Annotated in this window: 97 protein-coding genes and 2 pseudogenes (2 of these 99 running past the window's edge); 59 read left to right on the top strand and 40 right to left on the bottom strand. The window is 69.6% G+C overall.

All coding sequences use genetic code 11. The features are described 5' to 3' along the window. The 5 genes in view from SALPAC4_RS0111575 to SALPAC4_RS0111595 are tightly spaced (at most 11 nt apart) and all read left to right on the top strand, a layout consistent with a single transcriptional unit that may run on beyond the window. Positions 1–489: the end of a lantibiotic dehydratase gene (locus SALPAC4_RS0111575; protein WP_019870459.1), read on the top strand. The gene continues 1,866 nt to the left of window position 1, outside the view; 489 of the gene's 2,355 nt are visible here — the last part of the coding sequence; its start codon lies beyond the left edge, outside the window; it ends in the stop codon at positions 487–489. Beyond that, positions 486–1,958 (top strand): amino acid adenylation domain-containing protein, encoded by a 1,473-nt coding sequence (locus SALPAC4_RS0111580; protein ID WP_019870460.1) that lies wholly within the window; start codon positions 486–488, stop codon positions 1,956–1,958. The genes SALPAC4_RS0111575 and SALPAC4_RS0111580 overlap by 4 nt, the downstream gene beginning before the upstream one ends. After that, complete coding sequence (locus tag SALPAC4_RS0111585; RefSeq protein ID WP_019870461.1) at positions 1,958–2,935, top strand: threonine ammonia-lyase; 978 nt, start codon at positions 1,958–1,960, stop codon at positions 2,933–2,935. Before SALPAC4_RS0111580 ends, SALPAC4_RS0111585 begins: the two co-directional genes overlap by 1 nt. Then, the gene (locus tag SALPAC4_RS0111590; RefSeq protein ID WP_027644632.1) at positions 2,910–3,143 is read left to right on the top strand and encodes a phosphopantetheine-binding protein; all 234 of its coding nucleotides are present in this window, start codon (positions 2,910–2,912) and stop codon (positions 3,141–3,143) included. The genes SALPAC4_RS0111585 and SALPAC4_RS0111590 overlap by 26 nt, the downstream gene beginning before the upstream one ends. 11 nt (positions 3,144–3,154) lie before the next feature. Beyond that, on the top strand, positions 3,155–5,365 hold the full coding sequence (locus SALPAC4_RS0111595; RefSeq protein WP_019870463.1) for a lantibiotic dehydratase: 2,211 nt from the start codon (positions 3,155–3,157) through the stop codon (positions 5,363–5,365). Between the two features lie 86 nt (positions 5,366–5,451). On the opposite strand, the gene SALPAC4_RS0111600 is transcribed toward SALPAC4_RS0111595, so the two are convergent. Genes SALPAC4_RS0111600 through SALPAC4_RS0111615 form a run of 4 tightly spaced genes read right to left on the bottom strand, consistent with a single transcriptional unit; the run spans position 5,452 to position 20,409 of the window. After that, a complete protein-coding gene (locus tag SALPAC4_RS0111600; protein ID WP_019870464.1) occupies positions 5,452–5,967 on the bottom strand; it encodes an aspartate kinase family protein in 516 nt (171 codons plus the stop codon). A 5-nt stretch (positions 5,968–5,972) separates the two neighbouring features. After that, positions 5,973–13,025, bottom strand: a complete 7,053-nt coding sequence (locus SALPAC4_RS0111605; protein ID WP_019870465.1) for a non-ribosomal peptide synthetase — start codon at positions 13,023–13,025, stop codon at positions 5,973–5,975. Further along, the gene (locus SALPAC4_RS0111610; RefSeq protein ID WP_019870466.1) at positions 13,022–19,399 is read right to left on the bottom strand and encodes a non-ribosomal peptide synthetase; all 6,378 of its coding nucleotides are present in this window, start codon (positions 19,397–19,399) and stop codon (positions 13,022–13,024) included. Before SALPAC4_RS0111610 ends, SALPAC4_RS0111605 begins: the two co-directional genes overlap by 4 nt. A gap of 29 nt (positions 19,400–19,428) precedes the next feature. Continuing rightward, positions 19,429–20,409, bottom strand: coding sequence for a TauD/TfdA family dioxygenase (locus SALPAC4_RS0111615; protein WP_027644631.1), 981 nt, complete (start codon positions 20,407–20,409; stop codon positions 19,429–19,431). 212 nt (positions 20,410–20,621) lie between these two features. Here SALPAC4_RS0111615 and SALPAC4_RS0111620 point away from each other — a divergent pair, with 212 nt between their 5' ends. Genes SALPAC4_RS0111620 through sbnB form a run of 3 tightly spaced genes read left to right on the top strand, consistent with a single transcriptional unit; the run spans position 20,622 to position 23,919 of the window. Next, positions 20,622–21,905 (top strand): MFS transporter, encoded by a 1,284-nt coding sequence (locus tag SALPAC4_RS0111620; RefSeq protein WP_019870468.1) that lies wholly within the window; start codon positions 20,622–20,624, stop codon positions 21,903–21,905. Then, positions 21,902–22,924 carry a 2,3-diaminopropionate biosynthesis protein SbnA gene (gene sbnA / locus SALPAC4_RS0111625; protein WP_027644630.1) on the top strand — a complete coding sequence of 341 codons (1,023 nt, stop codon included), beginning with the start codon at positions 21,902–21,904 and terminating at the stop codon, positions 22,922–22,924. The genes SALPAC4_RS0111620 and sbnA overlap by 4 nt, the downstream gene beginning before the upstream one ends. Then, positions 22,918–23,919 carry a 2,3-diaminopropionate biosynthesis protein SbnB gene (gene sbnB, locus SALPAC4_RS0111630; protein ID WP_019870470.1) on the top strand — a complete coding sequence of 334 codons (1,002 nt, stop codon included), beginning with the start codon at positions 22,918–22,920 and terminating at the stop codon, positions 23,917–23,919. Before sbnA ends, sbnB begins: the two co-directional genes overlap by 7 nt. A gap of 134 nt (positions 23,920–24,053) precedes the next feature. Here sbnB and SALPAC4_RS0111635 read toward each other — a convergent pair whose 3' ends face one another. Continuing rightward, positions 24,054–28,406 carry a S8 family serine peptidase gene (locus tag SALPAC4_RS0111635; protein ID WP_019870471.1) on the bottom strand — a complete coding sequence of 1,451 codons (4,353 nt, stop codon included), beginning with the start codon at positions 28,404–28,406 and terminating at the stop codon, positions 24,054–24,056. A 256-nt stretch (positions 28,407–28,662) separates the two neighbouring features. Between SALPAC4_RS0111635 and SALPAC4_RS0111640 the strand changes: the two genes are divergently transcribed. The 3 genes from SALPAC4_RS0111640 to SALPAC4_RS0111650 are packed head-to-tail and all read left to right on the top strand — an operon-like array spanning position 28,663 to position 30,843. Beyond that, entirely contained in the window at positions 28,663–29,118 is a 456-nt protein-coding gene (locus SALPAC4_RS0111640) for a winged helix-turn-helix domain-containing protein (RefSeq protein ID WP_019870472.1), read from the top strand. A 54-nt stretch (positions 29,119–29,172) separates the two neighbouring features. Further along, positions 29,173–30,021: a hypothetical protein gene (locus tag SALPAC4_RS0111645; RefSeq protein ID WP_027644628.1), complete on the top strand. Its 849-nt coding sequence runs from the start codon at positions 29,173–29,175 to the stop codon at positions 30,019–30,021. A 51-nt stretch (positions 30,022–30,072) separates the two neighbouring features. Next, complete coding sequence (locus tag SALPAC4_RS0111650) at positions 30,073–30,843, top strand: MBL fold metallo-hydrolase (RefSeq protein WP_019870474.1); 771 nt, start codon at positions 30,073–30,075, stop codon at positions 30,841–30,843. 184 nt (positions 30,844–31,027) lie between these two features. Here SALPAC4_RS0111650 and SALPAC4_RS0111655 read toward each other — a convergent pair whose 3' ends face one another. From SALPAC4_RS0111655 to SALPAC4_RS26465, 4 genes and pseudogenes are all read right to left on the bottom strand, one after another. Then, the gene (locus SALPAC4_RS0111655) at positions 31,028–32,416 is read right to left on the bottom strand and encodes an IS701 family transposase (protein WP_019870475.1); all 1,389 of its coding nucleotides are present in this window, start codon (positions 32,414–32,416) and stop codon (positions 31,028–31,030) included. Positions 32,417–32,545: 129 nt separating this feature from the next. After that, positions 32,546–33,712, bottom strand: a pseudogene (locus SALPAC4_RS25295) (IS3 family transposase). A 941-nt stretch (positions 33,713–34,653) separates the two neighbouring features. Continuing rightward, the gene (locus tag SALPAC4_RS27735) at positions 34,654–35,934 is read right to left on the bottom strand and encodes a hypothetical protein (protein WP_162562149.1); all 1,281 of its coding nucleotides are present in this window, start codon (positions 35,932–35,934) and stop codon (positions 34,654–34,656) included. Then, positions 35,931–36,674: an ABC transporter ATP-binding protein gene (locus SALPAC4_RS26465; protein ID WP_080640886.1), complete on the bottom strand. Its 744-nt coding sequence runs from the start codon at positions 36,672–36,674 to the stop codon at positions 35,931–35,933. Before SALPAC4_RS26465 ends, SALPAC4_RS27735 begins: the two co-directional genes overlap by 4 nt. 1,082 nt (positions 36,675–37,756) lie before the next feature. On the opposite strand from SALPAC4_RS26465, the gene SALPAC4_RS0111670 reads away from it, so the two are divergent. Then, the gene (locus SALPAC4_RS0111670) at positions 37,757–39,142 is read left to right on the top strand and encodes an IS701 family transposase (protein ID WP_019870477.1); all 1,386 of its coding nucleotides are present in this window, start codon (positions 37,757–37,759) and stop codon (positions 39,140–39,142) included. A gap of 10 nt (positions 39,143–39,152) precedes the next feature. On the opposite strand, the gene SALPAC4_RS0111675 is transcribed toward SALPAC4_RS0111670, so the two are convergent. Next, complete coding sequence (locus tag SALPAC4_RS0111675; RefSeq protein WP_018739966.1) at positions 39,153–39,527, bottom strand: DsrE family protein; 375 nt, start codon at positions 39,525–39,527, stop codon at positions 39,153–39,155. 13 nt (positions 39,528–39,540) lie between these two features. Between SALPAC4_RS0111675 and mtfM the strand changes: the two genes are divergently transcribed. Both mtfM and SALPAC4_RS0111685 read left to right on the top strand, forming a co-directional pair. Next, positions 39,541–39,642, top strand: coding sequence for a small membrane protein MtfM (gene mtfM, locus SALPAC4_RS28965; RefSeq protein WP_018218112.1), 102 nt, complete (start codon positions 39,541–39,543; stop codon positions 39,640–39,642). Further along, positions 39,642–40,235, top strand: a complete 594-nt coding sequence (locus tag SALPAC4_RS0111685; protein ID WP_018730256.1) for a nitrobindin family protein — start codon at positions 39,642–39,644, stop codon at positions 40,233–40,235. The genes mtfM and SALPAC4_RS0111685 overlap by 1 nt, the downstream gene beginning before the upstream one ends. 65 nt (positions 40,236–40,300) lie before the next feature. On the opposite strand, the gene SALPAC4_RS0111690 is transcribed toward SALPAC4_RS0111685, so the two are convergent. Next, entirely contained in the window at positions 40,301–41,167 is an 867-nt protein-coding gene (locus SALPAC4_RS0111690) for an aminotransferase class IV (RefSeq protein ID WP_019870478.1), read from the bottom strand. A gap of 133 nt (positions 41,168–41,300) precedes the next feature. Between SALPAC4_RS0111690 and SALPAC4_RS0111695 the strand changes: the two genes are divergently transcribed. The 10 genes from SALPAC4_RS0111695 (at position 41,301) to SALPAC4_RS0111745 (ending at position 49,535) form a co-directional block, all read left to right on the top strand. Next, complete coding sequence (locus SALPAC4_RS0111695; protein ID WP_018730254.1) at positions 41,301–41,729, top strand: Fur family transcriptional regulator; 429 nt, start codon at positions 41,301–41,303, stop codon at positions 41,727–41,729. Then, positions 41,726–42,835 carry a CAF17-like 4Fe-4S cluster assembly/insertion protein YgfZ gene (ygfZ, locus tag SALPAC4_RS0111700; RefSeq protein ID WP_019870479.1) on the top strand — a complete coding sequence of 370 codons (1,110 nt, stop codon included), beginning with the start codon at positions 41,726–41,728 and terminating at the stop codon, positions 42,833–42,835. The genes SALPAC4_RS0111695 and ygfZ overlap by 4 nt, the downstream gene beginning before the upstream one ends. Positions 42,836–42,946: 111 nt before the next feature. Then, a complete protein-coding gene (locus SALPAC4_RS0111705) occupies positions 42,947–43,789 on the top strand; it encodes a BKACE family enzyme (protein WP_019870480.1) in 843 nt (280 codons plus the stop codon). Between the two features lie 93 nt (positions 43,790–43,882). Continuing rightward, complete coding sequence (locus tag SALPAC4_RS0111710; protein ID WP_027644596.1) at positions 43,883–44,842, top strand: asparaginase; 960 nt, start codon at positions 43,883–43,885, stop codon at positions 44,840–44,842. A gap of 139 nt (positions 44,843–44,981) precedes the next feature. Continuing rightward, positions 44,982–45,578 carry a helix-turn-helix domain-containing protein gene (locus SALPAC4_RS0111715; protein WP_019870482.1) on the top strand — a complete coding sequence of 199 codons (597 nt, stop codon included), beginning with the start codon at positions 44,982–44,984 and terminating at the stop codon, positions 45,576–45,578. Positions 45,579–45,683: 105 nt separating this feature from the next. After that, positions 45,684–46,262, top strand: coding sequence for a hypothetical protein (locus tag SALPAC4_RS0111720; protein WP_019870483.1), 579 nt, complete (start codon positions 45,684–45,686; stop codon positions 46,260–46,262). Positions 46,263–46,353: 91 nt separating this feature from the next. Beyond that, positions 46,354–46,668, top strand: a complete 315-nt coding sequence (locus SALPAC4_RS0111725) for a DUF2516 family protein (RefSeq protein ID WP_026271676.1) — start codon at positions 46,354–46,356, stop codon at positions 46,666–46,668. After that, positions 46,665–47,552, top strand: a complete 888-nt coding sequence (locus SALPAC4_RS0111730; protein ID WP_019870484.1) for an alpha/beta fold hydrolase — start codon at positions 46,665–46,667, stop codon at positions 47,550–47,552. Before SALPAC4_RS0111725 ends, SALPAC4_RS0111730 begins: the two co-directional genes overlap by 4 nt. A 732-nt stretch (positions 47,553–48,284) precedes the next feature. Further along, positions 48,285–48,692 (top strand): cellulose binding domain-containing protein, encoded by a 408-nt coding sequence (locus tag SALPAC4_RS28460; RefSeq protein ID WP_223874735.1) that lies wholly within the window; start codon positions 48,285–48,287, stop codon positions 48,690–48,692. Between the two features lie 21 nt (positions 48,693–48,713). Then, on the top strand, positions 48,714–49,535 hold the full coding sequence (locus SALPAC4_RS0111745; protein WP_019870487.1) for an EI24 domain-containing protein: 822 nt from the start codon (positions 48,714–48,716) through the stop codon (positions 49,533–49,535). A gap of 11 nt (positions 49,536–49,546) precedes the next feature. Here the strand turns inward: SALPAC4_RS0111745 and SALPAC4_RS0111750 are convergent, their stop codons facing one another. From SALPAC4_RS0111750 to SALPAC4_RS0111770, 5 genes are all read right to left on the bottom strand, one after another. Further along, a complete protein-coding gene (locus tag SALPAC4_RS0111750; protein ID WP_027644595.1) occupies positions 49,547–50,440 on the bottom strand; it encodes a GNAT family N-acetyltransferase in 894 nt (297 codons plus the stop codon). Next, positions 50,437–50,835 carry a RidA family protein gene (locus tag SALPAC4_RS0111755; protein WP_019870489.1) on the bottom strand — a complete coding sequence of 133 codons (399 nt, stop codon included), beginning with the start codon at positions 50,833–50,835 and terminating at the stop codon, positions 50,437–50,439. The genes SALPAC4_RS0111750 and SALPAC4_RS0111755 overlap by 4 nt, the downstream gene beginning before the upstream one ends. Before the next feature lie 54 nt (positions 50,836–50,889). Then, positions 50,890–51,897 carry a LacI family DNA-binding transcriptional regulator gene (locus SALPAC4_RS0111760; protein ID WP_019870490.1) on the bottom strand — a complete coding sequence of 336 codons (1,008 nt, stop codon included), beginning with the start codon at positions 51,895–51,897 and terminating at the stop codon, positions 50,890–50,892. A gap of 40 nt (positions 51,898–51,937) precedes the next feature. Next, on the bottom strand, positions 51,938–53,338 hold the full coding sequence (locus SALPAC4_RS0111765) for a GH1 family beta-glucosidase (protein WP_019870491.1): 1,401 nt from the start codon (positions 53,336–53,338) through the stop codon (positions 51,938–51,940). A gap of 165 nt (positions 53,339–53,503) precedes the next feature. After that, the gene (locus SALPAC4_RS0111770; protein ID WP_027644594.1) at positions 53,504–54,265 is read right to left on the bottom strand and encodes a maleylpyruvate isomerase family mycothiol-dependent enzyme; all 762 of its coding nucleotides are present in this window, start codon (positions 54,263–54,265) and stop codon (positions 53,504–53,506) included. Between the two features lie 64 nt (positions 54,266–54,329). Here SALPAC4_RS0111770 and SALPAC4_RS0111775 point away from each other — a divergent pair, with 64 nt between their 5' ends. Then, the gene (locus SALPAC4_RS0111775) at positions 54,330–55,433 is read left to right on the top strand and encodes a UDP-N-acetylmuramate dehydrogenase (RefSeq protein ID WP_027644593.1); all 1,104 of its coding nucleotides are present in this window, start codon (positions 54,330–54,332) and stop codon (positions 55,431–55,433) included. A gap of 48 nt (positions 55,434–55,481) precedes the next feature. Here the strand turns inward: SALPAC4_RS0111775 and SALPAC4_RS0111780 are convergent, their stop codons facing one another. Together SALPAC4_RS0111780 and SALPAC4_RS0111785 are read right to left on the bottom strand one after the other, a co-directional pair. Further along, positions 55,482–56,276, bottom strand: a complete 795-nt coding sequence (locus tag SALPAC4_RS0111780; protein WP_019870494.1) for a class I SAM-dependent methyltransferase — start codon at positions 56,274–56,276, stop codon at positions 55,482–55,484. An 8-nt stretch (positions 56,277–56,284) separates the two neighbouring features. Further along, on the bottom strand, positions 56,285–57,049 hold the full coding sequence (locus tag SALPAC4_RS0111785; RefSeq protein ID WP_019870495.1) for an SDR family NAD(P)-dependent oxidoreductase: 765 nt from the start codon (positions 57,047–57,049) through the stop codon (positions 56,285–56,287). A 167-nt stretch (positions 57,050–57,216) separates the two neighbouring features. Between SALPAC4_RS0111785 and mshA the strand changes: the two genes are divergently transcribed. From mshA to SALPAC4_RS0111800, 3 genes are all read left to right on the top strand, one after another. Further along, positions 57,217–58,563, top strand: coding sequence for a D-inositol-3-phosphate glycosyltransferase (mshA, locus tag SALPAC4_RS0111790; protein ID WP_019870496.1), 1,347 nt, complete (start codon positions 57,217–57,219; stop codon positions 58,561–58,563). Between the two features lie 79 nt (positions 58,564–58,642). Further along, positions 58,643–59,218, top strand: coding sequence for a type III secretion system chaperone family protein (locus SALPAC4_RS0111795; protein ID WP_019870497.1), 576 nt, complete (start codon positions 58,643–58,645; stop codon positions 59,216–59,218). A 75-nt stretch (positions 59,219–59,293) separates the two neighbouring features. Then, positions 59,294–59,974 (top strand): hypothetical protein, encoded by a 681-nt coding sequence (locus SALPAC4_RS0111800; protein WP_027644591.1) that lies wholly within the window; start codon positions 59,294–59,296, stop codon positions 59,972–59,974. A 426-nt stretch (positions 59,975–60,400) separates the two neighbouring features. Here SALPAC4_RS0111800 and SALPAC4_RS0111805 read toward each other — a convergent pair whose 3' ends face one another. Next, on the bottom strand, positions 60,401–61,663 hold the full coding sequence (locus SALPAC4_RS0111805) for an MDR family MFS transporter (RefSeq protein WP_019870499.1): 1,263 nt from the start codon (positions 61,661–61,663) through the stop codon (positions 60,401–60,403). A 155-nt stretch (positions 61,664–61,818) separates the two neighbouring features. On the opposite strand from SALPAC4_RS0111805, the gene SALPAC4_RS0111810 reads away from it, so the two are divergent. From SALPAC4_RS0111810 to SALPAC4_RS0111820, 3 genes are all read left to right on the top strand, one after another. After that, a complete protein-coding gene (locus tag SALPAC4_RS0111810; RefSeq protein WP_027644590.1) occupies positions 61,819–62,586 on the top strand; it encodes a phosphoglyceromutase in 768 nt (255 codons plus the stop codon). Between the two features lie 145 nt (positions 62,587–62,731). Next, a complete protein-coding gene (locus SALPAC4_RS0111815) occupies positions 62,732–64,012 on the top strand; it encodes a sensor histidine kinase (protein WP_027644589.1) in 1,281 nt (426 codons plus the stop codon). A 20-nt stretch (positions 64,013–64,032) separates the two neighbouring features. Continuing rightward, positions 64,033–64,716, top strand: a complete 684-nt coding sequence (locus SALPAC4_RS0111820; RefSeq protein ID WP_018739950.1) for a response regulator transcription factor — start codon at positions 64,033–64,035, stop codon at positions 64,714–64,716. 94 nt (positions 64,717–64,810) lie between these two features. Here the strand turns inward: SALPAC4_RS0111820 and SALPAC4_RS0111825 are convergent, their stop codons facing one another. Continuing rightward, complete coding sequence (locus SALPAC4_RS0111825; RefSeq protein ID WP_019870502.1) at positions 64,811–65,608, bottom strand: hypothetical protein; 798 nt, start codon at positions 65,606–65,608, stop codon at positions 64,811–64,813. Between the two features lie 74 nt (positions 65,609–65,682). Between SALPAC4_RS0111825 and SALPAC4_RS0111830 the strand changes: the two genes are divergently transcribed. Both SALPAC4_RS0111830 and SALPAC4_RS0111835 read left to right on the top strand, forming a co-directional pair. Next, positions 65,683–66,627, top strand: a complete 945-nt coding sequence (locus tag SALPAC4_RS0111830) for a Ppx/GppA phosphatase family protein (protein ID WP_019870503.1) — start codon at positions 65,683–65,685, stop codon at positions 66,625–66,627. Between the two features lie 74 nt (positions 66,628–66,701). Next, positions 66,702–67,550, top strand: a complete 849-nt coding sequence (locus tag SALPAC4_RS0111835; RefSeq protein ID WP_019870504.1) for a sugar phosphate isomerase/epimerase family protein — start codon at positions 66,702–66,704, stop codon at positions 67,548–67,550. Between the two features lie 7 nt (positions 67,551–67,557). Here the strand turns inward: SALPAC4_RS0111835 and SALPAC4_RS0111840 are convergent, their stop codons facing one another. After that, positions 67,558–68,145 carry a CGNR zinc finger domain-containing protein gene (locus SALPAC4_RS0111840; protein WP_026271680.1) on the bottom strand — a complete coding sequence of 196 codons (588 nt, stop codon included), beginning with the start codon at positions 68,143–68,145 and terminating at the stop codon, positions 67,558–67,560. 98 nt (positions 68,146–68,243) lie between these two features. Between SALPAC4_RS0111840 and SALPAC4_RS0111845 the strand changes: the two genes are divergently transcribed. The 7 genes and pseudogenes from SALPAC4_RS0111845 to SALPAC4_RS0111870 all read left to right on the top strand — a co-directional run bounded on the left by SALPAC4_RS0111845 (position 68,244) and on the right by SALPAC4_RS0111870 (position 73,537). Beyond that, a complete protein-coding gene (locus SALPAC4_RS0111845) occupies positions 68,244–69,161 on the top strand; it encodes a proline dehydrogenase family protein (protein ID WP_019870505.1) in 918 nt (305 codons plus the stop codon). A gap of 77 nt (positions 69,162–69,238) precedes the next feature. Further along, positions 69,239–69,402 (top strand): annotated as a pseudogene (locus tag SALPAC4_RS28465) (ABC transporter ATP-binding protein); the annotation flags it as partial. A gap of 206 nt (positions 69,403–69,608) precedes the next feature. Beyond that, complete coding sequence (locus SALPAC4_RS0111850; RefSeq protein ID WP_018730225.1) at positions 69,609–69,818, top strand: helix-turn-helix domain-containing protein; 210 nt, start codon at positions 69,609–69,611, stop codon at positions 69,816–69,818. A gap of 204 nt (positions 69,819–70,022) precedes the next feature. Continuing rightward, positions 70,023–70,124 (top strand): 30S ribosomal protein bS22, encoded by a 102-nt coding sequence (locus SALPAC4_RS26480; protein WP_007465623.1) that lies wholly within the window; start codon positions 70,023–70,025, stop codon positions 70,122–70,124. A 119-nt stretch (positions 70,125–70,243) separates the two neighbouring features. Next, positions 70,244–71,320: an NAD-dependent epimerase/dehydratase family protein gene (locus SALPAC4_RS0111860; RefSeq protein ID WP_019870506.1), complete on the top strand. Its 1,077-nt coding sequence runs from the start codon at positions 70,244–70,246 to the stop codon at positions 71,318–71,320. Further along, positions 71,317–72,189, top strand: a complete 873-nt coding sequence (locus SALPAC4_RS0111865; protein WP_019870507.1) for a lysophospholipid acyltransferase family protein — start codon at positions 71,317–71,319, stop codon at positions 72,187–72,189. The genes SALPAC4_RS0111860 and SALPAC4_RS0111865 overlap by 4 nt, the downstream gene beginning before the upstream one ends. A 70-nt stretch (positions 72,190–72,259) precedes the next feature. Beyond that, on the top strand, positions 72,260–73,537 hold the full coding sequence (locus tag SALPAC4_RS0111870; protein ID WP_033664949.1) for an MFS transporter: 1,278 nt from the start codon (positions 72,260–72,262) through the stop codon (positions 73,535–73,537). Between the two features lie 29 nt (positions 73,538–73,566). Here the strand turns inward: SALPAC4_RS0111870 and SALPAC4_RS0111875 are convergent, their stop codons facing one another. From SALPAC4_RS0111875 to SALPAC4_RS0111885, 3 genes are all read right to left on the bottom strand, one after another. Then, entirely contained in the window at positions 73,567–74,439 is an 873-nt protein-coding gene (locus SALPAC4_RS0111875; protein WP_019870509.1) for an HAD family hydrolase, read from the bottom strand. 153 nt (positions 74,440–74,592) lie between these two features. Then, a complete protein-coding gene (locus SALPAC4_RS0111880; protein WP_027644588.1) occupies positions 74,593–75,477 on the bottom strand; it encodes a DUF5667 domain-containing protein in 885 nt (294 codons plus the stop codon). Between the two features lie 258 nt (positions 75,478–75,735). Next, positions 75,736–76,671, bottom strand: coding sequence for an ECF subfamily RNA polymerase sigma factor, BldN family (locus SALPAC4_RS0111885; protein WP_018736248.1), 936 nt, complete (start codon positions 76,669–76,671; stop codon positions 75,736–75,738). Positions 76,672–77,475: 804 nt separating this feature from the next. Between SALPAC4_RS0111885 and SALPAC4_RS0111895 the strand changes: the two genes are divergently transcribed. Both SALPAC4_RS0111895 and SALPAC4_RS0111900 read left to right on the top strand, forming a co-directional pair. Beyond that, positions 77,476–77,727: a glutaredoxin family protein gene (locus tag SALPAC4_RS0111895; protein ID WP_018726480.1), complete on the top strand. Its 252-nt coding sequence runs from the start codon at positions 77,476–77,478 to the stop codon at positions 77,725–77,727. Positions 77,728–77,749: 22 nt separating this feature from the next. After that, on the top strand, positions 77,750–78,397 hold the full coding sequence (locus tag SALPAC4_RS0111900; RefSeq protein ID WP_019870512.1) for an HAD family hydrolase: 648 nt from the start codon (positions 77,750–77,752) through the stop codon (positions 78,395–78,397). A 13-nt stretch (positions 78,398–78,410) separates the two neighbouring features. Here SALPAC4_RS0111900 and SALPAC4_RS0111905 read toward each other — a convergent pair whose 3' ends face one another. Together SALPAC4_RS0111905 and SALPAC4_RS0111910 are read right to left on the bottom strand one after the other, a co-directional pair. Continuing rightward, a complete protein-coding gene (locus SALPAC4_RS0111905) occupies positions 78,411–79,052 on the bottom strand; it encodes a response regulator (protein ID WP_018730215.1) in 642 nt (213 codons plus the stop codon). Between the two features lie 10 nt (positions 79,053–79,062). Next, a complete protein-coding gene (locus SALPAC4_RS0111910; protein WP_019870513.1) occupies positions 79,063–80,379 on the bottom strand; it encodes a sensor histidine kinase in 1,317 nt (438 codons plus the stop codon). Between the two features lie 390 nt (positions 80,380–80,769). Between SALPAC4_RS0111910 and SALPAC4_RS0111915 the strand changes: the two genes are divergently transcribed. The 5 genes from SALPAC4_RS0111915 to hemB are packed head-to-tail and all read left to right on the top strand — an operon-like array spanning position 80,770 to position 86,446. Further along, the gene (locus SALPAC4_RS0111915; RefSeq protein ID WP_027644587.1) at positions 80,770–81,540 is read left to right on the top strand and encodes a redox-sensing transcriptional repressor Rex; all 771 of its coding nucleotides are present in this window, start codon (positions 80,770–80,772) and stop codon (positions 81,538–81,540) included. Continuing rightward, positions 81,537–82,904, top strand: a complete 1,368-nt coding sequence (locus tag SALPAC4_RS0111920) for a glutamyl-tRNA reductase (RefSeq protein WP_019870515.1) — start codon at positions 81,537–81,539, stop codon at positions 82,902–82,904. The genes SALPAC4_RS0111915 and SALPAC4_RS0111920 overlap by 4 nt, the downstream gene beginning before the upstream one ends. Further along, complete coding sequence (gene hemC / locus SALPAC4_RS0111925) at positions 82,904–83,872, top strand: hydroxymethylbilane synthase (protein ID WP_019870516.1); 969 nt, start codon at positions 82,904–82,906, stop codon at positions 83,870–83,872. The genes SALPAC4_RS0111920 and hemC overlap by 1 nt, the downstream gene beginning before the upstream one ends. After that, positions 83,869–85,449 carry a bifunctional uroporphyrinogen-III C-methyltransferase/uroporphyrinogen-III synthase gene (locus tag SALPAC4_RS0111930; protein WP_019870517.1) on the top strand — a complete coding sequence of 527 codons (1,581 nt, stop codon included), beginning with the start codon at positions 83,869–83,871 and terminating at the stop codon, positions 85,447–85,449. The genes hemC and SALPAC4_RS0111930 overlap by 4 nt, the downstream gene beginning before the upstream one ends. Before the next feature lie 13 nt (positions 85,450–85,462). Beyond that, positions 85,463–86,446, top strand: coding sequence for a porphobilinogen synthase (gene hemB, locus SALPAC4_RS0111935; RefSeq protein WP_019870518.1), 984 nt, complete (start codon positions 85,463–85,465; stop codon positions 86,444–86,446). A 174-nt stretch (positions 86,447–86,620) separates the two neighbouring features. Here the strand turns inward: hemB and SALPAC4_RS0111940 are convergent, their stop codons facing one another. From SALPAC4_RS0111940 to SALPAC4_RS0111950, 3 genes are all read right to left on the bottom strand, one after another. Then, positions 86,621–89,896 carry a lamin tail domain-containing protein gene (locus SALPAC4_RS0111940; RefSeq protein WP_019870519.1) on the bottom strand — a complete coding sequence of 1,092 codons (3,276 nt, stop codon included), beginning with the start codon at positions 89,894–89,896 and terminating at the stop codon, positions 86,621–86,623. A gap of 88 nt (positions 89,897–89,984) precedes the next feature. After that, complete coding sequence (locus tag SALPAC4_RS0111945) at positions 89,985–91,001, bottom strand: GNAT family N-acetyltransferase (RefSeq protein WP_027644586.1); 1,017 nt, start codon at positions 90,999–91,001, stop codon at positions 89,985–89,987. 71 nt (positions 91,002–91,072) lie between these two features. Then, on the bottom strand, positions 91,073–92,284 hold the full coding sequence (locus SALPAC4_RS0111950; RefSeq protein ID WP_020113493.1) for a lytic murein transglycosylase: 1,212 nt from the start codon (positions 92,282–92,284) through the stop codon (positions 91,073–91,075). A 39-nt stretch (positions 92,285–92,323) separates the two neighbouring features. Between SALPAC4_RS0111950 and SALPAC4_RS26485 the strand changes: the two genes are divergently transcribed. Together SALPAC4_RS26485 and SALPAC4_RS0111960 are read left to right on the top strand one after the other, a co-directional pair. Continuing rightward, complete coding sequence (locus SALPAC4_RS26485) at positions 92,324–92,536, top strand: FmdB family zinc ribbon protein (protein ID WP_026271684.1); 213 nt, start codon at positions 92,324–92,326, stop codon at positions 92,534–92,536. Between the two features lie 117 nt (positions 92,537–92,653). Next, positions 92,654–95,440, top strand: coding sequence for an ATP-binding protein (locus SALPAC4_RS0111960; protein ID WP_027644585.1), 2,787 nt, complete (start codon positions 92,654–92,656; stop codon positions 95,438–95,440). 2 nt (positions 95,441–95,442) lie between these two features. Here the strand turns inward: SALPAC4_RS0111960 and SALPAC4_RS0111965 are convergent, their stop codons facing one another. After that, positions 95,443–96,168 carry a methyltransferase domain-containing protein gene (locus tag SALPAC4_RS0111965; protein WP_019870523.1) on the bottom strand — a complete coding sequence of 242 codons (726 nt, stop codon included), beginning with the start codon at positions 96,166–96,168 and terminating at the stop codon, positions 95,443–95,445. A gap of 227 nt (positions 96,169–96,395) precedes the next feature. Between SALPAC4_RS0111965 and SALPAC4_RS0111970 the strand changes: the two genes are divergently transcribed. Both SALPAC4_RS0111970 and SALPAC4_RS0111975 read left to right on the top strand, forming a co-directional pair. Continuing rightward, a complete protein-coding gene (locus SALPAC4_RS0111970) occupies positions 96,396–96,758 on the top strand; it encodes a tetratricopeptide repeat protein (protein WP_019870524.1) in 363 nt (120 codons plus the stop codon). Between the two features lie 111 nt (positions 96,759–96,869). Further along, positions 96,870–97,124: a Smr/MutS family protein gene (locus tag SALPAC4_RS0111975; RefSeq protein ID WP_018218167.1), complete on the top strand. Its 255-nt coding sequence runs from the start codon at positions 96,870–96,872 to the stop codon at positions 97,122–97,124. Between the two features lie 350 nt (positions 97,125–97,474). Here the strand turns inward: SALPAC4_RS0111975 and SALPAC4_RS27740 are convergent, their stop codons facing one another. The 3 genes from SALPAC4_RS27740 to SALPAC4_RS0111980 are packed head-to-tail and all read right to left on the bottom strand — an operon-like array spanning position 97,475 to position 98,797. Further along, positions 97,475–97,900 carry a hypothetical protein gene (locus SALPAC4_RS27740; protein ID WP_155252648.1) on the bottom strand — a complete coding sequence of 142 codons (426 nt, stop codon included), beginning with the start codon at positions 97,898–97,900 and terminating at the stop codon, positions 97,475–97,477. Further along, on the bottom strand, positions 97,897–98,289 hold the full coding sequence (locus tag SALPAC4_RS26495) for a helix-turn-helix domain-containing protein (protein WP_080640889.1): 393 nt from the start codon (positions 98,287–98,289) through the stop codon (positions 97,897–97,899). Before SALPAC4_RS26495 ends, SALPAC4_RS27740 begins: the two co-directional genes overlap by 4 nt. A 55-nt stretch (positions 98,290–98,344) precedes the next feature. Then, positions 98,345–98,797: a type II toxin-antitoxin system RelE/ParE family toxin gene (locus SALPAC4_RS0111980; protein ID WP_223874736.1), complete on the bottom strand. Its 453-nt coding sequence runs from the start codon at positions 98,795–98,797 to the stop codon at positions 98,345–98,347. 539 nt (positions 98,798–99,336) lie between these two features. Here SALPAC4_RS0111980 and SALPAC4_RS0111985 point away from each other — a divergent pair. Then, complete coding sequence (locus SALPAC4_RS0111985) at positions 99,337–99,765, top strand: GNAT family N-acetyltransferase (RefSeq protein WP_019870527.1); 429 nt, start codon at positions 99,337–99,339, stop codon at positions 99,763–99,765. Positions 99,766–99,831: 66 nt separating this feature from the next. Beyond that, complete coding sequence (locus SALPAC4_RS0111990) at positions 99,832–100,671, top strand: alpha/beta fold hydrolase (RefSeq protein ID WP_223874737.1); 840 nt, start codon at positions 99,832–99,834, stop codon at positions 100,669–100,671. A gap of 212 nt (positions 100,672–100,883) precedes the next feature. Here the strand turns inward: SALPAC4_RS0111990 and SALPAC4_RS0111995 are convergent, their stop codons facing one another. Continuing rightward, complete coding sequence (locus SALPAC4_RS0111995; RefSeq protein WP_223874738.1) at positions 100,884–101,243, bottom strand: hypothetical protein; 360 nt, start codon at positions 101,241–101,243, stop codon at positions 100,884–100,886. 495 nt (positions 101,244–101,738) lie between these two features. On the opposite strand from SALPAC4_RS0111995, the gene SALPAC4_RS0112005 reads away from it, so the two are divergent. The 4 genes from SALPAC4_RS0112005 (at position 101,739) to SALPAC4_RS0112020 (ending at position 106,365) form a co-directional block, all read left to right on the top strand. After that, positions 101,739–102,509: a hypothetical protein gene (locus tag SALPAC4_RS0112005; RefSeq protein WP_019870530.1), complete on the top strand. Its 771-nt coding sequence runs from the start codon at positions 101,739–101,741 to the stop codon at positions 102,507–102,509. A gap of 199 nt (positions 102,510–102,708) precedes the next feature. Then, positions 102,709–103,521 (top strand): inositol monophosphatase family protein, encoded by an 813-nt coding sequence (locus SALPAC4_RS0112010; RefSeq protein WP_019870531.1) that lies wholly within the window; start codon positions 102,709–102,711, stop codon positions 103,519–103,521. A 240-nt stretch (positions 103,522–103,761) separates the two neighbouring features. Continuing rightward, positions 103,762–104,775 (top strand): coiled-coil domain-containing protein, encoded by a 1,014-nt coding sequence (locus SALPAC4_RS0112015; RefSeq protein WP_027644584.1) that lies wholly within the window; start codon positions 103,762–103,764, stop codon positions 104,773–104,775. A 36-nt stretch (positions 104,776–104,811) separates the two neighbouring features. Further along, on the top strand, positions 104,812–106,365 hold the full coding sequence (locus SALPAC4_RS0112020) for a fused MFS/spermidine synthase (RefSeq protein WP_019870533.1): 1,554 nt from the start codon (positions 104,812–104,814) through the stop codon (positions 106,363–106,365). A gap of 30 nt (positions 106,366–106,395) precedes the next feature. Here the strand turns inward: SALPAC4_RS0112020 and SALPAC4_RS0112025 are convergent, their stop codons facing one another. Together SALPAC4_RS0112025 and SALPAC4_RS0112030 are read right to left on the bottom strand one after the other, a co-directional pair. After that, on the bottom strand, positions 106,396–107,064 hold the full coding sequence (locus tag SALPAC4_RS0112025) for a potassium channel family protein (RefSeq protein WP_027644583.1): 669 nt from the start codon (positions 107,062–107,064) through the stop codon (positions 106,396–106,398). After that, positions 107,054–108,388 carry a TrkH family potassium uptake protein gene (locus SALPAC4_RS0112030; protein WP_019870535.1) on the bottom strand — a complete coding sequence of 445 codons (1,335 nt, stop codon included), beginning with the start codon at positions 108,386–108,388 and terminating at the stop codon, positions 107,054–107,056. Before SALPAC4_RS0112030 ends, SALPAC4_RS0112025 begins: the two co-directional genes overlap by 11 nt. A 180-nt stretch (positions 108,389–108,568) precedes the next feature. On the opposite strand from SALPAC4_RS0112030, the gene SALPAC4_RS0112035 reads away from it, so the two are divergent. Continuing rightward, positions 108,569–109,315: an SDR family NAD(P)-dependent oxidoreductase gene (locus SALPAC4_RS0112035; protein ID WP_019870536.1), complete on the top strand. Its 747-nt coding sequence runs from the start codon at positions 108,569–108,571 to the stop codon at positions 109,313–109,315. Between the two features lie 29 nt (positions 109,316–109,344). Here SALPAC4_RS0112035 and SALPAC4_RS0112040 read toward each other — a convergent pair whose 3' ends face one another. After that, a complete protein-coding gene (locus tag SALPAC4_RS0112040) occupies positions 109,345–110,163 on the bottom strand; it encodes a hypothetical protein (protein ID WP_027644582.1) in 819 nt (272 codons plus the stop codon). 105 nt (positions 110,164–110,268) lie between these two features. Here SALPAC4_RS0112040 and SALPAC4_RS0112045 point away from each other — a divergent pair, with 105 nt between their 5' ends. Then, positions 110,269–112,407, top strand: a complete 2,139-nt coding sequence (locus tag SALPAC4_RS0112045; RefSeq protein WP_019870538.1) for a DEAD/DEAH box helicase — start codon at positions 110,269–110,271, stop codon at positions 112,405–112,407. 34 nt (positions 112,408–112,441) lie between these two features. Here the strand turns inward: SALPAC4_RS0112045 and SALPAC4_RS0112050 are convergent, their stop codons facing one another. The 3 genes from SALPAC4_RS0112050 to SALPAC4_RS0112060 all read right to left on the bottom strand — a co-directional run. Continuing rightward, positions 112,442–112,858 (bottom strand): helix-turn-helix domain-containing protein, encoded by a 417-nt coding sequence (locus tag SALPAC4_RS0112050; RefSeq protein ID WP_027644581.1) that lies wholly within the window; start codon positions 112,856–112,858, stop codon positions 112,442–112,444. A 127-nt stretch (positions 112,859–112,985) separates the two neighbouring features. Next, positions 112,986–114,179, bottom strand: a complete 1,194-nt coding sequence (locus SALPAC4_RS0112055) for a class I SAM-dependent methyltransferase (protein WP_019870540.1) — start codon at positions 114,177–114,179, stop codon at positions 112,986–112,988. A 98-nt stretch (positions 114,180–114,277) separates the two neighbouring features. Continuing rightward, positions 114,278–114,363, bottom strand: the end of a protein-coding gene (locus SALPAC4_RS0112060) for a DEAD/DEAH box helicase (protein WP_019870541.1). It continues 1,618 nt past the right edge of the window; the window shows 86 of its 1,704 coding nt (coding positions 1,619–1,704); the start codon falls outside the window, past its right edge; it ends in the stop codon at positions 114,278–114,280.

A 114,363-nucleotide genomic window follows, 5' to 3' on the forward strand; every position in this document is an offset into this window, starting at 1 on the left:
ACCAACCGGGTGATGGACCGGTTCACACTGCGTGGCGACTCCCCGCACGCGCCGCGGATCACCATCGATCGGACCGTCGTCGCCCGCGAGTCCTGGCGCGTTCCGGCCGCCGACGTGCGGTTCGCCCACGACAAGAGTGAGGCCCGTAGATTTGTCTACGCGCGGGGGTGGCGGGCGGAGCTGGGGCTGCCCCGGTTCGTGTTTGTGGTGATGCCGACCGAGCCACGGCCGTTCTACGTTGACTTCGACAGCCCCGTTTACGTGAACATCCTCGCCAAGGCCATCCGTCGGCTTGGCCGCAAGGATCCCGAGGCCCGGTTCACCGTCACCGAGATGCTACCCACCCCCGAGCAGGCCTGGCTCACCGACGACGCCGGTGACCGCTACACCGCTGAGCTCCGGTTCGTCGCCGTCGACCAGACGGTGGCGGCGCCCGAAGGGGCGGCGGCCACGGATGCGGTGGCCGCCACGGTCGGGGGCAGCCGGTGACCACGTTCCTCGACCAGTTGGTGGCCCAGGGCCGAGACCGACCCGCTGCACCCGCGATCGTCACCCCGGACACGGTCGTCACCTACGGCGAACTCGTCGCTCGTGTCGACCGGCTCGCCCGGGTGCTGGTCGCCCGGGGGGTCGGCTCGGAACAGGTGTGCGCGATCGCGGTCGACCGCGGACCGGAGGCCGTCATCGCCATGGCTGCCGCCCTGCGAGCTGGTGCGGCCTTCCTCACCCTCGACGTCGAGCTGCCCGGCCCCCGGCTGGCGACCATGATCCGTAGTGGGCAGGCTCGGTGCCTGGTCACCACGTCGGCGTTGGCCGGGCAGCTCGACCTGGCGTTCGGCGGCCTCCGGGTGCACACCGACGAACCGGATCCCGGTGCCACGGTCCGCCTGCCGCCCATCGCCACGCGGTCGCTGGCCTATGTCAGCCACACCTCCGGGTCCACCGGTACGCCCAACGCGGTGCTGGTGGAGCACCGTGGGTTGGACAACTATCTGAGATGCGTCGTAAGCGACTACGACCTCGGTACGGAGACCGTCGTCCTGCAGCTCGCCCCGCTCGGTTACGACGCCTCGATCCGCGACACGTTCGCTCCGCTCATGGCCGGCAGTCAACTGGTGATGGTCGCCCGCTCGGCGCTACTGCGTGTTGACGAGTTCACCGCGACCCTACGGGGCTTCGGAGTGGACACCATCCTCAGCGCCACGCCCACCTTTCTCACCTTCGTCTCCGGCCACGACGTGCCGTTGCTACGGCTGACCGTGTCGAGTGGTGAATCCCTACGGCCGTTTCTGACCGCCGGGGGCCGGGAGCGGTTGCGTGGCCGGTTGGTCAACCAGTACGGCCCGACCGAGGCCACGATGACCTCAACCCGTTTTGTGGTGCCCCCGGATCCGGACACCACGATGGACCTTGTCGGCACACCGATCGAGGGAGTGACCGTCTATGTGCTCGACGATGATCTGAACCCGGTGCCGGCTGGTGCCGTTGGTCAGATGTGGGTTGGTGGGATCGGTGTCACCCGGGGCTACGGTGGCCGCCCGGATCTCACCGCCGAGAGGTTCGTGCCCGACCCGTTCAACGGTCCCGGCAACCGCATGTACCGCACCGGAGACCTGGCCCGTCTCCGTGGCGACGTCCTCGAATATCTGGGCCGGGTGGACCGGCAGATCAAAATTCGCGGCTACCGGGTGGATCCGGCCGAGATCGAGGGTGCGCTGCTCACCCACCCCGCGGTCGATGGCGCGGCGGTAACGGCGGCCACCGATGACCGTGGCCGGGTGTTCCTGGTCGCCCACATCGCCGGTGAACTGGCCGAGGTGACCGACGCGGCGCTCCGAGCGGGTCTGGCGGCGACGCTGCCGCCGTACATGCTGCCCCGCAGGTTCACCCGGATCGCACGCCTGCCGACCACGGCCAGTGGCAAGGTCGATCACCGCGCCCTGACAGCGGGACCGTGATGACCACCATCGGGAGCGCCACGCGGTCCGGGTTGGGGATAGCCGACGTACGGGTGGCTGCGGAGCGGATTTCCGGGCTGGTGCGGCGTACCCCGTTGCTGGCACTTGGTTCGAACCTGTTGGTCAAGGGCGAGCATCGCCAGCACGGTGGGTCGTTCAAGCTGCGTGGTGCGGCGAACGCGATGGTGGTGTTGCGACCGGCCGCGGTGGTCACCGGATCGTCGGGCAATCACGGTATCGCCGTCGCCACGATCGGCGCTGCGTGCGATATCCCGGTGACCGTGGTCATGGCCGCCGGCACCAGCGAGGCCAAGGCGCGGGCGATCCGTGCTCGAGGTGCGCGGGTGGTACACATCGAGGGCGGCGTGGCGGAGCGGGAGCGGCGGGCGCGGTCGATCGCGGACCGGACCGGCGCGGTGTACCTGCCCTCATCTGATCATGAGCTTGTGGTGGCCGGAGCCGGCACCGTCGGCCTTGAGGTGGCCGAGGACGCCCCCGACATCACCACGATCTTCGTCCCGACCGGCGGAGGTGGACTCCTGGCCGGGGTGTGTCTGGCCGTTGACGCGTTCGACAACCCGGTGCGGGTGGTCGGCGTGGAGCCGGTACACACCCGCCGCTACGCGATTTCCATCGCCGCGGGTGGACCGGTCGAGCTGCCGCCGTCGTCCACGATCGCCGATGGATTGCGTGGCCAGCGGCCGGGGGCTGTGCCACTGCCGATCATTCGCCGTCGAGTAGACGAGTTGATTGGCGTGACCGACGACGCCATCGTCCATGCGCTGGGCGTGTTGCGGGTGGCCGGAGTCGCCGCTGAGCCGAGTGGGGCGGTCGCGCTGGCCGGAGCGATGCAGGCCGGGTGTGGTGGTCATGCAGTGGCGGTGGTGTCGGGCGGCAACACATCCGAGGTGCTGTCCGCGGCGCCGTGGACATTCGATGAAAGGAAGCACAATGACTACAACTATCGACGTGTCTGAACTTATCGTATCGATTTACCGGGAAACGCTGCATGACGAGACGCTTGGCGCGAACAGTGACTTCTTCGAGGCCGGTGGTGATTCGTTGACCGCCTTCCAGATCACTGCGCGACTCCAAGCGACGCTGGATATCGAGGTTCCCGTCGCGCTCGTGTTCGCCTACCCGTCGCCGGCCGACCTCGCCGAGGTCGTCGCCGCTGACTTCTAGGAGCGACTACTGTGGACGACACATCGGTACCCCTTGGCGCGAACTGGCGGCTCTGGTCCCAGTTCGCGCTCCGTGGTCCGGGCTTTCCGGCCTCCGGCGTGTTACGCCTCGCACCGGCCGGACTGGGGGAGGCCGCCGACAAGTTCAGTGCGGACGAGGCGTTGTCCGGCGCGGCCTGGACGGCCTTTGAGGAGCTCTACGCGGACGCGGTGGTGGCCACCGCGTCCGAGCTGCAGCGAGTCGCGGCACTGCCGGCGTTCCAAACTGCGGTGGCCTGGCAGAATCGGCCCCTGCTCAACTCGGGCATCGCACCGTTCCTGGCCTGGACGCCGAGCGCCGCGGGCCGGACCAGCATGCCGCGGCAGCGCGAGGAACTGGTCGCTCACTACTGGCAGCGGTTCTGCGTCAAGAACGACACCATCGGCTTTTTCGGCCCGGTGGGCTGGGGACACTGGGACATATCTACGTCGGGGATCGCCGTGACCTCGGGCGTGGGACTCGTCGAGTCGTCAGAGGTGTACTTCGCCAGCTGGGCGGTTGACGCGGTGGCCCGACTGGTTAACGCGGACCCCGAGCTGCGGCCGTGGATCGCCCCCCGGCTGGTGCCCTTCGTACGGGTCAACCACAACTCGGTGCTCGTGCCCGGGCGTCCGCCGCAGGTGCTGCCGCCGGAGCTGATCGAACTGCTGTCCCGCTGCGACGGGGTCCGACCGGCCCGTGAGGTCGGCCCGGCCGAGCAACTGGAGGAACTGGTACGCCGTCGCATCGTTTTGTGGCGACTGGATGTACCGGCGGACGCGCGTCCCGAGAAGTGGATGCGGCACTGGCTGGAGTCGGTCGGCGCACCCGGTGGTCGGGCGGCGGAGCTGTTGGAGGTACTCGTACACGGGCGTTCCCGGGTCGCGGCCGCGGCCGGACCCGAGGAGCTGAAGGCGGCTCTGACCGACCTGGAGTCCCAGTTCGTGGCGTTGACCGACGAGACCGCCGTCCGGGAGAAGAACGCCAAGACCGCGCCGTGCCGGACGCTGGTCTACTCCGACGCCCGGCGATCCGCGCGGGTGCGGCTCGGCGCTGACCTGCTCGACGCGTTGGCGCCACTCAATCTCCTACTGACCGCGGGGCGGTGGCTCACGTCGACCGTCGCCGAGCGGGTGATGGCGCGGGTGCGGGAGGTGTTCGACGGCCCGACGGATCTGGCGACATTCTGGTTCGCGTGTATGCCGGTGCTGCATGGTGAGGCCGCGGGAATCGCCGTCCAGGTCCAGGAGGAGTTCCGGCGTCGGTGGCAGTCGGTGCTGCCGCCGCTGACCGGTTCCCGGATCCAGGTCGACGCCGCGGAGATCGCGGGAGCGGTACGAGAGGCCTTCGCCGCGGCGGACGCAGGCTGGACGGCTGCCCGGTATCTCAGCCCCGACGTGTTGGTGTCTCCCGGGGGAGAACTGGTCCTGGGCGAGCTACACGTGGCGACCAATACGCTGGGTGCCTCGCTGTTTGTCAACCAGCATCCGGACCCGGAGTCGCTGCTGGCGCAGACCGCGCGTGACCATCCGGAACCGAGGTTGCTGCCGTTGTTGCCCAAGGAACACCGAGCGAGGTTGTCGGCGCGGATTCGACACACGCTGGTGCGGCCGGAGGACTACTACGTGGCGTTGGTCGATCAGACCGCTGATCCGGCGCGGCCCCGGACGGTACGGAGCGCGGACGTCACGGTGCGTGCGCAGGGCGACCGCCTGGTGGCGGTCCTGCCCGACGGCGCCGAGTTCGGCATTGTGGACGTCTTCTCCCACGTGCTGACGACGCTGGTGATGGATATGTTCCGCCTGATACCAGAGGCCGACCACACTCCCCGGGTGACGATGGACCGGATGGTGGTGGCACGGGAGTCCTGGCGCTTCCCGACGGCTGCGCTGCCGTTCATCGAGGAGAAGAGCGAGGCGGGACGGTTCGTCCGGGCCCGACGGTGGCGCGAGCAGGCCGAGCTTCCCCGCTTCGTCTTCGTCGTGTCGCCGACGGAGCCGCGGCCGTTCTTCGTCGACTTCGACTCTCCCGTGTACGTGAACATCCTGGCCAAGTCAGCTCGACGGCTGCACCGCCAGGGCGACCCGGAGGCACGGCTGGTGATCACGGAGATGCTGCCGACACCAGAGCAGACCTGGTTGATGGACGACCAGGGCGAGCGCTACACGGCCGAGCTGAGGTTCGTGGCGGTGGACAACTCCTGAGCCCACCGCCGCGTCCGCGGAGCTTCCACCCGCCCGGCTGAGTTCCACTCGTCCGTGAAACAGGCCAGCGGTGGACCGGCCGCTGGTCAGAGCGGGCCGCCACCCGCGACGACCAGCGTCGGTCCACGCCGGGGGTCGAGGTCCCGCCCGATGTCGTGGCTGGCGGTGCCGAAGGCCTTCGCCAGCGCTCCGGCCGTGGCCTCCGCCCGGTGCTCCGGGCACATGACGCTGATGTCGGTCGACTCGACGGAGACGGCGGATAGCGTTACGCCAGCCGCGACCACCGTTTGGCAGAACGTCGCCGCGACCGCGGAATCCGTGCGCAGACCGATGCCCCGGACGCCGACCCGCGCTACCGCGTTCGACAGCTGAACCCGAGTGCCCGCGGCGGCTAGGGAGGCGGCTACGGCCTGCCCCCGGGGCCGGGGCACCACCAACGTCACCCCGGCCCCGGAACCGGCGACCGTCGTCGGTTCGACACCCAGTCTCGCCACTGCCGCGAACACCCGCGCCAGTGCCGCGGAACATGTCGACAGCCCGCCGACCGTCACCGTCGATTCCGTGTGGGAGGTGTACACCTCCCACACCACCGCCCGCTCCATTAGGCTCAGCTCCGGTCGGTCAGGCGGCTGAGCAGCGCGCCCAGATCCGCGACGTGCGGCGGTTTCATCACGCCGAAGTGGTCGCCCGGTACCCGGTGCACGGTCACGCCCCCCGCCGTCAACTCGCGCCACCGTGCCACGTACCCGTCGAACGCCTGACCGGCCGCCACCTCGTGCTCGCCCCGCTCGAGTTCGTCGCTCACGATCAGGTGTAGCTGTCCCGAGTACGGGGTGTGACGGTAGGCGAGGTCGAGCTCCATCACCTCGCGCCAGATCCGGACCGATTTCGGCCAGACGTCGCCGACGCCCCGGGCTGGCAGGGTGATCCCGACCGCCGGATCCACGTCGTCCACCAGATGCTCAAGGAGGGCGAGGATCTCGGCGCGACGCTCGGCGGTGTCGGCCCGGGGGTCGGCCACGATCTGTTCGACCAGCGCCTCCAGCCGCCGAATGTAGTTCAGCTCCTGCCAGCCCTCGGCTCGAGTGTGGGCGTCGAGGCCGGGGTCGAGCAGCATAAACGTGACCGTCTCACCGGCGTCGGTCAAGCGCCGCGCCATCTCGGTGGCAATGCTGCTGCCGCCACACCAGCTGAACAGCCGGTACGGACCCCGCGGCTGGGCGGCCCGCAGCTCGGCCAGGTAGCGCTCGGCCATCTGTTCCGCGGTCGGAACCTCGTTGTGTGTCGCCGGCCACTCGAAAGCCGCGACCGGGATGTCGGGCGCCAGGTGGGGTACCAGCCGTAGGTACCAGTGCGCGCTGCCGCCACCGGGGTGCACGCAGAACAGCGGGGTGGCCGAGCCGCTCCGGCGCAGCCACATCATCGCCTTGCCAGCCGGCTCGTCCGTGACCGTCGTGGCGAGAGCGGCGATCGTACGGTGCGTGATGAACGACCGGAACGTCAGCTCGATGCCGTCGCGGGCCCGTAGCGTCGCAATCACTCGCATCATCGCCAGCGAATGACCGCCCAGTTCGAAGAAGTCGTCGTGCACTCCGACCCGGTCCACCCCCAACGCCTCGCGCCACGCCGCGGCCAGCGCCCGCTCGGTCTCGTCCGACGGCGCGACGTACGCCGAGTCCAGCTCGGGCCGAGAGCCGTCCGGTCCGGGCAGTACTGCCCGATCCACCTTGCCTGCAGGGGTCAGGGCGAAGTCCTCGACCGCGATCCAGTGCGTGGGCAGGAGGTGACCGGGCAGGCAGGCACGCAGGTACTCCCGGAGCTCCGCCGGGGTCGGCGGTACGTCAACGGCACGGGTGTAGGCGACCAGGGCGGCGTCGGTGGTGCCGGAGCGGTGTACGGCGGCGACCGCCGACGCGACCGCCGGGTGCCCGCTCAATGCCGCTTCGATCTCGCCCAGCTCGATCCGGTGGCCGCGTACCTTCACTTGGTGGTCGGTTCGGCCGTGGTACTGGATCGTGCCGTCAGGGTTACGGGACACCACGTCCCCGGTCCGGTACATGCGTGCGCCGACGGGTCCGTACGGGTTCGGCACGAACCGTTCGGCGGTCAGCCCGGGACGCCCCAGATAGCCCCGGGCAAGTCCGGCTCCGCCGACGTACAGCTCGCCGCGGACGCCCACCGACAGTGGACGCAGATCGGGGTCGAGCACGTAGGCGGAGACGCCACCGATCGTGCTGCCGATCGACGGCGGGGCGGTCACCGTCGGCGCGACCTCGGTCAGCGTCGCGCACACCGACGTTTCGGTCGGCCCGTAGGCGTTGATGAACCGGGCCTGCCCACTCCACCGCGCGACCTGGTCGACGGGGCACGCCTCACCGGCTGACACCAGTACCCGGAGGTGGGGAAAGTCCTCCGGCGAGAGCCGTTCCAGCAGCGACGGTGGCAACGTCATGTGGGTCACCAGCCCTGCCTGCTGGCGTAGGTCACCAGGGTCGGTGCCACGGGGTGGCAGCACCAGTTCGGCGCCGTTGGTCAGCGACATCAACAGCTCCCACACCGACGCGTCAAAGCTCGGTGAGGCGAACTGCAGCACCCGGTCGCCGGGTCGAACGTCGAGGTGCTCCCGTTGGGCGTGCCGGAGGTTCAGCGCACCTCGGTGCGGCACCCCCACCCCCTTGGGACGGCCGGTCGATCCGGAGGTGTAGATCACGTACGCCAGATCTTCCAGGCTGGGCGCCACCGCCGGCCGGGCGGAGGGCAGGTCCGGATGGTCAGCGACGATTTCGACGGTGGCCGTGACCCCGGTCGGAAGCGGCAGGTCCGGTTCGGTGAGCAGCAGCCCGACCTCGGCGTCAGTGATCAGGTAGCGCAGTCGTTCGGCGGGATAGGCGGGGTCCAGCGGCAGGAACGCCGCTCCCGCCCGAAGCGTGGCGAGCATGCCGACGACCAGATCTGGGCCGCGCGTGAGGAACAGGCCCACGAGCGTGCCGGGGCCAGCGCCGAGTGCCCGCAGGCGGTGTGCGAGCCGGTTGGCGGCGGCGTCCAGCTCGGCGTAGGTGAGCGTGTGGTCGGCCTGGCGCACCGCGACCGCGTCGGGAGCGGCGGTTGCCTGGTGCTCAACGAGCTGGTGCACCAACTCCTCGGTGGGGTAGTCGCGGGTGCTGTCCCCGCCGAGGTGCAGGGCGTGGTCGTGGTCGACGGGGGCGAGCGTGACGTCGGTGCTGGCATCGGGATCGAGGGACATCGCCTCGAGCACCCGCCGGTAGGTTCTGCCGAGCAGTTCCAGGTTCTCGCGACCGATCCGGCTCGGCCGCCCGCCCAGGCGCAGTAGGCCGGGAAAGGTCCACACCTCCAACGGCAGCTCGCTCGGGCTGAAGTCATCGATCATGCCGACCGTGTCGGCCTCCCAGTCCAGGACGTGGAAATCGAGGTATCCGAAGGCGACGTCGATCAGCGGACTGCCGGGACTCCACTCCCGGCGCATGGCGGGCATCGGGTAGCGGCGGTGCGGCCACAGTTCCGCCTCGCCGGCGAACACGTCGGCGACAAAGTCGCGCCAGGTCGCGGCGGTCACGTCGGCGGCGAAAGGCACCGTGTTCAGGTACATGCCGAAAACCTCGTCGCCGCGCAGCTCCTCCGGACGACCGTTGCAGACCAGGCCCCCGAAGAACTGACGCCTGCCGGTGACGATGCTGATCGCTTTCAGATGGGCGGCATGCAGCACGCTTTTCATCGACGCCCCGGCGGCCGCGGCGAGTCGACGCAGGCCGGGCGCGAGGTCGGCCCACGGCACGTCGATGATCGTGGCTTTGTCGTCTCGTCGTTCGCTGGCCCAACCGTCCGGCAGCTCCAGCTTGTCGTAGCGGCCGATCGCCGTGGCCCAGAACCCGTGGTCGGTGCTGGTCGCCAGAGCACGCTTCTCGGCGGCGACGAAGTCGGCGAAGCGGACCTCCGGTGGAGGCGCGAGGTCGGGCTGGTGGCCGGTGCGGAGCCTCCGGTAGATCGAGACGAGTTCGTTGACCACGGACGTGTGGCTCCATCCGTCGAGGATGGCGTGGCACTCCGTGTGGGTGAGCCACCACTCGTCCGCACTGATCTCGTGTACGTGGTAGCGCAGCAACGGCGGCTGGGCGATGTCGAACGGACGCCCCCGTTCGGCCACGAGCCACTCGTCGACCGCGGCGCGCTGAGCCTGCGAGGCGAGACCGGTGAGGTTGGTGTGGGCCACGGGCAACTCGGCCGTGGCGTGCACCAGTTGCATCGTCTCGGAGTAGGTGGAGAGGTCGAATGAGGTGCGCAGGATCTCGTGCCGGCCCACCAGGATCGCGGTCGCGGCACGCAGGGTGTTCAGGTCGAACGGCAGCTCGTCGTGTACCCGGTAGCAAGAGACGTTGAGGTAGACGGTGCGGTCGGGGGCGGCCAACATCTCGTAGACCATGCCGGCCTGGGTTTCGGCGAGCGGATAGGCGTCAACCAGGCCGTTCGGCAGTAGCTGTCGGTCGGCCTCGGACAGTTGGGCGAACCGTTCGACGAGGGTGTCCTCCGTGGTCGCCGCTCCGGCGAGTCCGGCGAGTCCGGCGACGGTCTGGTGGGTGAACAGGTCATGCACGGCCAGCTCGACGCCGGCCGCGCGGAGGGCTCCGACCACCCGGATCGCCCGCATGGAGTCCCCGCCGATGGCGAAGAACCGGTCCTCAATGCCGACCTTGTCGATGTTTAGCGCATCGGCGATCGCGCCGGCGATCATGTGTTCGAGCGGGGTGCGTGGCGCGACGTACCCGCCAGTCGTGGTCCGGTTGCGGTCGGGAGCCGACAGGGCGTTGCGGTCGACTTTGCCGCTGGTGGTCAGCGGTAGCGCCGGATACGTGAGCCAGTGTGCGGGGACCATGGCCTCGGGTAGTTGCGCACGGAGGAAGTCGGCCAGCGTCGCCAGGTCGACGTCGCCGACCAGGTGGGCGACGAGTTGCCCATCGTCGACGGTGACGGCGGCGGCGCGGACGGCTGGGTTTTCGGTCAGGGCGTGCTCCACCTCCCCCAACTCCACCCGAATTCCGTTGATCTTCACTTGGTGGTCGAGCCGGCCCAGGTAGTCGATCTGGCCGTCGGGGCGGTGACGGGCGAGGTCACCCGTGCGGTACAGCCTTCCTCCCGGAGTGAAGGGGTCCGGCACGAACCGGTCGGCGGTCAGGGTAGGCCGGTGCAGGTAGCCGCGGGCGAGCTGAACACCGGCCAGCATCAACTCACCCGGGACGCCGACCGGAACGGGCTGCAGATCCTGGTCCAGGATGTAGGCGCGGGTGTTCGCGATGGGGGTGCCGATCGTGACCGGCTCACCAGGACGACAACGCGCCGCGGTGACGTCGACGGAGGCCTCGGTGGGCCCGTAGAGGTTGTGTAGCTCGCAGCCGATCCGGTCGTGCACGGCGGCGACGAGGTCGGAGGTGAGTGCCTCACCGCTGCAGATCACGCGGCGTAGCGACGGCAGCCCGGCGAAGGGTTCGGTGAGGAATGCGCGCAGCATCGAGGGAACGAAATGCAGAGTGGTGATGCGTTCGCTGTCGATCAATCGGGCCAGGTAGGCGGGGTCGCGGTGCCCGTCCGGCCGGGCGACGACCAGGGTGGCGCCCGTGATCAGCGGCCAGAAGAGCTCCCAGACGGAGACGTCGAAGCTGGCCGGAGTCTTCTGCAACACGCGGTCGGTCGCGTCAAGCCCGTAGGCGTGCTGCATCCAGCGCAGCCGGTTGACGATGCCCCGGTGTTCCACCACGACTCCCTTGGGGCGTCCGGTGGATCCGGAGGTATAGATCACGTACGCCGGGTGTTCCGGGTGGACCGCTACCCCCGGGTCCACCGTCGGACAGCCGGCGAGAGCGGCGAACGTGTCGGTATCGATCATCGCGGTGGCGCCGGAGTCCTCCCGCAGATAGCGCAGGCGCTCCGCCGGGTGATCGGGATCGAGCGGCAGGTAGGCCCCGCCGGCCTTCTGTACGGCCAGCAGCGCGACGACCAAATCCAGGCTCCGGGGCAGGCAGACGCCGACGATCGACTCCGGACCGACGCCGAGTGAGCGCAGGTGGTGGGCGAGTTGATTCGACCGGGAAGCCAACTCGGCGTACGTCAGCGAACTGCCGTCGAACCGGACGGCCTCGCGCTGCGGGGTGCGCCGCACCTGGTCCGCGATGAGCCCCGGCAGGGTGGCGCTGGGCTGGTCGACGGCGGTGTCGTTCCAGCTGGTGACCACCTGCTTTCGCTCCGCCGCTGACAGCAACGCCAGCTGGCGGACCGGTGTGTCCGGGTCCGACACGATCGACTGGAGCAGGTGGGCGTAGTGCCCCGCCAACCGGCTCATGGTCTCCGGCTCAAAGAGCGCGGTCGCGTAGTTCACCCCCACCCCGAGCGTGCCGTTGGCGCGCTCGATCACCGACAACGTCAGGTCAAACTTCGCCGCGACCTCGCCGACCGGCAGGGCCGTCACCGTCAGGTCCCCGAAGGAGGGCGCCTCGGTGACCCGATCGGTCATCAGGAACATCGTCGAGAAGAGCGGGCTGCGTGACGGGTCCCGGACCGGGGCAAGCTCGTCAACGATCTGTTCGAAGGGCAGCTCCTGGTGCGACTGCCCGTCCAGGACGGTGTCCCGAACCCGATCCAACACGTCGCGAAAGGACGGCGAACCGGAAAGGTCGGTTCGCAGCGCCAGGGTGTTGAGGAACAGGCCCACCAGGTCCTGGGTCTCCGGCCGTGCCCGGCCGGCCACCGGGGTGCCCACGGCGATGTCGGTCTGACCGGTATAGCGGGCGAGAAGCACCTTGAACGCCGCCAGGAACGCCGTGAAGGGGGTGACCCCGTGGTCGCGGGCGAGCCGCCCGAACCGGGTGGCGATCGGGGCCGACACGTCGACCTGCACCAGCGCGCCTGCCCCGTCCCGTACCGGTGGGCGGGGCCGGTCGGTCGGCAGCTCCAGGGGGTTCAGCCCGGCGAGCCGCTCCCGCCAGTACGCCAGATCTCCGGCCAGCGCCTGCCCGGAGGAGCGGTCCCGCTGCCACACGGCGAAGTCCACGTACTGGACGGGCAGTTCGGCGAACTCCGGTTCACGGCCGGCAGACGCGGCCGTGTACCGCTCGCCCAGCTCGCGCACCATCACCTCTTCCGACCAGGCATCACCGGCGATGTGGTGCAGGGTCAGCACCAGCGCGTGGTCGTCCTCGCCGAGGAACACCAACGTTGGCCGGAAGACCGGACCGGCGGCGAGGTCAATGTTGGGTAGTTCGGTGGACAGCACCGCGTCGAGTGCGTCGAGGCCGTCTCTGCCGTGCAGCGTGACCGGGGTCGGATCGTCGATCACCTGTGCCGGTTCGCCGTTGACGTCGACGTAACGGGTCCGCAGCACCTCGTGGCGGGCAACCAAGCCGTCCAGTGCCGTCTGCAGTGCGGGCCGGCACAGCTGGCCGCGGATACGCAGAGCTGTGGTCATCAGGTACTCGGGGCTGCCCGGTCGTAGCCGGTCGAGGATCCAGAGTCGCCGCTGAGCAGAGGAGAGTGGCAGGTGACCGTCGCGGGACACGCGGGCGGGGGCGCCTTCGGGGGAGGCGCCGGCCTGTCCGCTCAGGCGCTTGCGCAGCAGCGCGGTCCGCAGCGCCGCCCGGTCGATTGTCCTGGTCATCGTGCACCTTCTTCTTCAGCGAGCAGGGCTTCGATCTCGGTGTCGGTGAGCAGGGCGACGTCGGCCTCCACCGCCGCGCCAACCTCGATCGCGAGTTCGGCGACGGTCGTGGCCTCGAACAGCCGTCGAAGCGGCAGGTCGACGGCGAACGCCGTCCGAATCCGGGCCAGCACCCGGGTGGCCAGCAGCGAGTGCCCGCCGAGTTCGAAGAAGTTGTCATGGATCCCGACCTGTTCCACGTCGAGCACCTCCGCCCAGATCCCGGCGAGCGCTGCCTCCGTCTCGTCACGCGGCGAGGTCAACGTGCGCTCCCCGTCGGGGGCCGACGGTGCGGGTAGCGCCTTGCGGTCGACCTTCTTGCTCGGGGTCAGCGGCAGCGCGTCGAGCGTGACCCAGCGGGCCGGCACCATGTACTCCGGTACCCGGTCGCGCAGGTGGGCCCGGAGTTCCGCGATGTCCGGTCGGGAGCGGTCACGGGGGACCACATAGCCCACGAGCTGTTTCTCACCCGGCCCGACCTCGCGGACGGTGACGACACTCGCGTGCACTGCCGGGTGCTCGGCCAGGGCCGCCTCGATCTCACCCAGTTCGATGCGGAACCCCCGAACCTTGACCTGTTGGTCGATCCTGCCGATGAACTCGATCGTGCCGTCCGGCCGCCAGCGCACCAGGTCGCCGGTGCGGTACAGCCGCGCGCCGGGATCACCGGAGTGCGGATCGGGGACGAAGCGGTCAGCGGTCAGCTCCGGCCGGTTGAGGTAGCCGCGCGCCAGCCGTATCCCGCCCAGGCACAACTCACCGGGGACCCCCACGGGCACCGGCATCAGCCCGGTGTCCAGCACGTAGCCGCGGGTGCCGGCCACCGGCCGCCCGATCGGCATCGCTGCCTCGTCCCGTTCGTCGGCGTCCAGCCCAGCGACCGGGTGTAGGACGCAGGTGACGGTCGCCTCCGTCGGACCGTAGTTGCACAGGAACCGGGCGGGCAGTCCGGTCGCGGCCCAGCGGCGGGCGTCGGCGACCGTCACCACGTCACTGCCGACGTTCATCAGCCGCAGCGCCGACAACCTGTCGACATCGGCCTCAAGTAACTCCCGGTAGTAGGCCGGGGTGATCTCCATGATTGTTACGCCGTGCTCGGCGAGCCGTGCCGGTAGTTCGCTCGGCGTCCAGAACACCGGATCACTGACTACCACGGTCGCGCCGGCGAGCAGAGTCGCCGCGATCTGGTCCATTGCCACGTCGAACGTCAGTGCGGACAGCAGCACCACCCGATCGTCCGGCCCGATGCCGTAGGCGTCGCTGATCACTCGGCAGTGGTGGACGTAGGAACGATGCTCGATCATCACGCCCTTGGGGCGGCCCGTGGACCCCGACGTGTAGATGACATAGGCCAGGTTGTGTGGCCTCGGTGGGCTCTCCAGATCAGTCGCCGGGGCGGTCGCGAGCTGGTCGTCGTCAACGGTCACGACCCGATGGCCCGCGAGCCGCTGGGCAGCGGCCCGGGTGGTCACCACCAGGTGCGCCGCCGCGTCGGTGAGCATGAAGTCCAGTCGCTCGGTGGGATGGTCCGGGTCGAACGGGACGTACACCCCACCCGACTTGAGGGCGGCTAGCAGTACGACCACCGCGTCGGGGCCGCGTTCCAGGCACGATGCGACGACGACCTCTGGACCGACACCCAGCGACCGCAGGTGGTGGGCGAGCTGGTTGGCGCGCTCGTTGAGCTCGCGGTAGGTCACCTCCTGCTCGCCGAAGACCATGGCCACGGCGTCCGGCGTCCGCTTGGCCTGTCGCTCGAACAGCTCGGGTACCGTCCGGTGGCGCTCGTCCACCGGGTCGAGCAGCGGCAGCCGGGTGGACGCCGGGTCAGGCCACTCCCGCACCAGCACGTCGCGCTCGCCGTCGGACAGGACGGGGAGCGAGTTCAGCCGGGCCGTGGGGGAACCGACGATCGCGGTCAGCAGGTTCAGGTAGTGGCCGGCGAGCCGCTCGACCGTCGACCGGTCGAACAGGCCGGTCGCGTACTCGAACGTGCATCGCAGCCGCCCCCTGGAACGCTGCTTGACCGTCAGGGTGAGGTCGAACTTGGCAACCGGCACCCCCGCGTGCACCGGCTCGATAGCGGCCTCACCGAGGGTGGTCGGGAACTGGTCCAGGTGGGCCAGCTCAAACATGATCTGGAACAGCGGGTTGCGCGACATGTCCCGGTTGGCGGCGAGCGCGTCCACGAGGTGTTCGAACGGCACGTCCTGGTTGGCGAACGCGTCCAGGGAACTACGGCGTACTTGGTCGAGTAGTTCGACGAAGGTGGGGTTGCCACTCAGGTCATGCCGCAGGACGAGCGTGTTCACGAAGAAGCCGAGAAGTTCTTCGGTCTCCGGCCGAGTCCGCCCCGCGACCGGCGTTCCGACGGCCAGGTCGGTTCGCCCGGTGTAGCGGGCCAGCAGGACCTGGAATCCGGCAAGCAGCGTCATGAAAAGGGTGGCCCCGTGCCGACCGGCCAGCTCGTGCAGGCCTGCCGCCAGCTCATCGGGCACATCGACGGAGACGGTGCCGCCACGGGGGTCGCGCACCGCCGGTCGAGGCCGGTCAGTGGGCAGCTCCACCGGATCGAGGCCGGTGAGCCGCTCCCGCCAGTAGTCGAGCTGGTCACCCAGCTCTGCCTCGCGGCTCCGTTGCCAGGCGGCGAAGTCGGCGTACTGCACCGTCGGGGGCGCCAGTGGTACGTCAGCGCCACCACGGATAGCCGCGTAGGCGGTCCGTAGATCCCGCATGAACAGGTCCATCGACCAGGCGTCGAAGGCCACGTGGTGCAGGCTAACAGCGACCAGGTGGTCCTCGGCCCCCCGGCGCACCACGGTGACCCGGAGCGGACGCTCCTGGGAGAGGTCGAACGGCTGGGAGCAGGAACGGTCAACGAGCGCCTGCACCGCCGCGTCGGACGCACCGGTCAGGTCAACCACCTCGAACCGTACCGGGCCGGGCGGATCGATCACCTGTACCGGACTGTCACCCGCACTGACGTAACGCGTGCGCAGCATCTCGTGCCGGGCGGCGACGGAGTCCATGGCACGGCGGAGCGCCTCGGTGTCTAGCGGCCCCCGTAGCCGCAGCGCCAGCGGGACGAGGTACTCGACGCTGCCGGGTTCGAGCTGGTCGAGGAACCACATGCGCTGCTGCGCGAAGGACAGGGGGAGTACCCCGTCCCGGGGCACCGGTGGGATCACCGGACCGTCGGCGGCGGCGACATCGATATGTGCGGCGAGCGCGGCGACGGTGCGTGCGGCGAACAGATCGCCAACGGTCAGTTCGATGTCGAAGGTGCGGCGTAGCCTGAGCACGAACCGGATCGCGAGCAATGAGTGCCCGTAGGTGAAGAAGTCGTCCTCCGCCCCGACCCGCTCGATGCCGAGTACCTCCTCCATCAACGCCGCGACCGCCCGTTCGGTGGGCGTCCTGGGGCTGACGTGTTCGTCCGTCGGGGACGCGGGTAGCGTCCCGGGCTCCGGTAGCGCCGCGCGGTCGACCTTGCCGTTCGAGGTCAACGGCAACACGTCGAGGCCGACGTGGTTCGAGGGAATCATCGGAGCCGGCAACACCTCGGCGAGGTGCGCGGCCAACGTCTCCAGGGAAACCGGGGTGCCGTTCGCCGGCACGGTGTAGGCGACCAGTTCGAGGTCGCCCAACTCGCCACGGCGCGCGGTCACCACGGCCTCGCCCACGTCGGGGTGGGTGCGCACGGCCGCCTCCACCTCGGCTGGTTCGACCCGTACCCCCCGAATCTTGACCTGCTCGTCCACCCGCCCGATGAACTCCAGGACCCCGTCGTCGCGCCAACGGACCAGGTCGCCGGTGCGATACCAGCGTTCCCCGGGCACCCGCGCGTACGGATTGGGACGGAACCGTTCCGCGGTCAGGTCGCCACGCCCCACGTAGCCGCGGGCCAGCCCGACGCCCGACACACACAGCTCACCCGGAACCCCGAGCGGCACGAGCTCGTCCGAGGCATCCACGACGTACGCACGCATGTTCTGCAGCGGGGTGCCGATCGGTACGGTCTCACCCTGCTCGCCGCGGCGGAACCAGGCCGCGGTCGAGTCGATCGCGCACTCGGTCGGGCCGTACGTGTTCATTATCTCGACGTCGAGGGTGTCGAGTAGCCGTTCGCACAGGGCGATGGGTAGGGGTTCGCCTGCCGAGCAGAGCAGCCGCAGCGCGGAACAGTCTGCCAGGTGGGGCACCTCCACCAGGAGACGCAGCACCGACGGCACGAGCTGCAACACCGTCACACCGTGGGTGGCGACCGCTTCGACCATCGCGGCGGGATCCCGGTGTACGCCGGCTGGTGGCGTCACCACGGCCCCACCGGATACCAGCGGTGACAGGAACTCCCACACGGAGGCGTCGAAGCCGATCGTGGTCTTCTGCAGTACCCGGTCTCCCGGGGTCATCCCGTACCGGTGAACCGACCACAGCACCCGGTTGCGGATGCCGCCGTGGGTGATGGTGACCCCCTTGGGCCGCCCGGTGGACCCGGACGTGTACATCACGTACGCGGCGTTGCCGGGGTGGATGACCGGCGGTACGGCGGTCGGTGCCGAGGCGATCAGGGCCTGGTCGGAATCGAGGGCGATGAGCTGCGCCGTGGGCAACTGGTCCCGTAGCGCGGAGTTGGTGACGATGAGTTCCACGCCGGCGTCGGCGACCATCATCGCCAGTCGCTCGGCAGGGTGCTCGGGTGGCAGCGGCACGTACACGCCGCCGGCGGCGAGCACGGCCAGTAGGGTCGTCACCAGGTCGGCGCCGGGATGCAGCGAAACTCCGACGGGTCTTTCTGTGGTCACCCCGCGGGACAACAGATAGCTGGTCAGCGCGGTGACCCGGGCGGCTAGTTCGGCGTAGGTCAGGTCCCCGTCCGCGCCGGCTACGGCGACGGCGTCCGGAGTACGCCGGGCCTGCGCCAGGAATAGCTCGGGCAGGAGCAGCCGCGACGTGGGTGCGTTCGTGTGGTTCCACTCGTGGAGTTGGTGTAGCTCTGGCTCCGCCACCAGGCTGAGGCGGGTCACCGGGCGGGTGGGCTCCGCGAGTGCGCGGGACAGCAGCCGCAGGTAGTTGGCGGCCATCCGTTCGATCCGCGCCCGATCGAACAGGGCGGTGACGTACATCAGGCGCGCGTGTACGGTCCCGTCCGGCCGCTCGGAGAGGTGTAGCGACAGGTCGAACGCGGAGTTGGTCCAGGCGGCCGGCAGCTTCGTCACTTCCAGGCCGGGCAGGCTGAGCCGGACTCGTTCGGCGTTGTGCATCGCGAAGCCCACCTGGAACACCGGGTTGCGCGACGGGTCCCGGTCGGGGGCGAGATCGTGTACCACCCGGTCGAAGGGGACGTCCTGGTGGCCGTACGCATCCAGCGTGGTTTCCCGGACGCGGGCCAGCAATTCCGCGAATGACGGTGCTCCGGCGAGGTTCGTCCGTAGGACGATGGTGTTGACGAACGCGCCGATGAGCGGCTCCAACTGGACGTCGTTGCGCCCTGCCAACGACACCCCGACGGCGACGTCGCGCTGACCGGCGTAGCGTCCGAGGAGCAGCTGAAACGCCGACAGATACACCATGAAGGGGGTGGCACCAGCCGCCCGCGCGAGCAGGGTGACCTCGTTGGCGACGGCAACCGGAACAGTGAAGTCGAAGTTGTCCCCGGCGGAGTTCCAGTGCGAGGGGCGGGGACGATCGGTCGGCAGGTCCAGCGGTGCCAGTCCGGCGAGCGTGTTCCGCCAGTAGCCGAGCTGCTTGCTTCGTACCTCCTCGGCGGAGGCCCACCACTCGCGCTGCCAGTCGGCGTAGTCGCCGTACTGAACGGGCGGCTCGGCCAGTCCCGCGGCGGTACCGCCGGTGAGCTCCCCGTACAGCTCGCCGAGCTCGCGGGCCAGCACGCCCCAGGACCAGCCGTCGAAGGCGATGTGATGCACCGTGATCAGCAGCACCGAGTCGGACCGGTCGAGCCGGACCAGCGTCACCCGCCACGGTGGCTCGGTGCGGAGGTCAATCGGAGTCCGCTGGTCCAGCCGGATCCGCTGTAGCTCGGTGTCGGCGTCCGCCACCGCGGTCAGGTCGATGACCTCCACCGGCACGGCGACCGGATCGTCAACCACCTGAAGCGCGGTGTCGTCCACGGTCTCGTACCGGGTGCGCAGCACCTCGTGGCGCTCGGACACCCGGGTGAACGCGGTCGCGAGCGCGTCGACGTCCACGGGGCCCCGTACCTGAAACGCCTCGTGCAGTAGGTACTCCGTGGCAGCTCCGGATCGCAGCTGGTCGAGGAACCACAGCTGCTCCTGTGTGAACGACAGCGAGATGCCGCCATCACCGGTTGCCATCGATCTGCCTCCCTGTGCTGGGCTCTGGTCTAAGCGGTGCGGAACGGTTCGGCCATCGCGACTGCGATCTTGCGTGGTCCGGTGAACGGCTCGCGGCCGTGTGCGGCGAGCATGTTGTCGACGAGCAGGACGTCGTCGCGTTGCCAGTCGAAGCGGCGCTGGGCTGCGCGGTAGCAGTCGCGCAGGTGCGCGACCACCTCGTCGGGCACGCGCTCGCCGTCGCCGTAGTAGGTGTTCGTCGGTAGGTCCACCTCGTCGAACATCTCCCGAAGGCCGGCGCACATCTCCTCGGCCAGGGTCGTCACGTGAAAGAAGGTGAGGTGGTTGAACCACACCTCCGCGCCGGTTGCCGGATGCCGGTGAACGGCCTGACGCCGCCCGGTGGTGCGAAGGCCGTTGCGGCCGACCCATTCCACCTCGACGCCGTTGCCGGCGCAGTAGGCCTCGACCTCGGCGGGCTTGTCGGTATTGAACGCCTGCTGCCACGGCACGCCCAGACCGTCGGAGAAGTTGCGCACCACGGTCCAGCCACGGCGGGCGAACTCGTCGCGTACGGCCGGATCGATCGATCGGAGGACCTGCCGGGTGTCGGCCAGCGGGGTGGCCCCAAGGGTCTCTGGTGGGGTGATGCAGTAAAAGAAGAGTGTCATGGGCCAGGTCGCCTGGTAGGAGTTCTCGTTGTGCAGGAAGATCTCCTCGCCCGGGGGGTAGTCGGTTGAGGTGTAGACCTGGCCCTTGATCGTGCTACGGGGCGAGGATCGCTCGGCGTAGCTGAGTGGGGTGCCGGATACCGAGCGCACGATCTGGTCGAAGCCGTCGACACCGTCGACATCGAAGCCACGCAGCAGCACCGCGCCGTGCTCGCGCAACCGTTGGCGTACCCGGTCGCGGGACGTCGCGAGAAACGACGTGGCCGTTGTCTCTGGGGCCGGTGCCGTCACGACAAACGGGAGCGCCGGCTCAGCGTCCGAGGGAGTCCGCAGAGGCTGAGGAAGAGGGCTCGTCTTCATGCTATTCAGGGTTCCTGGTGGGGCAGCCCGGCTGCAGAGAACAACTGGCAGCTCCGTTCGCATGCCTGCTGCCGGCATCTGTGCGCGTTCTTCTCTGCATCGGGCACGGGAAGGCGCGGCACGCTCTCGATGGGTCCCCGGCGTGACGTTGCCACTGGACGGGTGTCGGCCCGACCTGTGGGCCCAGACGATCGCATCGATGGAGCGGACCGATGACCACGACCGCGCAACCCCGGCCTGGTGCGCCGGTTTCCAAGTTGCGTCACAACCGTGACTTTTTGTTGCTCTGGAGCGGGACCGCGGTATCCCTGGTCGGCCTAACTGTATCTACGGTCGCCTATCCATTGTTGATTCTGGCGGCTACCGGATCGAAAGCCGCAGCTGGTGTCGTTGGCTTCTTTTCGCTACTTCCGGCACTGCTGTTCCAACTACCGGCCGGGGTGTTGGTTGACCGGTGGGACCGACGTCGGCTGATGATCTGGTGTGACGTGGTTCGAGCGGCCGGGGCCGCGAGCGTAGTCCTTGCGTTGGCTCTCGACGAGTTGACGGTGGCGCACGTGGTGGTGGTGGGCTTCGTCGAGGGCACGATGTCGGTGTTCTTCAACCTGGCGGCACACGCCGCCGTGCCCAACATCGTGCATCCGGACCATCTGCCGGCCGCGCTGTCCCGAAACGAGGCGCGTTCCCGGGCGGCGACCATGCTCGGCACCACTCTTGGCGGGGTCCTGTTTGGGCTGAGCCGCGTCATGCCGTTTCTGCTGCACGCCGTCACTCACGTGATCTCGCTGGTCACGTTGCTGTTCATTCGTGCGGACTTCCAGCGTCGACAACCAGCGCGTACCCGAACCACCGGGCTGCTCGCCGAGGTCGGCGAGGGGATGCGCTGGTTGTGGCGCCAGCCGTTCCTGCGCACGGCCGCACTACTCGTCGCCGGCAGCAACCTCCTGTTCCGTGCACTGTTTCTTGTTGTCGTGGTGATGGCAACCGATGTCGGGGCGTCGCCGGCGGCAGTCGGGGTGTTGCTCGGGGTCGCCGGGGCCGGCGGGGTGCTCGGCTCCCTCGCTGCCGGCTGGTGTCAACGGTGGGTACCACTGCCGGCCCTGGTGGTTGGGGCGAACTGGATCTGGGCCCTGCTGATGGGCGCGATCGTTGTCGCCGACAACCTGTACCTACTAACCGCTGCGTATGCCGGAATGTGGTTTGTCGGCCCGTTGTGGAACGTCGCCGTCGCCACCCACCAACTTCGAATCACCCCGGATCGACTGCGGGGTCGGGTCCTTGGCGCGATGGGCCTGCTCGCCAGCGGCGCGTTGCCGATCGGCGCCCTGATCGGTGGCCTGCTGCTGGAATGGTTCGACGCCCGCGCCGCCGCACTGGTGCTCGCCGGCTGGATGGGCCTGCTGGCCCTTGTCGCGACGTTCGCCCCCGCACTCCGCAGGCCGGTCGTACCTGTCGAGACCCCCACCGTCCCCGACGCCGAACCCACCGTTCGTTGATCGGTCCCGTCGACCAAGGAGGAAGCTCCGTGTCCGGAGTGCTATCGACGATCGGTGCGACACCGATCGTCGAGTTGACCAAACTAGACCCCAACAGTTCGGTCAGGATCTTCGCGAAACTCGAGTCACACAACCCCGGTGGCAGTATCAAGGATCGTTCCGCCCTGGAGATGCTCCAGGAGCGGATCCGGGATGGCCAACTTGTGCCCGGAAAATCTACTGTCATCGAGTCCAGCTCCGGCAACCTCGGCATTGGCCTTGCCCAGATCTGCGCCTATCACGGAATTCGCTTCATCTGCGTGGTGGACCCAAGGACCAACCGTCAGAACATAGCAATTATGCGTGCGTACGGCGCTGAGGTCGAAGTGGTGACCGACGTCGACCCAGTTTCTGGTGAGTACCTCCCGGTGCGGATTCGTCGGGTTCGTGAGCTCGTCGAGAGCATCACGCACGCCTACTGCCCCAACCAGTACGCCAACCCACTCAACCCGCGGGCGCACCACAGCACCGTGCGGGAGATCCTGGACGCACTCCCGACGCTGGACTTTGTGTTCTGTGCCACCAGCTCCTGCGGCACCCTGCGGGGCTGCGCGGAGTACCTGCGCCGTCATCAACTGCCGGCTCAGGTCGTCGCGGTCGACGCACTGGGTAGCGCGATTTTCGGGCCTCCCGTCGGGGGCCGGCTGATTCCAGGCCATGGCGCGTCGGTCCGCCCGAGCCTGTACGCCGACGGCCTCGCCGACCAGGTGATCCGCGTTCACGACCTCGACGCCATCGTCGGGTGTCGCCGCTTGGCCGCCCGCGAGGCGATCCTGGCCGGTGGTTCGTCCGGGGCGGTGGTGTCGGCCCTGGACGTCGTGCGCGATCGGATTCCGCCGGGCTCGACGTGCGCGCTGGTCTTTCCCGATCGGGGTGAGCGGTATCTCGACACGATTTATAACGACGATTGGGTCGCCATGCATTTCGGTGATGTAGCCCACCTGTGGAAGGAACCCGAGATGGAGGCGATGTCATGCTGATGTTGGGTAAAAGTGAGGTGAACCTGGTTCTGGACGGCGCGGAATCGGACGTGCTGGCAGCGGTGCGAGAGGCGTACGAGCTGCACGCTCTGGGGCGTACGGCGGTGCCGCACTCGGTCTTCCTGCGTTTCCCGGCCGATCTGCAGAACCGCATTATCGCGCTCCCGGCCTACCTGGGAACCCGGATCCCGGTGGCCGGCGTCAAGTGGGTCGCGTCCTTCCCGGGTAACCTCCGGCTGGGTCAGGACCGAGCATCGGCATCCATGATCTTGAACTGCCCGCGGACCGGTTTTCCCGAGGTTTTCATGGAGGCCGCCGCCATTTCCGCACAGCGCACCGCCGCGAGCGCCGCGCTCGCGGCGGTCACCCTGGGCTCGTCGCATCCCGAGTCGGGCGTGTCGCAGATCGGGTGCGGCCCGATCGGCTTCGAGGTGCTGCGGTATCTGCAGCTCGTCAAGCCGGAACTGGACCAGATCACCCTGTACGATCTCGACCGAGCGCGCGCGGAGTCCTTCGCCGCCCGGGTGAACGCGAGGTGGCCGAGACTCAAGGTGGAGGTCGCCGCGCAGGTCGAGGAGGCTCTCGCCGCGCACCCGCTCGTCACGTTGGCGACCACCGCGAGCGTGCCACACCTCGCCGGGGAGCACTTGCGCCCTGGCGCGTTGGTCCTGCACCTGTCGCTGCGTGACCTCAGCGCCGAGACGATTCAGACCAGTATCAACATCGTGGACGACGCGGACCACGTGTGCCGCGCCGCCACCTCGCTGCACCTCGCCGAGCAGCAGTCCGGCGGGCGTGACTTCATCGCTGCCTCACTCGGCGAGCTCCTCGTGGCCGGCGATCGCTACAGCCGCGACGACAGCTCGCTGACGGTCTTCTCTCCGTTCGGCCTGGGCTGCCTGGATCTGGCAGTGGCGGCGATGGTCCGGCGGAAAGCCGAGGAGCGTGGCCTGGGCACGACCCTGCCGGGCTTCATGTCCGTGGGGGAGGCCTGACGCACGGACGCCATCCCCTACTGCCCTTGACCGCTCCCAGGCGACGACCGTCGGGTCGCCTGGGAACGACACTCCTCGGCGGGTGGGAACGGTGGTGGCCGGCGACCCTTTCGGGTCGCCGGCCACCGACCTACTCAGATGCCGCTTGCTTTCGTGCAGTCCGACGATGGTTCCAGGCTGAAGTCGAGGGTCGCGACGAACCCTGCCTCAACCTTGGTGCGGTCGAACTCCGGAACCCAACCGTCCTTGGCGACGATCACGTCGTAGCGGCCCTTGGGCAGCCAGACCGTGTACGTGCCGGAGTTGTCCGCCGTCAGGGTGTAGCCGGCGCCGCTGCCGGTCGCGTTCACCCGGACGGTGGCCGGTACGCCGACGGTCTCCCCGCCGCAGGTAACCCCGGTGACCGTGCCCTGGAGCTTGCCCCAGCTCTTCGGCGGAGACACGTTCATCTCCACCTTCACCGGCGTGGTCGGGTACGGCACGTCGGCCGCGAAGGCCAGCTCGCCGCTGTAGCGACCGGGCTGCTCAACCCCGGCCTCAGCGGTGGCCGTGAGGGTCAGCTGCACCTTGCGGGACTCGCCCGGCTCCAGGGTGAAGCTGGCCGGTGCGGTGCTCAGCCACGGCAGCTCCGTCTCCTGGACGCACAACTCCAGCCCGCTGAGCTGTTCGACCTCCGCCGTTCCGAGGAACGGGTCAAATGAGCCGCCGATCCGGTAGGCCCCACACGCGCCGGCCCCCCGGTACCGGGCGAACTCGGCGTTCGGCAGGTCCTGCCAGGTTCCGGCCGCCGGGTCGTAGGCGATCGTCTGGTTCGTCACCGTGGTGGAGCCGTTGGTGATCCCGCCGGCCAGCACGAGCATCCCGCCGGCCGCGGCGGACGACGAACCCCACAGGTCCAGCGGCATGTCCGCGATCGGAGTCCAGGTGTCCGTCGCCGGGTCGTACTTGTGGGCGGCGGTGTCGGCGCCCGAGCCACCGGCGCAGTACATCTGGGTGCCGACGCCACCGCAGCTCATCCAGGAGACCTGCTGCGGGTAGGGGGCAACGGTGGCGAAGGTCGCGGCCCTCGGGTCGAAGACCACCGTGTCGTCGGTCGCGGTGCAGCTCGAGTTGGCGCAGCCACCCACCAGGTAGATCTTGCCGTCGACGACGGCGGTTCCGGGGGCAGCGGTCGGCGCGGGGTTGGTGACCCCGTCCAGAGTGCTCCAGGTTTCGCTGGCCGGATCGAAGACATTAACCGTGGCGTCCGGGTCGATCTCGTTGCCCCACCCGCCGGTCACGTAGATCTTGCCGCCGACCGCCGCGACGCCCGGCTTCGACCGGGAGGTGGGTAGCGGCGGCAGCTCCGACCAGGAATCGGTGCCCGGGTCGTAGGCCCAGGTCGCGCGTTCGTTGCCGGTGGCGCTACCGCCGCCGATCGAATACACCTTGCCGTCCAGGATGGCGGCGGAGTTGTCGAAGGCATTCGATGGGAGGTCCGCGACCCGGGTCCAGCTGTTGTCCGTCGACTCTTCGGCCTCGGCCGGTGCTCCACCGAACGTGGTCCCGGTCCGGGCCGTGCTGATGCCCTTCATCGTGACCTCGCGCAGCGGGGCCCCCGGCGCCGCCAACAGATCAAACGCGCCGGACCGTTCCAACACCTCGACGTCGGCCGGGGCGGTGCCGGTGTTCTTCACCGTCACCTGGGTGCTCCGGGTGCTGCCGTACGGCTGGTGTGACTCCACCTCGGTCGGGGTGACCGTGAGCTTTCCGGCGGCGAGCGCGAAGTCGGCCCGTCGCACGTCGTTGGCGACGACGGTCACGTCCTGGGTGGCCACCGGGTACGGTGCCCGCTCCGCGGTGAACGGGTGCGTTCCGGTGAGGCTGGAGAAGAGCCAGTAGAAGCCCTTCGACTCCGCTGGGTCGTCCGTGCCGGCCGAGACAGCGTTATCTTCGGGCTGATCCACGCTGGTCACCGTGACGCCGTTGAGGGCTGCGTCGGTGTTCTGGTCGCTGGTCGTGCCGACTACCAGGCCACCGGGCGCCGGGGTGCAGTTCCGGTTGGCCAGCATGACATCGTCGACCTGCCACCACCAGTCGAAGGAGCCGGCGAAGCGGAACCGCACCTGAACCTCCGACGCGCCGGCTGCCGGCGTCAACGGCACCTCCTCGACCCGCGGCCCGCGCAGGCTGCTGGTCTGGTGCCAGACGTTGGTCCAGGTCGCGCCGCCGTCGGTGGTGACGTCGATGTCGGCGCTGTCGGTGACGCCGATTGCCCGCCAGTCAGTGTTGAACCGCAGTACCGGCGCGGGGGTCCCGGAGAGATCCACTGTCGGGCTCACCAGGTCGGTGTCCTGACTGTTGCCGAGGCCGAGATCGTCGCTGTCGATGATCGCGAAGCCGCCGCTGCCGCCGGTCAGGTTGCCCCGTCCGCCGAGGTCCTCGAAGGTCCAACCGCCCTCGTCGGTGCGGTTGACCACCGACCAGCCTTCCGGCGTGGTGTTGTCGGCGAAGTCCTCCGTCAGGAGTGGGTCGTCGTAGCTGGCGTTGTAGCCGGCCGCCGTGCAGGATTCCGCGATCTGAACAGCCATGTCGACGGTGGTGGCATCGCTACCGACCGGTACCTCCCGGGTCACCGTTCGGTAGTCCGGGTACTGCGGGGTGGCGGTGATCGAGTAGGTGTTATCGCCGGCCACAGTGGCTGACCACTCTCCCGTTACCGGGTCGGTGAAGACCGGGTCGCCGGGCTTGCCGGCAATGTTGATCTTCGCGTAGAGCGGCCAGCCGTGTCCGGAGCCGTCGGTAACTTGACCGCTCACCGTGACCATGGGGCTCTCGACGAGCGCGAAGTCCCGGGACACGGCCCCGCCCTCGTCCACGGTGAAGGTGTCCGACTGCGACTCGTAGCCGTACAGGGTGGCCGTCACCGTGGTCTCACCGGCCGGAACGGTCAGCGAGTACCGGCCGTCGGTGCCGGTGGTGGTGTCGCGGGTGCCGTCGTCGATGGTCACCCCGGCGAGCGGCTCGCCGTCCTCGGCTGCGGTCACGGTGCCGGTGACCCGCCCGACCGGGCCGCGGGGGGCCTCGTTGACCGCCGCGTACGCGTCGAGCCGGCCTTCGCCGAACACGTTGTTGTCGGCCGCGGTCCCGCCGCAGGTGGTGTCATCGACATCGCGGGCGGTACGGTCCAGCAGCGCCTCGGTCGCCGGCAGGTCCCCGCGGAGGCTGGGGGCGACCGACCAGATCAGAGCGGCAGTGGCGGCGACGTGTGGGGCTGCCATCGAGGTGCCGTTGAACGCGGCATAGCCGCCGCCGGGGACGCTGGAGCGCACGGCCACCCCTGGCGCGGCGATGTTCGGCTTGATCAGATCGGTGCCGGAGCCACGGCTGGAGAAGCCGGCGATGGCGCCGTTCGAGCCGTACGCGCCGACGGCGTAGGAGCTCTCGTAGTCCCCGGGGGAACCGGCGGTGCCGCAGCCCGGGCCGCTGTTGCCGTTGGAGAAGACCGGGAGGATCCCGGCGGCCCGCCACGCGTCGACGGTCTGCTGGTACCAGGGGTCGTTGCCGCCGCCGCCCCACGAGTTGTTGACGATGTCGGGGCGCAGCTCCGGGCGGGGGTTCTCGCCGTTGGCGTCGGTCGGGGCCAGGATCCACTGGCCGGAGGCGAGGAGCGCGGCGTCCGAGCAGGTGCTGACCTCGCAGCCCTTCGCCGCTATCCACCGGGCACCCGGTGCGACACCGATCTGGTTGTCGGCCCCGTCGTCACCGACCATCGTGCCCATCGTGTGCGTGCCGTGGTCGTTGTTGTCGCAGGGCTCCGAGTCGGAGCAGATGCCCGTCGGGTCGAACCAGTTGTAGGCGTGGTCGAAGCTGCCGCCGCCGAGGTTGCCCCGGTAGGAGTTGACGAGGGCGGGGTGGTCGTACTGCACGCCGGTGTCGATGTTGGCGATCACGATGCCTTCGCCGCGGTCGCCGAACTCGTCCCACACCTGGGGGGCGCCGATCTCGGCGACGCCCCACTCGATGGCGTCGGTGCGGGCCTCGGCCTCGGCGGGCGTCGGCTCGATCAGCTGGCGACTGCGGATCGGCTCGATCCGCTCGACCTCGGGCCGGTTCGCGATCTCGTCGATCAGGGCCCGGTCGCCGTGGACCTGGATGGCGTTGGCGACCCAATAGGAGGTGTGCTCCGCCTTCCGCGCCTCAAGCAGCCGCAGCAGGTCGGCTTGGGTGCGGTCGGCGGTGTTGGTCAGGAGTTGGTGGACCGCACGGGCCCGGTCATCGGGCGCTTGCAGGGTCGCGGTGCTGGCGAGCGGTGCGGTTTCCCGTAGGTAGACCAGGAAACTGGTGCTGTCGCTGGTCTCCAGCAGCTCGGACGCGACGGTTGCCCGCTCCGATGCGCCGGGCGGCGACGCGGCGAGCGCGGGCTGGGCGCTCAACCCCAGTACCAGCGCCCCGAACGCGACGGCCAGACGCCCCAGGCGTGACCGCGCGGATGGTCGTACGAACACGTGTCCTCCCCACGTCCGCGGGCCCGGGCTGTTCCGAGCCCGCGCCAGCCATGCTCGTGAAAGTACCGACGCTGATCAATAAATTGTCTCGGTCAGTATTCGATCAGTGACTGGGCGCGTTTCTGGCCGTACGCTGACTCGGTGTTCGGCCGGACATCATCTCGACGGAGGTGATGCTGGTCACGTCCACGCGGGTGCCTGGGGAGGCTGTGTGTCTGAGGGGAAAGGTCCGATCGTGGTCTGCGTGAGTTCCGATATGGCCGTGCGCGAGCGCGTGTTGCGTCGGCTCGACGGGGTGGGGCCGGTGCTGAGCTGTGCCGATCTTGCGGAGCTGCGGGCGATGCTCTTTCCTGAACCATCCGTCACCGAGGAGCGGGGTACCGGTCCACCGAATGCCCCGGTCCGCTACGGCGAGCTGGTGGTTGACCCGCCGGGGCACCTGGTTACCTGGCGGGGACATCCACTGGCGCTGACCCGTACCGAGCGGCGCTTGTTGACCCGGCTGGTGACCCCGCCGGTCCGGCTCTGGAGCTACGAGCGACTCTTCGCCGCGGTCTGGGGCGGCGCCTACCTCGGCGACACCGCGATCCTGCACTCGGCGATCAAGCGGCTCCGGCGCAAGCTGCGCCTGCTCTCCGGTGGCCCACGGGTGCTGACCGTGCGCGGGGTCGGCTACCGGCTCGTCCTGGGCTCCGACGACGCGGGCGGCTAGTGCGGCCGTCCCGGCGGCGGCTGACCCCGGTCCGGGACATGACACGATGGCGCGGTGAGCGCCGTCCATCCGGGGTATGCCCCACCCTCCGGGCCTGATCGCCCGCCGTCCCGGCCGTGGGCCCGACGCCTACTGATCGCGGGCACGATGGCCTGGGCGGTGCTGCTGGCGGGGCTGGCCTGGTGGTCGGCCCGCACCGACGAGCCGACAGTGCGGGAGCAGCGCACGATTGAGCAGGCGGCGCCGGTGGTCAGCGCGGCGGTCGGCCAACTCGTCGCGGCGCTCGACGGCACGGCGTGGGCGATGACCCCGTCCCGCGTGGAGCGGGGCTGCCGGGTCACCCCGGTCAGCACGGGCGCCGAACTGACCCGCGGGATCGACGTCCTGGTCGCCGAGGGAGGCGAGCGCGAGCTGCTCAGCCAGGTCACCGAGGCGCTGCCGGCACGCTGGCGGGCCGGCGTTCGGGACGCCGCCGAGGGCCCGCTGCTGCGCGCCGACGCCGGTGAGTTCGTCCTGGTCGAGGGGGAGTCAACGAGTCCGGGCCGGGTTCGGCTTGAGGTACTGACCGGCTGTCGCCCGACCGACGCCGGGTCCGGCGATCGGCTGCGTGGGAACCCGCCTGAACCGGCGCTGCGCGCCGCGTTGCAGGCGTTGGGCCGCCCGGTTCCCGAGCACTCGGACGAGGTCGCGGCCCCCTGCCCCGGGGGTGCGAAGGCATGGACCCAGCGGGTAGCTGCCGGCGCCGGGCCGGCGTCGTTGAGCGCCCTGGCCCCGTTGGCGGCCGGCGCCGTCGTGGTCGACACACCCGAGGCGTACGCCTACCGGCGCGGCACCGACCTGATCGTCGCCGACGCCACCGGCGACCAGCTGTACCTGGCGTTCTCGACCGGGTGCGCTGACTGAGGAGGGAGAAATCGTCACCATGTGTCGGCCGAGTCTCCTAGCCTTTCGCGGATGACCAGCGAGAAGCTCCAATTCACGGTTCTGGGTTGTGCAACGCCCTACCCGAGTGTGGACAATCCCTGTTCCGGCTACCTGGTGTCGGGTGGGGGTGCCCGGGTGTGGGTGGACGCGGGCAGCGGGACGCTGGCTCAGCTGCAACGACATGTCCGGCTGGACGAACTGGACGCGATCTGGATCTCGCACCTGCACGCTGATCACAGCGCCGACCTCCTGACCGCCTACTACGGGGCGCTGTACGCCGATATCCAGCTTGCGGCTCCGATCCCGTTGTACGGCCCGCCTGGCATCGCCGACCGATTGGCGCACTTTCTGACCAACACCGCGACCCGCAGCCCGATCGAATCCGCCTTCGCCGTGGGGGAGCTACACGACGGGGATCGGGTGGCGGTCGGCGCGCTCACGTTGACCAGCCGTTCGGTGGCGCACGGTATCCCCGCCTTCGCATTGCGTGTCGATATTGGGGGGCGGTCGTTGGTGTACTCCGGGGACACAGCCCCCTGCTCTGGCCTGACGAGTCTGGCCGAGGGCTGCGATGTGCTGCTGTGTGAGGCCGAGAGCGCGCAGGTCCCGAGCGCGGGAGAACGGGTTCACCACACACCGGAGGATGCCGGTGAGACTGCTCGAGCGGCCGGGGTGGGGCGCCTGATCGTCACGCACATCGGGAGGTTCCTCACCCCAGAACAGGCGGTGGCACGTGCCTCGACTCGGTTCGATGGCCCCATCGACCACGCCGTCCCCGGTGCCACCCATTCGGTCGACTGAGCCGGCTCGCCGTGGCCAGTAGCCGAGGCTTCCGCCCGCGCCAAAGGATGGCGTCCTGCGGTGGGACGGTGTCGTGGAGCGCTAGTAGTGCTTTGTTAGGTTGGGGTGGGTTGGTGGCAGAGGGGGCAGTACCCGAGCCAGGTCGCGAGTAGGTACTGCAGTTCGCGCAGGACGGCGTAGAGGCTCAGGTCTGCCCCGTTGCTTTTGGGTGTGTCAGCCTCAGTTGGGTGAGGAACAGTTGGGCGGCTGCGGTGAGGGTGACGTGGCGGTGCCAGCCGATCCAGGATCGTCCTTCGAAGTGGTCAAGGCCGAGGGCGGTCTTGAGTTCGCGGTAGTCGTGCTCGACGCGCCAGCGGCTTTTGGCCAGGCGGACCAGTTCGGCAAGTGGTGTGTCGGCGGGTAGGTCGGACAGCCAGTAGTCGCTGGGTTCGTTCTGGCCGGGGGGCCATTGCACGAGTAGCCAGCATTCGGGCAGGACACCGTCATCGCCGCGGTGTGGACCGCGTCGGACGGCTCGGCCGGCGGGACGCACCCGCAGTGCGAAGAAGTGCCCGGACAGCTCACCGACGGGCCGGTCGGGGTCGCGGTTGGCTGTGGGGAGCCGGGCGCGCCAGCGCACCAGGCGTGCCGCGTCAGCACCGTGGGCGAGGGCGAGGTCCTTCAGGCTGCGGGCCGGGTGGGGGTAGCGCGGTGTGGGGTGCTTGCCGACTCCGGCGTAGGGCACCTGCACGGGTTGGGCGTGGCCGGGTTGCGCGGTGGTCGACGACGTGGTCGCGACAATGTAGCCGATACCGCGTTCGGTCAGTCCCTGACGGAACTCGGCGACCTGGCCGTATCCGGCGTCGGCGGTCAGCAGCGGCGGACGCAGCCCCCACTCGGCCAACTCGTCGAGCATCTCCAGGGCCATCAGCCACTTCGGCCGGTACCGCTCGGCGTCCGGGACCTTCGACGCGGTGCGGCGCCGCCGGATCTGCGCGATCTGCTCGGCAGGCGGCACCTGCACCCGGGTGTGTGGCTTCTTCGCCCCGGCCGCATCGAGGGTGACCGGCTGCTGGCGCAGCCTGCGGGCGTGTGGGTTCGCGGGCTTGCCGTCCGGGCCCGGGATGCAGGCGTCGTCCCAGGACTCCGGCACGAATAGCCGCCAGTTCAGTACCGCCGAGGCCGTGTCGGTCGCCGCGTGAACACTGACGGCGATCTGGCAGTTGGCGACCTTACCGAGAGTGCCGGAATACTGCCGGGCCACACACGCCGAGGCCTTGCCGTCCTTGGGAAACCCGGTGTCATCGACCACCCACACCTCAGGCGTCACCAGGTCGACCGCAGCGGTGGCCATCCGCCGTCGCACCCCGCCGACGTCCCAGGTGGACGAAGTCAGGAACTGCTGCAACTGCTGATGATCGGCCCCGAGCCGCTGCGCCATCGGCTGCATCGACTTCCGCCGACCGTCCAGCATCAACCCTCGCAGATACCGCAGCCCCGTCGCCCGCTGATCCGAGCGCCGCAACCCCGCGAAGATCCCCGCCGCGAAGTCCTCCAACCGCCCCCGCACCCGAACCAGATCCCGCTCATCCACGCACCGCAGCCAAACACCGCCACCATGCTCACACAAGCGACACGCCACAACGACCTAACAAAGCACTACTAGTCACCCAGCCGACGATCGGACGAAAGGGTCTGCTGCACCGATAGGTGACAGTTTCAGTCACGCGGCCTGACTGGCCGGTGAGGTCATGATCGTCTCGTACTCGAGAGGGGTCAACCGGGACAGAGAGTGTCGTCGTCTGCGGTGGTAGGCCCGCTCGATCCAGGTCACGATCGCGGTCCTGAGCTGCTGGCCGGGTGGCCCAGCTACGCCGGTCGAGGACGTTGTTCTGCAGCAACCCGAAGAACGATTCCATAGCGGCGTTGTCGCCGGCGGCGCCGACTCTGCCCATCGATCCGGTCAGGTGATGCTGGTGCAGGGCGTGGACGAACTTTCGGCTGCGAAACTGCGACCCACGGTCGGTGTGCAGCACGCAGCCGGCCACCCGGCCGCGTCGGGCTACGGCGTTGTGCAACGCGTTGACGGCCAGCCGGGACTTCATCCGTGAGTCGATGCAGTAGCCGACGATCCGCCTCGACCACACGTCCTTGATCGCGCACAGGTAGAGCTTGCCCTCACCGGTGCGGTGTTCGGTGATATCGGCCAGCCACAACCGGTTCGGGCCGTCGGCGGTGAAGTCCCGTTGCACGAGGTCGTCGTGAACTGGTGGACCGACCATGCCACCCTTGCCGCGCTTCTTGCGCTTACCGAAGGCGCTCCACCAGCCATTGTCCGAGCAGATCCTCCACCCGGTGCGCTCCGCCATCGCCTGTCCGGCGGCGCGGGCCTCATCGACCAGGAACCGGTACCCGAACTCCGGGTCAGCGCGGTGGGCATCGACCAGGGCGTTCGCGCGATGAGCGGCGACGAGTTCGGCGTCACCGACGGGCCGGCCGAGCCACCGATAGTAGGGCTGACGAGCGATGTTCAGTACCCGGCACGTCACCGCGACGGGGATCCCGTCGGCGGCCAGCTCGCTCACGAGCGGGTAGAGCCTTTTCCCGGCAGATGCGCCTGCGACAGATACGCCGCGGCCCGACGCAGGACCTCGTTCTCCTGCTCCAGCAAGCGGATCCGTTTGCGGGCCTCACGCAGCTCGGCTGACTCGCCGCCGCTGACGCCCGGTTTGACTCCCGCGTCAACGTCAGCCTGACGCAGCCACTTGAACAACGTCATCGGGTGCACCCCGAAGTCCTTCGCGAGCTGCTCGACCGTCACACCCGCCTCGCGGCTTTGAGCGACACGCACAACATCATCACGGAACTCTCGGGGGTAGGGCTTGGGCACAGCAACATCCTCCCAGGCCGCCCACAGGGCAAGCCATCTCAGATGTCACCTATCGGTGCAGCAGACCCGATTCTGGTCTCCACATTTACGAGGGAAGCCACATGCCAAGACCTTCGGTAGCCGGAGGGGTGAAACTCCCTCCGGCTACCGCCCCTGGGCTTCTAGCCGAGTACGGACATACAGCTACTGGTTGACTCAACCATCTCCGGCCCGATCGCTGCCAACCCAATACGGATAAGCTCTTATACCTGCAACGTCGCCCGATACGTCAATTTCGAGAGAAATGGACGCCAACATCAGCAACCATTCTCGATACTACACGTCTGGTTCTATTGAGCCGCCAAGGTGTTAGGCTGCAGGCCAGTACGCCGGCCACGAATAGCGTTATAGCGAATATTAGGCTCGGCAGATGCGTAGCAGGCTGAGCCGTAAACTCCCACCACTGATACCCTCCGCCACTACCATGCCCCCAGTAGAGCAATACGCATAATGCGCCAATAGGCAGAATCCATGAGTAGTTCCAGCCGAGCAGCCGTCCAGAGATAAGGGCGAGACCAAACCAGGCAAATAGCGCGCGAGCAACCAATGGCACCAAAGCAGAATCGATGCCCACAGCCACGGCCACCAAGATGCAACCGCTAGAAATGGCGAAGGCTCCACCGAGTATCCCCCTCCGCAATTTGAAGTAGGGAAACCCGCCGGCAACTTCGAGCGCTTCCATTTGACTTGTTACGGTAAGGGCCGGCAAGGAGGCTGATCCGACCGCTAGCAAGCGCCAGAATTCTATCTTGGCCCCCCCCGTATCAGTGGCAGCCGGAATGGACGTCTCGAACGTACCCCAACTCCAGACAACTACACCTATTGCAAGCATTGCGGTGAGCAACCAACGCGAATTTCGGATCTGAAGATACGCTATGATCGGCCTTGCGCGGAGCCAATGGCTATGCGGCACGACAATGATGTTTCTTGACATCGGCGACGATGGCAGATACCCAAATGCCCTGATCCTGATCCGACTTCCCGGCAGCAGCTAGGCGACCAGTTGACCACGCCGTTTGCAGACTAGCCGGGGCGTTGGTGCGATAGTCCGGCCCACCGCTATCGGCCAGCCGCCATTCCAGCCAAGCGAACATCTGCTCCATTCGACGCTCAGGATCTGGCGCTGCATCCGGTCTACATTCGGCAAATACGGTCCCCATGATTGCCCTCGCGACTCCACGCGCCAACGCCCACCGGCTCCCCTCGGAGATGTCGAATTCTGGATCGAACTTACCTGGAACTTCAATCGCCGTTCTATCATCCGACCACTTTGTCGAGCCAGAAAGCGCATAATCGACCACCCGATCGGGCAATGGAAGATCAACGGGGAGCATGGCTATTTGCTGATCTATTGCCTCGATCATTGGGGCGTATTTCGCATGCTCGGGCCACAGACAATATTCGATCGTCTTTTGGAGGCAGAGTGGCTTTGCGGCCGGCGGCCGCTGATCAGCTACAACGGTAGTCAAATGGACTGCGACCACGCCGACGAGCGCTGCCACCGAAACAGCAACCCGCTGGCCAAAGAGAACCGGACGCGCTACTCGCGACGGAAGTGCGCAGACAATCGCCGCAAAAGCTAGGATGACCGTTAAACGCAAAATGACAGGGGTTGACTGAACCTCGATCCAGGGTGGACCCGACTGGCGCACGAGTTGCGTGACGGAGCCAAGTAATGACATGCCAATAAACCAACTGAGTGCGGCACAGAGTGCGGCTACTAGCGGTGAGAGCAGCTTTCCAACGAGCCACCCCCAAGATGCTCCGAAGACAATCAATGCCGTCCCGAGCAGTATGTACATAAGAAAACTCAGCCATCCCTGCGGAAATAGCGTTACCGCTGTAGCCACAAAGGCGCTAGCTGACACGACAAGGTAAGGTGCAATTAGCCACAGCAGCGTCGCGCTAAAGCGAGTTAACTCGACCTTTATAGGTCTGATGGCAGCAGACATAGCCTGTTCACTAAGGCCACGCAGTTCGACGGAAGCAGCTACCCAGGCAGCCGAACCCGCCGCAAAGATGCTCAGGAAGTACGCGCCTACCTGAGCAGCTGCTCCCGACTCCGGCCAAATCCCGATCCAGAATCTGTTACGACCGAACAGGACAGCGATGCCAAGAATGGTCAGGGGAAGGAAGCCCCATCGCGCGGAGTTGTTTTTTAGGTTCAACCACAGCGCTCTCATCTGGCCCGGTCCCCCTCTGGCAGAAGGCTCATGTAGGCCCGTTCCAGTGACGAATGCCCCGACATAGATGAGTCGTCTCTTAATTTAAGGTTATCAACTGTACCTGTGAATCGGACTTGCCCGGCGTTTATGACCATAACTCGGTCACAGGCAGCATCAACATCATCTATGAGGTGCGTGCTGAGCACGATAGTCGTTTCAGACAATCCTCTGATAAGGTCACGGAACCGTAGACGCTGCTGCGGATCTAAACCCACTGTCGGTTCGTCAAGCAACACAACGGGAGGTCGGCCTACGATGGCCCATGCAATAGCCGCTCGTTGGCGCATTCCGCCCGACAACCGGCCCAATTTCGTAGCCGCCTCACCAGCAAGGTCAACATACTCAACGGCCGCCTCTGTCGCCTCAGACCATTCGGCCCGGGGCAGGCCGCGGAGCCACGCCCCGTATTGCACAAAGTCACGGACCCGCATCCCTGGCTCAAACCCGAACCGCTGAGGGAGAAAGCCGATCCCCCGCCTGGCGGCCCTCGCCTCAGCCTCTGACGTCACCTCACGCCCGTTTACCTTCAGCCTTCCCTCACGTGGTGGCTGAATGGTCGCGAGGGTGCGCAGCAAGGTGGTCTTGCCGGCTCCGTTGGGTCCGAGTAGCGCAGTTATGCCCGGGCGAAGTTCGATGTCAAGGCCGCTAAAGACCGTACGACGGCCGTAGCCCTGACTGAGCTTCTCAGCAGAAATCATTGCTAACCTTCCAGATTGGCACTTTCGAGGAATGCCAAAAGAATGGCCGGGACCGCCAAAGACGGTTCCGGCCAGACTACTCTTTCAAACAAAGCCCAATTAGGCTGGATCAGCTACTGGAACCAGGTAGTAATATCGTTGATCCCCCAGGTGCAATCCTCGCCGTCATAGCTTGCCATCGAACCCTTATTGCGGAAGACGCTCAGACTCTTATTGAAATCCACTCCCGAACAGTCAGCCTCTGAACGGTAAGTGCCGGTACTATGGGCTCCAGTGTCGAAGTCGCAGTCCTGATTCCAGTCTGTTTCCCAATAGATCCCGTAGCACCCTTCCGTAGTGTTGCCGTAATCCACCGCCCAGGCGGGGGTTGCTAGCACCCCTCCCGCAAGACTGGCTAAGGCGACTACCAAGCCAGCCGACGCCATGTGACGTGACTTCCTAGCATAACTAGACACAAATACCCCTACTCTCTATCAAGCATTTTGCATTCGTAAGGAATTATCCTTACCCACTAAACCAGGTATCCACGCCATGAATACCAAAGCTGCAATCAGGGCCATCATAGGAATTACTGGAGCCGGAGACTCGCGTTTTTTCGATCGTTTCGTCAGTGATCTGAGGGGCCGTACAATCGGCGGTTGACTTGTATACACCGGCTTTGGTGGCACCAGACCCTTCACATTCCTGATTCCAGTCCGTGTTCCACCAAATCCCATAGCAGTTGTTAATCTTGTTACCGACCCCGTCTGCCGATGCGGGATTCACCAGAAGGGTTACTGCGGCGCCAGCCAGGGTAAGCGTCAAGCCAACCTGGGTTACCGAACGCAGCAGCTTTCGGCTCCTCATCACAAAACCTCCTATCGCTAAAGATCGAAGCAGGACAATCTATTGTCCTGCTTCGATCTTTAGCCGCCTCGCAATTTCGGTAGTGGATACGGGCCAGTCTAGCACGGACTGCCCCTTTTGTCGTCCACAGGAGACCTTGCTCGCTTCGGTTGACTCCTGACCTGCTAGTAGTGCTTTGTTAGGTCGTTGTGGCGTGTCGCTTGTGTGAGCATGGTGGCGGTGTTTGGCTGCGGTGCGTGGATGAGCGGGATCTGGTTCGGGTGCGGGGGCGGTTGGAGGACTTCGCGGCGGGGATCTTCGCGGGGTTGCGGCGCTCGGATCAGCGGGCGACGGGGCTGCGGTATCTGCGAGGGTTGATGCTGGACGGTCGGCGGAAGTCGATGCAGCCGATGGCGCAGCGGCTCGGGGCCGATCATCAGCAGTTGCAGCAGTTCCTGACTTCGTCCACCTGGGACGTCGGCGGGGTGCGACGGCGGATGGCCACCGCTGCGGTCGACCTGGTGACGCCTGAGGTGTGGGTGGTCGATGACACCGGGTTTCCCAAGGACGGCAAGGCCTCGGCGTGTGTGGCCCGGCAGTATTCCGGCACTCTCGGTAAGGTCGCCAACTGCCAGATCGCCGTCAGTGTTCACGCGGCGACCGACACGGCCTCGGCGGTACTGAACTGGCGGCTATTCGTGCCGGAGTCCTGGGACGACGCCTGCATCCCGGGCCCGGACGGCAAGCCCGCGAACCCACACGCCCGCAGGCTGCGCCAGCAGCCGGTCACCCTCGATGCGGCCGGGGCGAAGAAGCCACACACCCGGGTGCAGGTGCCGCCTGCCGAGCAGATCGCGCAGATCCGGCGGCGCCGCACCGCGTCGAAGGTCCCGGACGCCGAGCGGTACCGGCCGAAGTGGCTGATGGCCCTGGAGATGCTCGACGAGTTGGCCGAGTGGGGGCTGCGTCCGCCGCTGCTGACCGCCGACGCCGGATACGGCCAGGTCGCCGAGTTCCGTCAGGGACTGACCGAACGCGGTATCGGCTACATTGTCGCGACCACGTCGTCGACCACCGCGCAACCCGGCCACGCCCAACCCGTGCAGGTGCCCTACGCCGGAGTCGGCAAGCACCCCACACCGCGCTACCCCCACCCGGCCCGCAGCCTGAAGGACCTCGCCCTCGCCCACGGTGCTGACGCGGCACGCCTGGTGCGCTGGCGCGCCCGGCTCCCCACAGCCAACCGCGACCCCGACCGGCCCGTCGGTGAGCTGTCCGGGCACTTCTTCGCACTGCGGGTGCGTCCCGCCGGCCGAGCCGTCCGACGCGGTCCACACCGCGGCGATGACGGTGTCCTGCCCGAATGCTGGCTACTCGTGCAATGGCCCCCCGGCCAGAACGAACCCAGCGACTACTGGCTGTCCGACCTACCCGCCGACACACCACTTGCCGAACTGGTCCGCCTGGCCAAAAGCCGCTGGCGCGTCGAGCACGACTACCGCGAACTCAAGACCGCCCTCGGCCTTGACCACTTCGAAGGACGATCCTGGATCGGCTGGCACCGCCACGTCACCCTCACCGCAGCCGCCCAACTGTTCCTCACCCAACTGAGGCTGACACACCCAAAACCCAACCCAACCTAACAAAGCACTACTAGTAGACGAGCGCGCGGCTCTCCTCGGCCATGACCTCTTCGACGAAGACCGCCGAGCCGGCGATCCGGACGCCGGGCAGCACGTCGCCAGTCCCGATGTCCCGGCGGGCCGCGCACTGTGTGCAGGCGGTCACCCGGCCCGTCGTCAGGATCACGTGCAGTAGCTCGCCCAGCGGGGCCGAGTGCGGCAGCTCGAACTCCTGCGCCCGGCCGGGCAGCGCGAACCAGGTCGCCTCGCCGGTCAGCCAGAGCGAGACGTCAACTCCGGCGGCGGCCGCGGTGGCCGCAACCGTGAAGGCCTGCGCGCACCGCTCCGGGGAATCCGCTCCGGCGGTGACCTTGACGACGAGGTTTCGGCCCACGAGCGCCAGCATAGGATAGTCGCCGATGGTCACCGAGATAGGGTTCGTAAGTTTGCTGGTCGCCGCGCTGGGTGGGCTCGCCGGCGGCTTGGTCTACCTCGCCGTACGCATTTCGAGAGGGCATTAGTGAGTGACGAGAATCCGCTTCAGCCGCCGTGGCTGAACGCGCCTCCGGTGGACCCGTACCCCTACGAGGAGAGCCACGACCTGCGTACCGGGCCGAAATTGCACCCCACTCTGGACGGCCTGCTGCCGTACATCGGGGTGTGGCGGGGTCGGGGCCGGGGCGGCTACCCCACCATCGAGGATTTCGACTACGCCCAGGAGATCCGGATCAGCCACGACGGCCGACCGTTCCTCTGCTACGAGTCGCGGGCGTGGCTGCTGGACGAGCAGAGCCGCCCGGTCCGCCCGGCCGGGCGGGAGATGGGTTGGTGGCGGCCGGTGCTCGACGGTGACGACCGGGCGACCAACGAGTGGGAGGCGCTGATGAGCACGCCCACCGGCGTGATGGAGCTGCACCTCGGCAAGCGCACCGGCACCCAGCTCGAGTTCGCCACCGACGCGGTGGTGCGCACCCCCACCGCGAAGGAGGTGACCGCCGGTCACCGCCTCTTCGGCATCGTGGAGGGCGCCCTGCTCTACGCGCAGGAGATGGCCGCGGTCGGCCACGGCCTCACCCCGCACCTGTCCGCCCGGCTGATCCGGGTGGGCGGCTGAGATCAGTCCGGCTGATCCGTTGACTCGCGGCGTAGGTCAGTGCGGTTGATCCGCGCCGGCGGAGGTCAGTCCGATTGGTCGTCGTCGGGCGGAACGGGGAAGCCGAGTAGGGCCTGCAGCCGCCGGGTGTAGGCCGACCGCGGTCGGCCGATGCCGTCGAGGACACGGACCTCGACCAGGCCCCGGACCGACGAGCTGAACCAGACCGCGTCCGCGGCGTGCAACTCGGCCGGGGTCGCCAGCTGCTCGTATGCGGCCAGCCCCACCTGTTCGGCGTTGGCCAGCAGCCACGCGGCGGTGGTGCCGGGCAGGATGCCGGCCGCGGCGGGCACCGTACGCAGCGCCCCACCGGTGAGCCAGAGGACGTTGGCGGTCGGCCCCTCCAGGACGTAGCCGTCGGTGGAGGTCCAGAGCGCGTCGTTGACGCCGTTGCGGGACGCCCATCGACGGGCGGCGTTGTGCACCGCGTACGACGTGGTCTTGCTGCCGGTGGGCAACCAGTCCAGGCCGGCGCGGCCGCGGGCCGGCACGCCCAGCGGCAATGTCGCCACGGTGATCCCGTCCCGGCGAGCCGCCCGGGCCGACGGCGGCACCGGGGCCAGCGTGGCGTACGCGGTCGGGGCCTCGCCGTCGGCCACGCCGCGGGTGCAGACCAGCCGCAGCGCCCCCTCAACCTCGGTGGGCCAGTCGGCGCAGATCTCCTCGAGCAGCGCGACCAGGGCATCGGCCGGCGGCAGGGTCAGACCCAGCACCGGGGCCGCCCTCGTCATCCGTTCCAGGTGTGCCTCCCGCAGCCAGGGCCGACCCGCCCGCAGGTGCATCGTTTCGAAGAGGCCGTCACCGTGTAGGACGCCCAGGTCGTCGCCGCGCAGCACTGGCTCTGTGACCGGCACCCGGCCCCGCCCGAGCACCGCGATCCTCGCCGTCGTCATGGCCGCCGAGCATAGGGCCCAGCCGGGCCGCGTCGGGTACCGTCCGGCCCGGCACCACCGACACGGGCGTCGGCAGAACGGGGCCGGTAGGACGGGAGAGTGCTGTTCGGCCCGAGCGAACTATGCTTGGACGGTGTCCGAATCCTCCCTCGCGGAACTGCTCCGGGCCCGTGGGCTGCGCTTGACGGCGCAGCGGCAGCTCGTCCTCCAGGCGGTGTTGGAGCTGGGGCACGCGACCCCGGAGCAGGTCCACACGGCTGTCCGGGAGGTGGCCGCAGGCGTCAACATCACTACTATCTATCGCACGCTGGAGCTGCTGGAGCGGCTCGGCCTGGTGACGCACACCCATCTCTCGCACGGCTCGCCGACCTTCCACGCGGCCGGCGAGGACCAGCACGTGCACCTGGTCTGCCGGGAGTGCGGCGCGATCGACGAGATCGATCCCGCCCTGCTGCGCCCCTTGGCTGACCAGCTTGCCGAGCAGCGGGGGTTCCGGGTGGACGTCGGCCATGTCTCCCTCTTCGGCCGCTGTGATCGCTGTGAGAACGGGGCGCAGGAATGATCGATATTGCTGGGGCGGTCTCCGTCGAGAGCATTGACGAGGGCAGCCGGGATCAGCCGGAGCCGGCGCACGCCGCGGCGGGGGTCCGCTCGGTGGCGGCGCACTACGGGGATCCGCTGCGCGAGCAGCGCACCCTGGAGACGGGGGTCGGCCTGGTCGACCGTTCGCACCGGGGGGTGATCGCGGTGCCGGGCGAGGATCGCCTCGGCTGGCTGCACACGCTCACCACCCAGCACCTGGCGGACCTGCCCGCCGGGCAGGGCACCGAGTTGCTGGTGCTCTCCCCGCACGGGCATGTCGAGCAGCACGCGATGGTGGCCGAGGAGGGCGGTACGACCTGGCTGGACACCGAGCCGGGCGACACCGCTGGGCTGCTCGGGTATCTGGAGCGGATGCGCTTTTTCAGCAAGGTGGAACCGCGCGACGTGACGCCGGACCACGCCCTGCTCTCGCTGGTCGGGCCGGCGGCGGTGGACGCCGTGGCGACGCTCGGCGTCTCCGGCCTGGCCGAGCCGGACCTGCTCGAGGTGCCCGGCCCGAAGTTCCGGGCCGGCTCGGTACCGCCCCGGTCGACGGTGCGCTACGACGTTCGTGCGCTACCGGTCGGGGGCTGGGCCCGCCGCGGCCCGCTCGGCGTTGACCTGCTGGTGGCTCGGGAGGCCATGGGTCGGGTAGTGGCTGAGCTGCGCGACGCGGGCGTGCCGGTCGCCGGGCTCTGGGCGTACGAGGCGGTGCGGGTGGCCGCCCGTCGGCCCCGGGTCGGGCTGGATACCGACCACCGGAGTATTCCGGCCGAGGTTGGCCTGGTCGGGCCGGCCGTACACCTGGAGAAAGGCTGCTACCGCGGGCAGGAGACGGTGGCCCGGGTGCACAACATGGGTCGACCGCCGCGTCGGCTCGTCCTCCTGCATCTGGATGGGGTGACCACGGACCAGCCACCATCGGCCGGCACTCCGGTGACTCGGGACGGGCGGGCGGTCGGCTTCGTCGGCACCGCCGTGCACCACCACGAGCTGGGCCAGGTCGCCCTGGCGGTGGTCAAGCGCAACGTGCCCGACGACGCCCGGCTGCTGGTCGGGGAGACCGCCGCGATGATCGATAGCTAGGGAAGGAACCCGGTCTGAGGCTGCCGACAGCGGAAGGGTTCAGGCTTGACAGCCGGCATGCCGGAAGACTTCCGGCCGGACGGTCACCGGTCGGGCGACTAGGATCCGGACATGACGACAGGGACGTTGATCACGGTTGCCCCGACCGGGGCCGAGTCGGCCAAGGTTGAGGTGCCGGCGCTGCCGGTCACCCTTGATGAGCTGCTGCTGACCGCGAAGGAGTGCGAGGCGCTGGGCGCCGCCGTGGTCCACGTTCACATCCGGGACGGCGCGGCGCAGCCGACCCTCGACCAGCGGCGGCTGCGCGAGACCGTGGCGGCGCTTCGCGAGAGCACCGACCTGGTCGTGCAGCTCTCCTCGGGTGGTGCGGTCAGTGACCCGGAGGCCGACCGGCTCGCTGTGCTTGATGCCGCCCCTGACATGGCCTCCTGCACGATGGGCACGGTCAACTTCGGCACCGACGTGTTTCTCAACCGGTGGGAGTTCATCGTTGAGCTGCACACCCGGATGCAGGAGCGCGGCATCGTCCCGGAGTACGAGATTTTCGACCTGGGGCACCTCACCGCCCTACAACGCCTCCTCGGCAAGTACGGCCTGCCGGCCGGCGGGCATGTGCACGTTGACCTCGTCATGGGCGTGCCCGGCGGAATGCCCGGCACTCCCGCGGCCCTGGTGGCCGCCGAGCAGATGCTGCGGGACCTACCAGCCGGCACCACCTTCTCGGCGACCGGCGTCGGTCGTAGCACGATCCCGGTCCTGCTGGCTTCGCTCTCGGCGGGCGGACACCTCCGGGTGGGCATGGAGGACACGGTGACCTATGCCAAGGGACAGCCGGTCGAGTCCAATATGCAGCTCGTGGCCCGCGCGGTCGGCTTTGCCCAGCTCGCTCAGCGCCCTCCGCTCACCACCGCCGAGGCCCGGGAACTGCTCGGCGTGCCCGCCCTTCGCCGGTAAGTGGTGCGTTGGGGGTCGCCCCCTGACGTTGTGTTCCCAATTCCCTGGTCACCCCTCGGCTGGACGTTCCCGAAGGGCGGTAACGTCCACGCCGTGGGAAAGACGTACGAGGGCGGCGTGCCGCTCGCTGAGGTGGTCCGGTCAGGTTTCGTTGAGGGCGTGCATCGTGGGTCGGTGGTGGCGCTCGACGCGACTGGCGCGGCGGTGGCGAAGGCGGGGGATGTGACGTCGCCGATCTTTCCCCGATCGTCGAACAAGCCGTTGCAGACGGTCGGGATGATCCGTGCGGGCCTGCGGCTGGCCGACTCGGCTGACCTCGCCCTGGTCTCGGCCAGCCACGAGGGGGAGGACTTCCACCGGGCCCGGGTCGGTGGGTTGCTGGCGCGGGCCGGGCTCGACGAGTCCGCGTTGCACTGCCCGCCGGACCTGCCGGCGGACGAGGAGGCGAGGGCGGCGGTGTTGCGCGCCGGCGGTGGCCCGACCCGGATCCAGATGAATTGCTCCGGAAAACACACCGGAATGCTGCTGACCTGCCAGGCGGCGGGTTGGCCCGGGGAGGGGTACTGGCGCAGCGAGCATCCGTTGCAGGAGCGGTTGCGGGCAGCGGTTGAGGAGTTCACCGACGAGCCGGCGGCGGCGGTCGGGATCGACGGCTGTGGCGCACCGGTGCTGGCCGTGTCGTTGTCCGGCCTCGCGCTGGCGTACCTGCGGCTGGTGCAGGCGGAGCCGGGCTCGCCGGAGCGGGCGGTGGCGGACTCGATGCGGGCCCATCCGGAGATTGTCGGCGGTACGCGGGCCGACGACAGCCGGATGATGCGGGCTGTGCCGGGGCTACTCGCGAAGATCGGGGTGGAGGGGGTCATCGCCGCGGCGGTCCCCGGCGTCGGCGCGATCGCGTTGAAGATCGACGATGGTGCCGGCCGGGCCCGGATGCCGGTGCTGGTCTCCGCGTTGCGCCGGCTCGGGGTGACCGCACCGGCGTTGGCGGTGTTCGCCGAGGTCCCACTCCTCGGCGGTGGGCGGCCGGTAGGCGCCATCCGGTCGCTCTGGTGACCCGCTCTGACGAAAGGTGATTTGGTGTGGTGCTGGCTGCGGCTCGGTGGCCAGCACCCGGACGGCGGGGCACACCCCTGTGCTAACTCTGGCTAGCATTTTGCTTGCAGGAGTTAGCACCGCGAGCTAGCGTTGAGTTATGGCCAGTGGTAAAGACCTTCCCAACATCGGCGGGTTCATTCGTGACCTGCGCCGGAGTGCGAAGATCTCCCTCCGGCAGCTGTCCGAGCAGGCGGGTGTCAGTAACCCGTATCTGAGTCAGATCGAGCGCGGGCTGCGCAAGCCCAGCGCGGAGGTGCTTCAGCAGCTCGCCAGCGCGCTGCGGGTCTCCACTCCGGCGATGTACCTACGGGCCGGGCTGCTGGACGACCGTGAGGGGCAGGGCGTACTCGCCGCGATAGCCGTGGACCCCGACCTGACCATGGCACAGAAGCAGTCGCTCACCCAGATTTACGAGACGTTCCGTCGAGAGAACGCGCGGCTCGCGGAGGCCACCGCCGCCGCCGATGCGGCGTCGGCCGAGGCCGCGACCGGCCCGGTCACCACCGAATCGGTCGCCGCCCCGTCCACCACCGAAGTCACGACCGGCACGGTCACCACCGAATCGGTCGCCGGTTCGCCCACCACCGAACCGGAGCCGGGCCCGGCCCAGCCGTCCGGGACCTCCGCCGACCTGGCGAACATCGCGGTCACCGGCCCAACGACGACCGGGGGCACGCCGACCGGTGGTGCGTGAGTCGCATCGCCATCGACCCCGACTCCATTCCCGTCCCGACGCCAGTGCAGCAGTCCGCCCGAAGGGTGACCCCGAAGCCGCCGACGCGGCCAAAGAGGAGAAACGATGACTAGTCAGCCGAAAACCAGTCGTATCCCTGCCCCCCTCTACGCCGCCGCCGGCGCCGGCGATCTGGCGTACCAGCAGCTGCGAAAGCTTCCCGCGGCCGTGACCGAGCTGCGCAACCGGGTCGCGGCCGACCTCGGCACGGTTAACGGGGCCGAGCTGCGCCAGAAGGCCACCGAGACATTGCGTACGGCGACCGCTACCGCTGAGAACCTGCGCCGGCGGGCCGCCAGCGACCTGGACCTCAGTCGGCTTCGGGAGACCGCCACCCGCAACGCAGCCGTTGTGGTCGCCAGTGCGCAGGCCGCGCAGGAGCGGGCAGTCACCACCTACGGCGCGCTCGTCGGCCACGGGGAGCGGGTCGTCGGTGCTGGCGTGCTCGAGGCCGCCGACACGGTGAACACCGACATCGAGACGACCGAGCAGCCGCCGGCGCCCACTCCGGCGCAGCTCGCCGAGGCCGCTGAGGTCAAGCCGGCGGCCGTCACGAAGCGTGCCACCAAGGCCGCCGGCAAGCCGGCCTCCTCGGCGACCAAGTCACCGCGCGCGACGAAGCGGACCCCGCCGGCCCGCGACTGACCTCCGGCGACGGGTGAGTGTCCGGTGACGCCGAAGACCCCGGAAGCGGCCTGACGGACGCCTCCGGGGTCTTCGGCATATGCTTGCCGGCATGGCCATCGCCGCGCCGTTCGCTTTTGAGGTTCGCTACGTTATAGAGCTGATCCTGCTCGTCTTCGCACTCATCGTGCAGGGAGTCGCCCTGGTCCACGTCATCACCCAGCGGTCCGACGCGTTCGCCGCGGTCGGCACCCTTCCGAAGGGTGCATGGGCGGCGATCCTCGCCGTCTGTCTGGTGCTCACCCTGCTTGGCTTCGGCCCGATCAGCCTCTTTGGCCTGGTCGGTATCGCCGCTGGGTTGATCTATCTGCTTGACGTCCGGACTGGTCTGCGGGACCTCCGGGGCGGCCGGGGGAACTCCTGGTGAGAGGCTTCCGGTGGCCGCCCCCACCGGATGGCGGCCCCCGCACCTGGGGCCCCGGGCCGAGTGCTCCCCGCACCGGTCGGCCGGCACTGCCGGAGCCGGAGACCGAGCTGGTCGCCACCCCGCACGGCGTCCACCTGGAGCAGTTGGTCACCGGCACGGGTGACCCGGTCACCGTCTTCGCGCACGGTCTGGGCAGCGGCATCGCCACCACCCGTCCCTTCGGTAGTGGCGTCACCGGTCGCAGACTCTTTTTCCAGTTCCGTGGGCATGGTCGTTCCGCCGCACCGACCGGGCCATGGACCTACCACGATCTCGCGCGCGACCTGCGGTCGGTCGCCGACCGGGGGCGCGCTACCCGGGCGTTCGGCGCGAGCCTCGGCGCGGGTGCGCTCTGCCGGCTACTCGCCGACAACCCGACGCGCTTCGACCGGCTGGTCTTCTATCTGCCGGCGGTGCTGGACCAGCCGCGGGGCGATGCCGCCCGTCGCCGGCTGACAGCGCTACTCGACGCGCTCGGCAGTGGTGATGTCGGTCAGCTCGCGGAGGTGGTCCAGCTGGAGCTTCCACCGGCCATCCGGAACACGCCGGCCGGCTGGGCGTACCTCCGGCAGCGCCTTGATCAGCTTATGCGGGACGGTCTCGCCTCGGGACTGGTTGGCCTGCCCGAATCAGTGCCGGTCCGCGACGCCGCTGAACTCGCCGAGGTCACGGCGCCGGCTCTGGTGATCGGGTGTGTGGGCGATGAGCTGCATCCGGTTGCGGTCGCCGAGCGGCTCGCCGCCGCGTTGCCCCAGGCCACCCTGCACGTGTACGACCGGCCTGGGGTCCTCTGGGCCAAGCGTGCTGACCTGCGGGAGCGCATCTCCGCCTTTCTCAACGAGTAGCCCGGTGGGCTTCGGTGACCCGCGCGGTGTTGGTCCTGCCGTGGGAGTAATCCCGGGTGTGGGTGTTTGCAGTGGATACCCGCTTGTGTCCCGCGCTGGAGGCATTTGACCGAGCTTCACGTTGAGCCCACAATGATCCTGCATCGTCATTGATGGCTACCCGTTTGCCAGGGATCGGAGCTCATGACCGAATCGTCCAAACCCGGCGATACCCCGGCCGACGAGGTCGGCGTCCGCCTGCCAGAGTGGCCACCGCTGGCAAGCTACGACGAGCCCACCGAAGTGCCAAAACGCGCCACCTCGAACCTGGGCGATTCACCGCATCCCGACGGCGTACCTCAGCCGAACAGCGGAGCTCAGCCGAACCGTCGATCGCAGCCGGAGGAGGCCGATCGCGGACCGGACAGCTCCGGTCGCCGGCCCCTCCGCCCGGTCAAGGGGTCTGCGGATGCTCGCCGTTCAATCCCGGCACGTCTGCGGAGTCAGGGCATCGTCGCCGCGAGCTTCCTGGGGATCATCCTGACCGCGGCCGCCTTGAACGCGCTCCAACGCTCACCGGCCGACCCATCGTCTCGCCTCACCATCGACTCTGTCGCCAGCACCGCAGCCAGTCCGGCAGCCGCGCCATCGGAGTCATCGCCCACCCAGTCCTTGCCCCTGCCCCCAACACCAACGCCGACCCACGTCCCAACACAAACCCCAACCCAAGCCCCGACGTCGCCCCCCGTCGCGATGGCCGCGACCACGCAGCCGCCGCCGTCCGAGACTGCGACGCAGAACTCCACGCAACCGGCATCGTCGGCACCAAGTGAGCCGCCCGCGCTTCCGCCCCCACCGGCAGACTGCACAACGAACTACACGATCATCGAGTCTTGGCCGGGTGGTTTCAAGGGCGAAGTCAAGATCAAAAATAACACCTCCACTTCCTGGACCGGGTGGAGAGTCGAGTGGACCTGGCCCAGCGGGCAGAAGCTAACCGAGGTGTGGAACGGCTCGCTCAGCAGCTCGGGGGCCTCGGTGACAGTGACCAACATGTCGTACAACGGCACTCTGGCTCCGGATGGCACGACCACCTTTGGCTTCCTCGCCGACATCACCGGTACGAACCCGGCGCCGACCATGACCTGCGCCGGCCGCTGACGCGACCTAGGCTCGGCGACCATGAACGCATCCCCCGCTCTCGCCGCGCCCGTGACCGGGGCAGCCGGCCGATTCTTCGCCGGTGTCGGCCTCTTCCTGCGTGGTATAGGCCTCTACCTCCGCAGCCCCGGCCTGATGCTGCTCGGCGTCCTACCGGCGCTGATCTCCGGAGCGTTCTTCGTCGCTGCGTTCGGCACGCTCGTCTACTTCGTGGACGAGCTGGCCGCGCTGATCACGCCGTTCGCCGACAGTTGGTCCGCCGTCGGACGAGGTCTGGCGCGGGTAGCCGCCGGCTTGGCGCTGCTCGGGTTGGGTGGCCTGCTCGCAGTGGTCGCGTTCACCGCCGTCACGCTGGTCATCGGGGACCCGTTCTACGAGAAGATCTCCGAACGGGTCGAGGACGGCCTCGGCGGTACGCCCCACGCGGTGGACGTGCCGTTCTGGTCGTCGCTGCGGCACAGCATCGTTGACTCACTGCGGCTGGTGGGGTTGGCGGTGCTGGTCGGCGTACCCCTCTTTGTCGCCGGCTTCATCCCGGTGGTCGGTCAGACCGTGGTGCCGGCACTCGGTGCGACCATCGGCGGCTGGCTCCTCGCGGTGGAGCTGGTCGGTGCCCCCTTCTACCGCCGGGGGCTGCGGTTGGCCGACCGCCGGGCCGCCCTCCGGGCCGACCGGCCGACCGCGCTCGGCTTCGGGGTGGCGGTGTTCGTCAGCTTCCTGATCCCACTCGGTGCCGTGCTGCTCATGCCGGCGGCCGTCGCGGGCGCCGCCCTGCTGGCCCGCCGCGTGCTCGGCCAGCCCACCACTGTGGGGCCGACCGGGACCACCCAGGACGGCGCGTGACGCGCGGTCGCTCAGCTCATCTCCCGGAGGCAACTCCACTGGGCGGCGACCGGCCGGTAGCCGAGCCGTTCGTTGATCGCGAGCATCGGTTTGTTCGCCTCGTCATTGCCGGTGTATGCGACCGTCACCCCACTGGCCGCGGCCCGGCGTAGGGCACCCAGCTTCGCCGCCAACGCGAGCCCTCGCCCCCGGTGTTCCGGCCGGGAAGCGGTGTAGTCCGACCACATCCGTGCACCGTCCCGTTGGACCAGGCTGATTGCCGCCAGGACGCCGTCGACCTCAACGCCGGTGCTGGCCTCCCGGTCCAGGCCGATGTTGTCCCAGGTATCGGCCCGCCAGTGCTCGTAGGTGAGGGCGTCGGCGGCGACGTCTCCCGGCTCGTCGGCGCTAGCGTCGCGCTCCACCTCGTACACGTGGTGGGGGTCAACCTCGGACAGCGGCACCAGCCGGGCGCCCGGGGGAACGGCCAGGGGTGGCAGGTCCGTCAGCTCGAGCGCGGAGAAGCGTTCCTCGCGGCTGGGTAGGAAGCCGCGCCGCCGCGCGTACGGCAACGACTCGGGTAGCACCCGCCCGCGTAGCAGCGGGAGCCGGAGCGGGGCGAGGTGGTCGAGGGCGGCGGTCAGCAGTCCGCTGCCGATGCCGTGTCCCCGATGGTCCGGGTGGACATGCAGGAGCGAGATCTCGCCGACGCTTCGGTAGGAACTGGCGTTGCGGAAGGCCGAGACCCAACCGACGATCTCGTCGTCCACCTCGGCGACGAACGCGGTCCAGTGCCGCCGCCCTGGAGGTGGTTGGGAGATCATCTGGCGCGTCGTCGCCACCCCGCGAACCAGATGCGGAAGAACTCGGGTGCGGAGCGCCACCATGGCAGGCGCGTCGTCGGGCTGCGCGGCGCGGATCCTCACGCGACGCTTACGGCGGCGACCGCCTCGACCTCAACGAGCTGATTGGGGTAGCCAAGCACGGTCACCCCGAGCAGGGTGCTGGGCGGGTCGTGGTCGCCGAAGGCGTCCCGGACGACCTGCCAGGCGGATACCAGGTCGGGTTGGTGCGCCGAAGCCACGTACACCGTGGCTTTGACGACATCGGTGAGGCGGGCACCCGCTGCGGTGAGGGTGGTCTCCAGATTGGCCATCACCTGCCGGGCCTGGGCGGCATGGTCACCGGGGGCGACCGTACGGCCGTCCACGTCGAGCGGGCACGCCCCGGCGGTGAAGACGAGGCGTGTTCCCGGCTCGACGGTGCTGACGTACGCGTACTCGGCCTGGGCGAGGGCGGAGACATGGCGGAGTTGGGGCATGAAGGAACGCTAGTGCAGTCCCGACGGTTGCTCGATCTGTTTTCGTTGGCGGGCTCAACCAGAGTCGCGGAGGATCAGCTCGGTGGGGAGCACCAGCGCCGGTTCGATCGACTCACCGGCCGCGAGGCGCAGCAGCTGGCGGGTCATTCGGCGGCCGATCTCCTGGATCGGCTGGCGGATGGTGCTCAGGGGCGGGTCGGTGTACGCGGCGGTCTCGATGTCGTCGAAGCCGATCACCGCGACATCGTCGGGCACCCGTCGCCCCGTCGCGCGTAGCGTCCGCAGGGTGGCGTGTGCCATCAGGTCGGAGGCGGCGAAGACCGCGTCCAGGTCGGGGTGCGCGGCGAGGAGCTGCCAGGTCGCGGCCACCCCCGACTCGCGGGTGAAGTCGCCGTACGCGACCCACTCCGGCAGCCCGGCCGGGGCCACCGCGGACCGGTAGCCGGTCAGCCGTTCGATCCCGCCCACCATGTCCTGTGGACCGGCGATGGTGGCGATGCGCCGCCGGCCGCTGTCGATCAGGTGTTGGACGGCCCGGTGCACCCCGCCGATGTGGTCAACGTCGACGTAGGGGACCGGGGTGCCGCCGAGCGGCCGGCCGCTGCACACCACCGGAATGCCCAGCCGGGCCAGCCGGCCGGGGAGCGGGTCGGCGCCGTGCAGCGAGGCGAACAGCACCCCGTCAACGTGCCGGCCGGTGGTGTACCGCTCCACCCGTTCGTGCCCGGCCGGCGAACCGGCCAGCATCAGCACCAACTGCTTGTCGGCCGCCTCCAGCTCCTGGGCGGCGCCGCGGATGATGCCGGGGAAGTACTGGTCATCGGAGAAGACCCGGGCAGCCGCCTCCGGCATGATCAGCGCGACCGAGTCCGTTCGCTGGGTGACCAGGCTGCGCGCGGCCAGGTTCGGTACGTAGCCCAGCTCGTTGATGGCTCGCCGGACGGCTTCGCGGATCGGCTCGGCCACTGTGGTGGAGCCGTTCACCACCCGGGAGACGGTGGCTCGGGAGACACCGGCGCGGCGTGCCACCGCCTCGAGCGTCGGCCGTTGCGCCGTTGTCATCGCCCTCCCCGGAGCCCGCTCCCGGTTCGCCCTCCCCCGCTCAGAGCCCGTTCCGGGAGATCACCTGGTGGTACCAGTGGGCACTCGCCTTCGGCGTGCGTCGCTGGGTCCGGTAGTCGACATGGACGATCCCGAACCGTTTCCGATATCCCTCGGCCCACTCGAAGTTGTCCAGGAACGACCATACGAGATAACCGCGGAGATCCACCCCGCGGGTGATGGCCTCGTGCGCGGCGCGGAGATGCCCCTCCAGGTAGGCGATCCGGTCGGTGTCCACCACCCCGCCGGCCCCCTCCGTCGCCGGCTGGTCCGGGCCGGGTGGCGACGCGTCGCGGTCCGGGAAGGCTGCCCCGTTCTCAGTGATCATCAAGGGCACGCCCGGGTAGTCGGTGGCGAGGCGTTCCAGCAGTCGGGTGAGCCCGGCCGGCTCGATCATCCAGCCCATGTCGGTCAGCGGTCCAGCAGGTGGCAGGAACTCGACCGCTCCGTCGGTGCCGGGGAACGCCCCGCCGCCGCCGGCGCCGTCCGGCTTACCCGCGACGTAGATGGGCGCGTAGTAGTTGACACCGAGCAGGTCGATCGGGGTGGCGATCACTTTCTCGTCGCCGTCTCGGAGGAACGCCGGCGGCACGATTCGGGCGAGGTGCTCCAGCACGTCCTCCGGGTACGCGGCCCGGAACAACGGGTCCAGGAAGATCCGATTGTGGAGCCCGTCGACCAGGCGTACCGCGGCGGCGTCGGCGGTGCTGTCCGGGTCGGCGGGGCGGACGTCGGCCGGGTTGAGTGTTATTCCGACGCTCCCCGCGCCGGCCGCGTGCAGCGCCCGGGCTGCCAGGCCGTGCCCGAGCAGCAGGTGGTGCACGGCGGTGAAGGCGGCACCCGGGTCTGTGATTCCGGGAGCGTGCACCCCGTTGCCGTAGCCCAGGTACGCCGAGCACCACGGCTCGTTGAGGGTGGTCCAGGAGTCCACCCGGTCACCGAGGCGACCGTGGACGGCGGCCGCGTACCCGGCGAAGTGCTCCGCGGTCTCCCGAGCGGTCCAGCCGCCGCGGTCCTGCAGGGTCTGCGGCAGGTCCCAGTGGTAGAGCGTGACCATTGGCTCGATTCCCCGGGCCAGCAGCGCGTCCACCAGGCGGTCGTAGAAGTCCAGCCCCCGCGGGTTGACCGGGCCGGTGCCGTCTGGCTGGACCCGGGGCCAGGACACCGAGAACCGGTACGTCTGGATCCCCAGCCTGGCCATCAGCTCCACGTCGTTGGTGTACCGGTGGTAGTGGTCGCAGGCGACGTCACCGGTGTGGCCCTGGTAGACCTTTCCCGGCGTTCGGCTGAAGGTGTCCCAGATCGATGGTGCCCGGCCGTCTTCGCGGGCCGCACCCTCGATCTGGTAGGCCGCTGTGGCCGTGCCCCAGCGGAAGTTCTCCGGAAATTGAAGCGCGCTCATACGACAGTTCCCTCCGTTTGCGCAGCGTCTCCCGATTCGTTACCCGATGTCAAGAGAGCGCTCTCCCTGGCTGGGCTCAGGTCCGTGCGGGCGGGTGGAGAGCCGGGGGCGGCTCGTGCGCGAACAGCCCCCGGCCGGGGGTGGTGCCGGATGTGGCCGCCGGCGTCAGCCGGTCCGGAGACCAGCCAGGAGGGCGCGTTCGCCGGTCACCGCCAGGGTGTCGAAACTGACTCGCCCCCAGAGTGCGAGCAGCAGATCGCTGGCGGTACCGACGACCTGGACCCGGGCGTGATGATCGTGGTCATCGAAGATCGTGGATGTGTCCAGTAGGGCGACCCCTCCGCCGCGCAACCGCAGGAACCACTCCTGCCCGACGTCGGAGGCCGACAGGTGTACGACGCCGTGCCACTGCCCATGATCCGGACGTCGTCCGGCCGGCAGGCAGGTGTCGAGCACCTCGCTCACCCCGTCAGCCGCGAGCTTCGTCTCGATCGGGTCGCCGGCGCCGATGGCGAGCTGGGCGTCCCAGCGGTGCAGCGCTGTCTCGTGTGCGATCCGGCGAAGCCAGAAGCCGGCCTTCTTCGGCTGCGGTGCCCAGTTCCATGCCGGCGCCTCCGGATCCAGCGCGTCGAAACGCACCAGCAGGTCGTCGTACGCCTGCTGCCACAGCTGGGGGTCGGTCTCGCCCGGATTCGGCTCCACCAGCTCGGAGCGGAGGGCCGGCGGGGTGACCGAATTGGCGGACACGGTCCCCTGTACCCAGCGGTAGACGCTTGCCAGGTGTCGGGTCAGGTCGGTCACTGTCCAGCCGGGACACGAGAGCACCGGAGCGTCGGCCGGTGCTTCGGCGATCGCCGCGGCGAAGGCCGGCCCCTCCACCCGCAGCGCCCCGATCCAGAAGTCCTTCGTGCCGTGCGTTCTGTTCATCGCCATCCTCCCGGGGGTGACCGGGCCACCAGTGGGTGCCGCGGCTATCCCTCAGCTTAGGGTGATGAGCGTGGCAGAGGTTCTCCAGTCGACATCCGGTGCCCAACGCGACGCCGAGTGTCATTTGTCGCGATACACGACACTTCGTCTCGGCGGCTGGGCTTCCCGCGTGGTCACCGCCACCAGCGCGGATGACCTCGTCCGCGGGGTGCGGGAGGCGGGGGAGCGCGGCGAGCAGGTCCTGGTCCTCGCCGGGGGTAGCAACGTGGTGATCGGCGATGCGGGCTTCCCCGGGACAGTGGTGTTGGTCCGGTCCCGGGGCCTGCGGGTCGTTGACACCGACACCGACACCGACACCGTCACGGTGCGGGTCGAGGCCGGTGAGCCCTGGGACGACCTGGTTGCCCACACCGTGGCCAGCGGCTGGTCCGGCCTGGAGTGCCTCTCCGGGATACCTGGCTCCACCGGCGCGACGCCGATCCAGAACGTCGGCGCCTACGGGCAGGATGTCGCCGAGACCATCACCGGGGTGCAGGTGTACGACCGGGTGGCCGGTACCACCGGTCGGATCGAGGCCCGTGACTGCGGGTTCATCTACCGGTCCAGCATCTTCAAGTACAGCGACCGGTGGGTGGTGCTGTCGGTCGACTTCCGTCTCGCCCGATCGCCGCTGTCCAGCCCGGTCCGCTACGCCGAACTCGCTCGGGCGCTCGACGTGGCGGTCGGTGACCGGGTGCCACTGGCGAAGGCCCGCGACGCCGTGCTGCGGCTACGCGCGGGCAAGGGCATGGTGCTCGACCCCACCGACCCGGATACCTGGTCGGTGGGCTCGTTCTTCACCAATCCGGTGCTGGACCAGGCCGACCACGAGCGGCTGCGGGAACGGGCCGCCGAGCTCGGCGAGCCACCGTCCTGGCCCGGCGCCGACGGCACGGTGAAGGTCAGTGCCGCCTGGTTGATCGACAAGGCCGGCTTCGGCAAGGGCCATCCGGGTCCGGAAGGCGTCGTCACCATCTCCACCAAGCACACCCTGGCGTTGACCCACCGTTCCGGCACCGCCCGGACCGAGGACCTGGTGCGCCTGGCCCGCGAGATTCGCCACGGGGTGCAGGCCCGCTTCGGTGTGACCCTGCACCCGGAACCAGTCCTGATCAACTGCGCCCTCTGACCCGGCCGGTCAACGGGTCGGCAGGGGAGCCACCGCCCAGTCGATGGGTCAGCGGGGAGCCACCGCCACCCAGTCGACGGTGACCAGGCCCTGGCGCCAGCGGCGGGGTTGGTACGCCAGCGGCCAGCCCCCGTCCCGAACGGCGGTCACCGTACGCAGCCAGCGGTGGCGGGGACCGAAGGGGGCGTAGGGGGCAGCTGCCTGCCAGGCGCGCTCCAGCGCCTGAAGCAGGGCGTGGATCGGCTCCCCCTCGACGTTGCGGTGGATCAGGACTTTGGGGAGCCGCTCGGCGAGCCGGGCGGGGCTGTCCAGGGTGGCCAGCCGGGCGCCCAGGGTCAGGGTGCGGGGGCCGCCCGCGTCGATCAGTACCCACCCGCCGAGCCGCCCCAACTCGTCGCAGGTCCCCTCGACCAGCACGCCGCCCGGGGCGAGCGCACCGGTCATCGTCGCCCAGGCGCCCGCCACCGTACCCTCGTCGTACTGGCGTAGCACGTTGAAGGCGCGGACCAGGACGGGGCGGAGACCGGCCAGCTCGAAGCCACCCCGGGCGAAGGTGAGCCGGGGTGGGTCGGCGACCGGTTGGGCGGCGGCGACGCGGACCGGGTCGATCTCCAGCCCGACCACGCGTACGTCGGGGCGGACCGCGTGGGCCAATCGGGAGCGCAGCTCGACGGCGGTGACCCCGGTGGCGCCGTAGCCCAGGTCCACGACGAGCGGGTCCGCTGCCGCCCGCAGCACGTCCCCGCAGGTGGTGGCGATCCAGTTGTCCACCCGGCGCAGCCGGTTGGGGTTCGTCGTCCCGCGGGTCACGACGCCGAGCGGACGTCGTGCCGGCACCGCCATCACCCGGCTCAACCGGCCCGGTGGACCTTGTGCTGCGCGGCCTGCGCCAGCGGACGGACCACTAGCCGGTCCACGTTTACGTGCTGCGGGCGGGTCGCGCACCAGGCGACACAGTCCGCCACATCGTCGGCGACCAGGGGCTCGGACACGCCGGCGTAGACGGCGTCCGCCCGGTCGGCGTCCCCGCCGAAGCGGACCAGCGAGAACTCCTCGGTCCGTACCATCCCGGGGTCGATCTCGACGACCCGAACCGGCCGGCCGCACAGCTCCAGCCGCAGCGTGCCCGCGACCGCGGTCTGCGCGTGCTTGGCGGCGGCGTAGCCGCCCCCGCCCTCGTACACGGTGAAGCCGGCGGTAGACGACACGACGACGATCGTGCCGGCTCCGGAGGAGACCAACGCCGGTAGGAGCGCCTGGGTGACCCGCAGCGTGCCCAGGACGTTGACGTCGTACATCCACTGCCAGTCACCGACCGCGCCGGTCTCCACCGGGTCCAGGCCACGTGCCCCCCCGGCGTTGTTGACCAGCAGGGTGACCGGACCGGGCGCGGCTGCCGCTGCGGCGGCGAGGCGGGCCACCGACTCATCCGAGGTCACATCGCAGCCGACCGCGGTGGCCGACCCGCCGTTGGTTTCGACCTCCCGGACCAGGTCGGCGAGGCGATCGGTGCGCCGGGCGGCGGCCAGGACGTGGAACCCCTCGGCGGCGAGCCGACGGACGGTGGCCGCCCCGATCCCGCTGGATGCGCCGGTGACGACAGCGACGGAATTCATCCGCCCATTCTGGCCCCGAGCCCGAGGGCGGGGGCGATGAGGTCCGTCACGCCCGGGGATGGCCGGGAGGATTTACCGATCCCCGATCGGGAAGATGACACCCGGCGTGGAGGTTGACCGAGAAGCGCCGGTCGTGCGGGACGGCAACCGTGACAGAAGGAGCGGACGTGGCGGAACAGCACACCGGTGTCGGTCGTCAGCGAGGTGCCCGTCCGTGGCCCCGGCCCCGCCGTATCGCGACCCTCTCCGTGCACACTTCGCCGCTGCACCAGCCCGGCACGGGTGACGCGGGCGGGATGAACGTCTACATCCTGGAGGTCGCCCGGCGGTTGGCCGAGGCGAACGTCGAGGTTGAGATCTTCACCCGGGCGACCGCAGCCGACCTGCCGCCGGTGGTCGAGATGGTGCCGGGCGTGCACGTCCGGCACATCATCGCCGGACCGTTGGGTGGGCTGACCAAGGAGGAGTTGCCCGGCCAGCTCTGCGCGTTCACCGCGGGGGTGCTGCGGGCCGAGGCCGCTCGGGCGATGGGGCACTACGACCTGATCCACTCGCACTACTGGCTCTCCGGGCAGGTCGGTTGGCTGGCCAAGGAGCGTTGGGGGGTTCCGCTGGTGCATACCGCGCACACCCTCGCCAAGGTCAAGAACGCGCAGCTCGCCGCCGGGGACCGGCCGGAACCCAAGGCCCGGGTGATTGGCGAGGAGCAGGTGGTGGCCGAGGCCGACCGGCTGGTCGCCAACACCAAGACCGAGGCCGGTGACCTGATCGACCGGTACGACGCCGACCCGACCCGGGTTGAGGTGGTCGAGCCGGGGGTGGATCTGGCCCGGTTTCGCCCGCCAGCCGGTGATCGCGCCCGGGGGAAGGTCCTCGCCCGTCGTCGGCTGGGCCTGCCCGAGCGTGGGTACGTGGTGGCGTTTGTCGGCCGGATTCAGCCGCTCAAGGCCCCCGACGTGCTGATTCGCGCGGCGGCGGCGCTGCGCCAGCGGGATCCGGTGCTCGCCGACGACCTGACGGTGGTGGTCTGCGGTGGCCCCAGCGGCAGCGGGCTTGAGCGGCCGACTCGCCTGATTGAACTGGCTGCCGAGTTGGGCGTCGCCGATCGGGTCCGGTTCCTGCCGCCGCAGACCGGCGACGACCTGCCCGCCCTGTACCGGGCGGCCGACCTGGTGGCGGTCCCGTCCTACAACGAGAGCTTCGGGCTCGTCGCGTTGGAGGCGCAGGCCTGCGGGACGCCGGTGGTGGCAGCCGCCGTAGGCGGTTTGATCACCGCGGTACGCGACGACGTCAGCGGGGTCCTCGTGGATGGCCACGACCCGGTCACGTGGGCCCGCTCGCTGGGCCGCCTGCTGCCGGACGCCGGCCGGCGCGAGGCCCTGGCCCACGGTGCGCAACGCCACGCCCGTAACTTCTCCTGGGATCGGACAGTGCGCGACCTCTTGGATGTTTACGGCGCGGCGGTCGCCGAGCACCGCAGCCGATCGTCTGGCTTCGCTGCCTGTTCCCGGTGAGACCCGGCGCCGATCGCCGGTGACCGAGGCCGGACCGGCGCGGGACGCGGCTGGGCGGGAGCGGTCGTAGAGTGGGGCGGTGAACGGGAGAAGCGAGCTCGGGGCGTTGATCGAGGCGGTCTGCGCGGAGCGGGACCTGGCCTGGGAGGCCACCGGCCCGAACTCGTACGCGGTGACCCTGCCGGGCACCCACAAGCTGCGGACGACCTGCAACCTGATCATCGGCGAGTACGCGCTGCGGGTCGAGGCGTTCGTGATGCGCCAGCCCGACGAGCGCCGCGAGGAGCTGTGGGCGTGGCTGCTGCAGCGCAACGCCCGGATGTACGGGGTGTCGTTCTCCATCGACGCCGTCGGTGACGTCTACCTGACCGGCCGGGTGAATTCGGCGGGCGTGGACGCCGACGAGTTGGATCGGCTCTTCGGATCGGTGCTCACCTACGCCGACGAGTCCTTCGACACGATGCTGGAGATCGGCTTCGGTAGTTCGATTCGGCGGGAATGGGAGTGGCGGGTCAAGCGGGGCGAGTCGACCGCCAACCTCGCGGCCTTCGCCCACCTGGTTGAGCGGGCTGACGGCGGTGCGGCCGCGCCGTCAGCTGGGACGCCTGCCGCCGGGAACCCGACCGCCGCACCCGGGGATTCGACGCTGTCCTGACGGGTACGCCCCGGTGTGCGGTGCGGTATCTGGGGCCGGCCGCGCGCCGAGGACGGACTGGCGGAGGAGCGTTCCATGGCTCAGCGAAGCAGCGCAGGCCGCGGTGGTACGGCGACCCGGACCGCACGCCGGCCAGGAAACCAGACCCCGAATACGCCGGAGGTGTCCGAAGCCACGATCTCCCGGATGCGGGTGGACGAGATTCGGGGGCAGTTGCGCCAGCACGGCGTCTCCGGCACCTCCGCGCTGCGTAAGCCGGAGCTGGTGCGGACGCTGGTGAAGACCCTGCGGGCGGAGCGCCGATCGGGCGGGACGAAGGGGCCGGGCCGCCGGGCGACGCCCGGCGGACGGTCGGCGGGTGGTGGACGGTCGGCGGGTGGCGCCGCGGTACGCACCGGGCCCCGTACCTCGCGGTCGGTGCGGTCCTCGCAGGTGATCGCCACCCTGACGGATCGGCCGGAGCGTCCGGGCCGGAGCCTGGTCACCACGAACCACGAGGTGATCCGACGGTGGGCGCGGGAACGCAACGCGAAGCCGGCGACGATCCGGGGCACCGAGCGGGATGGCCGGGCCGGTGTGCTCACCTTCAACATGCCGGGGTATCGGCAGAGCCCGCGGGTGCGCGAAATCACATGGCGCGAGTGGTTCCGGACCTTCGACCTGCGAAAGCTGAACTTGATCTATCAGGAGCGGCTGCGAGACGGCAGAATGAGCAACTTTTTCCGTACCGAGTCACCCGATCGGGAGGACGGATGAGCTGTTTGCCGGAGTTGCCCGCGGGTAGACCGCTGGTGGCCGGAGGGCGGACCGGACCGCGGGCAGCCGGTTTGTGACCGGTGAGACAGCCGGTCAATTTGTATCCGTATTCCGGGCGAACTAACTTTATTGCACCGTGCGACGCTCGGTTCCGTTCGGGGGAGCGGAGGATCGATCAGATCCGAGCATCGAGTGTGGCGCGGGGACGGGTGGAACAACACCGTTGGGGGACGGTGTCCACCTGTTGACCGGCGGCGTGAGCGGGCGCCGCTTACGGGGGTGAGTGTCGCCCGCCGCCGCCGGTCGTACGTGGCGAAGCGCCCACCGTGACGAACTCACGTTGGGCGTACGCAGCGAACGCCCATCGTGACGAACTCACGATGGGCGTTCGCTTACACGGTGGCCGCGGCATCCGGCTGGGGGAGCTCACCCCACCTCGGTGGTCTGCCGCTGCCCGACCGGGGCCGGCGGCGGTTGGTTGACTGTCCGCAGCGCGGCGGCCCGGCGCTCCCGGGCCGGTCCGGAGATCAGATGTGCCGCCGCTACCAGTCCGCCGAGCAGGGCGCAGCCCAGCCAGAGTGTGGCGTTGCCGGCCCCCTCCCGGAGGAGCCCGCCGAGCACCGGCGCCGCGGCGCCAGCGATCTGCCAGGAGAGCGAGAAGACCCCCTGGTAGCGACCGCGTAGCTCGGTCGGGGAGAGCTCGGCGATCAGGGTGGCGTTGGACGGCGAGTTGAGCATCTCGCCGACGGTCCAGATCAGGACGGTCAGCCCGTAGAACCAGGCGGTCTCGGCGAACGCGGTCAGTCCGAACCCGGCCCCGAGCACCACCGCCGACAGTGCCAATACATGGGACCGGCTACGGCCCTTGATCAACCGTGGTACGAAGAGCTGGCCCACCACGATCAGCACCCCGTTGAGTGCGATCACCGAGCCGTAGGTGGCGGGGCTCAGTCCCGAGTCGGCCATTGCGATCGGCAGCATCGAGATGTGCTGGAGCATGACTATCGCGGCGAAGAGGTTCAACGCCACGAACCCGAGGTAGATCCGGTCGGTCAGGATGGCACGCAGCGCCCCGGTCGGGGCTTTCGGCCCGCCGGTGGCGACCAGCGGTTGGCGGGTCTCGCCCACCTTGAGAAAGATGATCAGCGTCATGATCAGGGTGGTGACCGCGTCCACCACGAAGAGCAGCAGGTAGCCGGCCCCGGTCGCGAACCCCGCGAGGATCGCGGCGCAGGCGAAGCCGAGATTGATGGCCCAGTAGTTCAGGCTGAAGGCGCGCAGTCGGTCCTTCGCCGGCACCACGTCGATCATCATGGCGCCGAAGGCGGGCCGGGCGGCCTCGGCGAAGAGCCCGAGCAGGAGGGCGCCGAGTGCGATGGACCAGAGGTCCCGGGCGAAGCCGAGGGCGAGCATCATGCTCGCGGCGCCGAGGTGCGCGGTGAGCAGGGTGGGCCGGCGGCCCCACCGGTCTGCGAGCGTGCCACCGACGGTGGTGCCCACCGCGCCGCCGACGCCCCACAGTCCCAGGACCAGGCCGGCCTGGGCAGCGGAGAAGCCCCGCTCCTGGGTGAGGTAGATGGCGAGGAAGATGAGGACGAACGAGCCGAGCCGGTTGATCAGGGTGCCGGTCCAGAGGTACCAGAAGGAGCGGGGGAGGCCACCGGCCGTCTCGAGTAACCAACCTCGCATCGTTCGCACTCAACGCCCCGTTCCGTAATGATCAGTTTCCGCGCAAGGCCTTACAAACTAGTGCTGCGGCGGAGCCCTCCGCCATCCGGTTTTTCCGGTGCTGGTCAGCACCCCTTCCCGCGCAACGGGTAGGCCGGTGAGGGAGGATGGCCGACATGACTGCAAGTGAAGGGCCCACCATCGGAACGCTGGTCCTGCTGCGACACGGCGAGAGCGACTGGAACGCCAAGAACCTCTTCACCGGCTGGGTTGACGTGGACCTGACCGCCAAGGGAGAGGCCGAGGCGCGTCGTGGCGGCGAGCTGCTACGGGAGCACAACCTGTCGCCGGACGTGGTGCACACCAGCCTGTTGCGCCGGGCGATCCGCACCGCGGAACTCGCGCTGAACACCGCCGACCGGCACTGGATCGCGGTGCGTCGGTCGTGGCGGCTCAACGAGCGCCACTACGGCGCCCTCCAGGGCAAGAACAAGAAGCAGACCCTCGACGAGTACGGCGAGGAGCAGTTCATGCGCTGGCGCCGCTCGTACGACACGCCGCCGCCGCCGATCGCGGACGGTGACGAGTGGTCGCAGGTCGGTGACCCGCGCTACCGGCTGCTGCCGACCGAGCTGATGCCGCGGACGGAGTGCCTGAAGGACGTCTTCGAGCGGATGCTGCCGTACTGGTACGACTCGATCGTGCCGGACATCCTGGCTGGCCGGACCGTGCTGGTGGCCGCGCACGGCAACTCGCTACGCGCGTTGGTCAAGCATCTGGACCAGATCAGCGACGAGGCGATCGCGAAGCTGAACATCCCTACCGGGATCCCGCTGCGGTACGACCTCGACCCGCAGCTGCGCCCGATGACGCTCGGCGGCACGTACCTCGACCCGGCGGCGGCGCAGGAGGCCGCGGCGGCGGTGGCGAACCAGGGTCGCTGAGCCGGCCGAGCGACCCCGCGGCACCGGGCGCCGGGGAAGCGCCCTGGTGAACGGGGTCGGACGAGGTGGTGAATACCCGCGGAAGTGAGGGTATCTCGTCCTGGTCTGTTCGGATGCTGGGTTAACCAGGACCTACGATCACCCGGTGGAGTGGGTAGTGGTGGTCGCAGGGGCCGTGGGACTGGCGGTCGGTGTCCTGCTGACCCGGCTCGTCCTGGCGCGACGACTCGGATCGACCTTGGTCGGGAGCCACCAGCCCGGCTCCCCTCGGCCCGGGAGGAGGCCCGCGATAACCGACGGTTCCCAGTCCGGACTTGGTCGCCGGACGATTGACTCCCTCCGGGTCGGCGTCGTGGTCCTCGCCGACGACGATGGGCCGGTCCTGGTCAACCCGGCAGCCCGCGCGATGGGGCTGCTCCGCGCTGGCGGGGCACCGGGCACGGTCGCCGCCCACCCGTTGATCCGGACCCTCGCGGGGCAGGTACGGCGGACCGGCGTACGGCGAGAGATCCAGCTGGACCTGCCCCGGGGACGCGACGGCGTCGCCGCGGAGAACCCGCTCGGCGTGCACCTGCGGGCGGTCGGTCTCGGCGGCGGGCACGTCGCCGTGGAAGCCGTTGACGTGACTGAGTCGCACCGGTTGGCCCGGGTCCGGCGCGACTTCGTGGCCAATGTGAGTCACGAGCTCAAGACCCCGATCGGGGCGCTCCAACTCCTCGCCGAGGCGCTGCTGGACGCCACCGAGCCGGTCGACGAGGAGAAGCCGGACCTCTCCGAGGATCTGGCCGCCACCCGTCGGTTCGCCGAACGGATCCGGCACGAGTCGACCCGGCTGGGTCGGTTGGTGCAGGAGTTGCTGGAGCTGACCCGGCTCCAGGGCGCCGACCCGCAGCCCGCGCCGGAGCCGGTCGCCGTGGACTGGGTGGTCGGCGAGGTGGTGGATCGGACCCGGACCGGTGCCAGCGCTCGCCGGATCGACGTGGTGGTTGACGGCGAGCGGGGCCTGACGGTCTACGGCAGTGACACCCAGCTGGCCACTGCCGTGTCGAACCTGGTCGAGAACGCCATCAACTACTCGGGTGAGGACACTGCCGTCCGGATCACTGCCCGGCACGACGACGAACACGTCACGATCGCCGTCACCGATCAGGGCATCGGGATCGGCCCGAGCGACGTGGACCGGATCTTCGAGCGCTTCTACCGGGCCGACCAGGCCCGATCCCGCGCGACCGGCGGCACCGGTCTCGGGCTCGCCATCGTCAAGCACATCGCCAGTAATCACGGCGGACGGGTGGAGGTCGCGAGCACTCCCGACGAGGGCTCGACGTTCACCCTCCGGCTCCCCGCCCGCCCCCCGGACGATCTTTTGGTGATACCGCCCTCGGCTGAGATCGAGGCCGAACCGGCCGAGTCCCAGCAGACGTGACAGTTGAAAGGAAACCTCCGTTGAGCCGCGTTCTGGTGGTCGAGGACGAGGAGTCGTTCTCCGATGCCCTGTCGTACATGCTCCGTAAGGAGGGCTTCGAGGTTTCGGTTGCCGCGACTGGCACCTCCGCCCTGACCGAGTTCGACCGGACCGGTGCCGACATTGTGCTGCTCGACCTGATGCTGCCCGAGATGTCGGGTACTGAGGTGTGTCGGCAGCTTCGGCAGCGGTCGCACGTGCCGATCATCATGGTCACCGCTCGGGACAGCGAGATCGACAAGGTGGTCGGGCTGGAGATCGGCGCCGACGACTACGTGACGAAGCCGTACTCGCCGCGGGAACTCGTGGCCCGGATCCGCGCGGTGCTGCGCCGCAAGAGCGTCGAGACGGTGGAGACCGGTGCGGCGACACTGGCCGCGGGCCCGGTTCGGATGGACATCGAGCGGCACGTGGTCACGGTCGCCGGCGCCCCGGTGCAACTGCCGCTGAAGGAGTTCGAGCTGCTGGAGTTGCTGCTGCGCAACGCCGGCCGGGTGCTCACCCGGGGCCAGCTGATCGATCGGGTCTGGGGGGCGGACTACGTCGGCGACACGAAGACCCTCGACGTACACGTCAAGCGGCTGCGTTCCAAGGTCGAGCCGGAGCCATCCGCTCCCCGACACATCGTCACCGTGCGGGGCCTGGGCTACAAGTTCGAGCCGTGACCGGACGTCCGCACGGCCCGCTGCAGCGCTGAACAGCCTCGCCCGGTCCAGCCGCGCGCGGCCCGGCCCCGTCCCGTGCCGGTGTCGTGCGCGGTCAGTCCGGGTCGGCCGGGTGCGGGGCGACCAGACCGCGTCGGGCGCGGGCGGCGCACAACGCGGCCAGCCTGGTATACGCGGGCGCACCGATCAGTGCGGTCAGCTCGGGGGCGTACGAGACGTACATCGGTTCGGCCGCCACATGCGCGTCCCGGGATGAGGTGCACCACCAGTCCAGGTCGTGCCCGCCGGCGCCCCAGCCGCGCCGGTCGAACTCCCCGAGCGTGGAGAGCAGGACCTTCGTGCCGTCCGGGCGCTGGACCCACTCCTGTTCGCGGCGGACCGGCAGCTGCCAGCAGACATCCGGCTTGTACTCCAGCGGGTGGGCGCCGTCGCGGAGCGCCTGGGCGTGCAGGGCGCAGCCCGCTCCGCCGGAAAAGTCGGCGTCATTGAGGAAGACGCAGGGGCCGTCGGGCCGGGTGGCCGTCCGGCGGGCGGGCGTCTTCTCGTCAACCGTGTCGGTCTCGGTCCAGTTCTTGAAGCCCCGCCGGTGGTGCTGCCAGGTCTCCGGGGTCAGCCGCTTGACCGCCGATCGGACCCGCTGTTCGTCGTCGGAGTCGGTGAAGAACGCGCCGTGCGAGCAGCAGCCGTCGGCGGGGCGGTCGGCACTGATGCCGTGACAGCCGCGCCCGTAGACACAGGTCCACCGGGACAACAGCCAGGTCAGGTCGGCCCGGATCAGGTGGGTGTCGTCGGCCGGGTCGCCGAACTCGATCCACTCCCGGGGGAAGTCCAACGGGACCTCCCGGCCGCGTGGATCGTCCGGCCGGGTACGGAGCTCGATCTGCCCTCTCACCGGACCAGCGTACGCGCCCAGCGGAGGACTGGCCCGGTGCGCCGCGGCCGGGTGTTGCCTCTAGGGTTTGCCTCATGCGGCTGGGCGTCCTTGATGTCGGATCCAACACGGTGCACCTGCTGGTGGTGGACGCGCACCGGGGCGCACACCCCTGGCCGGCGCACTCGGAGAAGGCGGTGCTGCGACTGGCCGAGAAGATCGGCCCGGATGGCGCGCTCACCACCGCCGGTGCGGATTCGCTGGTGCGGGCGGTTGCCGCCGCGAAGGAGTCCGCGGCCGGGCTGGGTACCGACGATCTGATCGCGTTCGCCACCTCCGCGGTTCGGGACGCCACCAACTCGGTGGCGGTGTTGGCCCGGGTTCAGGCGGAGACCGGGGTTCGACTGGAGGTCCTCACCGGCGCCGACGAGGCCCGGATGACCTTCCTCGCGGTGCGCCGCTGGTTTGGCTGGTCGGCCGGCCGGCTGCTGGTGCTCGACATCGGCGGCGGCTCGCTGGAGATCGCGGCGGGCATCGACGAGGATCCGGACGCCGCGGTGTCGTTGCCGCTCGGTGCTGGCCGGCTCACCCGCCGCCATCTCCGGATCACCGCGGGCAGTGCCACCCCGCCCGGGGCCGAGCAGGTGGAGAAGTTGCGAGCGTACGTGGACCGCCAGCTCGACGCGGTGGCCGGGGAGCTGAACAAGGTGGGCTGGGAGCGCCCGGTCGCCACCTCGAAGACCTTCCGGACCCTGGCCCGCCTCGCCGGGGCGGCCCCCTCCGGGGCGGGCGTCTGGGCCCGTCGTCGGCTCACCCGATCCGGGCTGCGGCAGGTGCTCGGGTTCATCCGGCACATTCCCCCCGCGCAGCTCGTCGAGCTGGATGGGGTCAGCGTCGGCCGGGCGCATCAGCTGTTGGCCGGTGCGGTGGTCGCCGAGGCGGCGATGCGTCGGCTGGACATCAGCACCCTGGAGATCTGCCCCTGGGCGTTGCGGGAAGGAGTGATCCTGCGCCGGTTGGATCAGCTTGCGCCGATGTGACGCCCACGGCGGCTAGCGGTATTTGCCGGGACTCATCCTGAAGATCCCTATCGGTGCGGGCTACTCTCGGTGCTGTGCCTTCCCGAGTTCCGGTTCTCCTGTCCACCTCGTCGGTCTTCCCCGAGCGGACCGCGGCAGCGTTTCAGCTGGCTGCGACGCTCGGTTACGACGGCGTCGAGGTGATGGTCTGGACCGATGCCGTGAGCCAGGACGCTGGCGCGCTCGCCGGACTCGCCAAGCACTACGGCGTGCCGGTGCTCTCCGTGCACGCCCCGTGCCTTCTGGTCACCCAGCGGGTGTGGAGCGCCGACCCGTGGGAGCGGTTGCGGCGTTCCGGTGAGCTAGCCGAGCAGTTGGGCGCGCCGACCGTGGTGGTGCACCCCCCGTTCACCTGGCAGCGGGATTACGCCCGCAACTTCGCCGAGGGCCTGGACGAGGTCACCGGGCGGTTCAGTGACATCAGGTTCCCGGTCGAGAACATGTATCCGGTCCGGATGGCCGGGCGGCAGTTCGTCCCGTACGCCCCGGGGTGGGACCCGACCGCGACGGGATACCCCTCCTACACCCTTGACCTGTCGCACTGCGCCGCGTCCCACACCGACGCGCTGGAGTTGGCCGACCGGATGGGCGCGGGCCTGGCCCACGTGCACCTGGGCGATGGCACCGGTGAGGGGCGCGACGAGCATCTCGTCCCCGGACGAGGAACCCAACCCTGCGCCGAGCTACTGCGCTCGCTCGCCAGCCGAGGCTTCACCGGCTCGGTGGCGGTGGAGGTGTCGACCCGGGGGGCGAAGAGCCGCGCGGTCCGGGAGGCGGACCTACGGGCGGCGTTGGCCTTCGCTCGCCAGCACCTCGACCCTCCGGCCGCAACCCACGCCGGCCCGGAACCGGTGCGGCGGGGCGACCGGGAAGCCGAAGAGTAGCCGGCGCTTAGCGCACCGTGGTCAGGTTGTCGGCCGGGCCGGTGGACTGCGCCGCCACCGCGACCCGGTCGCGGATCGCGGCTCGCTTGCGGGCCCGGTGCGCCGCCACGTGGGAGCGGGTGGCGCAGCGCTCGGAACAGAACCGCCGGCAGCAGTTCGACGAGGTGTCCAGATAGACGTTGCCGCACCGCTCGTCCGCGCAGACCCCGAAGCGGGCGCTGCCGTACTCGCAGAGCCACACCGACAGCCCCCAGACCGCGCCGGCCAGGTACTCCGCACTCACCGAGGCGCCACGGCTGGTGACGTGCACGTGCCAGTCACTGGAGTCGTGCCCGGAGATGCGCGGCTGCACCGGGTACGCCTCCAGCAGCGCATTCAGCTCGGCGACCGCTTGCACGTCCCGTCCGGACGTGCCGTATTCGAAGACATCGCGAAGTCGCTTCTGCGCCCGTCGAAAGATCGAAAGATCTCGCTCCGACACCTCGTCCCGCATCCACGAGATGTTGTCGGGGAAGAGCGAACGGAGGGCGTCGAGGTCGTCCAGCCGGATATTGATCAGATCAACTCCGGTCCGGGCGTACGCGTCGAAGTTCACGTCACCCACCGTAGACGACTTCCCGGGCGTGTGGCGTGTCGATGTAGCGCGATGTGACGGCACCGCCGTTTTGCTGCTATGAGCGCTACTCTCAGCCCATGCTTCGTACCGTTATTCTCGCTGCGGCCCGGTCATCGCGGTGCGAGCGGCTCGTCGCGACCGCCCCACTCACCCGGAACGTGGTGCATCGTTTCGTCGCGGGCCCCCGGCCCGAGGACGCGTTGCGGGTCACCCGCGCCCTCGTTGACGACGGGCTCACGGTCACCCTCGACAACCTCGGTGAGGACACCGTCACGCCGGAGCAGGCCAGTGCCGTTCGCGACGAGTACGTCGGTTTGTTGGAGTTGCTCGCCGCCGACGGGCTCACCCACGCCGCCGAGGTGAGCGTCAAGCTCTCCGCGCTCGGGCAGACCTTTGACGAGCAGCTTGCCTACGACAACGCCCGGGCGATCTGCGCGGCGGCCGAAGCCGGGGGCACCACGGTCACCCTTGACATGGAGGACCACACCACCACCGACTCCACTCTGGACATATTGGTCAAATTGCGCGCGGATTACCCGTCCACCGGGGCGGTGCTCCAGGCCTACCTGCGCCGGACCGAGTCCGACTGCCGGCAGCTGGCCGGCGCCGGTTCCCGGGTCCGGCTCTGCAAGGGCGCGTACCGGGAGCCCGAATCGGTGGCCTACCAGTCCGCTCGGGACGTCGACCGGTCCTACGTGCGCTGCCTGAGCATTCTGCTGGCCGGAGCCGGCTACCCGATGCTTGCCACGCACGACCCCCGCCTGATCGCGATCGGCGAGGACCGGGCGCGCTGGTTCGACCGGGGGCCGGACCAGTTCGAGTTTCAGATGCTCTACGGCATCCGCTCCACCGATCAGGCTCGCCTGATCGGCGACGGATACACCGTGCGCACCTACGTGCCGTACGGCGAGGAGTGGTTCGGTTATCTCATGCGCCGCCTAGCCGAGCGCCCCGCCAATCTGGGGTTCCTCGCCCACGCCCTGATGGGTCGCTAGGCGTGCCCGGTGGGCCGGTGGCCGCGTCCGGTGGGGCGGGTGGCCGTGCCCGGTGGGGCCGTTGGCCGCGTCCCGGCGGCGGTCGTGATCTACCGGTGTCGGGCGCCGACGGGCACCCTGACACACTGGTGCCGCTCCCAGCACGGAGCCCCGATCCGCGTCCGGAAGTGGCTCGGGGCGTTCGTCCGGTGGCACCGGTGGCGCCACCGGCGTCACCGGGCTCCGTGGGGGCCGTGCGGAGGCGCTGTGCGGTTGCCGGCGGCCCTCGGTCGACATTGACAGCGGACTCAGTCGCCAGGACTCCGCTGGTGTGAATCGTGGTGGTTTGTCCGAAGGGATCGCGCCGGTCACATTGGCCCCGCTACCGTACGGGTAACACGCGCGTCGCCGGTCCGGCGGAAGCCCCGTCGGTACAGCACGCGCCGGGCATGGGATGGGCGGTGAGCCATGGCCGGATCGCGGTCCGACGGTCAGCTGGCGGAGGTCAGGTTCCTCACTGTCGCCGAGGTGGCGACGGTCATGCGGGTGTCGAAGATGACGGTCTACCGCCTGGTGCACGGCGGCGAGCTCGCCGCCGTCCGAGTCGGTCGGTCGTTTCGCGTCCCCGAGCACGCGGTGCACGAGTACCTGCGCGGCGCCTTCCAGGAAACCGCCTGAACCGCCCGTCCGCAGACGTGAAGCGGCCGTAGATGACCGGCATTGAGGGGCCGCGTTGGTCCTGCTGAGGCTTCCCGGCTACCCTGGACCCGACCGTGACCACAGATGCGCTCCGCCGCCCGTCCCGCAGGTCCGGTCCGTTGTCCGCAAGCGGACGCCGGTGTCATCCGGTCCGCCCCGCACATTGCATCGAAAGGCTGTCGTATGGGCTCGGTGGTCAAGAAGCGCCGCAAGCGCATGGCTAAGAAGAAGCACCGCAAGCTGCTGCGCAAGACCCGCGTCCAGCGTCGCCGTCTCGGCAAGTGATCCGGCGCCGGGCTGGTCCCGGCACCGTCATCACGTGCCAGCTGTCGACCCTCGGAGGCTTAGGTGATCAAGCCGCGGATGTTCCGGCTCGATCCCGCCTGCCGAGGACGGTGTGCGGCATGACCCCCGGTGGCCCCTCTGGTGCCCCGGGGGTCGTCGTCGTGACCGGGGTCAGTCGCTACCTCGGCGCTCACGTCGCCGCGCGGCTCGCCGCCGACCCGCGGGTCGGACGGGTTATCGGAGTCGATCCACCCGCGGCGGGTGGGGAGCTCACCGACCTGCTCAACGGGGTCGAGCGGGTCCGGGTGGACGCTGGTTCGATCGGTGGCCTCCTCACCGACCTCGACGTTGACGCCGTCGTGCACCTGGCCCTGGTCAGTGCTCCCGACCAGCAGCACGGGGGCCGCGCGGCCATGAAGGAGCAGAACGTCATCGGCACGATGCAGCTGCTGGCCGCCGCGCAGCACGCGCCCCGGCTGCGCAAGCTCGTCGTCCGCTCCTCGACCGCCGCCTATGGCGCGTCTTTCCGTGACCCGGCGGTCTTCACCGAGGAGACCGAGCCGCGGGAGGTACCGCGCGGTGGCTTCGGCCGGGACATCCTGGACATCGAGGGGTACGTGCGAGGTTTTCGCCGCCGCCGCCCCGACGTGACCGCCACCGTGCTGCGGTTCGCGCCGTTCATCGGCTCAACCGCCGACACCACGCTCACCCGCTACTTCGCCCAACCGCTGGTACCCACCGTGTTCGGCCGCGACCCGCGGCTGCAGTTCCTGCACTTCGAGGATGCGCTGGAGGTGCTGCACCGGTCGATCGTGCTGGACCACCCCGGCACCTACAACGTCGCCGGCCCCGGGGTGCTGGCGCTCTCCCAGGCCATTCGGCGGGCCGGCCGGGTCGCGGTGCCGGTGCTGGAACCGGGCCTGTCCGGGGCGGCCGCGCTGGCCCGTACGGCCGGCTTCGGCCGCTACGGGCTGGACCAGGTCGACCTCTTCGTGCACGGTCGGGTCGTGGACACCAGCCGGCTCGAGCGGGAGTTTGGCTTCACCCCACGCTCGACCGCTGCCGCCTTCGACGACTTCATCCGCGCCCACCGGAACGGGATCGTGGTGACCCGGGAACGCCTCGCCGCCGCTGAGCAGCTGGTGCTCGACGGGGTCCGGCAGGTCCGCTCCGCCGCCGCTGGGGAGCGGTCGTGACCGGCGGGAGGGTCTCCGAACAGCCCGGCGATCACTGGGACCAGAAGGTGGCGAGCGGGCTGGCGTTTCTGCGCGGACGCCTCGCCGGCGACTACGAGATCGACGAGTTCGGCTTCGACCCGCAGCTCACCAGCTCCGTGTTCCATCCGCTGGTGCGGCTGCTCTACCGCGACTGGTTCCGCACCGAGGTCACCGGGCTGGAGCACGTGCCCGACGCGGGAGCCGGCCTCGTGGTGGGCAACCACTCTGGCACGGTGGCCCTGGACGCGCTGATCCTCTCGGCGATGATCCACGACCAGCACCCGCAGCACCGGTTTCTCCGCCTGCTCGGCGCGGACCTCATCTTCCGGATGCCGGTGGTGTCGGCGGTCGCCCGCAAGGGTGGCGGCACGGTCGCCTGCAACCCGGACGCCGAGCGGCTGCTCGACTCCGGTGAGTTGGTCGGCGTCTTCCCCGAGGGCTTCAAGGGCATCGGCAAGCTGTACGCGGAGCGCTACAAGCTACAACGGTTCGGTCGGGGTGGCTTCGTCTCCGCGGCATTGCGGACAGGAACCCCGATCGTGCCGGTGGCGATAGTCGGTGGCGAGGAGACCTACCCGATGCTCGCCGATGTGAAGCCGCTCGCCCGGCTGCTGAAGCTGCCGTACTTCCCCGTCACGCCGACCTTCCCCTGGCTCGGGCCGCTGGGCATGGTGCCGCTGCCGAGTAAATGGCTGATCGAGTTCTGCCCGCCGATCGCCACCGAGCACCTGACCGACTCGGCCGATGACCCGCTGGTCGTGTTCAACCTCGCCGACCAGGTGCGGGAGACCATTCAGCAGACCCTGCACCGGCTGTTGGAGCAGCGGCCGGACCCGTTCGGCCCCTGACCGGGGGCGCCACCAGCGGCGAGCCCGCGGGCGGGCAAATTCGGTTGCGATCGACTGGTGCCCTCGTACGGTGCTCGTTGTGCGGAGAGTCGTCGAGGCGGTCGTACCAGCTCGGTTGGGCACTGGGTTCCGTTGGTTGCTGGCGTCGTCGTGGGCGACGAACCTGAGCGACGGGATCGCGGTGGCGGCCGGGCCGCTGCTGGTGGCGTCGCTGACCACCAACCCGCTCCTGGTCGCCCTGGCGGCCCTGCTGCGCTGGGCGCCGCAGCTGGTGTTCGGCCTCTGGGCCGGGGTGCTCTCCGATCGCCTCGACCGGCGGCGCATCGTGCTGGTGGCGAACGCGGTCCGGGTCGGCGCGCTGGGCGTGCTGGTCGGGGCGTTGGTGACCGACCGGGTGTCGGTGCCGGTGGTGCTGCTGACGCTGGCGCTACTCGCCACCGCCGAGGTGTTCGTGGACAACACCACCGGGACGCTGACGCCGATGCTGGTGCGCCGGGAGGACCTGGCGATCGCCAACGCCCGCGTCCTGGCCGGGGTCATCACGCTGAACAAGCTGGCCGGCCCGGCGCTCGGGGCCGTGCTCTTCGCAGCCGGTCGGTCCTGGCCCTTCGCCACCAATACGGTTCTCCTCGCGGCCGGGCTGCTGTTGGTGTCCCGGTTGTCGCTGCCGCCGCGGGAGCGGGAATCGGCGGGTCAGCACCGTGATCTGCGCGGTGATATCGGGGCGGGGTTCCGCTGGGCGGTCCGTCATCCGGCCGTTCGGACGCTCTGCCTGACCGTCCTGTTCTTCAACATCACCTACGGCGCCGCCTGGTCCATCCTGGTGCTCTACGCCGAGGCGCGGCTCGGCCTCGGTGCCGTCGGCTTCGGCCTGATCAGTACGGCGATGGCGGCCGGCGGGCTGCTCGCCACCGTCGGGTACGGCTGGCTCACCCGTCGGGTGAGCCTCGGGGACATCATGCGGGCCGGGCTGATCATCGAAACGCTCACCCACCTCGGTCTCGCCGTCACCACCTCGCCCTGGGTCGCCTCGGCCATCCTCTTCGGTTTCGGGGCGCACGCGTTCACCTGGGGCACCACCGCCCTGACCATTCTGCAGCGGGCGGTTCCGATCTACTTTCAGGGTCGGGTCAACAGCATCTACACCATGAGTGGGTTCGGCGGGCTGGTTGTCGGCGCGGCGCTCGGCGGCCCGCTGGTCACCCTGCTCGGGATGACCGCTCCATTCTGGTTCGCCTTCGCCGGCTCGGCGCTGCTCGTCGCGGGACTGTGGCGCCAGTTCGCCCACCTCGCCCACACCGACGACCCGACGCCAACCCCGGTTCCGGCCGAATCAACCGCCCGGTGACGGCGACGGGAACGCACTGGCGGGGGAGCTCACGTCCGGACGGACGAACGGCGGCGGTGCCGCGCCAGCCCCGCGGTCACCGCTCCGGCGACCAGCCCGACGGCGGCGGTGGAGGGAACGGCGATCTTGACCGCCCGACGCCCGGTGCGGAAGTCCCGTACCTCCCATCCGCGTCGGCGGGCCTCCCGCAGCAGCGCGGAATCCGGGTTGACGGCGACCCCGCGGCCGGCCGCCGCGAGCATCGGCAGATCATTGGCGGAGTCGCTGTAGGCGGTGCAGCGGGAGAGATCCAACCCTTCCGCCGCGGCGAGCCGGGTCACCGCCTCCGCCTTCGCGGGCCCGTGCATAAGGTCGCCGACCAGCCGTCCGGTGTAGGCGCCGTCAACCACCTCGGCCACCGTTCCGATGGCCCCGGTGAGCCCCAGCCGGGTGGCGATCACCCGGCCGATCTCGACCGGGGCGGCGCTGATCAGCCAGACCCGTTGCCCGGCGTCGAGGTGCCCCTGGGCGAGCCGCCGGGCACCGGCCCAGATCCGCGGCGCCATCAGCTCGTCGAAGATCTCCTCGGCGAGGCGCTCCACGTCCTCCACCCGCCAGCCTTCGACGAAGGCGAGCGCGGCCTCCTTGATCTGCGACATGTCGCCGACATGCTCGGTGGCGAGTACCCGGAACCGCAGCTGTTGCCAGGCGAAGCGGAGTAGGTCGCTGGTGGTGACGTAGTTGCGCGCGGCGAGTCCGCGGGCGAACCAGTAGATCGACGCACCCTGCATCATGGTGTTGTCCACGTCAAAGAAGGCAGCCGCGGCCCGGTCCGGCAGCGGGGTCGACACGCCGCTGGCCGAGTTTCCCCCGGGGAGGTGACTGCAGGTGTCGGTGTCGACGGGCACCTCTCGGCTGGCCACGCGCTCCCCCTCCGTACGACCGGCGCACCGTGCGCCACCTGGCGAGGGTAGCCGGGTGGCTGACCGAGGCGGGCCCGCAACCGGGCAAACGACCCAGGTGTGCGGCGGGCCGGCGGCTCCTTGGGGAGCGGGGCCGGCCCGCCGCGGGCGGTGTCAGCGGTCGGCGGGGCAGCTCGCCGGAGTGGGGCCGAGCATGTCGCTGCCGCCCGGCGCGGGCAGCCCGCAGCCGATGGCGGCGCGCAGCGCGTCCGAGCGCCGAAGAGCATCGCCGAGGAGCGCGAGTGAGCGCTGGGTGCGGTCGCGGTCAGCGCGGGTTCCGTCGCCCAGGAGTTCGCTGACCGCCGTACGCTGCGCGGTGACAAAGGTGTTGACCACGTCCAGCGCCGTCAGGTCGGAGCCCTGTACCGCGGCGGTGGTGAGCAGGCGTACGCCCTGGCGGGTGTCGGCGTCCATGTCATCCAGGACGCCGCTGTAGCCGACCCGGTCGCCGCGCAGTTGGGCTGCCTCGCTCAGCCGAGTGCGCGCGAAGTCCAGGAAGAGCTGCCCACGGCTGTGGTCCGAGCCGGTCAACGCGAGCTGAGCGCGCTCGGTTGACCGCTTCATTCCATACAGGGCGTCGCCCGGTACCGCATTCTCACTGGCCGCGGAGATACCGGAGACGGCGACGGCTCCGGTCGCGATGCCGATCAGGATCGCACCGCGGGCTCGGGCCCGCCGTGCGGTGACGGTGGGGAGGAGGAAGGAACGGTTCGACGCCGGGCGGTGCTCCGTCCGATCGGCGGCGACCGTCGAGGCGGGCCGACCAAGGCCCTCGCGTTCGGCGGTGGCCAGCAGCATCGCCCGTAGGCCGGTCCGGAACTCGGTACTGACCTCGACCGTCGGGGCGGTGTCACCGAGCTGCTGCCCGACCGCGACGAGATCCGTGAGCTTGTCGTCAACTCGGGATCGGACGTGGTGTCGTCGGCCGCCGTTTGCTTCGTCGAGAAGTTGCGCGAAGCGCTCGGCGCGCCGACGGGAGACAAAGAGGTCGCTGTTCACCGCTGGCACCTCCCTCGCTGGGCGCGGCCGGGCGGCCGCGATCGTCACCGGCGACCGGGACGGGCTGGCGCCACGGGAGGCTCGAGGCCGGCGGTGGGCCGGACCCGAAACCCGGGGGACGCCGGGGCTGTGTCGGTCGCACTCGGATGAACGCGCCGCGCCGGGTCGGGGTTACGGGGCCAAGCGTGGAGAAAGCACGGGGAGTAATCGATATCACCGAAGCTCGATCTGCCCGGCGTCCCCGCCCTACCAGCGCGGCTATGCCCGGAAGCCGTCCGGGAGCAGCCGGGCTAGGGCCCGAACCGCCCGGTACTGCAAGGCCTTGATCGCGCCCTCGTTCTTGCCCATGGCCCGCGCCGTCTCCGCCACCGAGAAGCCCTGGAGGAAGCGGAGCACGATGCACTCCTGCTGTTCCGGGTTGAGCTGCTTGACCGCGCTGAGCAGGGTGACGTTGGTGATGTGCTCAACCACAGCCGCCTCTGGGCTGCCTTCCGGCCCTCGGTCTTCGCGTTCGGCGTCGAGGACATCACCCGTGGTCACCTCGAGCCGGTAGCGGCCGGATTTGAAATGGTCCGCCACCAGGTTGCGGGCGATCGTCACCAGCCAGGCCCCGAGGTCTCGGCCCTGCCAGGTGAAGCTACCGATTCGCTTCAGCGCCCGGAGGAAGGTGTCGGAGGTGAGGTCCTCTGCCAGTTGCCGGTTGCCCACCCGGAAGTAGACGAAGCGAAAGACGGTGTCCACGTATCGGTCGTAGATCAGGCCGAAGGCCTCGGCCTCCCCGGCCTGTGCGCGCTCGACCAAGGCCCAGATTTCGGTCGCTGGGTCGGACGGGTCGGGACGGCTCGGGTAGCCGGTGGCGGGTGCGCTGGCGGGCAGCGCGGGCAGCACCGCCGTGTCGGTGGCGGCGGAGTCGGTGGTGGTGGACGGTTCGGCGCTCCGGCGGCCCTGTACCGGCATCGCCGGCCGGGTTGGCGAGGCGACCCGGGCCCCGACCGGCTTGGCGTTCGCGCCCGGTGTCCCGCTCCGGGCGGGGGCCTCGTTGGGGTGTGGACGGTTGCGTACCCCGCTTTCGCTCCAGGCGCCGAGCCGCCCGTCATCTCGGGGCCCGCGGGGTGTCAACCGTTCGTTCGTCGTTGCTCGGGAGGGCTGGTCACCCAGGCCGATCGGCCGCTGCGCGTAGCCGAAGGTCGTCATCGGGGCACCTCCGTCGAGCGGCCCGAGTCCCCGGCGTGCGGTTGGGGTCGGTCGGGCACGCATGGTCTGGGTAGGGGACCTGCCGGCGCAGGGCGAATCCCCGTGAGGTGCTGGTCCAATGCGCTGTCGGGCACGGTGGGCCTCCTCGGGCTGAGGGGTTGTCGACTCACGGAAAACGGGGTGAGTCAACCCGAGTGATGATAGGGGTCAACGTCACCCGCGCGTGGCAAGTCCGTTACACAGGGCCAAAGTATTTCCGGTCGTGTCGCACTACTGCCGGACCAGTTGTCCGTCGTGTGCGGTTGACTTTCGGATTCCCCGGTGTTTTGAGGAGAATCCCAGGTGGATCGGGGTGTGGATGGTCGTGGCGAGGTGTGCGGCGACCGGTCGGAGGGGCGCGATGGCGGCAACGGCCTGCTCTGGTGGCAGGTGGAGGGCGTCCTTGATCTCACGGCACGTGACCGCTCGGTCCCATGGGTGGGACGGGCTGAGGTGGGTTGCGATGCCCGGCGTGTCGCTGGTCGCCGTCCGCCGTGTCGCTGGTCCGCGGCTGCCCGTTCCTTGGCGTCGGTGCGGCCGTTCGTTCGCCGCTGTGCCAGACTCGACGGCTGTGCAGGAGGTGGCCGGCGACGGTACGAACGCTTCTCCGCGCGCGGCGAAGCTGGTGCCCGCCGGGTCACCCAGGTGTGGCGCAGGGCGGTACGGGGTGTGCCGCACCCCGCCAACGGCGAAACTGTCCACGCGTACGCGCCGCAAGACCCTGCTCCGGTCGTCGGGCCGGGGCCGTCCCGACGGAGGAGACCGATGCGTGAACCCCGCCTCACCCTGCTCACCCGGCCTGGTTGCCACCTCTGCGAAGACGCGAAGGCCGCGCTGGAGCGGGTGGTGTCGGTCACCAACGACCGGTGGGTGGAGAAGGACGTAACCGACGATGTGGAGCTGGAGCGCGAGTACGGGGACCGGCTGCCCGTGGTGCTGCTCGACGGCAAGGAGCACGGCTACTGGCGCGTTGAGGAGGAGCGGCTGCTCCGGGATCTGACCACTCCGCAACTCTGAGGCTGCCAGGTAGGGTGCGGCGATGAGTTCTGCGCACCCGCACCTGGTCTGGGACTGGAACGGAACCCTGCTCAACGATCTGGACCTGATCGTGGCAGCGACCAATGTCGCCTTCGCCAGCGTCGGTGGGCCGGTGGTGACCACCGACGAGCATCGGGTTCGGTTTCGGCGACCGATCGCCGACTACTACGCCGACGTGCTCGGGCAGGCGGTGGACGAGGCGGCGTTCGGCCAGCTGGACAAGATCTTCCACGAGGCGTACCTGGACGGGCTGACCACCTGCGCTTTGGCACACGACGCGGTGGACGCGATGTCGTCCTGGTCCGGGAGCCAGTCGTTGCTGTCCATGTGGTTCCACCAGGATCTGGTGCCGACCGTGCAGACCTACGGACTGACCAAGCACTTCCTGCGGGTGGATGGGCTCCGGACTGAGGTCGGTGGCGCCCGGAAGGCCGAGTCGCTGACCCGGCACCTGGCTGAGCTGGGGCTGGATGGCCAGGACGTGGTGCTGATCGGTGATTCGCTCGACGATGCCGAAGCGGCCCGATCGGTCGGTGGCCGCGCGATCCTCTACACCGGGGGGCTTACCGACCCCGCCCGGCTGCGGGCCTCCGGCCATCCGGTCGCCGAGACCCTCACCGAGGCGGTCGCGCTGGCCCACCCGTATTGATCGGGTGCCCGTCTCAGCCGCGGAGGTAGGCCAGGACCGCGCGGACCCGGCGGTGCTGCTCGACGTCCGGTGGGAGGTCGAGCTTGGTGAAGATGTTGCGGACGTGCTTCTCGACCGCGCCGTCGGTCACCACCAGAGTTCGCGCGATCGCGGTGTTGGAGTGGCCTTCGGCCATCAAACTCAGGACCTCGCGTTCGCGCGGGGTCAGGGCCCGCAGTGGATCGTCGCGGCGGCGGCGGGCGAAGAGCTGCGTGATCACCTCGGGGTCGAGAACGGTTCCCCCGGCGGTGATTCGGTCCAGTGCGTCGAGAAATTCACCGATCGCGGCCACGCGGTCCTTGAGTAGGTAGCCGACCCCGACCCCGGTGGCCAGCAGGTCGTCGGCGTAGGAGACCTCGACGTACTGGGAGAGCACCAGGATCGGCGTCGCTGGCACCAGCGCACGTGCCTGCACGGCGGCGCGGAGCCCTTCATCGGTGTGGGACGGCGGCATTCGTACGTCAACGATCGACACGTCGGGGCGGTGGGTGACCACCGCCTGTACCAGGGCGTCGCCGTCACCGACGGCGGCCACCACCTGGTGGCCGCGTTCGGTGAGGAGCCGGATCAGCCCTTCTCGGAGCAGGACGGCGTCATCAGCGATCACGATCCGCATGGCTGCGTTCCTACCATTTTCCGGTCGTCGCGGGGAGTTCGGCGCGGATCGCGGTGGGGCCGCCGCCGGGGCTGGTTACGTGGAGTTGCCCGCCAGCTGCCCGGACCCGATCCGCGATACCGACCAGCCCGTGCCCCTTGGCCAGGTGCGCGCCGCCCTGGCCGTCGTCGTCAATGCCGACCCGAAGCCGCCGCCCGGCCCGTTCCACGAACACCCGGCACTCGGTCGCCCGGCTGTGTTTGGCGACGTTGGTGAGCGCTTCGGCGACCACGAAGTACGCGGTGCTCTCCACGGCTGGGTCGAGCCGGCCGCCGGGTTCGCCGAGGCCGGCGTCAACCTGTAGCTCGATCGGGATTAGCCCACGCCCGGCCAGCGCCGCGAGGGCGCTCGGCAGCCCGCGGTCAACCAGGATGGGCGGTGCGATGCCCCGGGACAGCGCACGCAGCTCGGTGAGGGTCTCCCGGGTTTGGTCAACCGCCTCGTCGAGCGTGTGCCCGGCCGCTACCGGGTTGCTGGTGAGCTGCTCGCGGGCCCGGCTGAGATCCATCGCGAGTCGGACCAGCCGTTGCTGCGGCCCGTCGTGGATGTCGCGCTCCAGCTTGCGTAGCGCATTCGCCTCGGCGGAGGCGAATGCTCGCTTTTGCTCTTCGAGGGTGGTGATCCGGTTACGCAACTCGGCCACGCCGGTGAGTAGGGCGCGGGCCAGGCCACCCTCGGTCCGCGCGCAGGCCCGGGCTACCAGCGGCAGGGTGAGCAGGGCGAAGAGGCCGATGGCGGTGTTCAGGAAGATCCGGGCGCCGGTGCCGTCGCCCATCCCGAGGAGCTCGCTGAGGGACATACTGTCCGGGCCGTGCGGAAGATAACGGTTATATGCCGCGTAGGACACGCCGGCGAGCGCTACGGCCCACCAGGTGACCAGGATGACGAAGGCCGGAGTCGCCACCAGTAGCTTGGTGAACGCGTGGAGTAGATCGAGCCAGGACTGCGGATCGCGTATCGGCGCCAGGGCTCGGCCCCAGAAGCCGGCATCCGGATCGGGGCTCCGGTAGACCGGGCGGATTCGGGGCATGCTCAGCACGGAGGGCAGCCAGAGTCGTTCGAGATCGGCCAGGACCCGTACGGCGTAGAGCGTTCCGGTCAGGATCGGCAGGCCCAGCGTGGTCACCAGCAGGCCGAGGCTGAGGGAGAACCCGGTGACGGCCACCACGAAGCCGACGATGGCAAGGGGCAGGCCCGACAGGACGTAAGCGAAGTCGCGCAGGAGCTGGCGGAGCAGGGTGCGCGGCGGGCTGGAGGTGGGGGTGGCGGCCACGCGTGCAGCGGTCATGCCCCGAGGCTAGGCAGTGAGACCGAACCCGCCCATCCTGCACGCCGCCGAATGTCTGGAGGTGCTGGCGCTACCCCCGGGGCTTGGTGCGGGTGCTATTACGTCGGTCGGAAGTGGGCGACGCGCCCCCCGTGTCATTGGTCAGAGAAGTCTTAATTGAGTAATAATCGCCGGGCGGCGTGGGCGAAGTCGAGACATTGATCTTGTGGAACGGGGGGTCGGGTGGAGTCGCGTCGTGGGCGACCAAGATCGCGATTTGTGCGTGTCTTCACAAGCGCTTACTCTGTAGTTCCGACCCGCCCCGCTAGCACAGCCGATCTCCTCGGTGGCCAGCGGGAGTCCCGACCCGGCCCGGCGGAGTTGGCCCAGGATCCCACCGCACGGAGTTTCATGAGTCAGCACCGTCCGCCCGGCGCGCCCGAACGCCCTGTCGCGGTGCCGGCGTTGCCGGATTTGCCGGAGGCGACCGTCGCTCGGCTTCCCGAGTATCTCCGTGCCCTGCACAACCTGGCCGAAAACGGTCACGATACGGTCTCCAGTGAGTGGTTGGCCACGGCTGCGGGAGTCAATTCCGCCAAACTCCGCAAGGATCTGTCCCACCTTGGTTCCTACGGCACTCGGGGTGTCGGCTACGACGTAGCCCTGCTGATCGATCAGATCGAGTACGTCCTGGGGCTCACCCAGCGGCGGACGGTCGCCCTGGTCGGGGTGGGTAATCTCGGTCATGCCCTCGCTGGCTACGACGGGTTCGCCACCCGCGGCTTCCGCATCGCCGCGCTCTTTGACGCCGACCCCGTCCGGGTCGGTGAGGAGATCAACGGTCTGGTCGTTCGGCACGTGGACGAACTGTCCCGGGTCGCCACCGAGGAGTCGATCGCGATCGGCGTGATCGCCACCCCGGCCGCCGCCGCCCAGCGGGTCGCCGACCGGCTGGTCGCCGGCGGAGTGACCAGCATTCTGAACTTCGCGCCCTGCGTGCTGTCCGTGCCGGACGGGGTTGACGTGCGTAAGGTCGACCTCGCCGTCGAGCTGCAGATCCTGTCCTTCCATGAGCACCGTAAGGCGTCCCTGACCGCACTCCCCGCCGTCGGCGAGGCCCCCCTCACCCCATTGCCGGGTAACCTCGCCGCCACCGACCCCCAGGAGGCGATCGGCACGTGAAACTGCTAGTCGTCGGCGCGTCTTACCGGACTGCCCCGGTCGCCGCCCTGGAGCGACTCACGGTCGCCCCCGCCGACCTCTCCCACGTTCTGACCCGCCTGGTCGCACAGCCGTACGTGAGTGAGGCGGTGCTCGTCTCCACCTGTAACCGGGTGGAGGTATACGCCGTCGTATCCGGTTTCCACGGCGGGCTCGGTGACATCTGCGCCGTCCTGGCCGAGTCGACCGGCTGCCAGCCGGCGGCCCTCGCCGACCACCTGTACGTGCACTTCGACGTCGCGGCGGTCAACCACGTCTTCCGGGTCGTCACCGGGCTGGACTCCATGGTTGTGGGTGAGGCCCAGATCCTCGGCCAGCTCCGCGACGCGTACCACCGGGCGGCTGAGGCCGACACCGTTGACCGTCTGCTGCACGAGCTGATGCAGCAGGCGCTACGGGTGGGGAAGCGGGCCCACTCCGAGACCGGGATCGACCGGGCTGGACAGAGCGTCGTCACCGCTGCGCTCGGCCTCGCTACCGAGCTGCTCGACAGCGACCTGGCCGGCCGTGCCGCGCTGGTGGTGGGGGCGGGAGCGATGGGCTCGCTGGGCGTGGCCACCCTCACTCGGTTGGGGGCCGGGCCGATCACCGTGACCAACCGGGGCGCCGACCGAGCCGCCCGGCTGGCCGGGTCGTACGGCGCGACCGCCGTACCGATCGCCGACCTCACCGAGACGATTTCCACAGTGGATATTGTAGTGGCTGCCACGGCCGCCACCGAGGCGGTCCTCACCCGCGCGGTGGTGGCCCGAGCGCTCGCTGGTCGGGACCCATCCCGGGGGCCGCTGGTCCTGCTCGACCTGGCCGTCCCACGGGACGTCGAGCCGGGCGTGGCCGACCTGCCCGGCGTCCAGGTCATCGACATCGACCGGATGGCGGCGCTGGTCGCCGACGGCCCCGTCGCCGTTGACGCCGCCGCGGTGGAGCGGATCGTCGCCGCGGAGGTCAAGGCCTTCCTCATCTGGCTGCGCGGAGCTGACGTCGCGCCGACCGTGGCCGCCCTGCGGGGCCGTGCTGACGACGTGGTCACGGCCGAGTTGGGCCGGCTTGCCCAGCGTTGTCCGGACCTGACCGACGCCCAGCGGGCCGAGGTCGCCCGGACGGTGCACCGCGTCGTCCAGCGGCTGCTGCACCAGCCGACCGTCCGGGTCCGCCAGCTCGCCGCCGAGCCCGGTGGCGACCAGTACGCGGTGCTGCTGCGCGAGCTGTTCGACCTGGAGGTGCCGCAGACCTCCCCGGTCGGCACCGTCCCTGATGTGGTAGTGCCCGAAGTCGACCCCCCGCTCGGCGGCGACGCCGAGGCCCCACCCACCGGAGGTCAGTGATGAAGGTCCCCCTACGCCTCGGTACTCGGGGCAGCGCCCTGGCGATGGCCCAGTCCGGGCAGGTCGCGAAGGCCCTCACCGCGGCCACCGGCACCCCGGTGGAGCTGGTCGAGGTGGTGACCACCGGCGACCGCTCCGCGGCCCCGGTGCACCAGCTCGGTGTCGGCGTGTTCGTCTCCGCGCTGCGGGACGCCCTCGCCGCGGGCACCATCGACTTCGCGGTGCACTCGTACAAGGACCTGCCGAGCGCGGCGGCCCCCGGTCTGTACGTCGCGGCCGTTCCACCTCGGCAGGACCCGCGGGACGCGCTCGTGGCCACGGGCGGCCGTACGCTCGCCGAACTGCCGCCCGGCGCCCGGGTCGGCACCGGTGCGCTGCGTCGCATCGCCCAGCTGCACGCGCTCGGGCTTCAGCTCGAGGTCGAGTCGATCCGGGGTAACGTCGGTACCCGGTTGGCGCGGGTGCTCGGGCCGGAGGCCGACCTGGACGCGGTGGTCCTGGCGCGGGCCGGGCTGGCCCGCCTGGATCGTGCCGACACGATCACCGAGACGCTCGACCCGATGCTGATGCTGCCCGCTCCCGCCCAGGGGGCGCTGGCGGTGGAGTGTCGGTCCGACGATTCGGCTCTGGTCGAGCTGCTCGCGGTACTCGACCATGCACCGTCCCGCGCCACGGTCGTCGCGGAGCGGGCGCTGCTCGCCACCCTGGAGGCCGGGTGCAGTGCCCCGGTCGCCGCCTACGCCGAACTCGCCGAAGGCGACGTCGGTGAAGAGATCTACCTGCGCGGGGCGGTGATCAGTCCGGACGGTACTCGTGACCTCCGGCTGTCCCGCACCGGAACGCCCGCCGACGCGGTGGAGATCGGTAAGGCCCTCGCCACTGATCTTCTCGACCTCGGCGCCGACTCGATCCTCGGCCAGCAACGGAACCTTGGCCCGGGGACCCAGCAATTTGGGAGCACAGTATGACCCGCACCCGTAAGCCCGTAGGCCGCATCGCGTTCGTCGGGGCCGGTCCCGGCGATCCGGGCCTGCTGACCCGCCGGGGATACGACGCCCTGGTCAGCGCCGACCAGGTGGTATATGACCGGGGAGTCCCCGAGGCGCTGCTCGATGTCGTCCGCACCCAGGCGAAGCAGGAGGCTCAGCTAACCCTGGCCGAGGGCGGATCGGGCGACGTGGCGAAGGTCCTGATCTCGGCGGCCCGCTCCGGGTTGAACGCGGTGCACCTGGTCGCCGGTGACCCGTTCGGCCACGAGGCGGTGGTCCGGGAGGTGCAGGCGGTCGCTCGGACCGCCGGCCAGTTCGAGGTGGTCCCCGGCGTCGGCCAGGCCGAGGGGGTGGCGACCTACGCGGGTGTGCCGCTGCCCGGAGTCCGGACGGCGGCCGACATCGAGGATGTCACCACGCTTGACTTCGAGGCGCTGGCCGCCGCCGTCACCCGGGGCCCGCTGGCCCTCGCGGTGGACGCCGGGGATCTCGCCGCGATCCGGGACGGTTTGCTCGCGGCCGGAGTTGACGACGCCACCGCGGTCGGCGTGACCGGCGACGGCACCGGTGAGACCCAGTACACGACCACGTCGACAGTTGAATCCTTCGTCGCGGCGGCGCTCGGGTTCACCGGCCGGGTCGTGCTCACCCTCGGCGAGGGTGTCGGCCAGCGGGACAAGCTCAGCTGGTGGGAGAACCGCCCGCTGTACGGCTGGAAGGTGCTGGTCCCGCGGACCAAGGAGCAGGCGGGTGTGATGAGCGCCCGACTGCGCGCGTACGGCGCGATCCCCTGCGAGGTGCCGACCATCGCGGTCGAGCCGCCGCGTACCCCCGCGCAGATGGAGCGGGCGGTCAAGGGACTGGTCGACGGCCGGTACGCCTGGGTGATCTTCACCTCGGTGAATGCGGTCCGGGCGGTCTGGGAGAAGTTCGCCGAGCACGGCCTCGACGCCCGCCACTTCGGCGGTGTGAAGATCGCCTGCATTGGCGAAGCGACCGCCGACGCAGTGCGCGCCTTCGGGATCCGGCCGGAGCTGATCCCCGCCGGGGATCAGTCCTCGGAGGGGTTGCTGGCCGAGTTCTCGCCGCACGACGAGGTGCTTGACCCGGTCGGTCGGGTGCTGCTGCCGCGCGCCGACATCGCCACCGAGACGCTCGCCGCCGGGCTCACCGAGCGCGGCTGGGAGGTTGACGACGTGACCGCCTACCGGACGGTTCGGGCGGCGCCACCGCCGGCCGAGATCCGCGACGCGATCAAGTCGGGTGGGTTCGACGCGGTGCTCTTCACCTCGTCGTCCACGGTCCGGAATCTGGTCGGCATCGCCGGGAAGCCGCACGCGCGTACCGTTGTTGCGGTTATTGGGCCCAAGACGGCGGAGACCGCTACCGAGTTCGGCCTTCGGGTTGACGTGCAGCCACCGCACGCCTCGGTCCCTGACCTGGTGGAGGAGCTGGCCGGCTACGCCGTCGAGCTGCGCGAGAAGCTCGCCGCGATGCCGGCGAAGCAGCGGCGCGGCTCGAAGGTGCAGGGGCCGACCGCCCTCCGGTTCCGCTGACCTTGGAGGACCCGTGCCGTTTCCCGAGCATCGACCCCGGCGGCTGCGTCGCAGCCCGGCCCTGCGGCGGTTGGTCGCCGAGACTCGGGTCGACCCGGCCGAGCTGGTTGTGCCGCTGTTCGTCAAGGAGGGGTTGACCGAGCCCCGGTCCGTGCCGTCCCTGCCGGGGGTGCTCCAGCACTCCCGGGAGTCGCTGCGCAAGGCCGCCGTCGCGGCGGTCCAGGCCGGCGTTGGCGGGATCATGCTCTTCGGGGTTCCGGCTGACCGGGACGAGCTCGGCTCCGGCGGGGCCAACCCGAACGGCATCCTCAACGCCGCCATCCGGGACGTTGTCTCCGAGGTGGGCGACGCCGCCGTGGTGATGAGCGACCTCTGTCTGGACGAGTTCACCTCGCACGGGCACTGCGGTGTGTTGGCATCCGACGGGTCGGTCGCGAACGACGCCACCCTCGCCGCGTACGCGGAGATGGCGGTGGCGCAGGCGGCGGCCGGGGTGCACGTGGTCGGGCCGTCCGGAATGATGGACGGTCAGGTCGGCGTGGTCCGGCGGGCGTTGGACGCCGCCGGCCACCAGGACGTGGCCATCCTCGCCTACACGGCGAAGTACGCGTCCGCGTTCTTCGGCCCGTTCCGGGACGCGGTGGAGTCGACGCTGGACGGCGACCGGCGGACCTACCAGCAGGATCCGGCGAACCTGCGGGAGTCCCTGCGCGAGGTGGCGCTGGACGTGGCCGAGGGCGCCGACATGGTGATGGTCAAGCCGGCGCTGCCGTACCTCGACGTGGTCGCGGCGGTCCGGGCCGCCGTTGACGTGCCGGTCGCCGCCTACCAGGTCTCCGGCGAGTACGCGATGGTCGAGGCGGCTGCCGCGAACGGCTGGATCGACCGCGAGCAGACGATGCTGGAGACGCTCACCTCGATCCGTCGGGCCGGAGCCGAGATCATCCTCACCTACTGGGCGGTCGAGGCCGCGCAGCTGCTGCGTCAGCGCTACTGATGCTGCCGCGCCCGGCCGGCCCACCGCCGGCAGCCGGGCCCGCAGCGACGTCACGGCCCGCAGCGACGTCACGGCCCGCAGCGACGTCACGTCCCGGCCCGCCAGCCCGGTCGAGTACCGGGCCGGCGGGCCGGGACGACTTCCAAGGTCGCCGGTGGCGACGCCAGTGGGCGGTCAGTCGTCGTTGACGATGGTCCCGGTGCCGAGCGGATCGGCGATCTGGAGCCCAGGACCACCAACCACCAGCAGAGTCAGCCTCTCGTCGGTTTCTCGTTTCCGGTCGCCGCGCACCGACACCGGGAAGGTCAGCGTTGTCTGGCCCGCCGCCAGCGTCTGGCAACCGACGTACGACCGGTAGTCAAGACCCGGCCGTGCGCTTCGGCCCAGGGTCAGGGCGCAGACCAGGGTCGGCTCGGAGAGGGGACGCGAGACGGTGACGGTGAAGTCCAACTCGCTGCTGCCCCGATCACCTTCGACCACCGAGGCGTCGGAGACGGTCAGCGTCGGGCGGGACCGGAACCGGGCCACCTGCGGGTCGTGGTCACTGGCGCCGCGTGACCCGTCCCCCGCGTACTCCGCCGGCCAGTCGGCATTGATGTGCGCGGCCCGCATCTGCACCAGATCACCGTGGAGCGCCGGGGTGACGAAGAGGTGGTCCAGCGTCTGGGCCTGGCCGGCGAAGCTGTACGAGTAGGCGGAGGACGGCGCGTCGGCGAGCAGGTCATCCCAGAGGTTTCGCAGCCCCGCCTCGTACAGGGGAGCGAGCTGGTCCGACGGGGTCGGGTCCGCGGCCGTCGCGATTGGATCGTCGGGACGGGGGAAGACGTTCAGGTCCCCGCCGAACACCACTCGGGCGGCCGGGTCCGCCGCCGCGATCGCGGAGACGATCGCCGCGCCGTACGCCGCCTGCTCCCGGCGTTGCCCCACCCGGCGGTCGGGGCCGGACGAGTAGTGGTTGCTGGCCGCCCAGAGCGTCAGCCGTTCCCCCGAGCCGGGGGCGGCGGCGATGGTGAACCGGCCGAGCTGCGGCGCGCGGGTGAAGACGTTGTCGCCGTCCTTGCCGGTGCTGGTATCCACATCGGGCGGCAGGACCGCGTTGAGCGCCTTGGGGTTCTGTACGTCGGCGTTGGACGGCAGCCCGGGCGCGCGGTACTCGACGGTCGGGGCGGCGCCGAGCAGCGGATCGTCGGCGGTCGCCGCGGCCAGCGCGACCCGGTCGGTGCGGTAGAGGAAGGCCGAGGTGATGCCCCGGTTGTCAGCGCCACTGCGGTCGTAGGCAGCCGCGTAGGCCGGGCCGCCGTTGTCGGCGATGGTCAGCGCGAGATCCTGGAGCGAGTCCGGTGCGCCGTCGGCGTCGTCGGTGTCACCGCAGACCAGCGTGCCGCCGTCGACCACACAGATGTCCTGGTCCTCGGTCTCCTGTACCAGGATCAGGTCGGGGGAGTGTAGGTCGTTGGTGATCTGGTCGGCCAGCGCGGCGAGCTGGTCCCGGTACTCCTGCTCGCTGCCCGGCACGTAGTCGAACGGGGGACGTACGCCGGTGCAGCCGTCGTTCCCGGCGAAGTCGCAGCCGTCGAAGGGGTCGTCCCGGAAGTCGTACAGGTTCTCCACGTTGTACGCGGCGACCGCGTACTCCGTCGGCCGGTGAGCTGGCTGCGGCGGGTGGTTCGTCGCCGGGTCGGTTCCGGCCGCGAACGCTGCGGACTCGACCTGGATGCCGTACTTCTGGAACGAGTAGTAGAGGCCGCCCACCGCGTCGGCGGTCAGGGTGTCGAAGGTGCGTGCCGGGGAGAGCAGTGTGGTGTTGTCGCCGCTGGCGGCCTTGACGCCCATGCTGCCCAGCATGATCCGCTGGCCGTTGCCGTCATCGAAGGTCTGGGTGGGGTCGTTGTCCAGCGGGTGGGCATCGCGGAACACCCGGCGGGCGTGCGGCTCGCTCCGGTCCAGGAGCGGGTCATCCCGGTCGACCAGCCAGGTCTCGGCGTCGGCGGAGGAGGCGAAGACGTTGCGCCCGCTCACCGTCTGACTATCCGCGCGCACCCGCAGCCGGGCCCCCTCGTGCCGTTCCCAGAAGCGCTGCGCGTCGGCCAGGTCGGCCGGGGGTACCGCGTCGGTCACCGTGACCACCCGGTCCACATCCAACCCGGTGGAGACCCGCCGGACCAGTGCGGCGCTGGAGAGCTGCGTCATGTGGTAGTACTCGGAGACCCGGGCGTGGAGCACCACCTCGTCGCCGACGGTCGGCACGTAACCGCCGATGAGCGACGTGTGCGAGCCCATGAAGACGAAGATGCCGTCGGAGCTGGTGGGGTCGCCGTCGGTCGCGTCGGCCCGGCTCTGGAGGAAGAACCCGTGCTGGTCCTGGCCCGTGGAGTCGCGGGCCAGGGTGCGCTGGGTGACCACGCCCCGGATCTGGTATCGCGCGGTGCTGGCACCGTTGCCGCTGGCCGGCGCGAGCGGCGAGCGGTCGGTGGCGCCCTCCTCGGCGTCGGTGGTTGGGCCCTGCACCTCGCCGACCGTCAGCTCCCGGGTGGCCTGCACCGGCAGGGTGCAGGTCGCGGTGGTGCCGTCGGAGTCGGTCGCCGTCAGGACCACCGAGTACGCCCCGGCGGCCAGGTCGGCGCTCGCGCTGACGGTGGCCCGGGCGGTGCCACCGACTGCTCCGGCCGGGGTGAACGCCGTCCGGCTGATCGTGCCGGTGGCCGGCGTCGGGCTGACGGAGGTGACCGCCAGGTCGACGATCTCATCATCCGGGTCGCTCGCCGTGACCTCCCGGGACGCCGCGGTGCCCGCCGGCGTCACCAGGGGATCGCCGCAGGTGATGGTGGCGGGGGTGTCTACCGGGCCGTCGCCGATGTGGTGCGCGCCGAGCCCGTCCACCGTGTCGGTGTCGAAGCCGGCCCACTCGGTGGCCGGGTCGAAGCTGTCGCCGGGGTCGGTGTCACCAGCGGTGATGCCGGACAGCCGGCGGAGGGTGTGGTTGGCGGTGTCGGTCAGGCCGGTGCCCCACCCGGTGCCCGGATCGACGCCCACCTGGCCGATCGCATCGAGCACGGTGCCGCCGCGGCGTAGCACGACCGCGTCGTCGCCGTTGAAGAGTCCGGCACCGGTGACCTGGTCGGCCTGGGCGAGGATCGCCGCGTTCGCCGACGAGTGGGCGAAGACGAAGACGTCTCCCGCCGCAACCGTGCCGCTCAGGGTGAAGGTGGTCGGTGTGGTGGAGCCGTTGAAGTAGAGCAGCAGTTGATAGCCGCCGGTGGCGAGGTCGACCGGGGCGCCGGTGCCGTTGAAGAGCTCGATCGCCTTGTTGTTGGACGAGCCTTCGACGTACTCGGAGATGAACAGGTCGGTTGGGGCGGCGCTGGCGGCGTGGGGTGTGATCCCGACGGCCGCGAGGCTCGCGGTGACGGTGACGGTGGCGAAGACGGCGAGTGCGCGACGCGGGCGCATGGAGCCTCCACGGTGGGTGGATGGGAACGAGCGAAGGGTAGAGGGTGCGCCCTACCTCGCTCTATCCCCTGAAGGTCCCAATGGTGAACTATTGGCGCGGGGCGTCGCGCTGGTGCACCAACTCGGCAACGTCAACGCTGTACTCGTACCACTCCCGGTCGGGGCGGTAGCCCAGCTCGGCGTTGACCTTCAGCATCGCCTCGTTGTCCTGCGCGTTCCAGGTCTGCACCTCGGTGAGCGTCGGCTCGGCCGAGCGCAGCTCCAACAGCATGCGGGCCTTCATCGCCCGGTCGATGTCGTGCCCGCGGTGCGCCGGTACGACGATCGTGTCGTACTGGTCGGCCCGGGTCGGATGCTGCGCCGGCACCACCACCTCGGTCAGGCCGGCCACCTCCCCGGTCTGCTTGTGCAGCGCGAGGACGATGTACGGGGTCATCCCCCGGCGCTGCAGGCAGTCGAGGCTGTCCCGGAGTCGCTGCGGGTCGTAGGAGCTGGGGCGGAGCTCGCCCTCCTCGACATCGCGCGCCTCCGCCTTGGCCCGCGCGTACGCGTCAATGAGGTGATCGGGCAGCCCACCGGGGTGGAACTGCACGTCGTATCCCGGGCGGATGCCGTCGGCCGTCTTGCCCAGCTCCGCCCAGTCCACTCCGGCCAGGTCGAGCACGCTGCGGGTTTCGACAAACTCTCGGGTGAAACCGAGCGACTGAAAGAAGGCGACCGCCGGGGTGTCGCCGACCACCTCCACGCCGATCGTCTGGAACCCCTCCTGGTAGACCCGGCGGGCAGCGGTCAGGACCAGCTCGCGGCCGAGGCCGCTGCGGCGGGCCGACGGGTGCACGAACACCTCGAGTACGCCGATGCTGCCGAGCAGCAGCACGTTGACCATCCCCGGTATGGCCACCTCGTCGTCCTGGCCCGGGTCGGGCTCAGCCACCCAGGAGATCCGCCGTTCGCCCGGCATCATTTCGCTCAGGTATTCCCGCAGGAAGCTCCCCTGCCAGGGCGGGTCCTGCGGCAGATCGGCGGCGAGGACCGCGTTCAACGTGTCCAGCAGGGACACCATCTCGGCGGACGACGCGGCCCTAAGATCCCATTCGCGCATCATCACCCGTCTAGCTTGCCGCTTACCGCTGCTCGGGGGAAGTAGGGGATTCCCCGGAAACGTGGATGATCACGTCAACTTCGGCTTGCCTGCCCGTACTGGTTGGCCTTGTCGAAGACGTCCTGCGCGTACTGCCGCACATCGTTGTACGACAGAATGGCGTTCCACCAGTCGCCGGCGATGGTCAGGTTTCGGCCGCCCTTGCACAGGTAGTTGGCGGCGGCCAGGGCGGCGTCGTCGATGTCGTGCGGGTCCTTGCGGCCGTCGTTGTCCGCGTCGGCCCCGATCTCCTGCCAGGTGGTTGGAATGAACTGCATCGGCCCGATCGCCCGGTCATAGGTGGCGTCCTGGTCCAGCGTGCCGCGGTCGGTGTCGCGGATCAGCATCCGGCCGCCCTGCCCGTCCAGTGGCAGGCCGATGATCTCTGGAGCGGCCCGACCATTCGACCCGAGCTGAGCGTTGTTGGCCTGCCCGTGCGCCGACTCGACGTGCCCGATCGCGGCGAGCGTGGTCCAGCTCAGGCCGCAGCTGCGGTTGGTCTGGGCGAGGACCAGTTCGGCGTAGCCGTAGGCCTGCAACGCGACCGGTGCGATGCCGACCTTCGGGGCGGTCTGGGCTGCCCAGCTTGCGAGCGTGTCGGCGGGTCGGCCGAGGCCGGGGGGCGGGGCGGTCAGCGTGGCGTCGGGTGGGGGCAGGGTGCCGGCGGGGGGCGGCCCGTCGGGCGCGAAGGTCGGCGGGGCTGTTACGTCGGGGGTGGCGGCAACGATGGTCGGGCCGGAACGCACCGTGGTGGGCACCAGCAGGGCGCCGGCCGCCACGGTCGCCGCGATCAGGATCAGCAGGAAGCCGCCGGGGAGGGTGAGTTGGCCGCTGGGGCGTCGCGACCAGCGGTGGACCGCACGCGTCGCGCCGACCGCCAATCGGGTGGGGGAGACGCGGATGGCGTGCGCGAAGGGGACCCGGTGCCGCCGGGCTTTCGTGGCCCGCTCCGGCCCGGTCGGCTCGGTGGAGCCAGACGCCTCGACCTCGTCGGCCCCATCCGCGTCGCCCGGGCCCGCTGGGGTGACCTCGTTGACCGGGTCAGCGTCGGGGTTCTGCGTCGGCTTCGCGTCGGGGTCTTGCGTTGGCGGTCGCAGCCACGGTCGGCGCGGCCGGGGGACCGGCCCGGACCGCCGTCCAGCGGCCACGTCGGATCCACTCTCTGCTCCCCCGCCTGGTGCGGCCGGGCGCAGGGGCCCGAGGGTCTGGTTCTCCTTGCCGTCCACCACCTGTCGAGTATCACCCATGTCCGGTCGTTCGTCCGGGGCGGTCGTAGGCTGGAAGGCATGCCCCGGTACGAGTTCCGTTGCCGCGCCTGCGGTAACACCTTTGAGGTCAATCGGCCCATGGCCCGAGCCGCCGAGCCGGCCCGCTGCCCGCAGGGGCACGACGACACAGTCAAACTCCTCTCCACGGTCGCGACAATCAGTCGTAGCGGATTTGGCGGGACCGCTCCCACCACAGGTGGCGGCTGCTGCGGCGGTGGCTGCGGCTGCTGAGTCGGTATTCGATTCGTCGACCTCTCACCGCGCTTGCCGACGTCGGCGCGGAGTGGCACGTTGGAGCAGAACCGGGCCGTCATGCTCGCGATGCGTGACGGGCTGGATTCAGGCAGCATGAACCAGACGTCCTGGGCGGAGGTTCCACGCATGTCGCCACGGATCCACCTCCCGACCGGGTGGGTGACCTTTGTCTTCACCGACATCGAGGGGTCCACCCGGCTGGCCCAACTGCTCGGGCCGGACTACCGGCCGGTGCTGCGGGAACACCGGCGCCTGCTGCGCCGGACCATCGTCGCCACCAAGGGGGCGGAGTTGCTCACTGAGGGTGACTCGTTCTTCCTGGCCTTTGCGGACGCGTCCGCCGCGCTGACCGCCTGTCTGGCCGCCCAACGTGCCCTGACCAGCCACGACTGGCCGACCCCGGATGCCACCCCGCGGGTAAGGATGGGGCTGCACACCGGGTGGGCGGAGCCCCGCGACGGCGAGTACGTGAGTGCCGAGGTGCACCGAGCCGCCCGGATCGCTGCCGCCGCGCATGGTGGACAGGTGCTCTGCTCCGCGGCGACCGCCCAGCGCGCCCACCCGTTGCCCGGCGGCGCCTCCCTGGTCGACCTGGGCCTGCACCGGCTGCGTGGCTTCGACGACCGGGAACGACTCTTCCAGCTGACCGCAGCCGGTCTGGAGCGGCAGTTCCCCCGTCCGCGTACCGCTGACGCAGTGGCGCACAACCTGCCCACCTCGGTCACCTCGTTCGTCGGCCGGCAGGCTGAGTGGGCCGAGCTGCGCCGGCTGGTGGAGAACTACCGCCTGGTCACGGTGGTCGGCGCGGGGGGCTCCGGCAAGACGCGGCTCGCCGTGGAGCTCGCCGCCGACCTGGTCGAGTCCCATCCGGACGGTGTCTGGTTCGTCGACCTCGCCACGGTGGCGGAGCCAGGGCTGGTGGCCTACGCAATCGCCGACGGGCTCGGCCTCCGCCCGGAGCCGGGCCGCTCGATGGTGGACACCCTGGTGGAGTACACCGCTGCCCGCCGGATGCTGATGCTGCTGGACACCGGTGACGCCCAGCTGTCGGCGTCCGCCCAGGTGATCTCCCAGCTGCTCGCCGGTGGGGTGGGGGTGCGGGTGCTCGCGACCAGTCGGGAGTCGTTCGGACTTCCCGGTGAGGTGGTGTGGCGCATTCCTCCGCTCTCGGTCGACCCACCGGTAGCCGGAGCGGAGAGCGACGCGGTTGCCCTGCTGCTCGACCGCGCCACGGCGGCGCGGGGCGGTCGGCGGCCCGACCCGGCGGAGTGGGTGGACCTGCGTCGGGTCGTACGCCGCTTGGATGGCCTGCCGCTCGCCATCGAACTGGCCGCTGCCCGGCTGCGGGTGCTTTCGGTCGGGCAGCTCGCCGACCGCCTCGACGACGTTCTGGGTGCCCTCGACGCCGGCCGGGGCGATTCCGAGACCGGGCTGGCCGTGCGGCATTACAGCATGCGGGCGAACCTCCGTTGGTCGTACCAACAGTTGGGCGCGGGGGCGGCCCGGCTACTGCGCTGGCTGGCGGTGTTCGCCGGGCCGGTGGACCTGGCAACAGTGGAGTGGTTGTTGGACGGCGACCAGCTCGATCCGCTGTCGGTGCTGGTGGAGAAGTCGATGGTGTTGGCCGAGCCGGACATCGGTGGCAGCACCTATCGAATGCTCGACCCGATTCGCGCCTACGCGGCTGGCCGGTTGGTGGCGGCGGGTGAGGAGCAGGCGGCGCGGAATCGACACGTGGCCTGGTCCGCACACGCGTTACAGCGGTTGGGCTTGGGGCCGGACGGTCGGCTGGTGACGCTCTCGCTGTACGCGTTCGACCCGCTCGCCGGGGAGCTGCGAACCGCGCTGCACTGGTGTGCGACGGGTGGTAGCGCGCGGGCGGGGCTCGCGCTCATCGTCGCGATGGACCAATGGTGGCGGGAGCGGGGCCTGGCCGGGAAGGGCCGGCTCTGGTTGTCCCGACTCTACGACCGGAGCGTCGAGATCGGGGAGCACATCCCGGATGCGGAGCTGGCGGCGGCGCACCACACGCATTCGTTGCATTCGGGAGCAGACGGCGACTTCGTTGAGGAGCTGCGCCTGTCGCGGCGGGCGGAGACGGTGGCCCGGCGGTCCGGTGACGCCGGCCTGCTGGCCCGGGTGCTGGCCAGCCGGGCGGCTCCCCTGGTTGACCTAGGCCAGTTCGCCGAGGCGGAACAGGTGTGCCGGGAGGTCATCGACTGGGCGCAGCGGCAGGAGGTGGTTGACGATGCCCTCTTCGCCGTCCTGAGCCTGGCGGAGTTGCTGTGGCGTCGGGGCGCCTTGGAGGAGGCGGCGGAGCTGCTCGGCGCGGCCCGCCCGGTTGAGGCGGGACGTCCGGCGGAACGGGGCCGCCGGACCGTGGACATGCTGCTCGGCCTGGTGGCGCTCGCCCGCGGCGACCTGATCGCCGCGCACGAGCACCTGTTGGTCTCGCTGCGGTCCCGGATGGCGCACGGTTTTCACCGTCGTGCCTGTGACACGTTGCAGGCGATCGCGGTGCGCTGTGCCGCGGGGGGCGATCCGTTGACCGCCGCCCGACTCTTCGGCGCGGCGCAGGCACGGGGGGCCGCCCTGGGCGCGGTGCCGGGTCTCAACGGTGACTACCTTGCGCGGTGGCAGGCGCAGGTGCGCGCGGCGCTCGGCGATGTCGTCTTCGACCGGACGTACGGCGAGGGCACGGAGTTGGGCCTCCGGGAGGCGGCCGCGGTTGCCCTCGGCGTCGAACACCCGGACCTGGCCGCTGATTCGACCCGTTTCGCCGCAGGTGTCGCCCCAGCCGCCCTCACCAGCCCCTTGGAGCGGCCACTGCACGCCCCGAGCACGCCGGATCCCAGCCGGGTCGGTCCCGAGCCCGACTGAGCTCAGGCGAAGAAGCGGGCCAGGTGGGCCTGCGTGGGGGCGGGCGCATCGGGCGGCAGGAGGGTCAGGTCGGCGAAGATGCTGGCCCCGTCACAACCGGCGTGCAGGGGGTACCAGCGCGGAGCGTCCGGCGGGCGTTGGAGGCAGATGCCCTTGATGGTCTGGATGTCGAGCAGCCGTACGTGGGTGGGGTCGGCGACCGCGTTGACATGTCCCCACCAGGGGCTCATGACGTGCAGGACGCCACCGGGCCGGAGCACCCGGTGCGCCTCGTCCACCAACGGCAGGAAGTCGATCAAATGCTCCAGGATGTGGACGGCGAAGAAGACGTCCACCGAGTTGTCGGCCAGCGGCAGGGTGCGTGACAGGTCGGCTACCGCGTCCACCCCGACCGCGGGGAAGATGTCCAGGCCCAGGTTGTCCGGCCACTGCTTGGTCCCCCCGCAGCCCAGGTCCACCACGACTGGATCCCGGTCCCCGACCCGGACCCGCGCCCAGATGGCCAGGACCCCGGCGAGCCGGCCGACCTGGTCCCGTACCAGACGTAGGTCATCCGGCTCGTCGACCTCTCCGGTCAGGTGGGCTACTCCCCGGTCGAATTCCACCCCGACGGCGAGATCCCGCAGCCGGCTGTCGTGCCGCGCCTGGTCTGCCCAGGCCTCGGCGAGGAACTCGTCAACCGCCCGCAGCCGTTGGGCTGAGGGCGGGTTCACTGTCAGCGCGACCATGGCCCACCTCCGGCCGCCCGTTACCCGGAAACCCGTCCGATATGCCCCCTGTCTCGGCGGGCGGAGGCCGGCGGTGGGTCGCTTCGGGTTCCCGCCCTCGGCCGGTGAACCTATCCTCGACCGGTAGGCCGGCTGGCTGTCGCCGGTAGTGGTGCACGGGGTGCACCACCGTGCTGGTGGCAGATGGCGGTGGCGGGGTCGACACGACATGAGGGGGGTGGGGTCGGATGGATCTGCTGGCCGAGTATCGACGGGCGACCCGGTACTTCGAAGCTGGGGACCCGTCCGAAGCGGCTCGGCTGCTCGAGCCCATCCTCGAGGCCGAGCCCGGCAACACCGCCGTGCGCCAACTGCTGGCCCGGGCGTACTTCTCCTCGGCGCAGCTCAGTCGCGCCGAGGAGCAGCTACGCGAGCTGGTGGACCGGGACCCGAGTGACCACTACGCCCACCACGTGTTGGGCCGGACGCTGGAGCGGCTGAACCGGCCGGTGGACGCGCTGCGGCATCTGCGCATCGCGGCGGCGATGCACCACGGCAACGCCGACTATCAGGCGGCGCTGCGCCGGGTGCAGGCCCGGGTCGGTCGCTGACCCTCAGTCGTCCGGCTACTGCGCTCCGGCGCCGGTCACCGGGCGGCCCTTCGCCCACCCCGCCACCTACGATGGTGCTGGCAATGGAATCGACCCGGCGGAGGTCCGGCGGTGAAGCTGAAGCTGGACCTGCACGACATCTACAACCGGGGCACCGACATCGACCGGGCCCTGCGCGGAATCATTGACGAGGCGGTGGCGAAGAAGGCCACCCTGGTGGAGATCATCCCCGGCAAGGGGTCCGGCCAGCTCAAGAAGCGGGTGCTGCGGTTCCTTGATCAGAAGGACGTCAAGGCGCTTTACCACCGGGTGGAGAAGGACTCGAAGAATTTCGGCCGGGTCTTCGTGCACTTCCGCTGGAAGTAGGCCGTCGTAGTCAGCACGGGGCGTGTGCGATCAGCGTGTCAGGCTATCGGGGCATCCCGCGTGGCACTGCATGCAGTCGGCGGTGGTGGCGATGCCTTGGCGTTTACCTTTGGTGCGGCATTCATGGGGACAACCTGGATCGAGCCCACCGCCAGCCTGTCGACGAGTCTGATCGACGTCGTCCAGAAAGTTCTGATAGCCCTCACCTTGCTGTCGGCGGTCTCAGTCGCCACGATATATTGGTTCAATCGACCGCAAGTCTTGGTCTCTGCCCGCTACCGCAACGACCGTGGCCGGTGGGCGGAACGTGCCCGGCATGGACGCTAGGTTCGAAGGATGAACTAGCGGATCTAAAGTTGTCGTAACTCATTGCCCCAGTAATGCTTGAGTAAGGGGGCGGGCACGCCTATCAGTCTCGCTGCTTGCTGTACATGTACCCGGAGGTACGGCATTATGGTCGGGAGGCCGGCCTCGTGAGCAAAGTCGTCAAGAACTTGATCTGTCGGCTTGTTCACTGGTGTAGTCAGGTCGAATATCGCCGCAACGTCGACCTTAATCAATGCTTTGCTTCCGCGTAGCTCTATCTGCGCACGGAAGATGAACTCACCATTTGATAGTGCCTGCTGGACATGCAAATCTGAGGAGTCACCGTCGACTGGTATCTCTTTCATGTCAAAGCCGTCACGTCGCCGTGCTGACACCTCGTAAACGCGCACGTTCTCGAGGCTGAGAAGCGAGGTGAACTCTGCGGCGGTGGTGACAGTTTTTGAGGTCATGAAGAAAGTTCGATCACGGGGCGCAATTCGGCGGGAGTTTCCATCTCGTCACTTTCGCTGTCGACGGATGCTGGTATGTGGTAGCTCGCCTTCCAGGATGCGGCAAGGCCAGAAACCTCTACTATCAGTCGCACTCGGCCGCCCGACGCCCTCGCGTAGCGTTGGACGGTGGAGATTCTTGGATCCCCACCAGCGCGTTCGAATTTCGAGACGGCCGACTGAGTTGTCTCCATCTCGCTGGCCACGTCCGCCTGGGTAAGGCCTTGACGAACCCGCAGACCGACGAGTGTGTCGATCAGGCGTTCGACGTCTCGGGCGTCTTCCAGGGCTGCCCGAATGTGAGGATTGTCCGAATCTAGTCCGAGTAGACCGAAAAGTTCGTTCCCCATGTCTTGGCTCCCCTTGGTTGCCGCCCCAGCGTATCGCCTGGAAGCGATAATGACACTACTTGTCGTGTCGTGACTTCCAGTCACGGAAACGATCTACCGCGATGTCGACGTGGCGACTCTCGTTCTGGCGCTGTTTCTGGAAGAAGTGGAGCGCCAGTAGTACCAGGTTGCTCGCCCCCTCGCCGTAGGCCAACCTCAACTGCCGCTCGCCTACCCGGATGCGCACCTCGAGTACCCCATCGCGCAGCGGTTTGACGTCGCCGGGTCGGGTGCGCCCTGCGGCGACCCGGTCCATGATCGTTTGGAGCTTGGCGGTCTCCGCCCTCGTGAGCCTGGCTTTAAGGATCTCGCGGCGCACAGGATCACCCCCGCCGGGCGCCTCGTAGAAGTCCCAATGTCGGCTCATGCGCCAGGCTCCGGTGGCCTGGTCAACCAGGCCTGGAAGTGTGAACCAGACCACGTCCAAGGCATAGCCGACAGCTTCGTCGATAGAACGCTGAGTGTCCAACTCGGTCCTGTCGGGCGACGTGGGCAAAGGTCAGGGCCGTTACCGCCGTCAAGGCAGCGATCGGGGTCGTGGTGTTCCCGCCGCCTTGAGCCAGCCCCTGGGCGGCACCAGTTCGGCGGCGCAGTCACCCGGTTTTGACCGGATGTGCCCGGTACTGGATCAATACCGCTGTAAGTAGCACCGGCATGCTCCCTGACCTGCGTCGCAAGTCGTTCAGAGGGGTCTTTAGGCAAGATCGTGTCGTTCCCCGCCGTCTACGGGCTCCGAAGGGTCGTCGTCCCTTTTGGTGCTCGCCCAGCGCCTTGTCGATGGCTCCTCGGGTGCGGTCCTCGCTCGTCGGCAGCAGGTGCGTGTGGGTCCGGAGGGTGAAGCCGGGGTCCGCAGGCCCTACCCACTCCACAGATGCGCGGACGAAGGCCGACGGGATGGCCGAGGCGGTGCCTCTGGTGGTCGACGCGCTCATGCAGAGGTGCCGAAGATGCGGCGACTGAGGCCGTCGAGGGACTGGCGGCAGCGTAGCGATCTAAAACAGTGCCGGAGTGACCGAACACCAGGAACTCAGCTTTACCGACTTTCGGCGGCGGCAGGATGTCCCGCCGCTGCTCAGGCAGGACCTAATCGACTGCTGGGTGGAAGTGACCAACGCGGGTGGGGCCGCTGGATTCCCATTCCCGCCGGTGACGGCCGTCGAGCCCTTGATCCGTCATTGGGGAAGCGTCCACCACCCACAGAGCCGTCCTGGTTATCGCGGCCGGGGGATCGGTGTGGCCTTGATGCGCGAACTGCGCCGCGTCGCCCGTGACGAACTCGGACTGGAGCAACTCCACCTGGCCGTCCGGGGTCGGATGGGGCTGGAGGACTTCTATTGTCGGCTCGGGTGGCGCGAGGTCGGCCGATGGCCGAACAAGCTGCGCTTGGCACCCGACGACACGAGAGACGAAGTGCTGATGATGCTCAACCCGCTGTGACGATGGGGGGGGGACAAGGTCCAGACTGTCCCCATGGGACGGCGATCCCATGACAGAATCTCCTCCGTGGAAAGCTTTCGCTCCTATGACGGCACCGAGCTGGCTTATCGGTCAGTCGGCTCCGGTCCTCCGCTGATCTGCATCCCTGGTGGCCCTGGGCAGGCGGTGGAGTATCTGGGAGAGCTGGGTGGGCTTAGCAGCTGTCGCACCCTGATCCTGCTGGACAACCGGGGCACTGGCGCCTCGAGCGTCCCCGCTGACCCGGCCACCTATCGTGTCGACCGCTTGGTTGACGACGTCGAGGCACTACGGCAGCACCTGGGCTTCGACAGCGTTGACCTGTTCGGGCATTCCGCCAGCGGTGGGACCTGCCTGCTCTATGCCGCCCGGCATCCGGAACGGCTGAACCATCTGGTGCTGGTCGCCCCGTCACTGCGGGTGGTCGGGTTGCAGTCGGACATCGAGGTTGACGGCGTGCTCGCCCGGCGGGCGCACGAGCCGTGGCACCATGCCGCGGTGACGGCGCTGCATGCCGAGGCGAAGAGCCGGGAAGAGCTTGAGCGGTACCGCTGGCAGGCGGCGCCATTGTTGTACGGCCGCTGGAATTCGGCGGCTCAGGCGCAGGCAGCGGCCGAGCCGGTCCAGTTCGCGCAGGCCGCGACCGACGGGTTCTACGAGGAGTACCAACCCGACCCGACGCTGCCCGCGCGCCTGGCGGAACTCAGTGCACCGACCCTGCTTCTTGCCGGTGAGTACGACATTTGGCCGACCGTCGCAGCGGTACGGCAGCTCGCCACTCTGTTCGACAACGTAGAGCTGGTGACGCAGCCGGAATGCGGCCACTTCCCCTGGGTCGACGATCCGGCGGCCTTCGTGGCATCAGTCGACGCGTTCCTGGCCAGCTGATGCCGCTTTTTTAAGGGCGTTGGATCGTCATCGTCCTGGTCCGCACCGAGTTCCGTGTCTGAAAGTAGGCATAGGAAGAATTGTCGCTAAGCGGAGGGCGCGGCGCGGCCTGCCTCTTTACCCTATTCGTGCTGATGCTGGCGGACCTCATGCCGCCGCAACGTCAACCCTAATTACTGCTTTGCTTCCACGTGGCTCTATCTGCGCACGAATTATCTCGGCACCGGCTCGAGCGTGGCCTCGCCCCGGATCTGGTCAGCCCGGCGGGTATCTTCCCGGCTAAGCATCTGTTGCTGGAGCGACAGGTTCTTGGCTTCGAGCGATGCCAGCTGCGCCTGCATCACCGCCTGACTCTCTTGCTGCGCGATAAGCATCTGCTCAGCCTGCCGACGAGCTGCCTCCGACTTCTGTTGGTCCTGCTGAGCGACGTAGGCGAAGGCCAACGCCAAGACCGCAGCCAAAGCGGAGATCAGAGTTCCAGCCGCGTTGAGCCAGTCTCTGAATGTGACCAGGCGGGGCATGAGGAGACTGCCAGGACGGCGGGCTGGTGGCGGGTCCCCCCGCTCGCTCACCTCGCCCAAGGGTGCGGCTAGCGGGGGCAGTGGAACCAAGAGCCCCGTGACGCGCTGCGTCCAAGCTGTCCTCTTGATGGTCAGGGACGGCGGTGTCGCGTGGTTGATCAAGATGAACCCCATGATCCGAATGAAGGTCCGAATTCCGTTGGTGTCAGTCGTTGAGGATGAGGTGTCATGTCAAGGCTGGAGAGGGAGTGCGTCTGCGGCATGGAGTCGCTTTCTGCGCAGGGTGGTAGCCCGCCGGCTTTCGCGCTTCCCAGGATCATGCCGTTGTCGGGCCGCCTGGGGAGGGTCGACATTGGCCATCCATGCCAGATGTAGTTGCCGCTCAGGGTTGCGGCCGTCCGGTTTGATCAGCTCCGCCCTAACTTAGATCACTTTTCGCTGGAATTAGTGACGGAACACCTGGGCTGATCCGCCCCGGGGCTCTCGGTATTTACCGATCCGATATCGTGCCTCCCGTCCTGCTCGTCGGCCCACGGGGGAGCCACGATGAAATTGAGCGCCGCACTGCTCGCCCTGGGTCTGACCGGTGGCCTGCTCCTTGCTGCCGGTTGCACTCAGGCGACGGAGCCCACGCGGACCGAGAGTTCGGCCCCGGCGGACTCCGTGGCCCCGTCTCCAACACCCGATGTCCGCGACGAGTTGGTCGCGTCGCTGGAGCGGTCTCAGGGGGTTGCCCACCGGTATGCGGTGCGCGGCAGCCTGCCCGAAGGGAAAAGCGTCGAGGCCAGCGGTGCCTTCGATTCAAAGCAGCAGCGCTTCCAGACCACCATCTCGGTCACCGGCGGGGAGGAGCCGTCGGTGGGGAGCCGGGTCGTCGTTGGCACCGACAGTTACCAGCGGCGGTCCGACGACGATGAGTGGGTGCACGTCGATCTGACTCGGGTGAAGCCGGACGATATATTCGTGGGCTTCGACTGGGCCGACCCGACCGGCATGAAGGCGTTCACCGCGTCGATCGTCTCGGCGCAGCGCACCGGCACCCATACCTACACCGGCCGGTTCCGGCCCGACGGCAGAGACATCAAGCCGTTCGTCCCCGTGGGCGCTCCGAGCATCGTCACGATCGCGATGCCCCCGTCGCCCTTCACGATCACCACTGACGACCAGGGGTGGGTCACCTCGATCGAGGTGGAGCTGACCCCCAGCGACGGCCCGAAGCTGACGACAACCACCACGATGAGTGACCATGGGAAGCCATTGAAGATCAACGCGCCCGCACGTTCCGTTGAGGCCGCTGACTTCTACTACCGCGACTGACAGCTCGACCGTAGCGGACCGGTCCGCCCGGCCGAATCCTTCGGCCAAGGCAGGAAGGACCCCATGGCTCCGGGGCCGGATGCCGCCGTGGGTCGGCGGGGGATTTCCCGGACGAGCCCGGCGGGTGCCGGGAGGCGGTAGAACGGGGGCATGAGGAAGACGGTGGCCCGGGAGGCGGTCGAGAAGCGACGTCCCGCCGGTGACTGAGAACCTGTTCGACGAGGTCGGCGCGCTCCTGCGGACGGCGGCCGACCAGGTTGTGCTGCCGCTGTTCCGCCGGCTGGACGAGGCCGACATCGCGGAAAAGGCCCCCGGCGACCTCGTTACCGTCGCCGACCGGCGGGCGGAGGAGTTGATCTCGGCGGGTCTGCGTCGGCTGCGACCCGACTCGGTGGTGGTCGGGGAGGAGGCCGTCGCCGAGGACCCGGAGCTGTTGCGGCACCTGCGCCGCTCCGGCCCCGTGTGGGTGGTGGATCCGATCGACGGCACCGCCAACTTCGCGGCCGGTCGCCAACCGTTCGCGTTGATGGTGGCCCTGCTGATCGACGGAGAGCCGAGCGCCGCGTGGATCTTCGACCCGCTGGGCAACACGCTCGCTGCCACGCGCCCCGGCATGGGGGCGTACGTCAACGGGCGTGCGGTACGGACGGCCGGAGCGCCGGCTGACCCGGGCCGGCTACGGGGCGCGGCGATGTCCCGCTATCTGCCGGCGGCCCTGCGTCCGCGGGTGGAGGCGGCCGGTGCGCGGTTGGGCGAGCTCCTGCCGGGCCAGCACTGCGCCGGGCGGGAGTATCTGGACCTGCTCCTCGGGGTGCAGCAGTTCGTGCTCTACGGGCACACCCTGCCCTGGGATCACATCCCCGGCACTCATCTGGTCCGGGCCGCCGGTGGGGTCGCCCGGCGCTTCGACGGAGCTGAGTACCATCCGGGCGTTGAGGGGCAGGGCCTGCTCGTCGCCGCGGATGAGCGGGTCTGGGCGGTGGCCCGGGAGACGTTCTTCGGCGGAGCGTGAGGAGGCGCCCCCAGCATCAAGCGATGCGTGTCGGTGTCCGCCCCCGGTGTTGAGCGGTGGGTAGCGACCTGCGCCACCCAGCGTCAATGCGCGCTGAGTCGGCGGATTTGGGGGTCTCGCGGCGGTGGTCGGTCCGGTATCGTGACCGACGGTCTCCGCCCGCTGGCCGCCGTGCGGCCCCGATGGGACCGCCGACCAGCGGGGTTCGTGGGGGCTGACAGCATTCGGGAAGGATCCACTGTGCGCACAGTCCTGCCCCGCGGGGGTTCCCGTCCACTGACTGTCCTCGCCGTGGTGGTGGTCGTGGCGGTGGCGGTGCTGCTCGGTGCCGTGCCCGCCCAGGCCGAGCCGGGTGAGGGCGGCAGCGAGGAGTTGCGGGACGCGCTGACGGCCGCCGCCAAAGCGCACATCGACGCCACGGCCAAGCTGAAGAACTCCAAGCGTCGGCAGGAGGAGCTGACCACGGAGCTGAAGACGGTCGAGGCGCGGCTGACTGACCTGACCGCCCAGGTGGGCATGGTGGCCGCACAGTCGTACCGGTTGGGTCGACTCACCCCGGCAGCGACGTTGTTGGAGAGCACCTCACCCGACGAGTTCCTGAATCGGGCGATGAATCTGGACGTGATGGCCCAGCGGGACGGCCGTCGGGTGCGCGAGTTGACCGAGGTCCGGGAGACGGCGGAGAACGCCAGGATCGCGATCGACTCCGAGGTTCGCGAGCAGGAGAAGCAGCTCGACGTCCTGGCGAAGAAGAAGAAGGCGGCGGAGGTGGCGCTCGCCGCGGTCAGCTCGGGTGGCGGGTCCGGGTTCGGTGGCGGTTCGGCCAACGCCGCCTCAGCGCCCCGGAACTCGGATGGCTCCTGGCCGTCGGAGTCCTGTTCGGTCAACGACCCGACCACCTCGGGTTGCATCTCTCCGCGCACCCTGCACATGCTCAAGGAATCCCAGGCAGACGGTTTCAAACGGCACGTCTCCTGTTTCCGCAGCGGCGGCGGTGGTGAGCACCCGAAGGGGAAAGCCTGCGACTTCTCCGCTGCCTCCGGTGGATTCGAGAACGTCTCGGCGACCGGCGGCGACAAGGCGTACGGTGACCAGCTGGCGACCTACCTGAAGAACAATGCGAGCCGGCTCGGCGTGATGTACGTCATATGGTATAGGCAGATATGGATGCCGAATACTGGCTGGCGAGCATATAGCGGGGGCGGGAGTCCTGCCGCTGATCACACTAACCACGTTCATGTTTCGATGTACTGACTCGGCCGGCCCGCCTCGCTGCGTACTATCGCGCGGGTGAACTCCGCCTCGTCCCAGACTCCCGTCCGGTCGGCCCGATTCGGGCCGGCGACCGGTCCGGCCCTGCCCAAGGGGCTGGCCGCGTTTCTGGTCTTCTTCTCCAGCGGCGCGGTTCTGGTGCTGGAGACGGCCGCGCTGCGCCTGGTCGGTCCGTACGTCGGGGTGACCCTCCAGGTGACCAGCTCGGTGATCGGCATCGCGTTGGCCGCGATCGCGTACGGGGCGTGGGCTGGCGGGTGGCTGGCGGACCGTCGGGACCCGCGTACCCTGCTGGCCCCGGCGCTGGTGCTGGCCGGTATCGCCACCGCGGTGACCCTGCCCGCGGTCCGGTACGCCGGGGAGGTGCTGCGGGGCGGGGCGGCGTCCGCGATCCTGCTGCTCGTCGCGCTGGCCGTCTTCGTGCCGGCGATGCTGCTGTCAGCGATCACCCCGATGGTGGTCAAACTGCAGCTGTCCGACCTGCGCCGTACCGGTCAGGTCGTCGGCCGGCTCTCCTCGATCGGCACCCTGGGCGCGGTCACCGCCACCCTGGTCACCGGCTTCGTGTTGGTGGCCGCGCTGCCCAGCACCGTGATCCTGCTCGGCCTGGCGGTCTCCCTGGGGCTGAGCGGGGTGATCCTCGGCGGGTGGCTCCGGCGAACGGCGGGCGAGCAGCTGACCGGCCCGGCCCGGGTGTCGGCCAGCCTGGCCGTGCTCGGCCTGCTCGGCGCCGGACTGACCACGGTCGCCCCGAACCCGTGTGACATCGAGACGGCCTACCACTGCGCCCGCGTCGAGACCGACCCGGGCCGGGCGAGCGGGCGTACGCTGCTGCTCAACTCGGCCCGGCACTCGTACGTGGACCTGGCCGACCCGACCCACCTGGAGTTCGCCTACACCCGGTGGATCGGGGCGGTCGCCGATGTCATCGCACCGGCGGGTCGTCGGCTGGACGCGCTGCACCTGGGCGGAGGTGGCTTCACCGTGCCGCGGTACCTGACCGCCACCCGGCCGGGCACCGAGAACGTGGTCTTCGAGATTGACGGCGGGCTGGTGGAGCTGGGTGAGGAGAAGCTCGGCGTGCGGCAGGGGCCGGAGCTGCGCGCGGTGGTTGGGGACGCCCGGATGCTGGTCGCCGCCGAGGCGGCGGAGAGCCAGGACCTGGTGGTGGGGGACGCGTTCGGGCATCTGGTGGTGCCGTGGCATCTCGCCACCCGGGAGATGGCCGCTGAGGTCCGTCGGGTGATCCGCCCCGGCGGCGGGTACGTGCAGAACGTGATCGACTATCCGCCCCTGCGCTTCATCCGCAGTGAGGTGGCCACCGTCGCGGCCGAGTTCCGGCAGGTGGCGCTGATCGCCCCGCCGGCCGCGCTCGCCGGTGAGCAGGGCTCCAACTTCGTCATCGTGGCCTCGGACGCGCCGTTGCCGTTGGCCGCGGTCCGGGAGCGGCTGAGTGAGGTTGACCCGGGCGCGGTCGTGCTGGAGGGCGCGGAGCTGCGGGAGTTTGTCGGCGACGCCCTGGTGTTGACCGACGACTACGCCCCGGTGGACCAGCTGCTCGCGACTGCGTGATCGCCGCCGGCCGGTGGGCCCTGGCCGCGGTCAGTCGAGCGCAGCGAACGACTGCACCTGTTCGATGCTGCCCTCCACGATCAGCATGCTGCCGGAGGCCAGTACGGTGTCGTCGGTGGCCGCCTGGAACCGTTTCCCGGCCAGTTTCGCCGCCACCACCCGTACTCCGTGGCGCTCCTCCGGGTTCAGCTCCTGCAATGGGCGGCCGGTGAGGCTCTCCGGGGTGCGGACCTTGGCGAGCGCGAAGTCGTCGCCGAACTCCATGAAGTCCAGCATCCGGCTGACGATGAGATGGGCCAGCCGTTCGCCGGCCTCCGCCTCGGGGAAGATCACGTGGTGCGCCCCGACCGAGGTGAGGATCTTCGCGTGTTCCGGTGAGCGGGCTCGCGCCCAGATCTGCGGTATCCCCAGGTCCACGAGGGCTAGGACGGACAGGACGCTCGCCTCCAGCGAGGCGCCGATGGAGACCACGGCGCGTTCGAGGTCTTCCGCGCCGAGCTGTCGCAGTGCCCCCTCTTCGGTCGCATCGGCCTGCACCACCCGGTCGATTCGGTTGGCCCAGCGCTGCACCCGCTCGGCATCGTGGTCGATGGCGAGTACCGGATGATCGAGTTGCACGAGCGTGTCGGCGACCTGGGAGCCGAAGCGTCCGAGCCCCACCACGATGACCCCGCTGTGTTGGTCTCTCCTAGCCGACAAGGGGTTGCTCCTCCGGGTAGCGGTACAGCCGTCGTCGGGTGTTCAGCGCGAGTGCCGACCCCAGGGTCAGTGACCCGACCCGGCCGATATACATCAGGGCAATAAGTACACATTGTCCACTGTCGGGTAAGTCGGGGGTGGTGCCGAGGGAGAGGCCCGCCGTACTGAAGGCCGAGGTCACCTCGAAGAGCGCCACGTGGTGCGGCATCCCCTCGGTCAGCAGGATCAACATCACCGTGCCGGCGACCACGATGGCCACGCCGAGCAGCGCCACCGTGACCGCCTGCCGCTGGCTGGCCGTGGCGACCCGGCGGTGCCGGATGGTGACATCGGGCTCGCCCCGCAGTTCGGCCCAGATCACGAAGGCGAGGAGGAAGAAGGTGCTGACCTTGATGCCGCCGGCGGTGCTGGCGCTCCCACCGCCGATGAACATCAACGCGATGATCAACGGGATGCCCTCCTCGCCGAGTGCCTCAACGTTGATCACATTGAATCCACCGGTACGAAAGAACGCGTTCTGGGAGAACGCGGCGAGCAGCTTCTCCGGCCAGGAGCGGATGCCCAGCGTGTACGGGTTGGACCATTCGGCGGCCAGGAGGGCGAGGAAGCCAACAACCAGCAGGGTCACGCCGCCCCAGATGGTGAGCTTGGTGGAGATCGACCAGCCCGCCGGGTGCCGCCGACCGCGGACGGCCTCGAACAGGGCCGGGAAGCCGAGCCCGCCGAGGAGCGCCCCGAACGCCATCGGCAGGATGAGCCAGGCGTCGCTGGAGAGCCCGATCAGCCCGTCGCTGTAGAGGGTGAAGCCGCCGTTGTTGAAGGCCTGTACGGCATGGAAGAGGCTGACCCAGAGCGCCTCGCCGAAGGGGTGGTCGTACCGGCCCCACAGCCGCAGGGTCAGGATGATGGTGATGATCGCTTCGACGGTCAGTGAGACGGCAGCGATCCGAAACAGCAGCCGGCGGACATCGCCGAGGCCGAACTGGGCGGTCTCGGCCTGCACGAGTAGCCGGTTACGCAGCCCGAGTCGGTGGGATACCAGCAGGATGACCAGGGTGGCGCCGGTCACGATGCCGAGGCCGCCGATCTGGGTGAGGATGGTGATCACCGCCAGGCCGAAGCCGTTCCAGTAGTTTGGCGTGTCCACCACGGCCAGGCCGGTCACCGAGACCGCGGAGGCCGAGGTGAAGAGAGCGGTGACGAATGGCGTGTGCCGCTGCTGGCCGGTCGCCCAGGGCAGCATCAGCACGAGGGTGCCGATGAGGATCGTGGTGCCGAACCCGATCGGCACCAGCCGAACGGGGCGCCGCAACAGCCAATGCACCCGACAATCTTCACTTTTCGCCGTCGGCGGTGGGGTAGAAATGGCAGTCAGGAGGGCTGGCCGACGATGATAAATCGGCCTTCTGTGGGCGTTTCAGGCTGACCTGTGGCCGGTGGCGCCCCGGCACGCGCGTACCCCGCTAATCTCCTCATCGACGGTGGCTTCGAAGGAGGACAGTGCATGGGCGAGCGGCTGGCCGTGATCAGTGGGGGTGGCACCGGGATCGGCGCGGCCACCGCGGAGGCGCTCGCCGTGGACGGCTTCGACGTGCTCGTTGTGGGCCGGCGGGAGGAGACGCTGCGGGCCACCACGGCTCGACTCTCCTGGGACCTCGCCCGGCCCGGCGCGGTCCGGTCGGTGGTGGCGGACCTGACCGACCCGCAGCAGGTTCCCCGCGTGGTCAAGGCGGTCGAGGGCCGGGCGGTGGACGCGATCGTCAACAATGCCGGGGGCTACCTCGGTGGGGAGGCCGAAACGCTGGTCGGGATCGCCGAGCAGTGGCGGGCCAACCTCGAGGCGAACGTTCTCACCGCCGTCCTGCTCACCGAGGCGCTGCGGCCGGCGCTGCGGCGCCCCGGCGGCCGGGTGATTCTGGTCAGCTCGATCGCGGCGCAGCGGGGCGGCGGTGGGCCGTACTCGGCGGCGAAGGCCGCCCTGCACGGCTGGGCGTACGACCTGGCGGTGCGACTCGGGCCCGAGCAGATCACCGTCAACGTGGTCAGCCCCGGGTACGTCGCCGACACCGAGTTCTTCGGCGGCCGAATGACGCCTGAGGGGCACGCCCGGCGGGTCGCGGCCACGTTGGTCGGTCGGGCCGGCACCCCGGACGACATCGCCGCAGCCGTCCGCTACCTCGCCGGCCCCGCCGCCGGCTACGTCACCGGGCAGGTGCTCGGCGTCAACGGCGGGTCGGTCCTGGGCCGGTGACGGCGGCGGCAACCGCCGCCGTCCGTTCGCTAGCCCATCAGCTCGTAAATCTCGTCGGACGCTGGCACCACGTCACCGGTGGGCGGAGTGATCGCCGGCGCGTCGCCGTAGTCGAAGTACTTCACCATGTACTCGCCCGCCGGCTGCTCGCCGATGGCGGGAATTTCGGCGGACAGCGTCTCGAGGTTGCCGTCGGCGCCGATCACCGCGGTGAACGGAACCGGTGCCGCCGCCTCGTCCAGCGCCGTGATGTCCCCGTCAACCAACGCCTGGGCAGCTAGCGGCTTATCGGTCAGGTCAACCGTGCCGGTGTATGAGCCATCGGCATGCTGCTGCACATCGTCGGACGCATTCATGATCACCTTGGCGTTGCCGATATCGGCCATGTCATACGTCAGCGAGTCGTCGGCGAGCTTGCTCTGGTCAAGCTCCACCCACTGGTCCTGCTCAACCCCGAGAAGGCTGTATAGCTCGGTCGTCTCCCCGAAGTCCACCTGCATCCAGATGTCCTGGTCAATCACTCGTATGGACATGGTTATCTCTAACTCGCCCCCGTCCACGTCCTCGGACATGGTGACGACCATCTCCATGCCGCTGTTCGTCGGGTCAACGACGCCGGAGATGGGCGTGCCGTCGGTGTCCATGCCGGAGAAGCGGAACGCCGGTGCCTTCTCGTCCGGCACCGCGGCGAGTAGGGTTTTCTTCGGGTCAGCCGGGGGGCTGGGGGGCGATGACGACTCCTTTTCCAGTACGCCGCATCCCGCTAATAGCAGGCCGGCGGTCAGGAAGGCGGCCGATCCGACGGCGGTCCGCCGAATCACAGGGCTGGCGTGGGTGCGTTGGTTCATGCGTGCTGCCTCGCAAAGGTTGGGGGAAAAGCGCAGCCGATCATTTCATAGCCCGGCAAACCGAGGGCCCCGCGCCACCGCGGGAGGCACTGGTAGAAATGCCTCATGGGCCAGGATCGAACGGCGGTACGCGAGCAGGCGGAGACGGTGCTGCGGCGACTGGCCGGAGAAGAGGCCCGGCTCCGCGACGACCAGTGGCGGGCGATCGAGGCGCTGGTGGTCGACCGGCGGCGGGTGCTCTGCGTCCAGCGCACCGGTTGGGGTAAGTCAGCGGTCTACTTCGTGGCCACCGCGCTGCTGCGCACCGCCGGCGAGCACGGACCGACGGTGATCGTCTCCCCGTTGCTGGCGTTGATGCGGAACCAGGTCGACGCGGCCGCCCGGGCCGGGATCCGGGCCCGGACCATCAACTCCGCGAACCTCGACGAGTGGGACGAGATCACCGGGGAGATCCACGCTGGGGCGGTGGACGTGCTCCTGATCAGCCCGGAACGGCTCAACAACCCGGACTTCCGGGACACCGTACTGCCGAAGCTGGCCGCCACCACCGGGCTGCTGGTGGTGGATGAGGCGCACTGTGTCTCCGACTGGGGGCACGACTTCCGCCCCGACTATCGCCGGCTGCGGACGTTTCTTGGCAACCTGCCGGCCGGCACGCCGGTGCTCGCCACCACGGCCACCGCCAACGCCCGGGTAACCCAGGATGTCGCCGAGCAGCTCGGTGCGACGTCCCGGCTCGGGGCGGAGCCCGAGACCCTGGTGCTGCGGGGCAGCCTGGACCGGGAGTCGCTGCGGCTCGGCGTGGTTGACCTGCCCGGCCCGGCGTACCGGCTGGCCTGGCTCGCCGACTACCTGGACGAACTCCCCGGCTCCGGCATCATCTACACGTTGACGGTGGCCGCGGCGGCGGAGACCGCCGAGTTCCTCCGCTCCCGGGGCTACCCCGTGGCCTCGTACACCGGCCAGACTGACGACGCGGACCGCCGCGCCGCCGAGCAGGATCTCCTTGACAACAAGATCAAGGCATTGGTGGCCACGAGCGCGCTCGGGATGGGGTTCGACAAGCCTGACCTCGGGTTCGTGGTGCACCTCGGCGCGCCACCGTCACCGATCGCGTACTACCAGCAGGTCGGCCGGGCCGGCCGGGCCGTCGCCCACGCCGAGGTGCTGCTCCTGCCCGGCGGCGCTGAGGACGCTGCGATCTGGCGATACTTCGCCGCACTGGCCTTCCCGCCAGAGGAGCAGGTGCGGTCGGTGCTGGCCGCGCTGTCCACCGACCGTCCCCGCTCCACGCCGGCGCTCGAGCCGATCGTGGACCTGCGGCGTACCCGGTTGGAGCTGATGCTCAAGGTTCTGGACGTCGACGGCGCGGTCCGCCGAGTACGCGGTGGCTGGATCGCCACCGGTGAACCCTGGACCTACGACGAGGCCCGGCTACGCCGGGTCGCCGCGGCCCGTACCGCCGAACAGGCGGCGATGCGGGAGTACGCGAGCACCTCCGGCTGCCGCCTTCGCTATCTGCGGGAGTGCCTGGACGACGCTGAAGCAGCCGACTGTGGTCGATGCGATCGGTGTGCCGCACCGACCTTCGCCGCGGAGCTGTCTGAGGACGCCCTGCGGGCGGCCGAGGCCTTCCTCGGCCGCCCCGGTGTCGGGATCGCCCCCAAGAAGCTCTGGCCGACCGGCCTTGCCACGGTGGATGTTCCCCTCCGGGGGCGGATCGCCCCGGCAGAGCAGGCGCTGCCCGGTCGGGCCGTCGGGCGCCTCTCTGACCTGGGTTGGGGCGGGCGGTTGCGCGAACTCGTCGGGCCGGAAGCGGCCGACGTGGAGGCGCCCGACGATGTGGTTGCCGCCGTGGTGGAGGTGCTCCGGGAGTGGGCGCACGGCACCGACCCCTGGCCGCGTCGCCCCGTCGGCGTGGTCGCGGTCGGCTCCCGCCACACCCGGCTGGTCGCCTCACTCGCCGGGCGGATCGCCGCGGTGGGGCGAATGCCACTGCTCGGCACCGTCGCGGTGTCCGCTGGGGGCGGAGCACGCGGCAACAGCGCCCAACGGGTACGCGCCCTGCACGGCTCGGTGACCGTGCCGTCGGAGCTGGCCGGTGCCCTGGCCGGAGTGGCCGGGCCGGTGCTGCTCGTTGACGACCTTGTCGACTCGGGGTGGACCATGACGATGGTGGCCCGGGAACTGCGTCGGGCGGGAGCGCCCGAGGTGCTTCCGCTCGCCCTGGCGGTCGCCGGTTGAGAGCAGAGGGAACGCGATGGCCGCTGCAGAGAGTTCAGTCCGGTCGGCGGACCGGCCGCTGGGCCAGGTAGTGCAGCAGGTCCCGGATGTGGTGCTTCTCCTCGACCGACACCGCCGGGTCGGCCAGGCGTTCGAGGATCGCCCGGACATCCGCCTCGACTGGTCCCTCGTTGCCGAGCCGCGGCAGCGTGGGGCCGGCTTCCGGCAGGCCGAGAGCACGGAACGCGGCGGCGACGGGTAGGTCGAGCGCGACGCAGAAGCCTCGCACCTTGGCCAGCTCGGGGTAGTCCTGCCAGTCACCGGCGAGCCAGCGGAAGACGGTGGAGCGGCCGATCCCGGTCTGGGTTGCCAGGTCGGTCACCGTCCAGCCGCGCTCTGCGCGGGCATTGTCGATGGCACGCCGGACGAAGCGGGCGAACGCTGCCTGTGCGGTTCCCTTTCCCGAAGCCATCCCAGCTGATCTTCCTCCCCTCGGCCTGGTGCGGCCTTCGCATCATCGATAATCGACTCTCGACGGTGCGTGGCTCGAGGGTAGTACGGCGGCCCCGATCAGGGACAAACCACTGTGGATTAAAGAGTCAGTCGGTGGGGTCTGTGCTGGTGTCCGTCGTGCTGGTGTCCGTCGTGCCGGCTGGCTCGCCGAGCAGGGTCGCCAGCCTCGGCGTGACCCGCCACTGGTCAACCAGGGTCTGGTACTGCGCCCAGTGCTCAGCAGTCGGGGACGCCCCGGTGCGGCGGGCCCGGATGAGCAGGTTGCGCGGCGTGTGACGGGAGTCGACGAACTCGACCACCTCGGCCCGGTAGCCGTGCAGCCGTAACAGTCCGGCCCGGACCGCATCGGTGAGCACGTCGGCGAATCGCTCGCGGAGGATGCCCTGCCGGGTCAGCAGCTCGTACGGCGGCGGGGTGGGCTGGGAGCGGAGCTGGGCGGCGAGGTCGTGGTGGCAACAGGGAGCCGCGAGTACCCAGCGAGACCCCCACCGCACAGCCCGCGCGATCGCCTCGTCGGTGGCCGTGTCGCAGGCGTGTAGGGCCAGCACCAGATCGGGGTCAGGCCCAACCTCCGCATCGGTGATGGTTCCCGCCACGAACCGCACCTGATCGGCCCAACCCAGCCGCCGAGCCAGCTCCGTGTTCCGGTGGCGCTGGTCCTCGCGGACGTCGACGCCGACCAGGTGGACATCGAGGCCCTGTTGGGTCAACCAGCGGTACGCGGCGAAGGTCAGGTAGGCGTTTCCACAGCCCAGATCGACCACCCGGAGTGAGCCGTGGAGCCCGTCCGGGAGCGTCGCGGCGAGCGCCCGCAGAAAGGCGTCCACCTGCCGCCGCTTGGCGGCTGACCCACCGATCACGGTGAAGATCGGGTCGCCGGGATCGAGTAGGTGGGCCTTCGTTCGGTCGTGGCCGACCGGTTCGGTCACCGGCGGGGCCGCGGTGCGGTGGACCTGCGCGGCGCCGGATTTTGTGACTCGGAGCTGCAGGGTCGTCGCAGTGGTCTCGACATGCCAGTTGCCGAAGGGCTCGGCCAGCAGCGCGTCCACCGCCGCCTCCGCCTCCGCGCCGCGGGCGAGGTTGCGGGTGTGGGGTGAGCTCCCATCCGCGGTGGTGACCTGGAGGCGGGGGCCGGCTTTGAGAGTGACCGGCCGTAGCTCCACACGGTGCACCGACGGCCGAAGCCCACGGCGATGCCCGGCGGCTACCGCCCGGGTGAGCCCGGCGTCGAGCAGCAGCGTCCGCACCTCGGCGAGCGCGACGGGTAGGGGTTCCGGCATGGTGTCATCCTCCGGGATGGTGCGGTGGGGCGCTCAGCTGGCCGAGCGCGACGTCCCCCGCTGGTGCCAGCGGGGGACGTCGGAAGCGGCGCGCGTGCTCAGTCGGCGGTCGGCTGGACCGCCGCGCCGGTGTCAGCGGTCTTAACCGCCGCGCCGGTGTCGGTTGGCTTGGCCGCCGCGCTGG

The organism is Salinispora oceanensis (assembly GCF_000383575.1).
Classification (GTDB): domain Bacteria; phylum Actinomycetota; class Actinomycetes; order Mycobacteriales; family Micromonosporaceae; genus Micromonospora; species Micromonospora oceanensis.

Excerpts from the sequence above, each read along its gene's own strand:
- SALPAC4_RS0111830 (WP_019870503.1), top strand. The coding sequence starts at position 65,683 with ATGCGGCTGGGCGTCCTTGATGTCGGATCCAACACGGTGCACCTGCTG.
- SALPAC4_RS26480 (WP_007465623.1), top strand. The coding sequence starts at position 70,023 with ATGGGCTCGGTGGTCAAGAAGCGCCGCAAGCGCATGGCTAAGAAGAAG.
- SALPAC4_RS0111930 (WP_019870517.1), top strand. The coding sequence starts at position 83,869 with ATGACCCGCACCCGTAAGCCCGTAGGCCGCATCGCGTTCGTCGGGGCC.
- SALPAC4_RS0111675 (WP_018739966.1), bottom strand. The coding sequence starts at position 39,527 with ATGCTGGCGCTCGTGGGCCGAAACCTCGTCGTCAAGGTCACCGCCGGA.
- SALPAC4_RS0111860 (WP_019870506.1), top strand. The coding sequence starts at position 70,244 with ATGACCCCCGGTGGCCCCTCTGGTGCCCCGGGGGTCGTCGTCGTGACC.
- SALPAC4_RS0111650 (WP_019870474.1), top strand. The coding sequence starts at position 30,073 with ATGACCAGCGAGAAGCTCCAATTCACGGTTCTGGGTTGTGCAACGCCC.
- SALPAC4_RS0111725 (WP_026271676.1), top strand. The coding sequence starts at position 46,354 with ATGGCCATCGCCGCGCCGTTCGCTTTTGAGGTTCGCTACGTTATAGAG.
- SALPAC4_RS0111610 (WP_019870466.1), bottom strand. The coding sequence starts at position 19,399 with ATGGCAACCGGTGATGGCGGCATCTCGCTGTCGTTCACACAGGAGCAG.
- SALPAC4_RS0111720 (WP_019870483.1), top strand. The coding sequence starts at position 45,684 with ATGACTAGTCAGCCGAAAACCAGTCGTATCCCTGCCCCCCTCTACGCC.
- SALPAC4_RS0111805 (WP_019870499.1), bottom strand. The coding sequence starts at position 61,663 with ATGCGAGGTTGGTTACTCGAGACGGCCGGTGGCCTCCCCCGCTCCTTC.
- SALPAC4_RS0111775 (WP_027644593.1), top strand. The coding sequence starts at position 54,330 with ATGAGCGTGGCAGAGGTTCTCCAGTCGACATCCGGTGCCCAACGCGAC.
- SALPAC4_RS0111620 (WP_019870468.1), top strand. The coding sequence starts at position 20,622 with ATGACCACGACCGCGCAACCCCGGCCTGGTGCGCCGGTTTCCAAGTTG.
- sbnB (WP_019870470.1), top strand. The coding sequence starts at position 22,918 with ATGCTGATGTTGGGTAAAAGTGAGGTGAACCTGGTTCTGGACGGCGCG.
- SALPAC4_RS0111770 (WP_027644594.1), bottom strand. The coding sequence starts at position 54,265 with ATGAACAGAACGCACGGCACGAAGGACTTCTGGATCGGGGCGCTGCGG.
- SALPAC4_RS28460 (WP_223874735.1), top strand. The coding sequence starts at position 48,285 with ATGGCCGCGACCACGCAGCCGCCGCCGTCCGAGACTGCGACGCAGAAC.
- SALPAC4_RS0111600 (WP_019870464.1), bottom strand. The coding sequence starts at position 5,967 with ATGGAGCGGGCGGTGGTGTGGGAGGTGTACACCTCCCACACGGAATCG.
- SALPAC4_RS0111910 (WP_019870513.1), bottom strand. The coding sequence starts at position 80,379 with ATGACCGCTGCACGCGTGGCCGCCACCCCCACCTCCAGCCCGCCGCGC.
- SALPAC4_RS0111690 (WP_019870478.1), bottom strand. The coding sequence starts at position 41,167 with ATGACGACGGCGAGGATCGCGGTGCTCGGGCGGGGCCGGGTGCCGGTC.
- hemC (WP_019870516.1), top strand. The coding sequence starts at position 82,904 with ATGAAGGTCCCCCTACGCCTCGGTACTCGGGGCAGCGCCCTGGCGATG.
- SALPAC4_RS0111970 (WP_019870524.1), top strand. The coding sequence starts at position 96,396 with ATGGATCTGCTGGCCGAGTATCGACGGGCGACCCGGTACTTCGAAGCT.
- ygfZ (WP_019870479.1), top strand. The coding sequence starts at position 41,726 with ATGATCGATATTGCTGGGGCGGTCTCCGTCGAGAGCATTGACGAGGGC.
- SALPAC4_RS26465 (WP_080640886.1), bottom strand. The coding sequence starts at position 36,674 with ATGATTTCTGCTGAGAAGCTCAGTCAGGGCTACGGCCGTCGTACGGTC.
- SALPAC4_RS0111900 (WP_019870512.1), top strand. The coding sequence starts at position 77,750 with ATGAGTTCTGCGCACCCGCACCTGGTCTGGGACTGGAACGGAACCCTG.
- SALPAC4_RS0111885 (WP_018736248.1), bottom strand. The coding sequence starts at position 76,671 with ATGACGACCTTCGGCTACGCGCAGCGGCCGATCGGCCTGGGTGACCAG.
- SALPAC4_RS0111845 (WP_019870505.1), top strand. The coding sequence starts at position 68,244 with ATGCTTCGTACCGTTATTCTCGCTGCGGCCCGGTCATCGCGGTGCGAG.
- SALPAC4_RS0111800 (WP_027644591.1), top strand. The coding sequence starts at position 59,294 with ATGGCTCAGCGAAGCAGCGCAGGCCGCGGTGGTACGGCGACCCGGACC.
- SALPAC4_RS0111765 (WP_019870491.1), bottom strand. The coding sequence starts at position 53,338 with ATGAGCGCGCTTCAATTTCCGGAGAACTTCCGCTGGGGCACGGCCACA.
- SALPAC4_RS0112045 (WP_019870538.1), top strand. The coding sequence starts at position 110,269 with ATGGGCCAGGATCGAACGGCGGTACGCGAGCAGGCGGAGACGGTGCTG.
- SALPAC4_RS0111905 (WP_018730215.1), bottom strand. The coding sequence starts at position 79,052 with ATGCGGATCGTGATCGCTGATGACGCCGTCCTGCTCCGAGAAGGGCTG.
- SALPAC4_RS0111590 (WP_027644632.1), top strand. The coding sequence starts at position 2,910 with ATGACTACAACTATCGACGTGTCTGAACTTATCGTATCGATTTACCGG.
- SALPAC4_RS0111640 (WP_019870472.1), top strand. The coding sequence starts at position 28,663 with ATGGCCGTGCGCGAGCGCGTGTTGCGTCGGCTCGACGGGGTGGGGCCG.
- SALPAC4_RS0111945 (WP_027644586.1), bottom strand. The coding sequence starts at position 91,001 with ATGATGCGCGAATGGGATCTTAGGGCCGCGTCGTCCGCCGAGATGGTG.
- SALPAC4_RS27735 (WP_162562149.1), bottom strand. The coding sequence starts at position 35,934 with ATGAGAGCGCTGTGGTTGAACCTAAAAAACAACTCCGCGCGATGGGGC.
- SALPAC4_RS0112055 (WP_019870540.1), bottom strand. The coding sequence starts at position 114,179 with ATGCCGGAACCCCTACCCGTCGCGCTCGCCGAGGTGCGGACGCTGCTG.
- SALPAC4_RS0111915 (WP_027644587.1), top strand. The coding sequence starts at position 80,770 with ATGAGTCAGCACCGTCCGCCCGGCGCGCCCGAACGCCCTGTCGCGGTG.
- SALPAC4_RS26485 (WP_026271684.1), top strand. The coding sequence starts at position 92,324 with ATGCCCCGGTACGAGTTCCGTTGCCGCGCCTGCGGTAACACCTTTGAG.
- SALPAC4_RS26495 (WP_080640889.1), bottom strand. The coding sequence starts at position 98,289 with ATGGGGAACGAACTTTTCGGTCTACTCGGACTAGATTCGGACAATCCT.
- SALPAC4_RS27740 (WP_155252648.1), bottom strand. The coding sequence starts at position 97,900 with ATGACCTCAAAAACTGTCACCACCGCCGCAGAGTTCACCTCGCTTCTC.
- SALPAC4_RS0111850 (WP_018730225.1), top strand. The coding sequence starts at position 69,609 with ATGGCCGGATCGCGGTCCGACGGTCAGCTGGCGGAGGTCAGGTTCCTC.
- SALPAC4_RS0111615 (WP_027644631.1), bottom strand. The coding sequence starts at position 20,409 with ATGAAGACGAGCCCTCTTCCTCAGCCTCTGCGGACTCCCTCGGACGCT.
- SALPAC4_RS0111940 (WP_019870519.1), bottom strand. The coding sequence starts at position 89,896 with ATGCGCCCGCGTCGCGCACTCGCCGTCTTCGCCACCGTCACCGTCACC.
- SALPAC4_RS0111755 (WP_019870489.1), bottom strand. The coding sequence starts at position 50,835 with ATGCCCCAACTCCGCCATGTCTCCGCCCTCGCCCAGGCCGAGTACGCG.
- SALPAC4_RS0111895 (WP_018726480.1), top strand. The coding sequence starts at position 77,476 with ATGCGTGAACCCCGCCTCACCCTGCTCACCCGGCCTGGTTGCCACCTC.
- SALPAC4_RS0111780 (WP_019870494.1), bottom strand. The coding sequence starts at position 56,276 with ATGGCGGTGCCGGCACGACGTCCGCTCGGCGTCGTGACCCGCGGGACG.
- SALPAC4_RS0111605 (WP_019870465.1), bottom strand. The coding sequence starts at position 13,025 with ATGACCAGGACAATCGACCGGGCGGCGCTGCGGACCGCGCTGCTGCGC.
- SALPAC4_RS0111960 (WP_027644585.1), top strand. The coding sequence starts at position 92,654 with ATGAACCAGACGTCCTGGGCGGAGGTTCCACGCATGTCGCCACGGATC.
- SALPAC4_RS0111760 (WP_019870490.1), bottom strand. The coding sequence starts at position 51,897 with ATGACAACGGCGCAACGGCCGACGCTCGAGGCGGTGGCACGCCGCGCC.
- SALPAC4_RS0111785 (WP_019870495.1), bottom strand. The coding sequence starts at position 57,049 with ATGAATTCCGTCGCTGTCGTCACCGGCGCATCCAGCGGGATCGGGGCG.
- SALPAC4_RS0111950 (WP_020113493.1), bottom strand. The coding sequence starts at position 92,284 with ATGGGTGATACTCGACAGGTGGTGGACGGCAAGGAGAACCAGACCCTC.
- SALPAC4_RS0111585 (WP_019870461.1), top strand. The coding sequence starts at position 1,958 with ATGACCACCATCGGGAGCGCCACGCGGTCCGGGTTGGGGATAGCCGAC.
- SALPAC4_RS0112050 (WP_027644581.1), bottom strand. The coding sequence starts at position 112,858 with ATGGCTTCGGGAAAGGGAACCGCACAGGCAGCGTTCGCCCGCTTCGTC.
- SALPAC4_RS0111715 (WP_019870482.1), top strand. The coding sequence starts at position 44,982 with ATGGCCAGTGGTAAAGACCTTCCCAACATCGGCGGGTTCATTCGTGAC.
- SALPAC4_RS0112005 (WP_019870530.1), top strand. The coding sequence starts at position 101,739 with ATGAAATTGAGCGCCGCACTGCTCGCCCTGGGTCTGACCGGTGGCCTG.
- SALPAC4_RS0111705 (WP_019870480.1), top strand. The coding sequence starts at position 42,947 with ATGACGACAGGGACGTTGATCACGGTTGCCCCGACCGGGGCCGAGTCG.
- SALPAC4_RS0112040 (WP_027644582.1), bottom strand. The coding sequence starts at position 110,163 with ATGAACCAACGCACCCACGCCAGCCCTGTGATTCGGCGGACCGCCGTC.
- SALPAC4_RS0111810 (WP_027644590.1), top strand. The coding sequence starts at position 61,819 with ATGACTGCAAGTGAAGGGCCCACCATCGGAACGCTGGTCCTGCTGCGA.
- SALPAC4_RS0111965 (WP_019870523.1), bottom strand. The coding sequence starts at position 96,168 with ATGGTCGCGCTGACAGTGAACCCGCCCTCAGCCCAACGGCTGCGGGCG.
- SALPAC4_RS0111745 (WP_019870487.1), top strand. The coding sequence starts at position 48,714 with ATGAACGCATCCCCCGCTCTCGCCGCGCCCGTGACCGGGGCAGCCGGC.
- mtfM (WP_018218112.1), top strand. The coding sequence starts at position 39,541 with ATGGTCACCGAGATAGGGTTCGTAAGTTTGCTGGTCGCCGCGCTGGGT.
- SALPAC4_RS0112035 (WP_019870536.1), top strand. The coding sequence starts at position 108,569 with ATGGGCGAGCGGCTGGCCGTGATCAGTGGGGGTGGCACCGGGATCGGC.